106 protein-coding genes, 6 tRNA genes and 1 other RNA gene (2 of these 113 cut by a window edge) are annotated in these 115,343 nt (G+C 34.7%); 38 read left to right on the forward strand and 75 right to left on the reverse strand.

Going from position 1 to position 115,343, the window contains the following annotated elements; translation table 11 throughout:
- Positions 1 to 574, forward strand: partial view of an RNA methyltransferase gene (locus Q4566_RS07880; protein WP_303420092.1) — the 3' portion only. The gene continues 221 nt to the left of window position 1, outside the view; 574 of the gene's 795 nt are visible here — the last part of the coding sequence; the start codon falls outside the window, past its left edge; its stop codon occupies positions 572 to 574.
- Between the two features lie 63 nt (positions 575 to 637).
- A complete protein-coding gene (locus Q4566_RS07885) occupies positions 638 to 1,891 on the forward strand; it encodes a M48 family metallopeptidase (RefSeq protein WP_303420093.1) in 1,254 nt (417 codons plus the stop codon).
- A 229-nt stretch (positions 1,892 to 2,120) separates the two neighbouring features.
- Here the strand turns inward: Q4566_RS07885 and Q4566_RS07890 are convergent, their stop codons facing one another.
- Positions 2,121 to 4,229, reverse strand: coding sequence for a DUF5723 family protein (locus Q4566_RS07890; RefSeq protein WP_303420094.1), 2,109 nt, complete (start codon positions 4,227 to 4,229; stop codon positions 2,121 to 2,123).
- A 206-nt stretch (positions 4,230 to 4,435) separates the two neighbouring features.
- Between Q4566_RS07890 and Q4566_RS07895 the strand changes: the two genes are divergently transcribed.
- The 4 genes from Q4566_RS07895 (at position 4,436) to Q4566_RS07910 (ending at position 10,381) form a co-directional block, all read left to right on the forward strand.
- A complete protein-coding gene (locus Q4566_RS07895) occupies positions 4,436 to 5,014 on the forward strand; it encodes a cob(I)yrinic acid a,c-diamide adenosyltransferase (protein WP_303420095.1) in 579 nt (192 codons plus the stop codon).
- Between the two features lie 298 nt (positions 5,015 to 5,312).
- A complete protein-coding gene (locus tag Q4566_RS07900) occupies positions 5,313 to 5,534 on the forward strand; it encodes a DUF2795 domain-containing protein (RefSeq protein WP_019387375.1) in 222 nt (73 codons plus the stop codon).
- Between the two features lie 168 nt (positions 5,535 to 5,702).
- A complete protein-coding gene (secA, locus tag Q4566_RS07905) occupies positions 5,703 to 9,059 on the forward strand; it encodes a preprotein translocase subunit SecA (RefSeq protein ID WP_303420096.1) in 3,357 nt (1,118 codons plus the stop codon).
- 167 nt (positions 9,060 to 9,226) lie between these two features.
- The gene (locus Q4566_RS07910) at positions 9,227 to 10,381 is read left to right on the forward strand and encodes an SMP-30/gluconolactonase/LRE family protein (protein ID WP_303420097.1); all 1,155 of its coding nucleotides are present in this window, start codon (positions 9,227 to 9,229) and stop codon (positions 10,379 to 10,381) included.
- Between the two features lie 228 nt (positions 10,382 to 10,609).
- Here Q4566_RS07910 and Q4566_RS07915 read toward each other — a convergent pair whose 3' ends face one another.
- The 3 genes from Q4566_RS07915 to Q4566_RS07925 all read right to left on the reverse strand — a co-directional run bounded on the left by Q4566_RS07915 (position 10,610) and on the right by Q4566_RS07925 (position 12,293).
- Positions 10,610 to 10,825: a hypothetical protein gene (locus tag Q4566_RS07915; RefSeq protein WP_303420098.1), complete on the reverse strand. Its 216-nt coding sequence runs from the start codon at positions 10,823 to 10,825 to the stop codon at positions 10,610 to 10,612.
- A 262-nt stretch (positions 10,826 to 11,087) separates the two neighbouring features.
- The gene (locus Q4566_RS07920) at positions 11,088 to 11,546 is read right to left on the reverse strand and encodes a hypothetical protein (RefSeq protein ID WP_303420099.1); all 459 of its coding nucleotides are present in this window, start codon (positions 11,544 to 11,546) and stop codon (positions 11,088 to 11,090) included.
- A gap of 63 nt (positions 11,547 to 11,609) precedes the next feature.
- Complete coding sequence (locus tag Q4566_RS07925) at positions 11,610 to 12,293, reverse strand: peptidoglycan DD-metalloendopeptidase family protein (RefSeq protein WP_303420100.1); 684 nt, start codon at positions 12,291 to 12,293, stop codon at positions 11,610 to 11,612.
- 126 nt (positions 12,294 to 12,419) lie between these two features.
- Between Q4566_RS07925 and ttcA the strand changes: the two genes are divergently transcribed.
- The 4 genes from ttcA to Q4566_RS07945 all read left to right on the forward strand — a co-directional run bounded on the left by ttcA (position 12,420) and on the right by Q4566_RS07945 (position 16,735).
- Complete coding sequence (gene ttcA, locus Q4566_RS07930) at positions 12,420 to 13,190, forward strand: tRNA 2-thiocytidine(32) synthetase TtcA (protein ID WP_303420101.1); 771 nt, start codon at positions 12,420 to 12,422, stop codon at positions 13,188 to 13,190.
- 182 nt (positions 13,191 to 13,372) lie between these two features.
- Entirely contained in the window at positions 13,373 to 14,818 is a 1,446-nt protein-coding gene (locus tag Q4566_RS07935) for a RimK family protein (RefSeq protein WP_303420102.1), read from the forward strand.
- Between the two features lies 1 nt (position 14,819).
- Positions 14,820 to 16,046, forward strand: coding sequence for a glutamate-cysteine ligase family protein (locus tag Q4566_RS07940; RefSeq protein ID WP_303420103.1), 1,227 nt, complete (start codon positions 14,820 to 14,822; stop codon positions 16,044 to 16,046).
- Positions 16,043 to 16,735 (forward strand): N-formylglutamate amidohydrolase, encoded by a 693-nt coding sequence (locus Q4566_RS07945; protein ID WP_303420104.1) that lies wholly within the window; start codon positions 16,043 to 16,045, stop codon positions 16,733 to 16,735. The genes Q4566_RS07940 and Q4566_RS07945 overlap by 4 nt, the downstream gene beginning before the upstream one ends.
- Here Q4566_RS07945 and rimO read toward each other — a convergent pair whose 3' ends face one another.
- The 12 genes from rimO to recR form a co-directional block, all read right to left on the reverse strand.
- On the reverse strand, positions 16,736 to 18,040 hold the full coding sequence (rimO, locus tag Q4566_RS07950; protein ID WP_303420105.1) for a 30S ribosomal protein S12 methylthiotransferase RimO: 1,305 nt from the start codon (positions 18,038 to 18,040) through the stop codon (positions 16,736 to 16,738). It lies immediately after the preceding gene.
- Between the two features lie 218 nt (positions 18,041 to 18,258).
- Positions 18,259 to 19,233 carry a signal recognition particle-docking protein FtsY gene (gene ftsY, locus Q4566_RS07955; RefSeq protein WP_303420106.1) on the reverse strand — a complete coding sequence of 325 codons (975 nt, stop codon included), beginning with the start codon at positions 19,231 to 19,233 and terminating at the stop codon, positions 18,259 to 18,261.
- A 215-nt stretch (positions 19,234 to 19,448) separates the two neighbouring features.
- Positions 19,449 to 19,601 carry a DUF4295 domain-containing protein gene (locus Q4566_RS07960; protein WP_303420107.1) on the reverse strand — a complete coding sequence of 51 codons (153 nt, stop codon included), beginning with the start codon at positions 19,599 to 19,601 and terminating at the stop codon, positions 19,449 to 19,451.
- A 49-nt stretch (positions 19,602 to 19,650) separates the two neighbouring features.
- On the reverse strand, positions 19,651 to 19,833 hold the full coding sequence (rpmG, locus tag Q4566_RS07965) for a 50S ribosomal protein L33 (protein WP_150936998.1): 183 nt from the start codon (positions 19,831 to 19,833) through the stop codon (positions 19,651 to 19,653).
- Positions 19,834 to 19,858: 25 nt separating this feature from the next.
- A complete protein-coding gene (gene rpmB, locus Q4566_RS07970) occupies positions 19,859 to 20,095 on the reverse strand; it encodes a 50S ribosomal protein L28 (protein WP_303420108.1) in 237 nt (78 codons plus the stop codon).
- Between the two features lie 82 nt (positions 20,096 to 20,177).
- A complete protein-coding gene (locus Q4566_RS07975; RefSeq protein WP_303420109.1) occupies positions 20,178 to 21,428 on the reverse strand; it encodes a competence/damage-inducible protein A in 1,251 nt (416 codons plus the stop codon).
- 8 nt (positions 21,429 to 21,436) lie between these two features.
- Positions 21,437 to 21,778: an Hpt domain-containing protein gene (locus Q4566_RS07980; protein ID WP_303420110.1), complete on the reverse strand. Its 342-nt coding sequence runs from the start codon at positions 21,776 to 21,778 to the stop codon at positions 21,437 to 21,439.
- Positions 21,779 to 22,390: a fumarylacetoacetate hydrolase family protein gene (locus tag Q4566_RS07985; protein WP_303420111.1), complete on the reverse strand. Its 612-nt coding sequence runs from the start codon at positions 22,388 to 22,390 to the stop codon at positions 21,779 to 21,781.
- Positions 22,391 to 22,457: 67 nt separating this feature from the next.
- A complete protein-coding gene (locus Q4566_RS07990) occupies positions 22,458 to 23,234 on the reverse strand; it encodes a 3'-5' exonuclease (protein WP_303420112.1) in 777 nt (258 codons plus the stop codon).
- A gap of 107 nt (positions 23,235 to 23,341) precedes the next feature.
- The gene (locus Q4566_RS07995) at positions 23,342 to 24,688 is read right to left on the reverse strand and encodes a dihydrolipoamide acetyltransferase family protein (RefSeq protein WP_303420113.1); all 1,347 of its coding nucleotides are present in this window, start codon (positions 24,686 to 24,688) and stop codon (positions 23,342 to 23,344) included.
- An 86-nt stretch (positions 24,689 to 24,774) separates the two neighbouring features.
- On the reverse strand, positions 24,775 to 25,878 hold the full coding sequence (locus Q4566_RS08000; RefSeq protein ID WP_303420114.1) for a glycosyltransferase family 2 protein: 1,104 nt from the start codon (positions 25,876 to 25,878) through the stop codon (positions 24,775 to 24,777).
- Between the two features lie 102 nt (positions 25,879 to 25,980).
- Positions 25,981 to 26,598 (reverse strand): recombination mediator RecR, encoded by a 618-nt coding sequence (gene recR / locus Q4566_RS08005; protein ID WP_303420115.1) that lies wholly within the window; start codon positions 26,596 to 26,598, stop codon positions 25,981 to 25,983.
- A gap of 96 nt (positions 26,599 to 26,694) precedes the next feature.
- Here recR and Q4566_RS08010 point away from each other — a divergent pair, with 96 nt between their 5' ends.
- A complete protein-coding gene (locus Q4566_RS08010) occupies positions 26,695 to 28,143 on the forward strand; it encodes a sodium:solute symporter (protein ID WP_303420116.1) in 1,449 nt (482 codons plus the stop codon).
- Here the strand turns inward: Q4566_RS08010 and Q4566_RS08015 are convergent.
- Positions 28,114 to 28,479, reverse strand: coding sequence for a CoA-binding protein (locus Q4566_RS08015; RefSeq protein ID WP_303420117.1), 366 nt, complete (start codon positions 28,477 to 28,479; stop codon positions 28,114 to 28,116). The two genes, Q4566_RS08010 and Q4566_RS08015, sit on opposite strands and share 30 nt — an antisense overlap.
- Before the next feature lie 402 nt (positions 28,480 to 28,881).
- A complete protein-coding gene (locus Q4566_RS08020) occupies positions 28,882 to 29,886 on the reverse strand; it encodes a 3-oxoacyl-ACP synthase III family protein (protein WP_303420118.1) in 1,005 nt (334 codons plus the stop codon).
- A 225-nt stretch (positions 29,887 to 30,111) separates the two neighbouring features.
- Between Q4566_RS08020 and htpG the strand changes: the two genes are divergently transcribed.
- From htpG to Q4566_RS08055, 7 genes are all read left to right on the forward strand, one after another.
- Complete coding sequence (gene htpG, locus Q4566_RS08025) at positions 30,112 to 32,022, forward strand: molecular chaperone HtpG (RefSeq protein WP_303420119.1); 1,911 nt, start codon at positions 30,112 to 30,114, stop codon at positions 32,020 to 32,022.
- Between the two features lie 175 nt (positions 32,023 to 32,197).
- Positions 32,198 to 32,884, forward strand: coding sequence for a DUF4377 domain-containing protein (locus Q4566_RS08030; protein WP_303420120.1), 687 nt, complete (start codon positions 32,198 to 32,200; stop codon positions 32,882 to 32,884).
- A gap of 61 nt (positions 32,885 to 32,945) precedes the next feature.
- Complete coding sequence (locus Q4566_RS08035) at positions 32,946 to 33,770, forward strand: FKBP-type peptidyl-prolyl cis-trans isomerase (protein WP_303420121.1); 825 nt, start codon at positions 32,946 to 32,948, stop codon at positions 33,768 to 33,770.
- Positions 33,771 to 33,891: 121 nt separating this feature from the next.
- Positions 33,892 to 34,527, forward strand: coding sequence for an MOSC domain-containing protein (locus Q4566_RS08040; RefSeq protein WP_303420122.1), 636 nt, complete (start codon positions 33,892 to 33,894; stop codon positions 34,525 to 34,527).
- Positions 34,528 to 34,588: 61 nt separating this feature from the next.
- The gene (locus Q4566_RS08045; protein ID WP_303420123.1) at positions 34,589 to 34,969 is read left to right on the forward strand and encodes a hypothetical protein; all 381 of its coding nucleotides are present in this window, start codon (positions 34,589 to 34,591) and stop codon (positions 34,967 to 34,969) included.
- A 120-nt stretch (positions 34,970 to 35,089) separates the two neighbouring features.
- Positions 35,090 to 37,288, forward strand: a complete 2,199-nt coding sequence (locus Q4566_RS08050; protein WP_303420124.1) for a radical SAM protein — start codon at positions 35,090 to 35,092, stop codon at positions 37,286 to 37,288.
- A gap of 59 nt (positions 37,289 to 37,347) precedes the next feature.
- A complete protein-coding gene (locus Q4566_RS08055) occupies positions 37,348 to 38,589 on the forward strand; it encodes a DEAD/DEAH box helicase (protein WP_303420125.1) in 1,242 nt (413 codons plus the stop codon).
- A 13-nt stretch (positions 38,590 to 38,602) separates the two neighbouring features.
- Here the strand turns inward: Q4566_RS08055 and Q4566_RS08060 are convergent, their stop codons facing one another.
- Positions 38,603 to 39,268: a M15 family metallopeptidase gene (locus Q4566_RS08060; RefSeq protein ID WP_303420126.1), complete on the reverse strand. Its 666-nt coding sequence runs from the start codon at positions 39,266 to 39,268 to the stop codon at positions 38,603 to 38,605.
- A gap of 749 nt (positions 39,269 to 40,017) precedes the next feature.
- Between Q4566_RS08060 and Q4566_RS08065 the strand changes: the two genes are divergently transcribed.
- On the forward strand, positions 40,018 to 40,716 hold the full coding sequence (locus Q4566_RS08065) for a DUF4369 domain-containing protein (RefSeq protein ID WP_303420127.1): 699 nt from the start codon (positions 40,018 to 40,020) through the stop codon (positions 40,714 to 40,716).
- Between the two features lie 169 nt (positions 40,717 to 40,885).
- Here Q4566_RS08065 and Q4566_RS08070 read toward each other — a convergent pair.
- From Q4566_RS08070 to idi, 4 genes are all read right to left on the reverse strand, one after another.
- A tRNA-Thr gene (locus tag Q4566_RS08070) sits at positions 40,886 to 40,959 on the reverse strand.
- Between the two features lie 62 nt (positions 40,960 to 41,021).
- Complete coding sequence (locus Q4566_RS08075; protein WP_303420128.1) at positions 41,022 to 41,288, reverse strand: hypothetical protein; 267 nt, start codon at positions 41,286 to 41,288, stop codon at positions 41,022 to 41,024.
- A 131-nt stretch (positions 41,289 to 41,419) separates the two neighbouring features.
- Positions 41,420 to 41,830, reverse strand: a complete 411-nt coding sequence (locus tag Q4566_RS08080) for a 6-carboxytetrahydropterin synthase (RefSeq protein ID WP_303420129.1) — start codon at positions 41,828 to 41,830, stop codon at positions 41,420 to 41,422.
- Positions 41,827 to 42,351 (reverse strand): isopentenyl-diphosphate Delta-isomerase, encoded by a 525-nt coding sequence (gene idi / locus Q4566_RS08085; RefSeq protein ID WP_303420130.1) that lies wholly within the window; start codon positions 42,349 to 42,351, stop codon positions 41,827 to 41,829. The genes Q4566_RS08080 and idi overlap by 4 nt, the downstream gene beginning before the upstream one ends.
- A gap of 217 nt (positions 42,352 to 42,568) precedes the next feature.
- Here idi and Q4566_RS08090 point away from each other — a divergent pair, with 217 nt between their 5' ends.
- Both Q4566_RS08090 and Q4566_RS08095 read left to right on the forward strand, forming a co-directional pair.
- Positions 42,569 to 44,158, forward strand: a complete 1,590-nt coding sequence (locus Q4566_RS08090; RefSeq protein ID WP_303420131.1) for a peptide chain release factor 3 — start codon at positions 42,569 to 42,571, stop codon at positions 44,156 to 44,158.
- A 65-nt stretch (positions 44,159 to 44,223) separates the two neighbouring features.
- Positions 44,224 to 44,451, forward strand: a complete 228-nt coding sequence (locus tag Q4566_RS08095) for a (4Fe-4S)-binding protein (RefSeq protein WP_303420132.1) — start codon at positions 44,224 to 44,226, stop codon at positions 44,449 to 44,451.
- A gap of 53 nt (positions 44,452 to 44,504) precedes the next feature.
- Here the strand turns inward: Q4566_RS08095 and Q4566_RS08100 are convergent, their stop codons facing one another.
- From Q4566_RS08100 to Q4566_RS08215, 24 genes are all read right to left on the reverse strand, one after another.
- Positions 44,505 to 44,822, reverse strand: coding sequence for a DUF3467 domain-containing protein (locus Q4566_RS08100; protein WP_303420133.1), 318 nt, complete (start codon positions 44,820 to 44,822; stop codon positions 44,505 to 44,507).
- Between the two features lie 210 nt (positions 44,823 to 45,032).
- Complete coding sequence (gene rpoC / locus Q4566_RS08105) at positions 45,033 to 49,334, reverse strand: DNA-directed RNA polymerase subunit beta' (protein ID WP_303420134.1); 4,302 nt, start codon at positions 49,332 to 49,334, stop codon at positions 45,033 to 45,035.
- A 68-nt stretch (positions 49,335 to 49,402) separates the two neighbouring features.
- Positions 49,403 to 53,215, reverse strand: coding sequence for a DNA-directed RNA polymerase subunit beta (gene rpoB / locus Q4566_RS08110; RefSeq protein WP_303420135.1), 3,813 nt, complete (start codon positions 53,213 to 53,215; stop codon positions 49,403 to 49,405).
- Between the two features lie 123 nt (positions 53,216 to 53,338).
- The gene (gene rplL / locus Q4566_RS08115) at positions 53,339 to 53,713 is read right to left on the reverse strand and encodes a 50S ribosomal protein L7/L12 (protein ID WP_216066952.1); all 375 of its coding nucleotides are present in this window, start codon (positions 53,711 to 53,713) and stop codon (positions 53,339 to 53,341) included.
- A gap of 62 nt (positions 53,714 to 53,775) precedes the next feature.
- A complete protein-coding gene (gene rplJ, locus Q4566_RS08120) occupies positions 53,776 to 54,297 on the reverse strand; it encodes a 50S ribosomal protein L10 (protein ID WP_303420136.1) in 522 nt (173 codons plus the stop codon).
- 19 nt (positions 54,298 to 54,316) lie between these two features.
- Positions 54,317 to 55,006 carry a 50S ribosomal protein L1 gene (gene rplA / locus Q4566_RS08125; protein WP_303420137.1) on the reverse strand — a complete coding sequence of 230 codons (690 nt, stop codon included), beginning with the start codon at positions 55,004 to 55,006 and terminating at the stop codon, positions 54,317 to 54,319.
- A 20-nt stretch (positions 55,007 to 55,026) separates the two neighbouring features.
- A complete protein-coding gene (gene rplK, locus Q4566_RS08130) occupies positions 55,027 to 55,464 on the reverse strand; it encodes a 50S ribosomal protein L11 (RefSeq protein WP_303420138.1) in 438 nt (145 codons plus the stop codon).
- A 71-nt stretch (positions 55,465 to 55,535) separates the two neighbouring features.
- Complete coding sequence (gene nusG / locus Q4566_RS08135; RefSeq protein WP_303420139.1) at positions 55,536 to 56,090, reverse strand: transcription termination/antitermination protein NusG; 555 nt, start codon at positions 56,088 to 56,090, stop codon at positions 55,536 to 55,538.
- A gap of 25 nt (positions 56,091 to 56,115) precedes the next feature.
- A complete protein-coding gene (gene secE, locus Q4566_RS08140) occupies positions 56,116 to 56,310 on the reverse strand; it encodes a preprotein translocase subunit SecE (RefSeq protein WP_216066957.1) in 195 nt (64 codons plus the stop codon).
- Positions 56,311 to 56,384: 74 nt separating this feature from the next.
- A tRNA-Trp gene (locus tag Q4566_RS08145) sits at positions 56,385 to 56,457 on the reverse strand.
- Between the two features lie 65 nt (positions 56,458 to 56,522).
- Positions 56,523 to 57,710, reverse strand: a complete 1,188-nt coding sequence (gene tuf, locus Q4566_RS08150; protein ID WP_303420140.1) for an elongation factor Tu — start codon at positions 57,708 to 57,710, stop codon at positions 56,523 to 56,525.
- A gap of 69 nt (positions 57,711 to 57,779) precedes the next feature.
- Positions 57,780 to 57,851, reverse strand: a tRNA-Thr gene (locus Q4566_RS08155).
- Between the two features lie 86 nt (positions 57,852 to 57,937).
- Positions 57,938 to 58,010, reverse strand: a tRNA-Gly gene (locus Q4566_RS08160).
- Between the two features lie 134 nt (positions 58,011 to 58,144).
- A tRNA-Tyr gene (locus tag Q4566_RS08165) sits at positions 58,145 to 58,226 on the reverse strand.
- A gap of 106 nt (positions 58,227 to 58,332) precedes the next feature.
- Positions 58,333 to 58,406: transfer RNA gene (locus Q4566_RS08170), tRNA-Thr, on the reverse strand.
- 100 nt (positions 58,407 to 58,506) lie between these two features.
- A complete protein-coding gene (hpf, locus tag Q4566_RS08175; RefSeq protein ID WP_303420141.1) occupies positions 58,507 to 58,809 on the reverse strand; it encodes a ribosome hibernation-promoting factor, HPF/YfiA family in 303 nt (100 codons plus the stop codon).
- A 124-nt stretch (positions 58,810 to 58,933) separates the two neighbouring features.
- A complete protein-coding gene (locus Q4566_RS08180) occupies positions 58,934 to 59,824 on the reverse strand; it encodes a tyrosine-type recombinase/integrase (protein WP_303420142.1) in 891 nt (296 codons plus the stop codon).
- A gap of 161 nt (positions 59,825 to 59,985) precedes the next feature.
- The gene (rpsU, locus tag Q4566_RS08185; RefSeq protein WP_216066961.1) at positions 59,986 to 60,180 is read right to left on the reverse strand and encodes a 30S ribosomal protein S21; all 195 of its coding nucleotides are present in this window, start codon (positions 60,178 to 60,180) and stop codon (positions 59,986 to 59,988) included.
- Positions 60,181 to 60,266: 86 nt separating this feature from the next.
- Complete coding sequence (locus tag Q4566_RS08190; protein WP_303420143.1) at positions 60,267 to 61,433, reverse strand: acyl-CoA dehydrogenase family protein; 1,167 nt, start codon at positions 61,431 to 61,433, stop codon at positions 60,267 to 60,269.
- Positions 61,426 to 62,310, reverse strand: a complete 885-nt coding sequence (locus Q4566_RS08195) for a helix-hairpin-helix domain-containing protein (RefSeq protein ID WP_303420144.1) — start codon at positions 62,308 to 62,310, stop codon at positions 61,426 to 61,428. The genes Q4566_RS08190 and Q4566_RS08195 overlap by 8 nt, the downstream gene beginning before the upstream one ends.
- A gap of 24 nt (positions 62,311 to 62,334) precedes the next feature.
- On the reverse strand, positions 62,335 to 63,957 hold the full coding sequence (locus tag Q4566_RS08200) for a sodium:alanine symporter family protein (RefSeq protein WP_303420145.1): 1,623 nt from the start codon (positions 63,955 to 63,957) through the stop codon (positions 62,335 to 62,337).
- 104 nt (positions 63,958 to 64,061) lie between these two features.
- On the reverse strand, positions 64,062 to 65,081 hold the full coding sequence (locus tag Q4566_RS08205; protein ID WP_303420146.1) for a TrkA family potassium uptake protein: 1,020 nt from the start codon (positions 65,079 to 65,081) through the stop codon (positions 64,062 to 64,064).
- Positions 65,082 to 65,084: 3 nt separating this feature from the next.
- Positions 65,085 to 65,312 carry a PspC domain-containing protein gene (locus Q4566_RS08210; RefSeq protein WP_067148820.1) on the reverse strand — a complete coding sequence of 76 codons (228 nt, stop codon included), beginning with the start codon at positions 65,310 to 65,312 and terminating at the stop codon, positions 65,085 to 65,087.
- Between the two features lie 35 nt (positions 65,313 to 65,347).
- Entirely contained in the window at positions 65,348 to 66,619 is a 1,272-nt protein-coding gene (locus tag Q4566_RS08215) for a DUF2851 family protein (RefSeq protein ID WP_303420147.1), read from the reverse strand.
- A gap of 98 nt (positions 66,620 to 66,717) precedes the next feature.
- Here Q4566_RS08215 and Q4566_RS08220 point away from each other — a divergent pair, with 98 nt between their 5' ends.
- On the forward strand, positions 66,718 to 67,113 hold the full coding sequence (locus Q4566_RS08220; protein WP_303420148.1) for a DUF2721 domain-containing protein: 396 nt from the start codon (positions 66,718 to 66,720) through the stop codon (positions 67,111 to 67,113).
- Between the two features lie 8 nt (positions 67,114 to 67,121).
- On the opposite strand, the gene Q4566_RS08225 is transcribed toward Q4566_RS08220, so the two are convergent.
- On the reverse strand, positions 67,122 to 68,357 hold the full coding sequence (locus Q4566_RS08225) for an ABC transporter permease (RefSeq protein WP_303420149.1): 1,236 nt from the start codon (positions 68,355 to 68,357) through the stop codon (positions 67,122 to 67,124).
- An 8-nt stretch (positions 68,358 to 68,365) separates the two neighbouring features.
- Between Q4566_RS08225 and Q4566_RS08230 the strand changes: the two genes are divergently transcribed.
- Together Q4566_RS08230 and Q4566_RS08235 are read left to right on the forward strand one after the other, a co-directional pair.
- Entirely contained in the window at positions 68,366 to 69,646 is a 1,281-nt protein-coding gene (locus Q4566_RS08230) for a DUF1343 domain-containing protein (RefSeq protein ID WP_303420150.1), read from the forward strand.
- 63 nt (positions 69,647 to 69,709) lie between these two features.
- On the forward strand, positions 69,710 to 70,510 hold the full coding sequence (locus Q4566_RS08235) for a type ISP restriction/modification enzyme (protein ID WP_303420151.1): 801 nt from the start codon (positions 69,710 to 69,712) through the stop codon (positions 70,508 to 70,510).
- Between the two features lie 53 nt (positions 70,511 to 70,563).
- Here the strand turns inward: Q4566_RS08235 and Q4566_RS08240 are convergent, their stop codons facing one another.
- On the reverse strand, positions 70,564 to 71,055 hold the full coding sequence (locus Q4566_RS08240; RefSeq protein WP_303420152.1) for a YkgJ family cysteine cluster protein: 492 nt from the start codon (positions 71,053 to 71,055) through the stop codon (positions 70,564 to 70,566).
- A 329-nt stretch (positions 71,056 to 71,384) separates the two neighbouring features.
- Here Q4566_RS08240 and Q4566_RS08245 point away from each other — a divergent pair, with 329 nt between their 5' ends.
- Positions 71,385 to 72,089 (forward strand): bifunctional 2-polyprenyl-6-hydroxyphenol methylase/3-demethylubiquinol 3-O-methyltransferase UbiG, encoded by a 705-nt coding sequence (locus tag Q4566_RS08245; RefSeq protein ID WP_303420153.1) that lies wholly within the window; start codon positions 71,385 to 71,387, stop codon positions 72,087 to 72,089.
- 98 nt (positions 72,090 to 72,187) lie between these two features.
- On the opposite strand, the gene Q4566_RS08250 is transcribed toward Q4566_RS08245, so the two are convergent.
- Both Q4566_RS08250 and Q4566_RS08255 read right to left on the reverse strand, forming a co-directional pair.
- Positions 72,188 to 73,918, reverse strand: a complete 1,731-nt coding sequence (locus Q4566_RS08250) for a TonB-dependent receptor (protein ID WP_303420154.1) — start codon at positions 73,916 to 73,918, stop codon at positions 72,188 to 72,190.
- Between the two features lie 31 nt (positions 73,919 to 73,949).
- Positions 73,950 to 76,970 (reverse strand): tetratricopeptide repeat protein, encoded by a 3,021-nt coding sequence (locus Q4566_RS08255; RefSeq protein WP_303420155.1) that lies wholly within the window; start codon positions 76,968 to 76,970, stop codon positions 73,950 to 73,952.
- 190 nt (positions 76,971 to 77,160) lie between these two features.
- On the opposite strand from Q4566_RS08255, the gene Q4566_RS08260 reads away from it, so the two are divergent.
- The gene (locus Q4566_RS08260) at positions 77,161 to 77,844 is read left to right on the forward strand and encodes a cell division ATP-binding protein FtsE (RefSeq protein ID WP_303420156.1); all 684 of its coding nucleotides are present in this window, start codon (positions 77,161 to 77,163) and stop codon (positions 77,842 to 77,844) included.
- Here Q4566_RS08260 and Q4566_RS08265 read toward each other — a convergent pair.
- Complete coding sequence (locus Q4566_RS08265) at positions 77,813 to 78,574, reverse strand: glycosyltransferase (protein ID WP_303420157.1); 762 nt, start codon at positions 78,572 to 78,574, stop codon at positions 77,813 to 77,815. The two genes, Q4566_RS08260 and Q4566_RS08265, sit on opposite strands and share 32 nt — an antisense overlap.
- 67 nt (positions 78,575 to 78,641) lie before the next feature.
- Between Q4566_RS08265 and Q4566_RS08270 the strand changes: the two genes are divergently transcribed.
- Positions 78,642 to 79,559 carry a glycosyltransferase family A protein gene (locus Q4566_RS08270; protein ID WP_303420158.1) on the forward strand — a complete coding sequence of 306 codons (918 nt, stop codon included), beginning with the start codon at positions 78,642 to 78,644 and terminating at the stop codon, positions 79,557 to 79,559.
- Here the strand turns inward: Q4566_RS08270 and Q4566_RS08275 are convergent.
- From Q4566_RS08275 to typA, 5 genes are all read right to left on the reverse strand, one after another.
- Entirely contained in the window at positions 79,523 to 80,593 is a 1,071-nt protein-coding gene (locus Q4566_RS08275; RefSeq protein WP_303420159.1) for a glycosyltransferase, read from the reverse strand. The genes Q4566_RS08270 and Q4566_RS08275 overlap by 37 nt on opposite strands.
- Positions 80,586 to 81,863 carry a phosphoethanolamine transferase gene (locus tag Q4566_RS08280; RefSeq protein ID WP_303420160.1) on the reverse strand — a complete coding sequence of 426 codons (1,278 nt, stop codon included), beginning with the start codon at positions 81,861 to 81,863 and terminating at the stop codon, positions 80,586 to 80,588. The genes Q4566_RS08275 and Q4566_RS08280 overlap by 8 nt, the downstream gene beginning before the upstream one ends.
- Before the next feature lie 262 nt (positions 81,864 to 82,125).
- A complete protein-coding gene (locus Q4566_RS08285; protein WP_303420161.1) occupies positions 82,126 to 83,427 on the reverse strand; it encodes an O-antigen translocase in 1,302 nt (433 codons plus the stop codon).
- Positions 83,428 to 83,444: 17 nt separating this feature from the next.
- Positions 83,445 to 84,743, reverse strand: coding sequence for an O-antigen translocase (locus Q4566_RS08290; RefSeq protein ID WP_303420162.1), 1,299 nt, complete (start codon positions 84,741 to 84,743; stop codon positions 83,445 to 83,447).
- A 414-nt stretch (positions 84,744 to 85,157) separates the two neighbouring features.
- Complete coding sequence (typA, locus tag Q4566_RS08300) at positions 85,158 to 86,957, reverse strand: translational GTPase TypA (protein ID WP_303420164.1); 1,800 nt, start codon at positions 86,955 to 86,957, stop codon at positions 85,158 to 85,160.
- Positions 86,958 to 87,235: 278 nt separating this feature from the next.
- Here typA and kdsA point away from each other — a divergent pair, with 278 nt between their 5' ends.
- Complete coding sequence (gene kdsA, locus Q4566_RS08305; RefSeq protein WP_303420165.1) at positions 87,236 to 88,054, forward strand: 3-deoxy-8-phosphooctulonate synthase; 819 nt, start codon at positions 87,236 to 87,238, stop codon at positions 88,052 to 88,054.
- A gap of 32 nt (positions 88,055 to 88,086) precedes the next feature.
- Positions 88,087 to 88,935 carry a hypothetical protein gene (locus tag Q4566_RS08310; protein ID WP_303420166.1) on the forward strand — a complete coding sequence of 283 codons (849 nt, stop codon included), beginning with the start codon at positions 88,087 to 88,089 and terminating at the stop codon, positions 88,933 to 88,935.
- A 278-nt stretch (positions 88,936 to 89,213) separates the two neighbouring features.
- Here the strand turns inward: Q4566_RS08310 and Q4566_RS08315 are convergent, their stop codons facing one another.
- Both Q4566_RS08315 and Q4566_RS08320 read right to left on the reverse strand, forming a co-directional pair.
- Complete coding sequence (locus Q4566_RS08315) at positions 89,214 to 89,993, reverse strand: SDR family oxidoreductase (RefSeq protein ID WP_303420167.1); 780 nt, start codon at positions 89,991 to 89,993, stop codon at positions 89,214 to 89,216.
- 13 nt (positions 89,994 to 90,006) lie between these two features.
- A complete protein-coding gene (locus Q4566_RS08320; protein WP_303420168.1) occupies positions 90,007 to 91,227 on the reverse strand; it encodes an NAD(P)-dependent oxidoreductase in 1,221 nt (406 codons plus the stop codon).
- Between the two features lie 600 nt (positions 91,228 to 91,827).
- On the opposite strand from Q4566_RS08320, the gene ssrA reads away from it, so the two are divergent.
- Positions 91,828 to 92,222: a transfer-messenger RNA gene (gene ssrA / locus Q4566_RS08325) on the forward strand.
- A 207-nt stretch (positions 92,223 to 92,429) separates the two neighbouring features.
- Here the strand turns inward: ssrA and Q4566_RS08330 are convergent.
- From Q4566_RS08330 to Q4566_RS08340, 3 genes are read right to left on the reverse strand one after another with little or no spacing between them, the layout of a single operon-like run.
- A complete protein-coding gene (locus Q4566_RS08330) occupies positions 92,430 to 93,278 on the reverse strand; it encodes an SDR family oxidoreductase (RefSeq protein WP_303420169.1) in 849 nt (282 codons plus the stop codon).
- A 4-nt stretch (positions 93,279 to 93,282) separates the two neighbouring features.
- Positions 93,283 to 93,582 (reverse strand): SemiSWEET family sugar transporter, encoded by a 300-nt coding sequence (locus Q4566_RS08335; RefSeq protein WP_303420170.1) that lies wholly within the window; start codon positions 93,580 to 93,582, stop codon positions 93,283 to 93,285.
- Positions 93,583 to 93,620: 38 nt separating this feature from the next.
- Positions 93,621 to 95,759: a catalase gene (locus tag Q4566_RS08340; protein WP_303420171.1), complete on the reverse strand. Its 2,139-nt coding sequence runs from the start codon at positions 95,757 to 95,759 to the stop codon at positions 93,621 to 93,623.
- A 255-nt stretch (positions 95,760 to 96,014) separates the two neighbouring features.
- Between Q4566_RS08340 and Q4566_RS08345 the strand changes: the two genes are divergently transcribed.
- From Q4566_RS08345 to Q4566_RS08365, 5 genes are all read left to right on the forward strand, one after another.
- Positions 96,015 to 96,488: an MgtC/SapB family protein gene (locus tag Q4566_RS08345; RefSeq protein ID WP_303420172.1), complete on the forward strand. Its 474-nt coding sequence runs from the start codon at positions 96,015 to 96,017 to the stop codon at positions 96,486 to 96,488.
- Between the two features lie 241 nt (positions 96,489 to 96,729).
- Positions 96,730 to 96,894 (forward strand): lmo0937 family membrane protein, encoded by a 165-nt coding sequence (locus Q4566_RS08350; RefSeq protein ID WP_303420545.1) that lies wholly within the window; start codon positions 96,730 to 96,732, stop codon positions 96,892 to 96,894.
- 13 nt (positions 96,895 to 96,907) lie between these two features.
- Entirely contained in the window at positions 96,908 to 97,363 is a 456-nt protein-coding gene (locus Q4566_RS08355; protein ID WP_303420173.1) for a response regulator, read from the forward strand.
- A 10-nt stretch (positions 97,364 to 97,373) separates the two neighbouring features.
- Positions 97,374 to 97,943: a hypothetical protein gene (locus tag Q4566_RS08360; protein ID WP_303420174.1), complete on the forward strand. Its 570-nt coding sequence runs from the start codon at positions 97,374 to 97,376 to the stop codon at positions 97,941 to 97,943.
- 37 nt (positions 97,944 to 97,980) lie between these two features.
- Positions 97,981 to 99,225: an APC family permease gene (locus Q4566_RS08365; protein ID WP_303420175.1), complete on the forward strand. Its 1,245-nt coding sequence runs from the start codon at positions 97,981 to 97,983 to the stop codon at positions 99,223 to 99,225.
- Positions 99,226 to 99,227: 2 nt separating this feature from the next.
- On the opposite strand, the gene Q4566_RS08370 is transcribed toward Q4566_RS08365, so the two are convergent.
- The 4 genes from Q4566_RS08370 to Q4566_RS08385 all read right to left on the reverse strand — a co-directional run bounded on the left by Q4566_RS08370 (position 99,228) and on the right by Q4566_RS08385 (position 104,169).
- Positions 99,228 to 100,127 (reverse strand): succinylglutamate desuccinylase/aspartoacylase family protein, encoded by a 900-nt coding sequence (locus Q4566_RS08370; protein ID WP_303420176.1) that lies wholly within the window; start codon positions 100,125 to 100,127, stop codon positions 99,228 to 99,230.
- A 144-nt stretch (positions 100,128 to 100,271) separates the two neighbouring features.
- Positions 100,272 to 101,324 (reverse strand): ATP-grasp domain-containing protein, encoded by a 1,053-nt coding sequence (locus Q4566_RS08375; RefSeq protein WP_303420177.1) that lies wholly within the window; start codon positions 101,322 to 101,324, stop codon positions 100,272 to 100,274.
- 2 nt (positions 101,325 to 101,326) lie between these two features.
- Entirely contained in the window at positions 101,327 to 103,177 is a 1,851-nt protein-coding gene (locus Q4566_RS08380) for a flavohemoglobin expression-modulating QEGLA motif protein (RefSeq protein WP_303420178.1), read from the reverse strand.
- Between the two features lie 341 nt (positions 103,178 to 103,518).
- The gene (locus tag Q4566_RS08385) at positions 103,519 to 104,169 is read right to left on the reverse strand and encodes a flavodoxin family protein (RefSeq protein WP_303420179.1); all 651 of its coding nucleotides are present in this window, start codon (positions 104,167 to 104,169) and stop codon (positions 103,519 to 103,521) included.
- A gap of 165 nt (positions 104,170 to 104,334) precedes the next feature.
- Between Q4566_RS08385 and Q4566_RS08390 the strand changes: the two genes are divergently transcribed.
- A complete protein-coding gene (locus tag Q4566_RS08390) occupies positions 104,335 to 104,781 on the forward strand; it encodes a hypothetical protein (RefSeq protein WP_303420180.1) in 447 nt (148 codons plus the stop codon).
- A gap of 70 nt (positions 104,782 to 104,851) precedes the next feature.
- Here the strand turns inward: Q4566_RS08390 and Q4566_RS08395 are convergent, their stop codons facing one another.
- Positions 104,852 to 105,340, reverse strand: coding sequence for a ferritin-like domain-containing protein (locus Q4566_RS08395; protein ID WP_303420181.1), 489 nt, complete (start codon positions 105,338 to 105,340; stop codon positions 104,852 to 104,854).
- Positions 105,341 to 105,589: 249 nt separating this feature from the next.
- Between Q4566_RS08395 and gntA the strand changes: the two genes are divergently transcribed.
- Entirely contained in the window at positions 105,590 to 106,276 is a 687-nt protein-coding gene (gene gntA / locus Q4566_RS08400) for a guanitoxin biosynthesis heme-dependent pre-guanitoxin N-hydroxylase GntA (protein WP_303420182.1), read from the forward strand.
- A complete protein-coding gene (locus Q4566_RS08405) occupies positions 106,273 to 106,866 on the forward strand; it encodes an urea carboxylase-associated family protein (RefSeq protein ID WP_303420183.1) in 594 nt (197 codons plus the stop codon). The genes gntA and Q4566_RS08405 overlap by 4 nt, the downstream gene beginning before the upstream one ends.
- Before the next feature lie 77 nt (positions 106,867 to 106,943).
- Here Q4566_RS08405 and Q4566_RS08410 read toward each other — a convergent pair whose 3' ends face one another.
- From Q4566_RS08410 to Q4566_RS08445, 8 genes are all read right to left on the reverse strand, one after another.
- Complete coding sequence (locus Q4566_RS08410; RefSeq protein ID WP_303420184.1) at positions 106,944 to 107,126, reverse strand: hypothetical protein; 183 nt, start codon at positions 107,124 to 107,126, stop codon at positions 106,944 to 106,946.
- A 19-nt stretch (positions 107,127 to 107,145) separates the two neighbouring features.
- A complete protein-coding gene (hpf, locus tag Q4566_RS08415; protein ID WP_303420185.1) occupies positions 107,146 to 107,448 on the reverse strand; it encodes a ribosome hibernation-promoting factor, HPF/YfiA family in 303 nt (100 codons plus the stop codon).
- A 167-nt stretch (positions 107,449 to 107,615) separates the two neighbouring features.
- Positions 107,616 to 108,011, reverse strand: a complete 396-nt coding sequence (locus tag Q4566_RS08420) for an EF-hand domain-containing protein (RefSeq protein ID WP_303420186.1) — start codon at positions 108,009 to 108,011, stop codon at positions 107,616 to 107,618.
- 77 nt (positions 108,012 to 108,088) lie between these two features.
- A complete protein-coding gene (locus tag Q4566_RS08425) occupies positions 108,089 to 110,179 on the reverse strand; it encodes a thioredoxin domain-containing protein (protein ID WP_303420187.1) in 2,091 nt (696 codons plus the stop codon).
- Positions 110,180 to 110,328: 149 nt separating this feature from the next.
- A complete protein-coding gene (locus tag Q4566_RS08430; protein ID WP_303420188.1) occupies positions 110,329 to 112,620 on the reverse strand; it encodes a TonB-dependent receptor in 2,292 nt (763 codons plus the stop codon).
- A 32-nt stretch (positions 112,621 to 112,652) separates the two neighbouring features.
- Positions 112,653 to 113,942 (reverse strand): sorbosone dehydrogenase family protein, encoded by a 1,290-nt coding sequence (locus Q4566_RS08435; protein ID WP_303420189.1) that lies wholly within the window; start codon positions 113,940 to 113,942, stop codon positions 112,653 to 112,655.
- A 134-nt stretch (positions 113,943 to 114,076) separates the two neighbouring features.
- A complete protein-coding gene (locus tag Q4566_RS08440) occupies positions 114,077 to 114,556 on the reverse strand; it encodes a DUF4625 domain-containing protein (RefSeq protein WP_303420190.1) in 480 nt (159 codons plus the stop codon).
- Between the two features lie 116 nt (positions 114,557 to 114,672).
- On the reverse strand, positions 114,673 to 115,343 hold the 3' portion of the coding sequence (locus Q4566_RS08445) for a DUF4625 domain-containing protein (RefSeq protein WP_303420191.1). It continues 103 nt past the right edge of the window; the window shows 671 of its 774 coding nt (coding positions 104-774); its start codon lies off the right edge, out of view — the gene reads right to left on this strand; the stop codon is at positions 114,673 to 114,675.

Genomic DNA, 115,343 nt, shown 5'->3' on the forward strand with positions numbered 1-115,343 from the left:
GATTGAAATTTCAAAAGACGTATATCAAAAATTGGCGTATCGTGAAACGACTGAAGGTATTTTGGCTGTAGCAAAATCTAAAACTCAGGATATTTCTCAGTTAAAAATTGAAAAAGAAAACCCTTTAATTCTAATTGCTGAAGCTCCTGAAAAACCTGGAAATATTGGCGCTCTACTTAGAACTGCTGATGCTGCTAATATCGATGCAGTGATAATCGCCAATCCGAAAACAGATTTATACAACCCAAATATTATTCGTTCGAGTGTAGGCTGTGTATTCACAAACACTATCGCCACGGGAAGCACTTCTGAAATTATTGATTTTCTAAAAAAGAAAAATATCAATATTTACTGCGCCGCCCTTCAAGCTTCGGTACCATATCATACACAAGATTTCACACAAGCAACAGCCCTCGTTGTTGGCACTGAAGCCACTGGTTTAAGTGAAGCTTGGCGTGAAAATTCAACTCAAAACATTATCATCCCGATGCAAGGTGACATTGATTCCATGAATGTTTCAGTAGCGGCAGGAATTCTAGTTTTTGAAGCTAAGCGACAACGAAATTTTAAATAGCTTAAAAAGCTACCGCATTTCCATTTCCTCCAGACATTAATAATAAAAATACAACGCTCATAAATGACCGCACAAACACTTTTCTATATTATTATAGCCATTATTATCATCAATTTTATAGTTGATAAGGTTTTAGATGCTTTAAACGCTAAACATTATAACGACACCCTTCCGGAGGAATTAAAAGATGTTTATGATAACCAAGAATACAAAAAGTCGCAAAATTATAAAGCAACGAACTACAAATTTGACCTTATTACTTCTACCTTTTCTCTAGTACTCACTTTAGGATTTCTATTTCTTGATGGCTTTAAATATGTTGATGATATAGCAAGAAGCTACAGTGACAATCCTATAATAATTGCTTTAATTTTCTTCGGAATTATAATGATTGGAAGTGATATTTTAACCACGCCATTTTCCTATTACAGTACATTTGTGATTGAAGAAAAATTCGGATTCAATAAAACCACGAAAAAGTTATTCTTTTTAGACAAACTAAAAGGTTGGTTGATGATGTCTCTTATTGGCGGCGGCATATTGGCTTTAATCATTTGGTTTTACCAAGTCACCGGAACACAATTTTGGTTATATGCTTGGGCCTTGGTAGCTGTGTTTAGCCTGTTTATGAATATGTTTTATTCCAAATTAATTGTACCTCTATTCAACAAACAAACCCCTTTAGAAGCTGGAAGTTTGCGTAATAACATTTCGAAATACGCAGAAACTGTTGGTTTTAAATTGGATAAAATATTTGTGATTGATGGCTCAAAAAGAAGTACCAAAGCCAATGCCTATTTTTCAGGCTTTGGAAGTGAAAAACGCGTGACGCTTTATGATACTTTGATCAATGATTTAGATGAAGATGAAATCGTTGCTGTTTTAGCCCACGAAGTAGGCCATTACAAAAAGAAACATATTATTTTTAATTTATTTGCTTCTACCCTACTTACGGGATTAACACTTTACATCCTGTCTCTATTCATTTCAAATCCGCTATTATCAAGTGCTTTAGGCGTTGAAATCCCTAGTTTTCATATTGGATTGATTGCCTTCGGATTACTGTACTCGCCAATTTCTGAAGTTACAGGGTTAATCATGAATCTTTTCTCTAGAAAGTTTGAATACCAAGCTGATGATTACGCTAAGAACACTTATAAAGCTGAACCGTTAATTACCTCACTTAAAAAATTATCAAAAAATAGTTTGAGTAACTTAACACCACATCCTGCTTATGTATTTATGCACTACTCTCACCCTACTTTATTACAGAGAATTAAGAATTTAAAGAAATACGGTGACACTCGATTTAACTAGTTTAATAGTTACTAATTCAAACACCAAAACAAAAAAAGGTCTGTAATACGTGAAGTATTACAGACCTTTTAAAATTAATTTAAACCTGACATGATTATCAGTTTCGTCATGCCGAACTTGATTCGGCATCTCATCAGTAGAGTAAATCAATAACTTGTAATGCGACCCTGAAATAAATTCAGGGTGACGGTAAACTCGTTTTGAGTATTTACATAATACAAAAACCCGATTATTGCTTCACTAAAACAACTTCCACACGTCTGTTATTTCTTCTACCTTCAGCAGTAGCATTGTCATCAATTGGATTAGATTCTCCGTAACCATTGTGAGACAACCTAGATGAACTTACACCGTTTTCAATTAAATAAGTCATCACTGTACTTGCTCTTTCTTCAGATAATCTTTGGTTTAAAGCATCAGATCCTGAACTATCGGTATATCCATTAATAGAAAAATTCGATTCAGGATATTCCTGTAAAATACCCACAATATTATCTAAAACAGCTTTAGAAGAATCTTTTAAAGTAGATTTTCCGTTGTTAAATAAAATTGTTTTCGCATAAGCATTTAAGCTTTTCATTACTGCTTCAGTAACTTTTGGAGCTGGAGCTGGGCATCCGTTGTTTTCAACTGTTCCTGCTACTTCTGGACATTGATCAACGTTATCTAGAACCGTATCATTGTCGGCATCTCCCCAAGGACATCCATTATTCTCTATAGGGCCAGCCATATTCAAGCAAGCATCTTCATTATCTAAGATTCCGTCGTTATCTGTATCTCCCCAAGGGCATCCTTTGTTTTCTTCAGGGCCCACTTCATTAGGACATTCGTCTACGTTATCTAAAATACCATCGGCATCAGCATCACCCCATGGGCATCCGTTATTTTCTTCTGGACCAGCTTCTTTAGGACAAGCATCTAACTTATCAATAACACCATCACCATCTCTATCTTTAGCACGACCTTGGTAAACTGGAATTTTTAAACCAGCATAAACATCAGCACCCTTAGTGTTATCACTAACCAAAGCACTTAATACAGAACCTGAACCTACATATAAAGGCCCTAATCTCATACCTGCTCCGGCTTGAAAACCACTATACTGAACCACACCCATTGGTAAGTAAAAACTAAACCATTTACTCTCAAAACGAGGAGTTAATGATAATGTGTTAGCAACACGTGTAGCTCCTACCTTTTCTTTTGATACTAAAGATAAATCGGTGTTTAAGTTTACATATAAACGATTTGTAAAACTCCAGTCGGCGTTAAAATGTAATGCTGTTGGTAAGCTTACTTTATAACCATTGCTTGCAGGAGAAGTGGATCCATAAAAATCATCCAAAAAATCCTTAAAACTATCAGCATTATCAAAATCATCTTCAAGATCATCCACATTAACATCAGTTTGATCAATGTTATACGTTTGTTCAACACCTTCTTTGTAGTTGATGCTACCGATATCTGTAATAGACAATCCTAATTTAAGCTTGTACTTGTTTTGGTCTTTAACATAATAAGTATCCCCATTACTATTTGTCTTTTGATATTTTGGGTAATCTGGACGCCATTCGTACACAAAACCTAGGTCGAAACCAACTCCTGTAGCTTTAGGAAGCTCATATTCATAACCATCTTCCCCAATATTATCATTAAAAACCGCATAAGTTAAATCACCCGTAGTGGAAATGGTAGCATCATCTGGTCCATCACCATCGGCATCTAAATCAACACTTATGTTATCACCATTAATGTGAGCACTTCCTCCACCTTGAAGATATTTAACAGTAAGACCTCCTTTTAAAAATTTCGTTCTATCATTAATAATAACTCGAGCATAAGTAACACCAAGTTCAGCCCAACCATGTCCTGTGGTGATTAAACTCCCATCACTGAAATTAACGTCGTCACTATCATCACTATCAAAATTATCGATAAGCTCTCCGTTCACATTATGCATCGTAACAAAAGCTCTAGCACGCGTAAATACAGCAAGAGAACTCTTTCTGTTTAAATTGAACATGAATGCAGGCCCCATAATATCAGTGTTTATTAAGGCGTTGTTATTATCAGTAGGATAAAGGTTAGCACTTTCGTCAAAATCATAACCACTTTTAGTAGCATCAGGTAAGTTAACCCCCACATAGTCATTCCCTAAAAAGGCACTAACTCCCACAAGGTTAATATCTGTTTTAAAACGGGAATCTGTAATATTAGCAGGGTTAGCAATAACGCTATTTACACCACTGTAATTATCGGTTAAAAACCCGTTAAATGATTGACCCTGCATCCATAAAGGAGATACGACGACCAATAATAATAAAGTAATTTTTTTCATAAATTGTTGTTTTGTTTGTTTGATTATTTGTCGCGAAAATAGCACATTTATGTTAAAGAAAACATAAAATTAAAGTTAAAAGATATACTTTAAAGCCTCACAAATCACTTCATCGAATTCCATATCTATTATACCTTGTTTACTTTAAACATATTAGTATATTACATTCTTTTAATTCATTAATAATTAACGGAAAGCTATTAAAAATGAAAATCTATACAAAAACAGGTGATAAAGGAACAACAGCATTATTTGGGGGCACGCGCGTACCAAAACATCATATTAGAATAGAAAGCTATGGTACTGTAGATGAATTAAACTCATATTTAGGGTTAATTCGCGACCAACCCATCCACCAAGACTATATCGATTTAATCGTACGTATTCAAGATCGGTTATTCACCATTGGGGCAATTTTAGCCACCGACCCACAAAAAGCAACATTAAAAAACGGTAAGGCGCGTTTAAACATTTCTAAAATTTCAAATGAAGACATCGAGCGTTTAGAACATGAAATGGACACGATGAACGAAGCCTTACCTGAAATGACGCATTTTATTTTACCTGGCGGCAACCAATCTGTGTCATTCTGTCACATAGCACGTTGTGTGTGTCGCAGAGCTGAACGTTTAGCCTCTCAACTTAATGAATTAGAACCATTTGAAGCAAATGCCTTAACCTATTTAAACCGCTTATCTGACTACCTTTTTGTGTTGGCACGGAAGTTGTCTTATGATTTACGAGCTGATGAAATTAAGTGGATTCCCGAAAAAAACGCGGACTAATCCACCTTAAATAAGAGCTTAAAATTTAAATCCGTAGAATTAAATGACTTAGGGTTTGAATAGCAAAAAGATACGTTCTTGTAATTAATGATAAAATGCGTTTTAAAAAATCTTGTTAAAATAATAGAGATTAATTTCTATGAGGTTTTTTAAACAAATGTTGAGCTCCTAATTTTAAGAAGTATCTATTCTTTAGGGTTTATATAAATTATAAACACAAAGAATGAGAAATAATTCGTTTTTTTCTTGTCTGTTTGAACTAAAAATTTATTTTTGCACAAAATTAAACACGTAAGAAATGTATTGGACTTTAGAATTAGCATCTTATTTAAGTGATGCACCTTGGCCAGCGACAAAGGATGAGCTTATAGATTACGCAATTCGAACGGGAGCACCGTTAGAAGTTGTGGAAAATTTACAATCTATCGAAGATGAAGGAGACTCTTATGACTCTATTGAAGAAATTTGGTCTGACTATCCTACCGATGAAGATTACCTTTGGAATGAGGACGAATATTAGATAAACGCATAAATAATAGTTAAAAAGTCTCGATTTGAGGCTTTTTTTTTGTCCAAATCTTTAAACAAGATGTATCTTTGGAAGCACTAAAAAAACGCATACAAAGAACCATATAAATAAATTATACAACGCTTGCGCAAGCAAGATGTAACACATAAAATAACTCTCATGAATCTTTTAAATTCTGTATTGAAAGTATTTGTTGGCGACAAATCAAAGCAAGATGTAAAGGCCATCACACCAATAGTTTCTCAAATAAAAAGCTTCGAGGCTGCCTTAGAAGCTTTATCACATGATGAATTAAGGGCAAAAACAGCTGAGTTTAAAGCTAAAATTGCCGAGGCCAATAAAGATATCGATGCACAAATTGCAAGTCTAACCTTAGAAGCAGAAAACACCGAAGATATCGATAAGCGTGAAGACATCTATTTGGATATCGATAAACTAAAAGACGATGCTTACGCGGTAACACAAGACGTCTTAAATGATATCCTCCCTGAAGCCTTTGCCGTTGTTAAAGAAACTGCAAAGCGTTTTGTTCATAATACATCAATACCTGTTACGGCTAACGAATTTGATAGATTAATTTCGAGTGAAAAAGATTATGTGGTTCTTGACGGCGATCAAGCCGTTTGGGCCAACTCATGGGATGCCGCTGGAAAAGCCATCACATGGGATATGATCCACTATGATGTGCAACTTATTGGTGGTATTGCCATGCACCAAGGTAAAATTGCAGAAATGCAAACTGGTGAAGGTAAAACCTTAGTGGCCACACTTCCTGTTTACCTAAATGCTTTAGCTGGTAAGGGTGTTCACTTAGTAACGGTAAATGATTACTTAGCGAAACGTGATAGTGCTTGGATGGCTCCTATTTTCCAATTCCATGGTTTAAGTATAGATTGTATTGACTACCACAGACCAAATTCTGAAGCCCGTAGAAAAGCCTATAATGCCGATATCACTTACGGAACAAATAACGAGTTTGGTTTCGATTACTTACGTGATAACATGGCACACGCTCCAGAAGATTTGGTGCAACGTCCACACAACTACGCCATTGTCGATGAGGTCGATTCTGTATTAGTTGATGATGCGCGTACGCCATTAATTATTTCTGGACCAATTCCGAAAGGTGATCACCATGAATTCAATGAGTTAAAACCTAAAGTTGACGATATTGTTTCGGTACAACGTAAATATTTAACAGGTGTTTTAGCTGAAGCTAAGAAACTTATTAAAGAAGGTGATACTAAAGAAGGTGCTTTTCAATTATTACGAGTTTACCGTGGTATCCCAAAAAACAAAGCGCTTATTAAGTTCTTATCTGAAGATGGTATCAAACAATTGCTTCAGAAAACAGAGAACTTTTACATGCAAGATAACAACCGCGAAATGCCTAAGGTTGATGCGGAATTGTACTATGTTATAGAAGAAAAAAATAATCAAGTTGAATTAACAGATAAAGGTGTTGATTATATTTCAGGAAAAGACAATCCAGACTTTTTCATCTTACCAGAAATTGGTGTAGAAATCGCGAAGATTGAAAAGAAAGGACTTTCTGCTGAAGAAGAAGCCACTCTTAAAGAGGATTTATACAAAGATTTTGGCGTAAAATCTGAACGTATTCATACACTAAGCCAGTTATTAAAAGCCTACGCTTTATTCGAAAAAGACACACAATATGTGGTTATGGAGAATAAAGTGATGATTGTTGATGAACAAACGGGTCGTATTATGGATGGGCGTCGTTATAGTGACGGACTCCACCAAGCGATTGAGGCTAAAGAAAATGTAAAAATTGAAGATGCTACCCAAACATTTGCAACAGTAACCCTTCAAAATTACTTTAGAATGTACCGCAAACTTTCTGGTATGACAGGTACAGCTGTTACTGAAGCTGGTGAGTTCTGGGAAATCTATAAATTAGATGTGGTTGAAATTCCAACCAACCGTCCTATTGCACGTGATGATAGAGATGATTTAGTTTTCAAAACAAAACGTGAAAAATACAATGCCGTTATTGACGAGGTAACTCAAATGTCTAAAGCGGGACGTCCTGTTCTAATTGGTACAACTTCTGTAGAAATTAGTGAGTTATTAGGAAAAATGCTTAGTATTAGAAAAATTCCTCATAACGTATTAAATGCGAAACAACATAAACGCGAAGCTGATATTGTTGCTGAAGCAGGTAACGCTGGTCAAGTAACAATCGCAACAAACATGGCAGGTCGTGGTACCGATATTAAATTATCTGAAGAAGTTAAAAAAGCAGGTGGTTTAGCCATTGTAGGTACAGAGCGTCATGACTCACGTCGTGTTGACAGACAGTTACGTGGTCGTGCTGGTCGTCAAGGAGATCCAGGAAGCTCTCAGTTTTACGTATCGTTAGAAGATAACTTAATGCGTTTATTCGGTTCTGAGCGTATCGCTAAGATGATGGATAAAATGGGATTAAAAGAAGGTGAAGTGATTCAGCATTCTTGGATTTCAAAATCTATTGAAAACGCACAAAAGAAAGTAGAAGAAAATAACTTTGGTGTTCGTAAGCGTTTATTAGAATATGATGATGTTATGAATGCACAACGTGAAGTGGTTTACAAACGTCGTCATCACGCTTTACACGGTGAACGTCTTCGTGTAGATTTAGCTAATATGTTGTTTGATACTTCTGAAGGTATTTCTGAAGGAAACAAAGGCGCTAACGATTATAAAAATTTCGAATTTGAATTGATTCGTTATTTTTCAATGGGTGCTCCTGTTTCTGAAGCTGAATTTGGCAAACTTTCAGCTCAAGAAATCACCTCTAAAGTTTACCACGCTGCTTTCGATCATTATAAAGAGAAAATGTCGCGTAATGCAGATATGGCTTTTCCAGTTATTAAAAATGTTTATGAAACACAACGTGATAAATTTAAACGTATCGTAGTACCATTTACTGATGGTATTAAAAGTTTAAATGTGGTTACCGATCTTGAAAAAGCATACGAAACCAACGGAAAACAATTGATCACAGATTTTGAAAAGAACATTGCATTAGCCATTATCGATGATTCTTGGAAAACACATTTACGTAAAATGGATGAATTGAAACAATCGGTACAATTAGCGGTTCACGAACAAAAAGATCCTTTATTAATTTATAAGTTTGAAGCTTTTGAATTATTTAAAGGCATGATAGACCAAGTGAATAAAGACGTAATCTCATTCTTATTTAAAGGTGAATTACCTCAAGAAACTCAAAATACCATTCAGGAAGCGAGACAAACACCTACAAAGGAAAACTTGCAAACTCAAAAAGATGAAATTCCTAATTTAGATGAGCGTTCTGCTCAAAGTAGAGCTGCAGGAAACACACAACGTCAGCCAGAAGTTATTGAAACGGTGGTACGTTCTGCTCCTAAAATTGGACGTAACGATCGTGTTACCATCAAAAACGTGATGAATGGTGAAAACAAAACCATGAAATTCAAACAAGCTGAACCTTTATTAGCTAAAGGCGAATGGGTTTTGGTCAATGAGTAAACAACATAATTCAAAATAATATAAAAATCCCGTTTATGATAATCGGGATTTTTTTTTGACTTACATGTTCTAAACTCGATTACTTTTAGGTAATAGAGATTAACTCTTAGGTAAAAAACAGTAGTTTACGACTTGTATTGAAATGTATTTTCGTACAAACTTTAACTATGAAAACAACATTACTTTTATTCGCTTCTTTTTTACTTACTAACCTTACATCTTTTGCACAAGCACCAGTTAAACTGAGTTCTGGACAATTTGGCTTTAATGAAGGCCCTGTGTGGGATCAAAACGACAAAATAATCTTCTCAGATGTAGGTACTCTAAAGGTCGAAGTTTATACGATTAGCACCAATAGTTTTTCTACAGCATTCACTTCTAGCGTTCGAACCAATGGTCTCATGCTAGATGAAAATTCTAACCTTATTGTTTGTGAATTCCAAGGCGGAAAAGTTTCACAAAGAACGATGAGCGGTACTGTATTAAATACTTATGCTACTGGCTTAACAAACCCTAACGATTTGTGTCTAGATAAAAACAATGGCATGTATGTTACCGACCCAAATGATGATGCCGTCTACTATATCAGTCCTCCAAAACCAACAAGAACGACCTCTTTAGTTGATGATACTATAGACTTCCCTAACGGTGTACTTATTACTAATGATGGTAAAAAAGTATTGGTTAGTGACTCAGATAATTATGAAATTTTTCAATTCGACATTGATGCTGCCACGGGAGCACTTTCCAACAAAACAGTTTTTGCAACTTTGGAAGACACCGATAATAGCGAACCAAGATCCCTTGCCGATGGCATGGCCTTAGACACCAACGGAAATCTTTATGTAGCAGCCAAAAAATCTATTCAAATATTTGATGCGTCTGGTACACATACCAAAACAATAGCTTTTACTGAAAACGTTACAAATTGCACTTTTGGCGGAACAAACTTAAATACATTGTTTGTTACAACTCCTAAAGACTTATATAAGATCGATTTCACTGGAGTAACAGGATTTCAACATCCTTTTGACTTGCCCGAGTCTAATTTAGCGACAAACGACAGCCCTTTTAAGCATTCATTCCATATATTTCCAAACCCAACTTCCAATAATAAAGTTACCATTACAGTTGGAGATGTGAAAATTAATCAAATAACACTTTTCAATAATATAGGACTAAATGTTGATGGCTTTAATTTCGAAAAAATAAACAACGACATTCAAGTGCACCTGAATCCAAATCTTAATAACGGTATTTACATATTATCCTTAAAAACAGATGATGGCACTATAATTAACAATAAAATCATAATTAAATAAAATCATTGTTTCAAAACTAACACGACACTGTAACGTGTATAAGTTCAAAAATTTCAGGGTTAAGATATCTATATCTTAACCCTGTTTTCTTTTAAAAAAAATCTTAAGCTAATTTGAACCTGAGATTTTTAAATACACCCGAATTTCTCTTATATTGATTACAACAGAGTCATAACATGAGGCATACTTTTTTTCAAATAAGCTCATTAATATTATATGATTAAAAAGCTAATCTTTAATTGAAATTTCTGTTTTATTCTTGCCGCTTTTAGATGAAAATTCAACACCATCACTACTCACATCTAATGATGTTCCATCACTTTCTTTAGCTTTAGGCGCTTCCACCTTTTTTTCAATTACAACAGTTTCTTTTTCTTTCTTCTCTCCACAACCAACTAATCCAAAAATGGCGATACTTGTTAGCAATACGATTGTTTTCTTCATCTTAATTGATTTAAAATTATATAGGTTCAAGCTACCCACAGACAACCTATTTTATATTACATGAGTAAAGAAATATGTTATAAGATTCCCAGATACCACTAAGTTTAATCATATTAACAAGTCAGAGACACCTTGACATTCCATTATTGGCTATAAAAGTTAATCGCTATGTACCTTATAGAAAAAACAAACCCCAATAGTTTCCTATCAGGATTTATATTTTATTAAAAATGCATAAAAAAGTTACACAACATAGAACACTTTAATCTTCTTGCCCTGGATTACTTACGATAATCTCTAATTTATAATTTGCTTTTTCATTTTGTCTTGCTACACTACGCATTAAATAAACACGAATCGTGTAGTCGCCGGTTTCTTCTAATTCACCTTCAAACATGTTTTCGTCAACCGAACCATTAAAAATAGCAACATACTCTTCCTCTGGTTCCATAATATTAAAATAGTTTGCGGTATTATCGGTGTCCATACTCACGTTTAAAGATTGTCCTTTTTTCACGTTAACCGTATAATCAACAGTTTGTTCACCTTTAAGGCTGTTTTCAATAATTGTACTAAACTTACCTTCCTCAAATTTGACCACTTCTTTTTTAACACCTTGGGCATGTAAACTAGAAACCGCTAAAAAACTTGCTAAGGCACAAAGGGTGAATAGCTTTATAATATTTTGTTTTATTCCATGAAATACTTTTAAATTTTTCATAATGATATTTTTATAAGGTTATAGATTAAAGATAAACAAAAAACATAAAAAATTTATAAATATTTAATTATCAAGCTTTAGGAAAGAAAATGGATTCGGGCAATTGTTTCTATAAAACCCAAGTTCGTTATGGGAACACACCCCAGGATAATCACCAATATAACCCTGAATATCTTCAATAATCTGAAAATGCAAATGTGGCGGATAATCACCATTCACCGAAGCGTCTCCTAAAGCACCTATAACACTCCCTTTTCCGATTATCCTCCCTTCTTGTATTTCCTCTAAGGAGGATAAATTTAAATGCCCGTAGAGCGTGTAAAAGGTACATCCGTAATACTCATGCTTCAAAATGATAGTTGGCCCGTAATCGCCAAAGTTGGTATTATTTTTAAAACTATGTACAACACCCTCTATGGGCGCATATATAGGTGTATCAACTGGACTCCATAAATCGATTCCTAAATGAATATTCCGCTCAGCTTCATCAAAATTATTAAAATGTGTGCTGCGTTTATAAATACTGCGTACCTCTAAATAGCCGCCATGAGCCACATTAGCATTATGATTCAGTAAATATTGATCTACAAATTCTCCAAATTTTAGTGAAGTAGATACATCGGCTTTTACCAAGTCTACATTGGATTCGGATAAATCTAAAGGGACATATTTTTTTGACACCAAATGACCTCCTAACACGCCAACACTATCTTGACTTACTTTATTAAGAACCTCTAAAAAATCCATTGCTAATTTAATTATGATGCCTTCAAATGAATTAAAGTATTATTGAAATTAAATGCTTTAAATCTGAAGTCATTCTTTCCTGTTAAAATTGAACTTATTTTATGATTATATAATATTTTTGCACCCATGGAAAATATAGAACAGGTTACCAAAAAACTACATCGTGCCGTTGGCGAAGCCATAAAACAATTTAGCTTACTTGAAGAAGGCGATCGCATTATGGTTTGTCTTTCTGGTGGAAAAGATAGTTATACTTTACTCCAAATGTTACTACATTTCCAAAAAGTAGCACCTATTTCCTTCGAAATTATAGCCGTTAACTTAGACCAAAAACAACCTGGTTTCCCTGAAGAAGTATTGCCAAACTACCTTGACAATCTAGGAGTAGCATACAAAATCATCGAAAAAAATACCTATAAAGTGGTTATGGAAAAAACTCCAGAAGGTAAAACCACTTGCAGCCTCTGTTCTAGATTACGACGCGGTACACTTTATGAAGCTGCCAAAGATTTAGGTTGCAATAAACTGGCTTTAGGACATCACAGAAATGATATTATTGAAACTTTTCTACTGAATTTCTTTTTTGCTGGAAAATTAGAAACCATGCCTCCTAAATTTAAAAATGATGCTGGCGATTTAGTCGTATTAAGACCACTAGCCTTTTGTAAAGAAAGTGATATCGAGGTGTACTCCGAGCATATGGTTTTCCCTATAATTCCATGTAATTTATGTGGTTCTCAAGAGAATTTACAACGCAAAAAAGTGAAGCAAATGATTGCCGACTGGGAAAACGATTTTCCTGATAGAAGTTCTGTGATGATGAACGCACTTCAAAATGTATACCCTTCACATTTACTAGACAGAAACATCTACGATTTTGACGCTTTAGAACAATAAGTAAACGCTGTCTAAGCCCTGAATATAATTGGTGTATCTCGTAATTATTTAAACCATACACCCGTTTTGAATACATTAAAAAAATATTACAAAACGGCATATTAATAAAGTATAAAAAAAGTTTTTGAATTCTAAAAAACACTAATTTTATAAAGAATTTAAAACAACATCATGCTTTATTAATGCAAAAATACATTGTAGTTAATCAACCTGAAAAATGGAATTTTTCTATTGAGAATGTTACAGTAATATCTTCCCAAGATTATTTAACGAATCCTGAATTTTCATTATTGAAAAAAGCGCGCATCTTCAACTTGTGCAAAGACTATAATTACCAATCAAAAGGATATTATGTATCGCTTTTAGCGGAAGCCAGAGGCCATTTAGCTATTCCTACGGTAAAAAATATTGTAGATTTAAAAACCATAAAATTGGTACGTATCGTTTCCGAAGAATTTGATGATATCATTCAGCAGAGTTTAAAAAACATCAAGTCTAGAGACTTTACTTTGAGTATCTATTTCGGTCAAAATGTATCGCAAAAATACAAAGAACTGAGTACGCTTTTTTACAAGCATTTCCAAGTGCCTTTTTTCCGAATCACATTTAACCATAACACAAAGTGGAACATTCAAAGCTTAAAAGTCATCTCAGAATCTGAAATCCCTGAGGCGCACATAGAAAGTGTTCAGCAATTTGCCAACCAGTATTTCTCTAAAAAACGATACGACACTCCTAAGTTGGCTAAAAGTGATTTTGATTTGGCCATTTTGGTTAACCCGAAAGATCCTGCTCCTCCAAGTAATGCTAAAGCCTTGAAAAAATTTATTGAGATAGCCGAAAAGATGAATATTTATGCTGAAATCATAGAGCCTAAAGATTTAAGTCGCTTATCATCCTTTGATGCGTTATTTATAAGACAAAGTACCGAAGTTAATAATGAAGCTTATGCTTTTGCCCGTAAAGCACAAAGTGAAAGCATTGCACTAGTAGATTATCCCGATGCCATTTTAAAATGTTGCAATAAAGTCTACATGGCAGAAGCCCTGAAAAATGCCAATATTGAAACACCTAAAACGATTATTGTTCACAAGAATAACCTCGATCAAGTGATTCCTCACACTGGATTGCCTTGTGTTTTAAAGGCGCCAGACTCCACTTTTTCTTTTGGCGTAAAAAAAGCAAATACGTTAGAAGAATTCAATCAATTGGCAAATACCATGTTGAAATCTTCAGATTTAATCATTGCTCAAGAATTTTGTCCGTCAGATTATGATTGGCGCATTGGCCTTATTGATGGCGAACCTTTTTACGCCTGTAAATACTATATGGCAAAAGGCCATTGGCAAATTTACAATTGGACGGCGAAAAAGAAAAATGATCAAGATGGCGATGCCGATTGTTTACCTATTGAGAACGTACCAAAAGAAGTACTAAAAATGGCAGTAAAATCAGCAAAACTCATTGGAAACGGACTTTTAGGCATAGACATTAAAGTGGTGAACGAAAAGCCTATGGTAATCGAAATTAACGACAACCCAAATATAGACTTTGGTGTAGAGGATGCCTATTATGGCGACTTAGTTTATATAAAAGTATTGACAGCACTTAAAAACAGATTGGATTAAGATGAGTAAAGCATACCATTTATTCGAAGTTTTTGGAATTGAATTGGAATACATGTTAGTTCATCATTCCAATTTAAAAGTAAACCCTATTGTTGACGAACTGCTCACTTTAAAAAATGGCAGTTTAACAGACGATATTGATAATGGCGCTGTGGCGTGGAGTAATGAATTAGTGGCCCATGTTATTGAATTAAAAACAAATGGTCCTACCTCAAATTTGAATAAACTTTCAACTGAATTCCATAAAAATATTATAGAAATTAACGCCCTTTTAAAGCCTTTAAATACACAGCTATTACCAACAGCTTCTCATCCATTAATGAACCCGTTAACCGACACACAACTATGGAAACACAGTTACAGTGAGGTTTACGCACTATACAATCGGATTTTTAATTGCAAGGGACACGGTTGGAGCAATGTGCAAAGCACACACATTAACTTACCTTTTTACGACGATAGTGAGTTTGAAAAACTTCATGCAGCCATTAGAGTTATTTTACCACTAATTCCAGGTTTATGTGCCAGTTCACCTATTTTAGAGGGAAAAAACACAGGCTTTAAAGATACCCGATTAGAGTACTATAAAACCAACCAAAAAGAAATCCCAGAAATGACAGGCTGGGTTATCCCTGAAACCGTATTTACTAAAAAAGAGTATCAAACGACTATTTTCGAACCTATAAACAAAGCAATAAAACCACATGACACTGAGCATATTTTAGATCATCATTTTCTGAATTCCCGTGGAGCTATTGCTCGTTTTGACAGACAAGCCATTGAAATTCGCTTGGTAGACATTCAAGAATGTCCGCATGCAGATATCGCCATTTGTGTCCTTATTATTGAAGTTTTAAAAAGTTTAGTAAACGAAGAATTTTCAGGACTAGAAACACAGAAATCATGGTCACGCAAATTGCTTTTCGGCATTTTAAACGCATGTATAAAGGATGCTGAAAATCATATTATTGATGATTTAAAATACCTCAGTTTATTTAAAATAGAAGCAATTTGCACAGTTCAAGAGGTCTGGAGACAACTCTATAACCATGTGAAACCTCAAATCGACCAATCACATCATCACGCTATTGAAACTATTTTAGAACAAGGCACATTGGCGACGCGTATATTGAAAGCCTTGGATGAAAATTATTCTGAAGCACATATTACAAAAGTGTACACCAGGCTAGCAAACTGCTTACAGGACAATAAATTATTCATCCCTTGAAACTAATTTTAACATGTGAACATGGCGGGAATCATATTCCTGAAGACTATTCAGCCTATTTTAATAGTTTTAGAGATGTTTTAGAAACCCATCGTGGTTATGATTTAGGAGCTTTGGATATTTTTAAAAGTTTAGAACCACTATCGGATTACAGTTTGTTTTCTGAAACAAGCCGTTTACTTATTGAACTGAACCGCTCCTTGTATCATAATCATTTATTTTCTGAAGCGTCAAAAAAATTATCTAAAGTAGAAAAGAAAACACTAATAGATACTTATTATTTAGAGTATAGAACAACGGTTGAAAACAAAATTGAGCAGTATATTTTAAACAACGAAGATGCCGTTGTTCATCTTTCTATACATTCTTTTACCCCTATTTTAAATCAAGAAGAAAGAAATTGCGATATCGGTTTGTTGTACGATTCTAAAAAGACAGCTGAAAAGACTTTTTGTTCCCTGCTGAAAAAAGAATTACAAGCTAACGCCCCTGAAATTAAGGTGCGTTTCAACTACCCTTATTTAGGAAAAGCAGATGGTTTCACCAGTTATTTAAGATCCGTTTTCCATAAACGGTATTTGGGCATTGAAATTGAAATTAATCAAAAACTAGCGTTGAATAATGTCATGGATGAGAACATAAAAAAACTATTATTCAGTAGTATAAAATCTGTTTTAAACCACTACTAATTAAGCAACAACCTCGCCATAAAGATCGAAATCTTCAGCTTCAGTAATTTTAACTGTAGCAAACTCACCTGTTTTTAAGTAAGTTTTAGAAGCATCAATTAAAACTTCGTTGTCTACATCTGGTGAATCAAATTCGGTACGACCTACAAAGTAATTGCCTTCTTTACGATCGATAACCACTTTAAATATCTGCCCTATTTTCTGCTGATTCAATTCCCAAGAAATTTGCGATTGAATTTCCATAATTTGATTGGCACGATCTATTTTTACTTCCTCTGGAACATCATCTTCCAAATTATAAGCATGTGTATTCTCTTCATGACTATAGGTAAAACAACCTAAACGCTCAAAACGCATGTCACTAACCCATTGTTTCAACTCTTGGAAATGTTCTTCCGTTTCCCCTGGATACCCCACAATTAAAGTCGTTCTAATCGTCATTTCTGAAACCTTAGCTCTAAAGTCATGAATTAAATTAGTCGTTTTCTCTTTTGTAGTTCCACGACGCATACTCTTCAATAAATCATCTGAAATATGCTGTAACGGAATATCAAGATAGTTACATACCTTAGCTTCACGCTTCATAACATCTAACACATCCATAGGGAATCCTGTTGGAAAGGCATAATGCAAACGAATCCATTCAATACCTTCAACTTTAACTAAAGCTTCCAGCAATTCTGCTAGGTTACGCTTTTTATATAAATCTAATCCGTAGTAAGTTAAATCTTGAGCTATTAAAATAAGTTCTTTAACGCCATTGGCTGCTAGTTTTTCAGCCTCTGTCACTAAATTTTCAATAGGAGTACTTCTATGTTTTCCACGCATAATTGGAATCGCACAAAATGAACATGGTCTATCACAACCCTCAGCAATTTTTAAATAAGCATAATTTTTTGGTGTTGTCGTTAAACGCTCTCCAATAAGTTCGTGCTTATAATCTGCTCCTAAAGCTTTTAGTAAACCTGGTAACTCTGTAGTTCCGAAATACTGATCAACATTAGGGATTTCCTTCTGTAAATCTGGTTTATAACGCTCACTTAAACAGCCAGTCACAAAAACTTTGTCAACATCGCCATCCTCCTTTTTTTGCATGTACTCTAAAATGGTGTTCACACTTTCCTCTTTGGCATTATTAATAAAGCCACAAGTGTTAATCACCACCACGTTACCTTCTTCTTCATGTACAACGTCTTTTCCGCTAGCTTTTAATTGCCCCATTAGGACTTCACTATCGTAAACGTTTTTACTACATCCTAGGGTAACAACGTTAATTTTATTTTTCTTTAGAGTTTTTGTACGCATAACTTGAATAAATGAGGGCGCAAAGATACGGAATGATTCACGATATTGAGTTTTATACCGCAGACTTTATTAAACCTTTAATATATTGAAGGTTAGTATATTATTTATGAAAAGTTAAGTTTAATAAACTGAAGACTTAAAAGCAGATATCGTAAACCACTAATTCATTTGTAAACCCTTTAAAATGAAAAGGGATCTAATTATTTTTTCACTGAAATTTACTTAAAAAAAGAATCGACGAATTCGAATTTATTAAAGACTTGAAGATCTTCAATACCTTCTCCAACACCAATATATTTCACTGGAATTTTAAATTGATCTGAAATACCAATCACCACACCACCTTTTGCCGTACCATCTAATTTGGTAACTGCTAATGAAGTGACTTCTGTAGCTGCGGTGAACTGCTTAGCTTGCTCAAAGGCATTTTGTCCTGTAGAACCATCTAAAACTAGTAAAACATCATGAGGCGCATCGCCAACAACTTTCTGCATGACACGTTTCACTTTAGACAACTCGTTCATTAAGTTCACTTTATTATGCAAACGTCCAGCGGTATCGATAATAATCACATCGGCCTCTTGATTTACACCCGATTGCAAAGCATCAAAAGCTACTGAAGCCGGGTCACTTCCCATTTCTTGACGCACCATAGGCACATCTACACGGTCGGCCCAAACTTGAAGTTGATCAATTGCTGCCGCTCTAAACGTATCTGCAGCGCCTAAAACCACCTTTAACCCTTTCTTTTTAAATTGATAGGCAAGTTTACCAATGGTGGTTGTTTTACCAACACCATTCACACCTACAACCATTAAAATATAAGGTGTTTTTGTACCATCTGGCTGGTTTGGAAATTTAGGAACGGTATATTCTGTTTCTTCTCCAGAATTAGTTTCGCTTAATAAACCTGCAATTTCTTCACGAAGAATTTGATTAAGCTCGGCCGTACCTAAATATTTATCCTTTTCAACGCGCTCTTCAATTCGCGTTATCACTTTAAGAGTTGTATTTACACCAACATCACTAGACACTAAAACTTCTTCTAGATTATCTAAAACGTCATCATCAACTTTAGATTTCCCAGCAACAGCTTTACCTAATTTATCAAAAAAACTAGATTTCGATTTTTCTAATCCTTTATCTAAGGTTTCTTTTTTTTCTGAGGAAAATATTTTTTTAAAAAAACTCATATTAATCTGTGGTTCGTGATTTAATTAAACGGCTAATCAGAAGTAAAACTAGTTGTTCTTTCTTTTGATTGCTCAACATTATAAACTAGTCAATTACCTTACCATAGCAGTCAAACTGTTATAATGACAGGTAATAGAAATTTCATTTCAAATATAAAAATAAAAAAGCTGCTTTCGTAAAGAAAGCAGCTTATAATATATTGAAACGCTACGTTTTAGTTTTTAGCTAAAAAGTCGTTAACTTGTTCTGGACTCATGATAGATTCAACAAACATGTAAGCTCCTGTTTTAGGCGACTTAACCATTTTTATTGCTTTTGTTAATCTTTTAGATCCTGTTTGTAATGATGCTACTGATTTCTTTGCCATGACCTATATTGGTTTTATTTGGCATTTTTACAAGTGTAAAAATGTCTAATTATTTAATTTCTTTATGAACTGTCATACGCTTAAGAACTGGATTAAATTTCTTAATCTCCATTCTATCTGGCGTGTTCTTTTTATTCTTCGTAGTAATATATCTAGAAGTTCCTGCTTGACCAGACTCCTTGTGCTCAGTGCACTCTAAAATTACTTGTATTCTGTTACCTTTCTTTGCCATGTCTTTTACTTATTAAATACAGCTATTATTTTAAAAATCCTTTAGATTTTGCATCTTTAATTGCTGCAGAAATACCAACTTTATTGATAGTTTTTAAAGCAGATGCAGAAACCTTTAAAGTTATCCAGCTGTCTTCTTCTGGAATGTAAAAACGCTTCTTTAGTAAATTCGCATTGAACTTGCGTTTAGTTCTGTTTAATGCATGAGATACGTTGTTTCCAACCATCGCTCTTTTTCCTGTAAGTTCACAAACTCTTGACATTTCTATATAACTTTAATTTCTTGTTGCTTAAAATCGAGGTGCAAATATACAATTAATTTGCATTCCAACAACAGAAATTTAATCAATTTTTAAAAATTTCTTTCAGAAGCATTTCTAAGGCCTTATTTACGGCTTTATTTATGACCTTAATTCTTAGTTTTCCGAAGTTAAATTCCTGAGAGTAAACGCCGTCTTTAGTTGCTATAGCAATAAAAACAGTACCAACTTCAGCGTCTGAATCACCCTTTGCAGGTCCCGCATTTCCTGTGGTTGCAATAGCATAATCGGATTGAAATAGTTCTTGAGCATTTCTTGCCATTCCCTCTGCTACTTGAGCACTTACCACCGAAAATCGCTCAATATCTTCTTCTGAAACTTTTAAAACATTAATTTTTGATTGCGTAGAATACGTCACTAAACCACCTTTAAAGTAAGCTGAAGCTCCCGGATTCACTGTAAACCGTTCAGCCACAGCGCCTCCCGTACAACTTTCGGCCATGGCAAGCGTTTTACCTGTCTTAGTAAGTCGTTTTGCTATAACTATTTCTACAGAACCATCTTTATCTTCAATACCAGCAAATTCATCCTTTATTAAAGGAATAACTGCATCTATCTGATTTTGAACTTCTTTATTTAGAAGTTTAGCATCGAAACCTTTCGTAGACAAACGTAAACGCATTAATCCCAAACTTGGTAAATAAGCCAATTTGATATGAGACGGTAAAGCATCTTCCCAATCTTCAATACGCTCGGCCAAGGCACTTTCACCTAAACCATAAACTAAGAGTGTTTTATGTAATATATACGGACAATTATATTTGCTTTTTATTTTAGGAACGACTTCTTCAACTACTAAAGCTTCCATTTCATAGGGTACACCTGGAAGTGATATAAAAACCTTCTCGTCTTTTTCCAGCCACATTCCTGGCGCTGTTCCAAGCATGTTCATTAAAACCCGTGATTTTGAAGGCACTAAAGCTTGATCTTTATTAATTTGAAGTAACTTTGAGCCCACATTTTGATTCCAAATCGATTCTATGTTTTCTAATACATCTTCATTTAAGACTAGAGTGTCATTAAAATACTCGGCAATCGTTTTTTTGGTAATATCATCCTTCGTAGGGCCTAAACCACCAGTAAGAATAACAATATCTACACGTTGTTCTGCTTCTTCTAAGGCTTTTAAAATATGGGATTTATCATCCTGAATCGAAGTGATTTGAAAAACTGAAACCCCAATTTCATTGAGTTTCTTAGCAATAAATGCAGAATTCGTATCTATAACCTGACCTATAAGTAACTCGTCGCCTATGGTTATTATTTCTGCAAGCATGTATTATATTATAAGTTGAAATCTGATTTAATTTCGGCTACTGCATTATCAACAGCCGTTAACACTACAGCTAACTGTGCTGTAACATCGTCGTCTTTTTTTTCGAATTTACCCCAATCTTGAACTTCTATTAAGGTGTCTAACACCCCTAATTCAAATAAATCGATGGTAGGTTTCATTTTGTGTGCTGCTTGATAAGCGTTGTAATAATCTTTCTCGCTAACCGCTTTTTTTAACCTCTCGGCATCTTCAGGAACTTCTCCTAAAAAAGCTTCTGCCAAGGCGGCTATAAAATCTTCGTCGTTATCTGCTAATTCTCTTACCCTAAATAATTTGTAATGCTGCTCCATTTACTTCACTGTTATTGAAAACATTTCTTTGTTTTCTATAAATCCTTTTAACTTATCATTTGCGCATACTTTTGATACGCCTGCTGGGGTGCCCGTAAATATAATATCTCCAATCTTTAATGTAAAATATTTAGACACATATTCTATTATTTCATCGATTTTCCAAAGCATATGACTTGTATTTCCTTTTTGAACAATTTTTTCGTTCTTTTCTAAAGAAAACGTAATGTTGTTTTCATCTGAAAAGTCACTTTTTGGAAGCCACTCCCCTACCACAGCTGCACCATCAAATGATTTTGCTTTCTCCCATGGCAAACCTTTAGCCTTTAACTGACTCTGTAAATCTCTAGCTGTAAAATCTATACCTAAACCTATTTCGTTATAATACTTATGTGCAAATTTCTTATCGATATGCTTTCCTACACGATTAATTTTCACCAAAACCTCAACTTCATGATGTACATCGTCAGAGAAATCTGGAATAAAAAAAGGTTGTTTTTTTAGTAAAATCGCCGTGTCCGGTTTTATGAAAACGACAGGTTCTGTTGGTCTTTCATTTTGAAGTTCGGCGATATGCTCAGTGTAATTTCGCCCGATGCAAATTAGTTTCAATTTGGATTAATTATATGATTAATAATAATTTAAAGTAAACTTTATTTCTAAGGGTGTACTCTACTTATTATGTTAACTTGTTATTTAAGCTTCTTAATTTAATAGCCGTTAATACTTTTTTAGTATATAACGGAAAATCGGCGTTAAGCAACCAACCAAAATACCCTGGTTCTTTATCTAAGATTTCAGTCACCAATTTACTTTTATGTTTTCCAAAAGAAAAACATTCTTCACCTTTTTTATTAAAAGCGATAAAACCAGCAAAATCAGCAAACTTTTTACGTGAACTAAATTCTGCTAAAAACTTGGTATCATTTTCTAGTTCCTCGTATTTAGAAAGTTGTGCTTTTAACACTTCGTAAGTGGCGTTCGTATCGGCTGCTGCGGTATGCGCACCTTCTAAGTCTTTATCACAATAAAATTTATAGGCAGCACTTAAAGTACGCTGTTCCATTTTATGAAATATGGTTTGCACATCTACTGCCAAACGGCTTTTCATATCAAAATCGACCTCTGCACGTAACATTTCTTCAGCCAATAAAGGAATATCAAATCGATTTGAATTGAATCCTCCTAAATCTGAATCTTTAATCATATTATAAACATCTTTCGCTAATTCTTTAAACGTAGGTTCATTGGCTACTTTTTCATCTGAAATACCATGAATTGCTGTAACCTCTGCCGGAATTGGCCTTTCAGGATTTACCAACCAGGTTTTACTTTCCTTGTTTCCGTTTGGAAATACTTTCAATATTGAAATTTCAACAATACGATCGGAAGTGATGTTAATTCCAGTGGTTTCTAAATCGAAAAAACAAATCGGTTTTGTTAAGTTTAATTGCATGAATTATTTATAATAAAATTTAAAATATGACTTGGGTAAGCTACAAAAATAAAAAAACCTAAGCGTTTAACGGTTAGGTTTTTCAATAGTTTATTTAATATCTTATACTACAGCTCTCTATTAACATCCCAAGCTTCAAGATAATCTTTCACCGCTTTTACAAATAGCCCACCTAATGCACCGTTTACCACGCGATGGTCGTATGAATGTGATAAGAACATTTTATAACGAATACCGATAAAATCACCTTCTGGAGTTTCTATAACTGCAGGTACTTTTCTAATCGCTCCAAGCGCAAGAATACCTACTTGTGGCTGATTAATAATTGGTGTTCCCATAATACTGCCAAAAGACCCCACGTTAGTCACCGTGTAAGTACCGTCTTGGATTTCATCTGGCTTCAATTTATTATCTCTCGATCGTTTTGCTAAATCATTAACCTGCTTAGTCATACCAACTAAATTAAGTTGATCTGCATTTTTAATAACAGGAACAATTAGATTACCATCTGGTAAAGCCGCAGCCATACCTAAATTAATATTTTTCTTTTTTATTATTTTATCACCTTGCAGTGAAATATTCATCATCGGGTAATCACGAAGTGCTTTGGCTATAACCTCCATAAATATTGGGGTAAACGTTAAGTTTTCACCTTCGCGCTTCATAAAACCATCTTTAACTTTCTTTCTCCAGTTCCAAACATTTGTAACATCGGCTTCAATAAAACTTTGAACGTGCGCCGATTTCTGAAGCGAATCCGTCATATGGTTTGCCACCAATTTCCCCATTCTAGTCATTTCGATGATCTCATCTTCACCACTAGAAACCACAGGCGTTGCTTTTTCTGCTACTGCTGTAGCCTTAGGTTTGCTTTGCACCACAGAAGCTTCGGTTTTAGGAGCTTCCGCTACTACTGGTTGTTTACTATCTTTATTTTTTAGGTAATCTAAAATATCATTTTTAGTAACACGCCCTTCACCACCTGTTCCAACAATGGCATCTAATTCCGATTGCGTTATCCCTTCTGCTTTAGCAATATTTCTCACTAAAGGTGAATAAAATTTATCGTTACTAGAAACTGCTGGAGCTACTGCTTCTTGAACATTCGTTATGGTTTGTGTAATTTCTTCAACAGCTTTCTCTTGAGACTCTGATAAATCCACCTCAACAGTTTCTTCTTTTTCTTCTGAAGTTGATTCTATATCTATATCGCCTTCTGTTTCTATGATAGCTAAAACTTGTCCAACCTGAACCACATCATCAACATCAAAAAAGCGCTCAATAATAACGCCATCAACTTCACTTGGCACTTCGCTATCTACTTTATCAGTTGCAATTTCTAATACTGGATCGTCCATTTCTATAGAGTCTCCAACTTCTTTTAACCAAGATGTAATTGTCGCCTCTGCAACACTTTCTCCCATTTTTGGTAATTTAAGCTCGAACTTTGCCATATCAATAATGTAATAGTGATTTTTTAATTTCCAGTTGCAAAATTACTGAAAATACATGAATTTCTTTAAATTATTTGCAGTAAAAACTATTTAAAACTTATAATCTCTCCTCTTGCCAATCCGTTGTCACTTCCTATAATAAAGTTCGAATTATTTGGCAGTATCTTATAAGTAACTGATTTATTTTGCGAAAATGTAGATTCTATCATTTGTATCATGTCTTTAAAACCCAAATAATTTGCATCGAAAATGACTTCAACCTCTTTTTCAACTGTTTTAATTTCGTTTTTTAAAAATAATGGTTTCTCTAAAACTTTTTCCAAAGCAAGATTCTCTTTGTCTGAAATAAAAATATATTTACTAACATGCTTAGCCCTCTTTTTAGGAACCGTTTGTATCACGAAGAAAAATTTAATTCCCAACCAAACCACCATATCGAAAAGCTGATTTTTTTTAAAGTGTTTTTTATAAAAGATCTGCATGGCATCAAAAAATCGGCGTGCATAGTTTTTATCTTTCAAAGTACTTTCCCCTTTATAATGAATCACTGTAGTTTTACCATAATAGTAATTATCATAATTTGCTTGAAGTGCTTTATAAGATAAATCGATATCCTCACCATACATGAAATAATCTTCATCTAAACCACCTATTTCATTATAAATCGTACGTTTTAGAAACATAAAAGCACCTACTAAAATATCAACCTTACCCGAATCATCTTGGTCAACATGGTTGGCGTAGTACCCCTTCGAATTCCCACATATCTTTTTTAACGCTACAGAAACATAGGGTATATTACGCTTGCTCTCAGGTAAAAATACGCCAGAACCATTGATTAGTTTACAACCAACAATTCCCAAATTCGTTTTAGTTTTAGAAAAATTTATGAGTTGAATAAAAGTATCTTCTGCAACAACCGTGTCAGGATTTAAAATACAGAGGTATTCTCCTTTAGCTCTAGACACCCCTATATTATTCCCTTTTGAAAACCCGCCGTTTACTTTATTTTCAATAAGAATAACCTCAGGAAATAAAGTTTTAACCATATGACAACTATCGTCTTCAGAATTATTATCTACAACAATAATTTCTGAATCGATATTTACAGTAGCTGCTTGTACACTTTTTAAACAAAGTTCCAAAAAGTGACATACGTTGTAATTTAAAATTATAATTGAGAGTTTCACGAGAGCTTAAATTAAGAATTAAAAGTCACGTGTAGTACGGTGGTTAGTCATTATTGGTTATTAGTTTGGGTTGGTTATTAATTGATTTTTGAGTTGTTTTTTTTATAATTTTAAAGAATTTTCAAAAGGCACTCTATTTACAATACTTCTACTGAGTGTAACCTCATCGGCATATTCTAATTCGTCTCCAACCGAAATCCCTCTCGCAATAGTTGAAGTAAAAACATTATATTCTTGAATCTGCTTATAAATGTAAAAGTTTGTTGTGTCCCCTTCCATTGTAGAACTTAACGCGAAAACAAGTTCTTTTATTTCGCCTAGTTTAACTTTATCGACTAGTGTTCCTATATTTAAATCGTGTGGTCCAATACCATCCATTGGAGAAATTTTACCTCCCAAAACATGATACAAACCTTTAAAAGAGCTGGTATTTTCAATAGCCATAACATCTCTTATATCTTCAACTACACAAATTAAACCGCCATCTCTATTTGGGTTTGAGCAAATTTCGCAAAGGGCTACGTCACTAATATTATGACAAGATTTACAAAACTTAATATCCTCACGCATAGTTCTTAGCGCTTCAACTAAAGCTGTAGTTTGCTCTTTAGGTTGTTTGAGCATATGTAACACTAAACGAAGCGCTGTACGTTTACCAATACCTGGAAGTTGTGACATCTCATTAACAGCACGTTCTAATATTTTAGATGAAAATTCCATAGTTGCGAAATTAGCATTTTTTAAAACATATGAAAGGAAACACCAAAAAGAATAAAAACTCAAGCTTTTTTGTATTTTGGCTCAAAATAAAAATTGATGACTCCCACTCAAATTCTGCTGCTCATTTTCGCGTATTTTGTTGTTTTAATTTTAATTTCCTACTTAACAGGGAAAGAGGATAGTAACGAAGCGTTTTTTAAAGCTAATAAATCGGCGCCTTGGTATTTAGTAGCCTTTGGTATGATTGGCGCTTCACTTTCTGGGGTTACCTTTATCTCTGTTCCTGGCGCTGTTGAAGTCAAACAATTTGGTTATTTACAAGTCGTTTTTGGTTACTTTTTTGGTTATTTGGTTATTGCCTACGTGCTTTTACCTATTTACTATAAACTGAATTTAACCTCCATTTACACTTATTTAAGAGATCGTTTTGGCTATGTAAGTTATAAAACCGGAGCTGTTGCCTTTTTAATCTCTCGTGTGGTTGGCGCTGCCTTCCGTTTGTTTTTAGTTGCTAAGGTTTTACAACTACTCGTTTTCGACCAATACGGCATTCCGTTTACGGTAACAGTGATCATCACCATTGCCTTAATTTGGCTGTACACCTTTAAAGGCGGTATTAAAACCATCATATTCACCGACACACTACAAACACTTTTTATGCTAATTTCGGTTGTAGTTACTATCGTGTTTTTAGCCTCGGCATTAGATTTACATAGCATTTCAGAGATTTACACCAATGTAACGGAAAGCCCTATGAGTAAAACATTCTTCTTTGAAGACATTAATGACCCGCAATATTTTATAAAAAGCTTTCTTGCTGGCATGTTCATCACCATTACTATGACTGGCTTAGACCAAGATATGATGCAGAAGAATTTGACTTGCAAAAACCTAAAAGAGGCTCAAAAAAATATGATTTCTTTTAGTGTCATTTTAATATTTGTAAACATTCTGTTTCTAGTTTTAGGCTTGCTTTTAACACAGTACGCCAACCAAAACGGTATTACAGCTAAAAAAGACGATTTATTTCCAACCATAGCCATGCTACCGGAAATCGGCATTATAACCTCTTCCTTTTTTCTGCTCGGCTTAATTGCTGCTGCTTATTCAAGCGCTGATTCAGCCTTAACATCGCTAACGACTTCTTTTTGTATTGATATTATTGAAATTGATAAAAAACCTGAAGCCATTCAGAAGAAAATAAGGAAACGTACGCACATTTTTATTAGCCTTGTACTTGTTCTTGTAATCGTACTATTTGATTCTATTTTTAAAGACGTATCTGTTATTTGGGAATTATTTAAAGCAGCGGGCTACACTTATGGACCACTATTAGGCCTATTTGCATTTGGTATTTTTACTAAAAGCCAGCTAAAAGACAAATACGTGTGGATTATAGCTATAATTGCACCACTAGTTTCCTATTTAATAAATGCCTATTCCATTGATTTGTTTGACGGGTACCAAATTGGTTTCGAAATTTTAATTGTAAATGGCCTACTCACCTTTTTGGGATTAGTATTGATTCGTAGAAAGCAACACTAAAGTACAGGCCGTTTCATAAAAAATATCATTTTCTTTTAGAAGCGCATAAAATTCAGGGTTTTCGGTTCCTGGATTAAAAATAACGCGTTCTGGATTTAATGTGATAATATAATCGTAATACTCCTTTTGTCGCGTAGGATTTAAATATAAGGTCACAGTATGTATATTTTCATAAGGAATCAAAGTTGTATCGATTTCGACTCCAGAAACCACGCCCTTTCTTAATCCGAATGCCACGACGTCCATATCATTTGAAACTAAGCGCTCAATAGCCATATTTGAATACCTAATAGGCTTTAAAGAAGCTCCCATAACAAGTGTTTTTTTGTTCTTCATTATCATTTATTTTTAATAAAATATTGTATTTAATCTGTTTTATATGTCGTTAAACAAGAAAACAACAATTTAAATGTAAAAAAGTTGAATTATTGCAATAAAATTAACTTATAGACGTTACCAAACCATACAATCTAGCTAAAACGAATCATTATAATTATTAGAGTTAGTCATCTACAGATATTAAAATTCGTCATAAAAGATTTGTATAACAAAGCTCGAAATTCGTTTCGAGCTTTTCTTTTTATGTTAAAAATCGTTAAAAATCAGATAGTTACGAAATCTATCGTAATTTTGCACGACTAAGAAGTAAGTTTATTAACTTTAAGTGTTAGTTGAAGTTGATTAATAGCTAGAGAAGCCCGAATTCACGTTCGGGCTTTTATAGTTTTTTATATCATTTTACCACTTAATAATAGCACTAGCCCAAGTAAACCCACTACCAAAAGCTGCAAGAACCACATGATTCCCTTCTTTTATTTTACCTTCTTCCCAGGCTTCGGTAAGAGCTATAATAACAGATGCCGCGGTGGTATTTCCGTATTTCATAATGTTATTGAAAACCTGATCGTCATTTAATCCAAACTTCTGCTGAATAAATTGTGCGATACGTAAATTCGCTTGATGCGGAATCAATAAATCAATATCTTCTTTTTTCAAGTTATTTTTCATTAAACCTTCCATAATCACTTCGCTAAATCTAACCACAGCATGTTTAAACACAAAAGTGCCATCCATGTATGGAAAATATGAAATATCCTCTTCTTCAGATTCTAAAATTTCTGGAACCCAATGAGCAATGCTCGGTGATTCTACAATTAATTTATCTGCATATTTCCCTTCACTATGTAAATGTGTAGATAGAATCCCTTTAGAATTATCTTCTTCTCGCGACATGACGCAAGCACCAGCTCCATCTCCAAAAATTACCGAAACACCCCTACCCCGCGTAGATTTATCTAGTCCGTTACTATGATATTCGGCACCAATTACTAGCACATTTTTATACATGCCTGTTTTAATAAATTGATCGGCAACCGAAATCGCATACACAAAGCCAGAACATTGGTTTCTAACGTCTAGCGCTCCAATTGTTGGCATTTCCAACATATCTTGAATTTGAACACCACAACCAGGAAAGTAATAATCAGGACTCAATGTAGCAAACACGATAAAATCAATGTCATCTTTTGTAAGTCCCGCACGTTCAATGGCTATTTTAGCGGCTTTAGCACCCATCGTGGCCGAAGTTTCTTGACTACCTTCAGCAATCCAGCGACGCTCTTTAATGCCTGTACGTTCTTGAATCCATTCATCATTCGTATCCATTAACTTTGATAAATCGTCATTGGTTACCACGTTATCAGGCAAATACTTACCTAAGCCTATTATTTTAGAATTATACATAATTACAAACCTTTTATTATTTCCGCGAAAGCGCCAATCGCTTTATGCATAAGCAAAATACAAAATATTACGATTAAACTAGAATCCTATAGTTTCTTTTGCATAGTGTCAGTTTGTCACTTTTAATCAATTGGCATTTTTGTTGTCTATTTGTTTTTCAGATAATAAAAATCAAAACGTTTTTCACTTCCGTGGAAAATAAAAATAAAATAAAACAATAATACCATGACAAAAGGAAACATTAATGTATCGGTAGAGAATATCTTTCCTCTCATTAAAAAATTCTTGTACAGCGATCACGAAATCTTTTTACGTGAACTTATTAGTAACGCCACAGATGCCACTTTAAAATTAAAGCATTTAACGAATATTGGTGAAGCCAAGGTTGAATATGGCGACCCAAAAATTGAAGTTACAATTGATAAAGAAGGTAAAAAGCTTCATATTATAGATCAAGGTTTAGGTATGACTGCTGAAGAAGTAGAAAAATACATTAACCAAGTGGCTTTTTCTGGAGCTGAAGAGTTTTTGGATAAATATAAAGATTCTGCTAAAGATTCTGGAATTATTGGTCATTTCGGACTAGGTTTCTACTCAGCGTTTATGGTTGCTGAAAAAGTTGAAATCATCACTAAATCTTTCAAAGACGAACCTGCAGCACATTGGACTTGCGATGGTTCTCCTGAATTTACTTTAGAGCCTTCAGATAAAACCGAAAGAGGTACTGAAATCATCCTTCACATTGCTGAAGATTCGACTGAATTCTTAGAAGAAAGTAAAATCAGTGAACTTTTATTGAAGTACAACAAGTTTATGCCTGTTTCAATTAAATTTGGAACTAAGGAAATTAACGATCCTGACCACGAACCTGCGACTACAAAAGATGCTGAAGGTAAAGAAACGACTGAGCCGCACAGAAAAATTACGGTTGACAACATTATAAACAACCCAAATCCAGCTTGGACCAAACAACCAGCTGATTTAAAAGAAGAGGATTATACTGGTTTCTACAGAGAATTGTATCCAATGCAATTTGAAGAACCTTTATTCAACATTCACTTAAATGTAGATTATCCGTTCAACTTGACAGGGATTTTATATTTCCCTAAAATGTCGAACGATATGCAAATGCAGAAGGACAAAATTCAACTGTATCAAAACCAAGTATTCGTAACCGATAATGTTGAAGGTATTGTTCCTGAATTCTTAACGATGTTACGTGGTGTGATTGACTCACCAGACATTCCGTTAAACGTTTCACGTTCGTATTTACAGGCTGATGGTGCTGTAAAAAAGATTTCATCTTACATTACTAGAAAAGTTGCCGATAAATTAAAATCATTATTCAATTCTAATCGTGAAGATTTTGAAGCAAAATGGAATGATATTAAAATCGTCATTGAATACGGTATGCTTTCTGAAGAAAAATTCTTCGAAAAAGCAGATGCTTTTGCATTATACCCAACCGTTGATGGTAAATATTACACTTACGAAGAGCTTTTCAACAAAATCAAAGCTTCTCAAACAGATAAAGATGGTAAATTAGTGATTCTTTACGCTTCAGATAAAGAGGCGCAACACAGTTACATCGAATCGGCTAAAGCTAAAGATTATGAAGTATTACTATTAGATTCACCAATTATTTCTCACTTAATTCAGAAGTTAGAAAGCACGAAAGAAAATATCACTTTCGCTCGTGTAGATGGTGATCATATTAATAATTTAATTAAGAAAGACGAAACAACAATTTCTAAATTAGACGAAGAGCAAACAAAATCTTTAGACGAATTATTAAAAGAAGTCATTCCTTCTGACAAATTTACAGTGCAGTTAGAAGCTATGGATAGCAACGAGTCTCCATTCACAATCACACAACCAGAATTTATGCGTCGTATGAAAGAGATGCAAGCAACTGGCGGTGGTGGAATGAACATGTTTGGAAATATGCCAGAGATGTACAACCTCGTAGTAAACACAAATTCTGAATTGGTAAGTGAAATTCTAGACACTAAAACGAAGAAAAAACAAGAACGTTTAATTACTCAAAGTTTAGATTTAGCACGTTTATCACAAGGGCTACTTAAAGGTGAAGAACTTACAAACTTCATTAAACGTAGTTACGAAATGATAAAGTAACAATATCATTTTATTGGTATAATTCCCTTGAAAAAGGGAATCTCATCACATTTTTTTTAAGAACCACCTTGTATTTACAGGGTGGTTTTTGCTTTATTTTAAATAATCATTTTTTTTTAATCTATACGCAACCTTTTACATCATCACACATCTACTTAATAACAAAAACCTATTTATGACTTACATCAAAACAATTTCAGCCCTATTTTTAATTTCTATTATGAGCATTTCATGTACTTCAAACGAAGACGAAACTTCCATCTTATGGATTAACAGCATGAAAGTTGAATGTGATGCTGGCGCAGGAAAAGCCCAGTGTTTACAAGCATATGAAGGTAAGGACATAGAAAATGCCGAATGGACCAATTTTTACAACCAAATAGAAGGTTTTACCTTTGAACCTGGTTTACTCCAAAACATTGAGGTTTCTAAAACCCATTTAGATGCTAAGTCTGTTCCTGCTGATGCTTCAACAATTCAGTATAAATTGGTAAAAGTTTTAGAGAAAAAACAAGACCCAAGAATGAACTTACATGATATTTGGGCGGCAACACATATTAACGGAAACACTATTGATAATAGCCAGACAGAAGTGCCTAACTTAGAAATAAACATTACAAAAATGATGATTTTTGGTACCGATGGTTGCAACAGCTATTCAGGTAGTATCAAAACCTTAACAGAAAATACGATCGACTTTGGTCCTATTATCATGACACGTAAAATGTGTATGAATATGGAAGTTCCAGACGCCTACACAAAGGCTATATCAAACGCTATAAGTTATAAACGAGAGGGCTTAACACTATATTTTTACGACGCTAACAACAATGAGACGCTTCGTTTTAGCAAAGTTGATTAGTTTCTTAACCCCAATCTACAAGGCCAAGAATCTTATAAAGTTTTAATACAATATTCCCCCCATGAAACAATTCCTATTTATATGTGCATTAGTGCTTTTTACAGCCTGTGAAAAAGATGAAGTTCCACATGATTACTCTGCAGAAAACGAAGCGGAAATTCAAACATACCTCGCAGAAAACAACCTAGACGCTAAAAAGAGTGGCTCAGGTTTATACTATATAATAAACGAACAAGGTAAAGGCGCCGTGCCATTGGCTACCGATCGTGTTAAAGTAGCATACAAAGGCTATTTTACAGACGGAACTGTTTTTGAAGAGAACACAGAAGGCATCTCTATATACCTTAGTCAATTAATTAAAGGCTGGCAAGAAGGCTTATCCTATATGAGAGAGGGCGCAACGGCCACGCTAGTAATTCCCGCTCATTTAGCTTATGGAGACAATAGCTCGGGAGATATCCCAGCGGGTGCCGTGATTATATTTGATCTAGAACTCATTTACGTCAATTTCAACACCGAAAACGACTTAGAAATTCAAGAATATTTAGCTGAAAATAACTTAACAGCAGAAAAAACATATTCCGGATTATATTATTCTATTGATGAGCCTGGAACTGGCGAACATCCAACCGAAACAAATAATGTAACCGTTATTTACAAAGGCCATTTTCTAGATGGAGAAACGTTTGACGAAAATACTAGTGGTATATCTTTTAATTTAGAAAACCTAATAAAAGGATTTTCAGAAGGCATGACATACCTTAAAGAAGGTGGCAGCGGAACATTTTATGTTCCTGCACATTTGGGTTACGGTAACACGCCTCAAGGTAGTATCCCTGCTGGTTCTGTTTTAATTTTTGAGGTAGAACTGGTGTCTGTAGATTAAACAAGCACTCTTTATATAATAAGGCCACTTCTAGAAATAGAAGTGGTTTTTTTATTAATTTTGATGACTCAAATGCACCATGATGTTCCGCATAATAATATTTTAAATTCTAAATAATATTTTGAAAATAATTTCTACAAATACCTCTAAACCTAAAACCATTATTTGGAACGACAAGCCAGTTGTAACAGGTATTTATAAAACCCCCACTTCTGCACCTATTTACTTAGGAAAAAGCGATGTTGAAAACGATACCGTTACCGATAGAAAATATCATGGTGGAGAATTTAAAGCCTGTTATTTATTTTCTGAAGACCATTACGCCTATTGGAAAACACTTTATCCAAACTTAGAATGGAATTGGGGCATGTTTGGTGAAAACCTAACGGTAGCAGGTTTAGATGAGACTAAAATTCACGTAGGCGACATCTATAGCGTGGGTAATGCTAGAATACAAATTACAGAACATAGAGAACCTTGCTTTAAATTAGGGGTTAAATTTGGTACTCAAAACGTTCTGAAACAATTTATAAATCATGGCTTTCCAGGAACCTATATTCGAGTTTTGAATGAAGGTACCGCACAGTCAGGCGACACCTTTAAACTTATAGAACAGGCTGAAAATAGCTTAACCACAACAGCCCTTTTTAAGTTAATTTTTGACAAAGAAAAAAACCAAGACCACCTAAAAAGAGCCGTAAGCAACGAAGCTCTTCCTATAAAACTTCGAAATGATCTTAAAAAACATTTGAAGTAACGACACTTGAATTTCTAAAAATTAGATTTCATTGTATATCTTTTTTTTGTATTTTTAGTTTATGAGCAAGACTACAAAAAAATTAAAACTGCATCAGTATAGTGATATTTATATTCTGAATAAGCCTGAGGCTTTTAATGAGGTTTTCGAAGATATTTCATATTCAGAATCTATAGTTACCACATCTTGTGTAGAGTGCGCTTTGGTGTTCGCAGACAACAAGGATGAATTCATCAATCAAATGCTTACGTTATTTCCAAGACTTTTGGACGATTCTATAGTTTGGGTATTTTACCCGAATAACACTTCAATAAGTGAAATTTCGAAATTACATATTGAATTTGATTGGGATTTTTTAGGCGATTACCGTTTAAAACCAACAAAGCTCTACGCAATTGACAACTCATGGAATGCTATGAAGATTAAAAAAACTCATGTTTAGTTAATACAGTTCTAGTTTAGAACTCCAATTTCATAAGGTGTAAAGTACAAACACCAATCCTCTATTAGTCTTTCAGCAAAGTCTTTTCAACTATATTTGCACAACAATTTACTCACTATTTTGAAAGACTTATTACTCATCACGCCTCCTTTTACGCAACTAAATACGCCCTACCCCGCTACGGCTTATCTTAAAGGTTTTCTAAACACAAAAGGTATTAGCGCTTATCAAATGGATTTAGGCATAGAAGTCATTTTAGAATTATTCAAAAAAGAAACTTTTGAAGAATTATTTCATTTAGCTTCTCAAAACAACCGCATTGTTTCAGAAAACTGTGAACGTATATACGCTTTAAAAGATGCTTATCTCAAACCTTTAGATCAGGTCATTCAATTTTTACAAGGAAAGAATCAAACGCTTGCAAGACAAATTTGTACCGATAACTTTTTACCACGTGCCTCTCGTTTTAATCAGCTAGAAGATATGGATTGGGCTTTCGGATCCATGGGGTTTCAAGACAAAGCCAAACATATCGCAACTTTATACCTTGAAGATTTATCAGATTTTATTATTGAATGTATCGATGATAATTTTGGTTTTAGCAGATATGCTGAACGACTAGGGCAAAGTGCCAATAGCTTTGATGAACTTTATGGCCACCTCCAAGAACATCCTACTTATATTGATCAAATTACCATTGAAATTCTTGAAAAACAGATTCAGTCTACAAATCCAAAGTTAATATGTCTTTCGGTACCCTTCCCGGGAAATTTATACAGTGCTTTTCGATGTGCGCAATTCATAAAACAGCACTTTCCTGATATAAAAACAGCTATGGGCGGCGGATTTCCAAATACAGAATTACGTTCGGTTACCGATGTTAGAGTATTTGAGTTTTTCGATTTCATCACTTTGGATGATGGTGAATTACCTATAGAATTGTTGTTTCAAAACATAAGTAACACCACCAATAAGAATAACGATAAACTTTATAAAAGAACGCTTTTATTAGAAAACGAAAAAGTAACCTATAAAAATAACAGCCTAAAACCAGATTATAAACAGGTTGATATAGGTACACCAGATTATTCAGATTTACTTTTAGACCAATACATTTCTGTCATTGAAATTGCTAACCCCATGCACAGCTTATGGAGTGATGGCCGTTGGAACAAACTTACCATGGCTCACGGCTGCTACTGGGGTAAATGTACTTTTTGCGATATTTCTTTAGATTATATTAAAATTTACGAACCCATTACGGCGAAGTTGTTAGTTGACCGTATGGAACAAATTATAGGGCAAACCAACGAAACTGGTTTTCACTTTGTTGATGAAGCAGCTCCTCCAGCTCTAATGAGAGCCTTGGCTTTAGAAATATTAAAACGTAAAATTACAGTAACCTGGTGGGCGAACATCAGATTTGAAAAGAACTTTACATACGATTTATGCCAACTATTAAAAGCTTCCGGGTGCATTGCAGTGTCTGGCGGCCTGGAAGTAGCTTCCGATCGTTTATTAAAACTTATAGATAAGGGCGTTACCGTAGAACAAGTCGCGCAGGTTACTAGGAACTTTACCGAATCCAATATCATGGTACACAGTTACCTCATGTATGGATACCCAACACAAACGATACAAGAAACTGTTGACAGCTTAGAAATGGTGCGTCAACTTTTTGAGATAGGTATCATTCAATCGGGTTTCTGGCATCAATTTGCCCTAACAGCTCATAGTCCTATTGGCTTAGAACCAAGCAATTATCATATTACACCTAATTACAAGGCGATTACTTTTGCAAATAACGATGTCGATTTCACGGATGATACTGGTATAGATCACTCTATTTTTAGTTACGGATTAAAAAAATCGTTGTTTAACTTCATGCACGGTATTGGTTTTGAGTTGCCATTACAGGACTGGTTTGATTTTAAAATTCCGCATACCACAATCAAACATGATTTTATATATGACTGTTTAGAACCAACGGTCGATTTAAAAATAAAACCGAGAGCAAAGGTAGTTTGGTTAGGTACCCAGCCCTTAGTAACATGGCACACAAAAACTAAAAAAGGCTACACCAATCATAATCTGAAATTAAATTTTCATTCACAAACAGAGGCCTTTGAAATTATTTTACAAAAGGATTATGGCGATTGGTTTATTGAAATTCTTCAGAAGCTAACACCACAAAACGAGAAAACCCTAACAGTTTCAGATTTGAAAAAAGATTTTGAAACACATTTTGAAGATTTTGAATTGTTTTGGTTTTCAAAACCTATCACAACTTTAAAAGAAAATGGCTTGTTGGTTTTGTAATCAAGTTTTGATAGACAACCCAGCGCAATTTCAGTTATCTTTGCAGTAAATTATTTTTCATGTCATTTAAAGATTTAAAACTTAACAGACCGCTTTTAAGAGCTGTAGCTGAAGCTGGATACGATAATCCTACTTTGGTTCAAGAAAAAACAATTCCTTTAATTTTAGAAAAAAGGGATGTTATCGTTTCGGCACAAACCGGTACTGGTAAAACAGCTGCTTTTGCGCTTCCTATACTACAATCTTTATTTGATAGACAAGATGCACCTAAAAAGGGTAAACAAGTTAAGGCTTTAATTATTAGTCCAACGCGTGAATTAGCCTCCCAAATTGAAGAAAATTTTAAAACCTATAGTGCATATACCAACCTAAGAACGGCGGTTGTTTTTGGCGGTATTTCAATAGAACCACAAAAAGAAGTGCTAAAAAAAGGTTTAGATATTTTAATAGCCACCCCTGGTCGTTTATTAGACTTACACAAACAAGATTTTGTAAACCTAGATTATGTTGAAACCTTAGTTTTAGATGAAGCCGATTTGATGCTTGATATGGGATTTATAGACGATGTTAAAAAAATTGAGCGCCTTTGCACCAAAGAAAAGCAAGTGTTGTTATTTTCTGCAACGATACCTTATAAAGTAGAACAATTAGCGAATTCCATTTTAACAAACCCAGAGCGTATTGAAGTCGCACAGAACTCTTCAACCTCTAAAAACGTTAATCAATTACTATATTTTGTTCCGAAAAAGAATAAAATAGAATTGTGTCTACATTTATTACGTAACACCATAAAGGGTAACATCATTATTTTTAGACGTACAAAATTTGGTGTGGAAAAACTTGAAAAAACACTCGTCAAAAATGGTTATAAAGCGGACAGTATTCATGGTGATAAAAGTCAGACAGCTAGACAAGATGCTTTAGACAGGTTCAAAAAAGGAGACGTAAACATCTTAATTGCAACCGATGTCGCCGCTCGAGGCATTGACATTAACAACTTAGATGCCGTTGTAAACTTCGACCTGCCAAACATTCCGGAAACTTACGTACATCGTATAGGTAGAACGGCAAGAGCTGGTAATAAAGGTATGGCTTACTCTCTTTGTTCTGCAGATGAAAAAACTTATATTCAAACCATCCAACAGCTCATTCAATTGCAATTGGATGTCATTGACGAACACCCCTACCCTTTAGATCCTAAAGCAAAACCCATTGTGCATAAATCTAATAAAACAGGAAGCAAACATAAAAAAGGACGCAAAAGCGAAGCTTCAAAAAAGAAAAAGAAACGTTGGTATTAAAACGTACTAAGTTCTATTCCACTGGGAAATCAAAATAAGTATTTGGAAAAGGCTCATGACGTAAGGTAAAATGCCACCATTCTTTGGAGTACCCTCTAAAACCGTGGTTCAGCATTAAATCATGTAATAGTTTTCTATTCGCTTTTTGCTGCTCCGTAATTTCCTGATTGTTATACGATGAAACCGGTCCGAAAAAATCGAATGGACTTCCCATATCTAAAGCTTCTCCCGTATTTCCATCTATAATCGTTAAATCTAAGGTACTTCCTTTACTATGTCCTGAATGCGTTGCAATATATTGCTCCTGGAATAAATACTTCTTTTTTATATGTGGGTAAAAAATCTGCTTTGTCAACGTGTCATTCATATCTCTAGCCCAACTCATGAAATGATCTACTGCACGCTGTGGTCTGTAACCGTCAAAGACTTTTAAGCATAAATTCTGCATTTGTAAATCATCATTAACCTTTTTAAGAGCCTGAGCGGCCTTTAGAGTTAATATCAATTTATTGGAGTGATAACCATTTACAGGTTTACCTACAAAATTATAAGAAGTATGATAACGTAATTCTACATCTAAATCAGGAATGATATCCTTAACATAAACAAAACCCTCTGGAAGCTGCGCAAAAAGACTAAATACGCTTAAATAAAAAAGGATGAAAATCTTTAATTTCATTTGTAAAATTATTTCTGCGAATTTAGAAAATAAATAAGCTTTTATAAAAGCAGATCAATCATAAAATAATTTACGTCTGCTATTCTTGCACCTTTTGTCAAAATAGAAATAAACAAACTTTAAATTTTAAAAATAAGGCATAAAAAAACCGAGCTCCCTCAAACTCGGTTTCTTATCAATTTGCTCTTTGTTTTATGAAGTTCGATTTGGGGTCGCCATATCAACAACATATTGCAAATATTAATTAATTAATCCATTGAACTAAAAAAATGTATTATTTAGTACACTCCAAATATAAGAATACTTTCCTAATTAAAACGACTAAATACCATTATTTTCGATTAAACGCACAAATACTTAACATTTGTCCCTAAAAAACCATTTAAAAGTAGAAATAGACTACAATTTTATCAGTTAATACTGAAATATGAGGTATCATTTTTTTTATTTTCAAACACTAATCACTATAAATGGAAAAAGCACCTCTTTAAAGAGGTGCTTTTTCACTAACTAACCAACCAAAAATATGAATTGCACTTACAAGTTTAAAGTAACCACTCAATAAACTGTAACATAAATGCATTCTGATACAAAAATAACAATACCTGTGCGAAAATAAATGCTGTCATTTTGTTTTGTGATTACTTTAACAACATATGCTCAATCATTTGTATCTAAAATACTGTTAGGTTTTAGTTTATAAAAATTAATTATTAGATATTTGCCCCTTTATAAAATAACTCCAACTCATGAAAAAACTCTTAATACTACTTGTAGCTACAACTCTATTATCTTGTGGTAGTAACGACAACGATTTAACCGTAAAAGCGCATATAAAAGATCTTAAAAAAGGCACAGTTTACCTAAAAAAGGTACAAGACACTGTTTTAGTAACTGTAGATTCCATTGTTATTAATGGTAATTCAAGTTTCGAATTACACAGCAAAATAGAATCCCCAGAGATGTTCTATCTAGACTTAGATAAAAAGAGTACCGAACAAGATCGTATTGGCTTTTTTGCAGATAAAGGCATTACTGAAATTAAAACCACACTTAAAAACTTTGTTTACGATGCAGAAATTAAAGGATCTAAGCAGCAAGAAGTTTTGGAAAACTATAGGGACCTTATCTCAAAAGTTAATAATAGAAATTTAGAGATTATCAAAGAAAAATTTGAAGCACAAATAGCAAAAGACACACTGAAGTACGCAGCGCTTCAAAATGAAGAAAACAGCTCTTTAAAAAGAAAATATCTATACACTGTTAATTTTGCACTACAACATAAGGATAGCGAAGTTGCTCCTTTTTTAGCTCTATCTGAAATTTACAATGCAAGAATCGATTTGTTAGATACCATTAATAAGTCTTTAACTCCAAAAGTAAAAGAATCAAAATATGGTAAAGAATTAAATACTTTCGTAGAGACCATTAGAAAGAACGAAAAGTAAGATATACTAATATTTAACACTCATAAACAAAAAGAGCCTTGCAATCAATGTAAGGCTCTTTTTGTATTGAGTTCATATCTTATACTAATAGAATAAAATTGAAGAATACTACACATTAATACTTCAGGGTGAAGCATAAAAAAACCTCACTAAAAGTGAGGTTTTTTTGAGCCGATGGAGGGACTCGAACCCACGACCTGCTGATTACAAATCAGCTGCTCTAGCCAGCTGAGCTACATCGGCTTATTTAACGGGTGCAAATATAATCGCAATTTTATTAATTGCAAGCATTCCGTTAAAAAATTTTAACCTAATGCATTAATTTTTTCAATTAAAGCACGACCCTTAGTTTCTAATTCAGCGTTAATCGCTTTAAAATGAGCTTTTGGGTTATCAGATTTTGCATTTACCTTTACGATAAGTTCGTCAAATGTTTTGATGGCTTCATCAATAATTGCTTCACTCTGCTTTGTATCTTTGTCTGTATTTGAATATTCCCAAACATAAACCGCTTCTATAATATCACCTAAAACGAAATTAATATCCTTTTTTAGGTTTTTAACATTTGCCATAATTTTTTAATTTATTTTGCGCAAAATTACATATAAACTTCCAATAGACCGCTTTTTTAAGATTTATTTTAGAGTCTAATTCGCGCTAGCGAGATGAATATATTTATAAGAATAATGGTGGTTTAGCTTATCTATTCACCTGAATAGCGCACAAAATTTCGAGGTGTTTCGTAAAGTGTAATTTCTAAATCCAAATTAGCATCTAGTTTCGGTTTTAACTTATTATAAATTACAACGGCAATATTTTCGGCAGTAGGATTTAAATCTTCAAATTCTGACACCTCAAGATTTAAATTTTTATGATCGAAAGCCTGTTCAATTTCAACTTCAATAAGTTCTTTCAGAATCTTTGCATCAACTACAAAGCCTGTTTCCTTATCAATTTCACCAGTAACACTAACGATAAGCTCATAATTATGGCCATGAAAATTTGGGTTATTACACTTTCCAAAGACTTCATCGTTCTTTTCAAAACTCCAATCCTTTCTGTATAACCTATGAGCGGCATTAAAATGTGCTTTTCGACTTAGCGTTGCTCTCATGAATTTATCTTTATATTATCGTAGAACTTATCAAAAATAACTTTAAACCAAGCCGTATAAATTTCTGGTTGAACCTCAATATCTTTCTTTACTGCCTCCAAAGACATCCATTTCCAGCTTTCTACTTCCTCTGGGTTAATATTAGGAACACCGCTATACTTTCCTAAAAGAATATGATCATACTCGTGTTCTGTTAAACCATTATCAAAAGGAGCCTTATAAATAAAAGAAATAGATTCTTCCAATTCCGTAACAAAGCCCATTTCTTCTTGCAAACGACGTTTACCTGCTTCCAGATTAGACTCTCCATCGCGTTGGTGACTGCAACAGGTATTAGTCCACAACCCTGGCGTATGGTATTTTCCTAAAGCGCGTTGTTGCAACATCAATTCATTCTTGTCATTGAATACAAAGACCGAAAAGGCACGGTGCAGTAGGGCTTTTTCATGCGCTTCCATTTTTGGCATTAAACCAATTTTTTCATCCTTTTCGTTAACAAGTATTACTTCTTCTTCTTTCATCTAATAATTTCTATTCGCTAATTATGTGGGATACTATGTAATAAAAACGGGAGAAAACCAATGTTTACTAACCAGTATCTTCACTTCATTTCAAACAAAAATACCAAGTAAATTTTGAATACCATATTAATCCAATTAGAATTTTAAAAAGTCCCTTCAACTTCCTTTCTTATTGAAGTTTAATAGTATCTTTGCAACCCATTTTGCAACAAAATTTATGAGTTTTTTAAAAGAAATAAAACGTCGTCGTACTTTTGGTATTATTTCGCATCCCGATGCTGGTAAAACCACATTAACTGAAAAATTATTACTTTTTGGTGGTGCCATACAGGAAGCCGGCGCAGTTAAAAGCAATAAAATTAAAAAAGGAGCAACCAGTGATTTCATGGAAATTGAGCGTCAGCGTGGAATTTCTGTGGCAACTTCTGTCTTAGCTTTTGAATATGATGGTATTAAAATTAATATTTTAGATACCCCTGGGCACAAGGATTTTGCTGAGGATACGTTTAGAACATTAACCGCTGTTGATAGTGTTATTGTTGTTATTGACGTTGCGAAAGGTGTTGAGGAGCAAACGGAAAAATTGGTTGAAGTTTGTCGTATGCGAAACATTCCAATGATCGTATTCATTAATAAAATGGACCGTGAAGGAAAGGATGCTTTCGAATTACTTGACGAAATTGAGCAAAAATTAGGCTTAACCGTAACGCCTTTAAGTTTCCCAATTGGAATGGGTTACGACTTCAAGGGAATCTATAATATTTGGGAAAAAAACATCAATTTATTTAGTGGTGATAGTAGAAAGAATATTGAAGAGACTATTGAGATTTCAGATTTAAATTCTGATGAACTTAATAAGTTAGTTGGTGATACTTCTGCGGAAACCTTAAGAGAAGAATTAGAACTTGTTGAAGGTATTTATCCACCTTTTAATAATGAAGTATACTTAAACGGAAGCTTACAGCCAGTGTTCTTTGGTTCTGCTTTAAACAGTTTTGGAGTTCGAGAACTATTAGATTGCTTTGTAGATATTGCACCTAAACCACAGCCAAAAAATAGTGAAGAGCGTCTGGTAAAACCTGAAGAAGATAAGTTTAGCGGCTTCGTTTTTAAGATTCATGCTAACATGGATCCAAATCACAGAAACCGTCTAGCCTTTATAAAAATTGTTTCAGGGGAGTTCAAAAGAAATTCACCTTACCTGCATGTAAGACATAATAAAAAAGTGAAATTCTCGAGTCCGAATGCATTTTTTGCTGAAAAGAAAGAAATCGTAGACATCTCCTACCCTGGTGACATAGTAGGTTTACAAGATACAGGTAACTTTAAAATTGGTGACACCCTTACTGAAGGTGAAATTCTAAATTACAAGGGTATCCCAAGTTTCTCTCCAGAACACTTTAGATATATTAATAATGCCGATCCTTTAAAATCGAAACAACTTTATAAAGGTATCGATCAATTAATGGATGAAGGAGTTGCCCAACTTTTTACTTTAGAACTTAACGGAAGAAAAGTAATAGGAACCGTTGGCGCCTTACAGTATGAAGTTATCCAATACCGTTTAGAGCATGAATATGGTGCTAAATGTACGTATGAAAATTTAAACGTACACAAAGCCTGCTGGGTAGATCCGAGCAATTCTAAATCTGACGAATACAAGGAATTTGTACGTGTTAAGCAACGTTTTCTTGCAAAAGACAAACGTGATCAATTGGTTTTCTTGGCCGATTCTGCATTTTCATTACAAATGACACAACAAAAATACCCGAATGTAAAATTACATTTCACATCAGAATTTGATTAAATCTTATTTTAAGTAATATTCACAGTTAATAATTTTAATTAGAGTTATCCCCAAAAACTTTATTTATGAAGACAACAGAATACCGTAACAATGAAATCACTATATCATACTGTCCTTTTAAATGTAAACAATCTAATGTTTGCACCAAAGAGCTGTCTGATGTGTTTCAAAACTCTGTAATCCCATGGATTGACCCCAATGGCAGTCCAACTGAAAGCATTATAAAACAGATAAAAAAATGTCCTTCTGGCGCTTTAAAGTTTAAACGCCATAACAAGGAAATGGCGTATTAAAAAAAAGCCTTTGAACAATGTTCAAAGGCTTTTTTATGATTTTATGATTTTGTTTAAGCTTGACCAGTTGGTCCGAAATTTAAAGGAATCGGTGGTTGCTCATAATCTTTAATTTCGCCATGCGCATTTTCAAACCTAGTGATATTTTCACTTAAAGCTTTTAATAAACGCTTCGCGTGTTGCGGCGTTAATATAATTCTAGATTTCACTTTATTCTTAGGAACACCAGGCATAATATTTACAAAATCCACTACAAATTCTGAAACCGAATGGTTGATAATTGCGAGGTTAGAATAAGTACCTTCTGCCACTTTTTCATCTAACTCTATGTTTATTTGTCCTTGTTTTGGTTGCTCTTTTTCGTCTGCCATAACAGTTATGTTTTTTACTTCCATGAAAATGGAAGTCTTATTATTATTAACTTGATATTATAACAAAAGCCTTCAAGTATAGATATACATGAAGGCTTTTGTTTGTTTCTATTCTCATAAGACTCTCGTTTATGAGATTCCCACCTTCGTGGGAATAAATTCGACTTACAAGTTTTACTACCTGAACAGGTAGTAAAACTTGAGTCTCATTTAATTATAATTTAATTCTTGCTTTACTTGCATCATTTCGTCAAACTCTTCTTTAGAGCCAACAATGATATCAGAATAGCGTCTCATACCTGTACCTGCTGGTATTCTATGACCAACAATTACATTTTCTTTCAAGCCTTCTAAAGCATCTACTTTACCTGCTACTGCAGCTTCGTTAAGTACTTTAGTTGTTTCTTGGAAGGAAGCAGCAGAAATAAATGATTTCGTTTGAAGCGACGCTCTTGTAATACCTTGAAGTATTGGAGTTGCCGTTGCTGGCTGAGCTTCTCTAGCTGAAACAAGTGCTTTATCTTCACGACGTAATATAGAGTTCTCGTCTCTTAATTGACGTGGTGTAACAATTTGTCCTGCTTTCAACGTTGAAGAATCTCCAGCGTCTTCAATCACTTTCATTCCAAAGATATCATCATTTTCTTTAATGAAATCTGCTTTATGAGCTAATTGATCTTCTAAGAAGATGGTATCACCAGAATCAATGATTCTAACTTTACGCATCATTTGTCTTACAACAACTTCGAAGTGCTTATCATTAATCTTCACCCCTTGTAAACGGTATACCTCTTGTACTTCATTTACTAAGTACTGTTGTACCGCTGAAGGGCCTTTAATATTTAAGATATCATTAGGCGTGATAGAACCATCAGATAATGGCATACCCGCTTTTACGAAATCATTTTCTTGAACAAGAATCTGACTTGATAATTTCACTAAATATTTCTTAACGTCACCTAATTTAGATTCTACGATAATCTCACGGTTACCTCTTTTGATTTTTCCGAAAGAAACCACACCATCAATAGCACTTACTACTGCTGGGTTAGAAGGGTTACGTGCTTCGAATAACTCAGTTACACGAGGAAGACCACCGGTAATATCACCTGCTTTCGCAGATTTACGAGGAATCTTAACTAAAATCTTACCAATGTTAACAGCTTCACCGTCATCAATCATAATGTGTGCACCAACTGGTAAGTTGTATGAACGCATCGTTTCACCACTTGCATTTTCAATATGAAGTGTTGGGATAAGTTTCTTGTTTCTAGATTCAGAAATTACTTTTTCTTGGAAACCTGTTTGTTCATCAATCTCTACTTGGTAAGTAACACCTTGTTCAAGGTTTTCATATCTCACTTTACCAGCGAATTCTGAAATAATTACACCATTATATGGATCCCATGTACAAACGACATCTCCTTTAGATAATTCTTGACCATTCTTAACAAATATTGTAGAACCGTAAGGAATATTATTCGTACTTAATACAATACCTGTTTTCTTATCGACAAGTTTAAGTTCAGATGTTCTAGAGATTACGATATCAATATCGTTTCCTTCGCTATCTTGTCCTTTAACTGTTTTTAAATCTTCAATTTCAGCAACACCAGTAAACTTAACAATTAAATTGTTCTCTTCTGAAATGTTTCCTGCAATACCACCCACGTGGAATGTACGAAGTGTTAACTGTGTACCAGGCTCACCAATTGATTGTGCAGCAACTACACCAACAGCTTCACCACGTTGTACCATTTTACCTGTAGCTAAGTTACGACCGTAACATTTAGCACAAATTCCTTGTAAAGCTTCACAAGTTAAAGCAGAACGCACTTCAATACTTTCTAATGGAGATGCTCCTATAACTTTCGCTACAGCATCATCAATTAATTGTCCAGCAGAAGCCAATTTCTCTTCAGTTAAAGGATTGAAAACGTCATTTAAAGATACACGTCCAACAATTCTTTCTTGTAAGCTTTCAACAACTTCATCATTCTTCTTCAATGGCTCAACTTCAACACCTCTTAAAGTACCACAATCTTCAGTGTTAATAATAACATCTTGAGATACATCAACTAAACGACGTGTTAAGTAACCTGCATCGGCCGTTTTAAGTGCCGTATCCGCAAGACCCTTACGAGCACCGTGCGTTGAGATAAAGTATTCTAAAATTGAAAGACCTTCCTTAAAGTTAGAAAGAATTGGATTTTCAATAATAGATCCACCACCTGCAGTAGATTTTTTAGGTTTTGCCATTAATCCACGCATACCTGTTAACTGACGAATCTGTTCTTTAGATCCACGAGCTCCAGAATCAAGCATCATAAACACCGAGTTGAATCCTTGTTGATCCTCACGAATACGTTTCATAGACAATTCAGTCAATTCAGCATTTGTAGAAGTCCAAATATCAATAACTTGGTTATAACGTTCGTTGTTGGTAATAAGTCCCATGTTATAGTTACCTGTAATACCTTCAACTAAACCGTTAGCTTTATCAATCATTCCTTGCTTTTCTGGCGGAATGATAATATCACCTAAACTAAATGATAAACCACCTTGGAAGGCGAATTTAAATCCTAAAGTTCTAATCGCATCTAAGAAATCAGCCGTTTCAGGAACTGAAGTTGCTTTAAGGATATCACCAATAATATCTCTTAAAGATTTCTTAGTTAATACCTCATTAATATATCCTGCAGCCTGTGGTACGTGTTGGTTAAATAATACACGACCTACAGTTGTTTCAATAATCATTGGAGCAAGTTTACCATCTTCATTAATGTCGATAGTTCTTACTTTAATTCCAGCATTCAGGTCCACACGTTGCTCATTAAAAGCAATTTCTACTTCCTCTGGAGAATAGAATGTTAAACCTTCACCTTGAACTTTCACTTCTTCAGTAGATTTACGAAGCTTGGTCATATAGTAAAGACCAAGTACCATATCCTGAGAAGGAACCGTTACCGGAGAACCGTTAGCAGGGTTTAAGATATTGTGAGAAGCCAACATTAACATTTGACATTCTAAAATAGCTTCAGGCCCAAGTGGTAAATGTACCGCCATCTGGTCACCATCGAAATCGGCATTAAAGGCTGTACACACTAACGGGTGTAATTGGATTGCTTTTCCTTCAATTAATTTTGGTTGAAAAGCTTGAATACCCAATCTGTGTAAAGTAGGCGCACGGTTTAGTAATACTGGATGTCCTTTAAGAACGTTTTCCAAGATATCCCAAACCACAGGCTCTCTTTTATCTATAATTTTCTTTGCAGATTTAACCGTTTTTACAATACCTCTTTCAATTAATTTTCTAATTACGAAAGGTTTGTATAATTCAGCTGCCATGTTTTTAGGCAATCCACATTCAAATAATTTTAATTCTGGTCCAACAACAATTACCGAACGTGCTGAATAATCCACACGTTTACCAAGTAAGTTTTGACGGAAACGACCTTGCTTACCTTTTAATGAATCTGATAAAGATTTTAAAGGTCTGTTAGAATCAGTTTTTACCGCTGAAGACTTACGTGTATTATCGAATAATGAATCGACAGACTCTTGAAGCATACGTTTTTCATTACGTAAAATTACTTCCGGAGCTTTAATTTCAACCAATCTTTTAAGACGGTTGTTACGAATAATTACACGACGGTATAAGTCATTTAAATCAGACGTTGCAAAACGACCTCCATCTAGTGGAACTAAAGGACGTAATTCTGGCGGAATGATTGGAATAACTTTCATGATCATCCATTCTGGACGATTCTCACGGTTATTGTTAGATTCTTTTAAAGACTCAACAACTTGTAAACGTTTTAAAGCTTCCGTTTTACGTTGTTTAGACGTTTCGGTATTTGCTTTATGACGTAATTCGTATGATAAAGACTCTAAATCAATTCTTGCTAACAACTCAATTAAACATTCAGCACCCATTTTAGCTAAAAACTTATTAGGGTCTGTATCGTCTAAATATTGATTGTCTTGAGGAAGGGTTTCAAGAATGTTTAAATATTCTTCTTCAGTTAAGAAGTCCATTTTTTGTAATGGTTCACCTTCTTCATTTTTAGCATTACCTGGTTGAATTACTACATAACGTTCGTAGTAAATAATCATATCTAATTTCTTAGACGGTAATCCTAATAAGTAACCTATTTTATTAGGTAACGAACGGAAGTACCAAATGTGAGCTACGGGAACAACAAGGTTGATGTGCCCAACACGATCACGACGTACTTTCTTTTCTGTTACTTCAACACCACAACGGTCACAAACAATACCTTTGTAGCGAATTCTTTTATACTTACCACAAGCACACTCATAATCCTTTACAGGACCAAAAATACGCTCACAGAACAAACCATCACGTTCAGGTTTGTGCGTACGATAATTGATAGTTTCTGGTTTTAAAACCTCACCTCTAGACTCTGCTAAAATAGACTCTGGTGACGCTAAACCAATTGAGATTTTATTAAACCTCTTAACTGTATTTTTATCTTGTTTTCTTGCCATTTTCTTAAGTTTTCAGTCGCAGTCCCAATATTCAGTGCAAACTGTTTACTGAGACTGTGCACTATTTTTTACTCTTCTAATCTGATGTCTAGACCTAAACCTTTCAATTCGTGCATAAGTACGTTGAATGATTCTGGTAATCCTGGATCTGGCATTGGTTCACCTTTTACGATAGCTTCGTAAGTTTTAGCTCTACCAATAACATCATCAGATTTTACAGTTAAAATCTCACGTAAGGTACTTGATGCGCCATAAGCCTCAAGTGCCCAAACTTCCATCTCACCAAAACGCTGACCACCAAACTGTGCTTTACCACCTAATGGTTGTTGCGTAATTAATGAGTAAGGTCCAATAGAACGTGCGTGCATTTTATCATCAACCATGTGTCCTAGTTTCAGCATGTAAATCACACCAACTGTTGCTGGTTGATCAAAACGCTGTCCAGTTCCACCATCGTAAAGATACGTATGACCATATCTTGGAATTCCAGCTTCATCTGTAAATCCGTTGATTTGATCGATAGTAGCTCCATCAAAGATTGGCGTTGCATATTTACGTCCTAATTTTTGTCCTGCCCATCCTAATACTGTTTCATAAATCTGTCCGATGTTCATACGAGATGGTACACCAAGTGGATTTAATACAATATCAACAGGCGTTCCATCTTCTAAGAATGGCATATCTTCTTGACGAACGATTCTTGCAACAATACCTTTGTTACCGTGACGTCCTGCCATTTTATCACCTACTTTAAGTTTACGTTTCTTAGCGATGTAAACTTTAGCTAATTTAATAATACCTGCTGGTAACTCATCACCTACAGAAATTGTAAACTTCTCACGACGTAAAGAACCTTGTAAATCGTTCTCTTTAATCTTATAGTTGTGAATTAAATCGGCAACCAATTGGTTTGTATGATCATCAGTCGTCCATTTTCCAGACACTAAATGCGCATAATCATCAACAGCATTTAACATTTTAAGCGTGAACTTTTTACCTTTTGGTAAAACCTCTTCACCTAAATCATTAAAGATACCTTGAGCCGTTTTTCCGTTTACAATGTTGAAAAGTTTATCAACTAAAACATCCTTTAATTCATCAAACTTTCTATCGTATTGTGCTTCTAAGGCAAGAATATCATCTTTATCTTGAGCACGCTTACGTTTATCTTTTACGGCTCTAGCGAATAATTTCTTTTCAATAACAACACCATTCAATGAAGGTGACGCTTTTAAAGAAGCATCTTTCACATCTCCAGCTTTATCACCAAAGATAGCACGTAATAATTTTTCTTCAGGAGTTGGATCAGACTCTCCTTTTGGAGTAATCTTACCAATAAGAATATCACCAGGCTTAACCTCGGCACCAACGCGAATCATACCGTTTTCATCTAAGTCTTTAGTAGCCTCTTCAGAAACGTTAGGGATATCGTTAGTTAATTCTTCATTTCCTAATTTAGTATCTCTTACTTCAAGAGAATATTCATCAATATGGATAGAAGTGAAAATATCTTCACGAACCACTTTTTCAGAAATTACAATCGCATCCTCAAAGTTATACCCTTTCCAAGGCATAAAGGCTACTTTCATATTTCTACCTAAAGCTAATTCTCCTTTTTGAGTCGCATACCCTTCACATAAAACTTGACCTTTAGTTACTTTATCACCTTTAACGATAATTGGTTTCAGGTTGATAGAAGTTCCTTGGTTTGTCTTTCTGTATTTAACTAACTGGTATGTTTTAATATCACTATCAAAACTTACTTTAGCTTCGTCTTCGGTACGCTCGTATCTAATTTTAATTTCTTTAGCATCAACATAAAGTACTTCACCTTCTCCTTCAGCATTAATCAATACTCTAGAGTCTGAAGCTACTTGACGCTCTAAACCTGTTCCTACAATTGGTGCATCTACTCTTAATAATGGCACGGCTTGACGCATCATGTTTGATCCCATCAATGCACGGTTGGCATCATCATGTTCTAAGAAAGGAATTAAAGAAGCAGAAATTGAAGAAATCTGGTTTGGTGCAACATCCGTATAATGTAATTGATTAGGATCAATTACCGGGAAGTCACCTTCCATTCTTGCAATTACTTTATCATGAAGAATTTTACCATTGTCATCAACTTTTACAGTTGCTTGAGCAATTAATTTTTCTTCTTCTTCCTCAGCACTTAAGTATGTAGGTTCATTTTTAATATCAACTACACCATCAGTTACTTTTCTATATGGCGTTTCGATGAATCCCATTGGGTTCACTTTCGCATATACAGAAAGAGATGATATTAAACCAATATTCGGTCCCTCTGGTGTTTCAATAGGACATAAACGTCCGTAGTGTGTATAGTGAACATCACGTACCTCAAACCCTGCTCTTTCTCTTGATAAACCACCTGGTCCAAGAGCTGATAAACGACGCTTATGCGTAATTTCAGCAAGTGGATTGGTTTGATCCATAAATTGAGACAACTGGTTTGTTCCAAAGAAAGAATTAATTACAGACGATAATGTCTTCGCATTAATTAAATCAATAGGCGTAAACACTTCATTATCACGAACGTTCATACGTTCACGAATCGTACGTGCCATACGTGCTAAACCAACACCAAATTGAGAAGATAATTGCTCACCAACTGTACGTACACGACGGTTAGATAAGTGATCAATATCATCAATCTCAGCTTTAGAATTGATAAGCTCGATTAAATATTTAATGATGGTAATGATATCCTCTTTGGTAAGCACTTGCTTATCCATTCCAATATCAAGACCTAATTTTTTATTCATTCTATAACGTCCAACTTCCCCTAAAGAGTAACGTTGGTCACTAAAGAATAATTTATCTATAATACCACGTGCTGTTTCCTCATCTGGCGGCTCAGCATTACGTAATTGTCTATAGATATGTTCAACAGCTTCTTTTTCAGAGTTTGTTGGATCTTTTTGAAGCGTGTTGTGAATAATAGCATAATCACCTTGCTCAGTACTTTCTTTATGTAAAAGAATAGTCTTCACATCAGCATCAAGAATCTCTTCTATATTTTCTTTATCAAGAATCGTATCACGATCAAGCACGATTTCATTACGCTCGATAGATACAACCTCTCCAGTATCTTCATCAACAAAATCTTCATGCCATGTATTTAATACACGTGCAGCTAATTTTCTTCCTAAGTATTTTTTTAATCCAGATTTTGAAACTTTAGCTTCTTCTGCTAAGTCAAAAATCTCTAAGATATCTTTATCACGCTCAAAACCAATGGCACGGAAAAGCGTAGTAACAGGTAATTTTTTCTTTCTATCGATGTAAGCATACATCACTTGGTTGATATCTGTAGCGAATTCAATCCAAGATCCTTTGAATGGTATAACTCTCGCTGAATATAATTTGGTTCCATTGGCATGAAAAGATTGGCCAAAGAAAACCCCTGGTGAACGGTGTAATTGAGATACAACAACACGCTCTGCACCATTAATACAAAAAGTTCCTGAAGGCGTCATGTAAGGTATAGTACCTAAGTACACATCTTGAACAATGGTCTCGAAATCCTCATGTTCAGGGTCTGTACAATATAACTTTAACCTAGCCTTTAGCGGAACGCTGTAAGTAAGTCCTCTTTCAATACACTCTTCAATAGCATATCTTGGTGGATCTACGAAGTAATCTAAAAATTCTAAAACGAATTGATTACGAGAATCTGTAATTGGAAAGTTTTCCATGAAGGTATTATAAAGACCTTCATCACCTCTTTCCTCTGATTTAGTTTCTAACTGGAAAAAATCCTGGAAGGATTTTATCTGAATATCCAAGAAGTCTGGATATTCCGTTCTATTAATAATAGAAGAGAAATTTAATCTTTCAGCTTGTGTTGATAACATCAATGGACGGAATTTTGATTAAAAAAAATAATAATAGCGTATGTAAACGTTATATACGCAAAATGGTTTAGGTCTTGAAGAACGCCTTCAGACCTAAACCGTAATGTGTTTGAGATGTTAAGCTTACTTAAGCTCTACCTCTGCTCCAGCCTCTTCTAATTGAGCTTTAAGAGCTTCAGCTTCGTCTTTAGAAACTGCTTCTTTGATAGCACTTGGTGCATCGTCAACTAAACCTTTAGCTTCTTTTAATCCTAAACCAGTTAATTCTTTAACTAATTTTACAACTGCTAATTTAGAACCACCAGCCGCTTTTAAAATAACATCAAATTCAGTTTGAGCTTCTTCAGCTTCACCACCTGCAGCAGGACCAGCAACAGCAACTGCAGCAGCAGCAGCAGGCTCGATACCATACTCATCTTTTAATATAGTTGCTAACTCATTTACTTCTTTTACAGTAAGGTTAACTAATTGTTCTGCGAAATCTTTTAAATCTGCCATTTTTCTATCGTTTTAATAATTTTGTAATAATATAATTGTAATAAAGTGCGTACTATTTAAGACTATCCTTCTTTTTCAGATAGTGTTTTTATAAGTCCAGCTATTGTGCTACCACCCGATTTAAGAGCTGATACAACATTTTTAGCAGGCGATTGTAATAATCCAACAATCTCTCCTAGTAACTCTTCTTTAGACTTGATATCTACTAATAAGTCTAATTGTTCGTCACCAATGTAAACAGCTTCCTCAATAAAAGCTCCTTTTAATAAAGGCTTTTCTGATTTTTTACGGAAGGTTTTAATTAATTTAGCCGGTACGTTACCTGTTTCAGAATACATCACAGATGTATTTCCTTTAAGTACTGAAGGTAAATCTCCAAAATCTCTATCTGAAGCCTCCATTGCTTTTGCAAGTAATGTATTTTTAACAACTGCCATTTGCACGTTTGCTTTAAAAGCAGCACGGCGTAAGTTTGAGGTAGTATCAGCGTTTAATCCTGAAATATCTGCTAAATAGATATTTGCGTTATTAGCTAAGTCTGCAGTTAATTCCTCAATTACTAATGATTTTTCTTCTCTTGTCATAATAAAAGTTTTAACTTAATTAACCAATTTTAGAATCAACAGCGATACTTGGGCTCATTGTAGAAGACATAAAAATGCTTTTTACATAAACACCCTTTGCAGTTGTTGGTTTTAATTTCATTAATGTTTGTAATAATTCATTTGCATTATCTGCAATTTTATCAGCACTAAATGATGCTTTACCTATAGCAGCGTGTACGATACCAGTTTTATCAACTTTAAAGTCAATTTTACCAGCTTTTACTTCTGTTACAGCTTTAGCAACATCCATTGTTACTGTTCCTGTCTTTGGGTTAGGCATTAAACCACGAGGACCTAATACACGTCCTAAAGGACCTAATTTACCCATAACGCTAGGCATAGTAATAATAACATCTACGTCTGTCCAACCACTCTTGATTTTATCAAGGTACTCATCTAAACCTACATAATCAGCACCTGCTTCTTTAGCTTCTGCTTCTTTGTCTGGAGTTACTAATGCTAATACTTTTACGTCTTTACCAGTACCGTGTGGAAGAGATACTACACCTCTTACCATTTGATTTGCTTTACGAGGATCAACTCCTAAACGTACAGCTAAGTCTACAGACGCATCAAATTTTGTATTGGTAACTTCTTTAATTAAGGCTGAAGCATCTTCTAAAGAATATACTCTTCCTTTTTCAATTTTCGCTAAAGCTTCTTTTTGCTTTTTTGTTAATCTTGCCATTTTGTAATGTCTTTAATAGATTAAGAAGGAAATGTTCCTGTTACAGTTATTCCCATCGATCTTGCTGTACCAGCAATCATTTTCATAGCCGACTCTGGAGTAAATGCATTTAAATCTACCATTTTGTCTTCTGCTATCGTCTTGATTTGGTCCCAAGATACTTTAGCTACTTTTTTTCGGTTTGGCTCACCAGAACCCTTTTTCAACTTGGCCGCTTCTAATAATTGAACTGCCGCTGGTGGTGTCTTAATTACAAAGTCAAATGATTTGTCTTTGTAAACAGAAATCACAACTGGTAATACTTTACCAGCCTTGTCTTGTGTTCTAGCATTGAATTGCTTACAGAACTCCATGATGTTAACACCTGCAGCTCCTAAAGCGGGTCCAACCGGTGGCGACGGATTCGCTGCACCTCCCCGAACTTGTAACTTAACTACTTTACCTAATTCTTTTGCCATTTTTAATAATTTAATTTGGTGTTATCTTTCTTTTGGAAGCGAAAGACTCACCTATCTTAATTGTAACACTATTATACTTTTTCAACTTGCATATAACTTAACTCTAATGGTGTTTTTCTTCCGAAAATCTTAACCATTACTTCAAGTTTACGCTTCTCTTCGTTAATTTTCTCGATCGTTCCATCAAATCCATTGAAAGGACCATCGATCACTTTAACTGTTTCACCTTTTGTATAAGGAATCGCTACATTAGCACTTTCCTCTACGGCTAATTCATCAACCTTACCTAACATTCTGTTTACTTCAGATTGTCTTAATGGCACAGGATCACCACCTTTAGTTTCACCTAAAAAACCGATGACGTTAGTTACCGATCTTATAATGTGAGGAACTTCACCAGTTAAATTGGCTTGAACCATTATATAGCCAGGGAAAAACACTTTTTCCTTGTGGATTTTTTTTCCGTTACGGATTTGAACAACACGTTCTGTTGGTACTAATACTTGATCAACATAATCTTGCATACCTAAACGAGCAATCTCATTTTCGATATACGTTTTGATTTTGTTCTCTTGACCACTTACAGCACGAACAACATACCATTTTTTTTCACTTACTTCAGACATAGAATTTTCTTTTTTCTGTTTAGTGTTAACTAATCAACTCAAAGTAAGTTGCAATAACTTTGCTGAATACGGTATCTACTCCCCAAATAGCAAGAGAAAATATAATTGAAAATACAGCAACTAAAATTGTTAAACTCTGTCCTTCAGCCCATGTTGGCCAAGTCACATTATTCTTTAGTTCTCCGAATGATTCCTTTATATAATTTACAAATCCAGCCATTGTGTTATTTCTTTTTAATCTAATTGAAACAAGTATCAATCTTAATTTTAATAGGCAAGCCTATTATTTACTTGCACGGGCGGAGAGACTCGAACTCCCGACACCTGGTTTTGGAGACCAGTGCTCTACCAACTGAGCTACGCCCGTAAACATAAGTCAAGGTATTCCAAAAAGGAATACCTTAGCTTATTATTTTGGTTAAACTAAATTAATTAGTCTAATATTTCAGTTACCTGACCTGCACCAACTGTTCTACCACCTTCACGGATAGCGAAACGTAAACCTACGTTCATTGCAATTGTGTTAATTAACTCAACAGTAATAGTTAAGTTATCTCCAGGCATAACCATTTCAACTCCATCAGGAAGCGCAATGTTTCCAGTTACGTCAGTTGTACGTACGTAGAACTGTGGACGGTAGTTGTTATGGAATGGAGTGTGACGTCCACCTTCTTCTTTTTTAAGGATATAAACCTCAGCTTTAAATTTAGCGTGTGGTGTTACAGAACCAGGCTTAACGATTACCATACCTCTTGAGATTTGAGACTTCTCAATACCTCTTAATAAGATACCAGCGTTATCACCAGCTTCACCTCTATCTAATATTTGACGGAACATTTCAATACCTGTGATTGTAGAAGATAATTTCTCAGCTCCCATACCAACGATATCAACAGGATCTCCAGTGTTAGCAACACCAGTTTCAATACGACCAGTTGCAACAGTACCACGACCAGTAATAGAGAATACATCCTCGATAGGCATTAAGAAAGGCTTATCCATATCACGTACAGGCTCTTCAATCCACTCATCACAAGCAGCCATTAATTCCATTACAGTATCTACCCATTTTGGCTCACCGTTAAGTGCACCTAAAGCAGAACCAGAGATTACAGGTCCATTATCTCCATCGTACTCGTAGAAAGATAATAAATCTCTAACTTCCATATCAACAAGCTCTAAAAGCTCTTCATCATCAACCATATCAACTTTGTTTAAGAAAACAACGATACGAGGAATACCTACTTGACGACCTAATAAGATGTGCTCACGAGTTTGTGGCATAGGACCATCTGTAGCAGCTACTACTAAGATTGCACCATCCATTTGAGCAGCACCAGTAACCATGTTCTTTACGTAATCGGCGTGACCTGGACAGTCTACGTGCGCGTAGTGACGGTTTGCTGTTTGATACTCAACGTGTGAAGTATTAATTGTAATACCTCTTTCTTTTTCTTCTGGAGCATTATCAATAGAAGAGAAATCTCTTGCTTCAGAGAAACCTGCATCAGCTAATACTTTAGTAATAGCAGCAGTTAAAGTTGTTTTACCGTGATCTACGTGTCCAATTGTACCAATATTTAAGTGTGGTTTTGAACGATCGAAAGTTGCCTTTGCCATGTTTTTAAATAATTTTAATCTTAGTTATATAATAATATTAGTGTAATCTATTTTTTAATCTCAATATAGAGCCAATGACGAGAATTGAACTCGTGACCTCTTCCTTACCAAGGAAACGCTCTACCCCTGAGCTACACCGGCGTAAAGTTTTTATTTCCTATTCTTTCAAAACAACCTTTAATAAGGAGATCTTAAAAAAAGAGCTTCCTGCCTCCGCAGGAATTTAGAGCGAGAGACCGGGTTCGAACCGGCGACATTCAGCTTGGAAGGCTGACGCTCTACCAACTGAGCTACTCTCGCATTTCGATAAGCTTTACACTTACCAGGTTTTCAATATTTCAAAGTTCATATTTATTTAGGATTACCTCACATTCGTTCGGTGTTCCTGGATTGGTGACCCAACCCAAACAATTCTCCTTATAAAGAACTGCTTGTGGGGAGAGCAGGATTCGAACCTGCGAAGACGTAGTCAGCAGATTTACAGTCTGCCCTCGTTGGCCGCTTGAGTATCTCCCCGGACCACTTGAAATTTCTTCTACAAAATTTCAAAGTTATTTTCAATTTTTTAATGAACATCTCAAAACTCTTAAATTTTGAGATCCCTGCCTTTGCAGGAATTTAGAGCCGATGGAGGGACTCGAACCCACGACCTGCTGATTACAAATCAGCTGCTCTAGCCAGCTGAGCTACATCGGCTTTTCTACTTTTTTTACATATAAAAAAAGTCCGCTATTTCTAACGGACTGCAAATGTATAGTTTTTTTATATTATTCAAAACATTTTTTAATAAATTTTATCATAAATATGCTCTTAATTTTTCTTTTTTCTTTTTTAGCTGTCTTTCTAGGGATGCAACAGCCATATCTGTACCCTCCTCAAAGCTTTTACATTGCTTTTTAACCACTAGACTATCGCCAGGAACACTTACTTTAACTTCAAATATTTTATTTTCTTTATCACTTGTATTTTCAACTTTCAAAAAAACATCTGATTTAATAACCTTGTCATAATACAAATCCAATTTATCCATACGTTTTTGGATAAACATTAATAATTTTTCATCTGCATTAAAATTTACGGATTGCGTGTTTACTTTCATCTGTTTACTTTTAATTTAACAAATAGACTTTATGTAATAGGTCTTGGATCATTTTACTTCAAAATCAATAAATCATTCAAAACCTATTTCACATCATCTATTTTCGATTAGACAATATGTGAATTTATTTTTTACTTCTCGGATGTGCATTAACATGTACTTTTTTAAGTTCGGCTATACTGTTGTGTGTGTAAACTTGAGTAGCAGCCAAACTTGAATGTCCTAGAAGTTCTTTAACAGCATTTAAATCGGCACCTTGGTTTAACAAATGAGTAGCGAAAGAGTGTCTTAATATATGAGGACTCTTCTTTACCTTTGAAGATGCCAAACTAAAATAATCATTTATTATCCGATAGACAAGAGTTTCATATATTTTAACGCCCTTTTTGGTTAAAAATAAATATCCTTTATCTGCAATCTCTTCTAAACCACTTCTTACTTCTAGGTAATCATTTGCAGTGTGCACTACAGAATCTAACAACGGTACAATACGTTCCTTATTTCGCTTACCGAGCACTTTTAACGTTTTATTATGTATATCTAAACTTGCCAATTTGAGCTCTACGAGCTCAATACGCCTGATACCTGTAGAATAAAATATTTCAATGATTAATTTATTTCGCAAACTTTCAAAATCGGTTCCGAAGTTTAAATCATCTAAAACGGTTTTGACTTCAGCTTCAGAAAAAGGCACTTGCACTTTTTTACTCGTTTTTAATGCTTTGTGTTTAGCTAAAGGATTCAGTTGGATATCACCAACTTTCAGAAGAAATTTATAATAGGTATTTAATGCGGAAACTTTTCGGTTGATGCTTCTATTAGATATACCACTTTCAACTAAAAGCACAATCCACGATCTTATTTGTGAATAATTAACGGCATTAATAGAAGGACTGTCGAAAGTTTCAACTATAAATTCAGAAAAACGCGTTAAATCATTGAGATAAGCTTTAACTGTTAATTCTGAATAATTCTTCTCCAGCAATAGGTAATCTGTAAATGATTTGAAATTCATCGGAAAGTTCTAGTTGAATTATTAGCTGTGGGATTAAAGTTAATTCATTATTTCAAAAGCAACAACTTTATATCTTCTAGTCTATAAAACGGTCTTAGTATAAAACAAAAAAAATCCCGCAAGAAGCGGGATTTATATGAATTGTGAGAAATCAAAATTAATTAGATATTCTCAGCATCTCTTAGTCCTTGAACGTATTGTGCTTTTTGTATTTGCGCTCTACGTAAAACAGAAGGCTTGTCAAACTGCTTGCGCGTTTGTAGTGCACGTCTTGATCCAGTTTTATCAAACTTTCTCTTGAAACGCTTTAAAGCTCTCTCTATATTTTCTCCTTCTTTTATTGGAATTATTAACATAGTGTCTTAACCTCCTCTCTTTTAGAATTTTCAGGCTGCAAATATAGAAATATTTCTATATTCAGCATCAAAAAATAAAAAATATTTTATGTCGCTGGTTTATAAGCCTTTTTATCTATAATTATCTTAGATAAAATCTCTCTTAAAATCTCTGAGGTTCCGCCTCCAATAGGTCCCAAACGACTATCGCGAAGCATTCTTGCTAAAGGATAATCTTCCATATAACCATAACCTCCTAAAAATTGCAGACATTGGTATATGACATCATCGGCCACTTTCGTAGATTTCAACTTTGACATGGTGGCTTCTTTAACCACATATTCTCCTTTATTTAAACGGTATGTCACCGAATAATTAAAAACTTTACAAAATTCAACCTCTGTTGCTAAATCGGCAATAGTATGTCTTAAGGCTTGAAACTGATCAATCGCTTTTCCGAAAGCTTGACGCTCACTCATGTATTTTAATGCATAATCTAAAGCAAATTCTGCTCTAGCATGAGCATTAACCCCCATAATTAAACGCTCTAATGAAAAATGCTGCATGATATAAGGAAAACCTTTGCCTTCTTCACCCAATAAGTTTTCAGCAGGAATCTTTACATTATCAAAAGCAATTTCTCCAGTATCAGATGCGCGCCAACCTAACTTATCTAATTTCGTTGCTGAGATACCAGGAGTTTCTCTATCGACAACAAAAATACTAATTCCTTTTCCTCCTGCTTCCGGATCTGTTTTAGCGGCTACAATTAAGTAATCACTTAAAATCCCGTTGGTAATAAACGTTTTAGAACCATTGATTGTATATGAATCACCATCCTTTACTGCCGTCGTGCGTAGTCCTGCAACATCACTTCCGCCGAAAGGCTCTGTAATACAAAGGCAACCTATTTTTTCACCTGAAATACTAGGTGTTAAATATTTCTGTTTGATGGCTTCGCTTCCTTCCGCATTAAGGTGCGTCATGGCTAAGTAAACATGTGCCCAAATGGCCGCAGCAAAACCTCCTGAATTTACTTTTTGAAGCTCTTCGAGAAGAATAATAGTGTAGAACAAATCTAAATCCATCCCGCCATAAGCTTCAGGATATTTAATTCCTAAAAAGCCCATTTCCCCAAATTTCTTCCAAATAAATCTTTCGATTTCTCCGGTTTGTTCCCACTTATCGATATGCGGAACAACCTCTTTTTGTAAAAAATCTTGAAGGCTTTTTCTAAAAAGATTATGCTCTTCGGTGAAGTACAAATTATTCATCTCTGTTTTTTTCGAGCTGCAAATATAATTGAATTATCTTGATTTTATTTACAGGGAAGTCCTTTACTTTCAATAATTCATTTAACGATTTATAACCACTTCTTAATTGGCGTTGTTCAATAATATGGTATGCTAAATCGTAATCAATATGCGGAATAGTGACCAACTCTTCTACTGTGGTCTGATTTAAATTTATTTTCTGATAAGCCTTGGATGTTTTTACCGTAAACTCATTGGTTATCCTTTCGATCACTTCAGGAGATAAACCATAAACATCTTCTAGCTGAATATCGGCAATAAAACCGCCTACAAAGGTATTTCTGAATTTTATAATACGCTCTGATAACACCTTGCCTATTCCATTTACTTTTTGAAGTTGTGCTGCTGAAGCGGTGTTTAAATCTTGCTTTTCCGCAAAGGTTTTCTGTTTCTTCTGGTTAGAATATGCTAATAGCTTGTTATTCTTATTTTTACTTACCCAATCTGGAAATTTGAAATAAGGTGAAATCACCATAAAAAGGGAGTCTGATACTTTAGTAACTTCCTGAAATTGTTCCGAAGAATTAATCCATTGCTTTTCTTTTCTGAAAGCTAACAGTCTGTCAATTTCTTCATTAGACATGCCTAGAACAGAACCTTTAAAGTCGTCAATATAATTTGGATTGAAGGGTTTTATAGTATTCTGCCTTTTCTGAAGTTTTGCTAATCGTAAGGAATCGATTTCTTTTTCGAAAGCTGCAAATGCTTTTGAATTGATTTGAACATCTTCGTAAGGCGCATCAACAAAAAAATAAACACACTGAAAAACAACAATAAGTAACAACAATAAAAAAATCCCATTTCGCTGATTTTTAGAAAAAGTGACATGGGATTTCATATAAAAGTTTTATGATATTAAAGACTACATGTGCTTAGTAAGATCTTCAGCACCATCGTCCAAAGCTTCTTCTTTTACATTGATCGCTTTTAAGTATCTAACCAATTCCTTACGAATTACAGGTGATAAAATAACCACACCTATAATATTAGGCACTACCATGGCAAATATCATCGCATCAGAGAAATCGATAACAGCTCCTAAACTTATAGACGCTCCTACAACAACGAAGAACAGGAATAATATTTTATAAATTAAATCACTTAGCTTTCCTTTTCCGAATAAAAACACCCAGCCTTGCATACCATAGTAAGACCATGAAATCATGGTTGAAAAGGCGAATAATATAACTGCAATAGTTAATATGATAGAGAAATGAGGAATTACCGTATCAAAAGCAATTGCTGTTAACTCAACGCCTTCTTTAATTGGCACCCCGTATTCCATGAAACCTCCATCAAAATTGGTGATTACAATCACTAGAGCGGTCATCGTACAAATAACCACAGTATCTACAAATGGTTCTAAAAGTGCTACAATACCTTCACTGGCCGCATATTTTGTTCTTACCGCCGAGTGCGCAATAGCAGCACTACCTACACCTGCTTCGTTAGAAAAAGCGCCACGTCTAATTCCCTGAATCATTACGCCTACTAATCCACCAGCAATTCCTAAACCAGAAAACGCACCTTCATAAATTAAACCAAATGCATCATCAATTAAAGTCCAGTTTGCACCTAAAATAATTAACGACGCTAACACATAAATTCCAGCCATAAAAGGCACAACTTTTTCGGTTACAGAAGCAATTCTTTTAATTCCTCCAATAATAACTATGGCAACAAGAACAGCCATAACCATCCCGAAATACATACCAGCATTTTCGTTCTCAAAATTAAAAAGTTTTGTAAACTGAGCAGCCGCTTGATTGGCTTGAAACATGTTACCACCACCAAACGATCCGCCTATAACGAAAATGGCAAAAATCACAGCAAGGACTTTACCAAAACCTCCCATGCCTTTTTCCTTAAACCCCTTGGTTAAGTAGTACATCGGTCCGCCGTAAACCGTCCCATCTTTTCCTACATCTCTATATTTAACACCTAAGGTACATTCAGCAAATTTAGAGGCCATACCTAATAAACCTGCAACGATCATCCAAAATGTGGCACCAGGACCACCAATAGAAAGCGCTACAGCTACACCGGCAATATTTCCTAAACCTACTGTTGCAGATAAAGCTGCAGTTAAAGCTTGGAAATGTGAAACTTCACCATGAGCACTATCATCCCTAAGGGTTTCAATAATATTAGCATCTTCATTTGGTGTCACATCTCCGTACAATGTATCGGCACCGTGTTTTTCAATATCCTCATATTTTCCTTGTACCACTTTTATGGCTTTACCGAATCCTGTGAAGTTTATAAATCTAAAATAGATTGTAAAAAACACAGCACCACTCATTAAAACGATTAGAACCCAAGGAATCTGGTAGGTTTCGGAAAATGGAATTTCATAAAATATGGCATCTACAAACCAACCGGTATACTCCTTAAAAATACGATCTATTTTTTCGGAAGTTGATTCTTGTGCAAAAATTAATAAAGGAGTAATTGTTGTTAAAATTGAAAGAAGATATTTCTTCATAAGGTAGTAATTATTACTTTTTTTGTTGATTTGGTACTAAAAGCTAGCAAGATGCTAAAAAAAAATGGTTTTTTAAAACTAAGGCTGTTAAAAATGAGAAGGCACTAGTGTATGTTGTAAACTGAATTTAAAACTTCAATCTGTTCTGGACGCCCTAAAAAGATAACTTTTGAGTTTGGAACCAGTACTAAATCTGCTTCAGGGTTTACAATATATTCCCCTTTTTCATTTTTAAAACCAATAACGGTACATCCTGTTTTCCGCCTCAAGTCTAAATCTTTTATAGTTTTTAAATCTTTGGTATCATAAAGTTTCTCAACAGGAATTTCTTCAATATTAATATCAGACTTCCCTACGATAGATAAATTATCGATAAATTCCATTAAACCAGGAACTACCACTAAAGACGCCATATGATCGCCGCCTATTTTATCCGGAAGGATTACATTATTAGCGCCGGCAAATTTCAATTTATCATACGACGACTCGTTTGATGCACGACTAATAATATTAATAGCGCTATTTAATTGTCTGGCCGATAGCACGACGAACAAGTTATCGGCATCGTTTGGCAAGGCCGAAATAAAGCAAGCTGCACGATTTACGCCAGCAGCATTTAACACTTCATCTTCATTAGCATTTCCAATCACGTATGGCACGCCATCAACTTGTAAACGTTCTTCTAGCTCCTTATCTTTTTCAATAACTACAAACTGTTTGTTATAAGCCATTAACTTAATAGCAGCTTGTTTTCCGTTTCGACCATAGCCACAAATAACGATGTGGTCTTTAAAACTATCAATCATTTTTTGCATCCTTTTTTGTTTTAATTCTTCAACATCATTCTTACTTAAAATGTATTCTGTTATTATAGAAAGCGCAAAACCCACGATAACAACACTTGCGAAAATTAAAAATATGGTGAAGATTTTTGATTCAGCATCTAAAGGCACAACCTCACTAAAACCAACGGTAGTCATGGTGATTACCGTCATATACAAGGCATCAATCCATGTATAATCAGAGATGTATCGAAACCCTAATACGCCAATTAACAAAATAATTAGAAGTAAAAATAAGGCCTTATAAATCCTGATTCTAAAAAACCGACCAACTAAATTCATAGGCTATAAATCAAAAACTGATGAACGTTTCGTGTATATCAAATCTTTAATTCGAATCCAGAATGCTAAAAATAAATATAAGGCAAAACCAAAACCTAGCGTTACAAAAGTGAGGTACATAAAAGAGGTGCGTACCACTTTTGCTCGAATTCCTAATTTATCGGCAATACGCTGACATACATAATAACCGCGTTTTTGAAAAAACAATAAAAGTTTATAAATATTGTTCATGCCGCAATTTAAGACATCCTTCAATGCTTTAAAAGTTATTTACTTAAAAGTTGATTGCCTACTGCGCATTTTAAACAGGAGTGCGTATCGCAATAATTCGTTTTAAGCTGAATTAAAGCTTGAGAATCTATAGACGATCGCGAAATTTTCTTCAAACCATTAAAAGCTTTAACAATACTATTATTTTCTGAAGTTATTTTTTCGGCTAAATCAATTAAATCGGATGATATATCTTCACCACGTTGTTTCGCATATAAAAACTTTATTGGCAGAATGGTATTGATTAGTAATAAATCGATAAATGCTTTGCTTAACGCTTTCGCGGAAACTTTAGATTCCTTGTGAAACGTGTAGTGTGTTTTCCAATAGGCTGAAGTTTCTACATGAAATAGTTCATAAAAAAAATTGAGGTCATTTAATGCAATCACTTTTGAAAACAAATTATGATGTTCGGCATACAAACTTGCCAATTGCGATAAACGGATGGTTGGGAAATTTAAAGGCCGCAATCTAAAAAACTGCAAAGGCAAAACTTGACTGTTTGTCAACTTAAATTTTTGTTTTAGGAATTGATATTCCTTCACCAAACTTAAATGGTAAGCATCTTCAACATCTTGATCTAACAAACCTGCTTGCCCGAAAAACAAAGCTTCTAAAGTATTTTGACAACTTTGTGATTTCCGAATAATAGAAAAATCCATAGAATGCGCCAAACTAAAAAAGGCATCACCATTTACTTTTAACCCGAAATTCTTGGCTAACATTTTAAACAAAACCGCTTCCCAATCATTTTTTGAATCTTTCAATAAGTTTTCGATGACTTGAGACTTTCTTTCCAAACGTTCAAAAAACAAACGCTCTAACCAATTACTTAAAGTAAAATCATCAATAGAGGCGAAATCATTTTCACAATTTATCCAGGTATTCTCTTTGGAGAAAAGCGATTTGTAATTATTTAGAATTTCAGATTTTATATAATTTTTGAGCTCCAAAGTTGGAATGACAGCTTGATCCTTTCGGAATACTTCAGTATCATGTTCCCAAACTACATGTAAAATAACATTATCATAAGCTGGGTCTCGCTCATGATTATGCACATACCAATCGGAAGACTTTACGTGTATTTCTACATTTCCAGCCCAAAGCTGTTCATCAATTTTAAGTTTTGCATTAAAAAAATCTGGTCCCGAATTGAAATTATGCTCACCAACAGTACGAATCAAAATTGGGGCTCCGTCTGTTGTTTTTAAATTGCGAATTTCAAACTTCTTGAGCTTCCATATATAATGTAGAAAATCTTCTTTCATAAATTAAAGATATAAAATTCCTACAAAATATTTCTAAATTAAATTATTAGACATAGCTTATCACAATCTAACTTCCTAAATTTGCTAAAAACTCATTTATGCACGGACTTGATTTATCTTCCCCAGCACTTTTATTTTCAGCAATTTCACTAATTATGCTTGCATACACCAACCGTTTTTTGGCCTACGCCGCTGTAGTGAGAGATTTACACGATAAATATCTTAAGAATCCAGATGAGCGCTATATCAAACAAATAAAAAACATCAAAAAACGCCTTTACTTAACGCGTTCTATGCAAATAGCTGGTATTTCAAGCTTGCTACTTTGTGTGCTTACCATGTTTTTAATCTATATCGAGCAATTTACTGTAGCGGTTTGGGTATTTGGATTCGCCTTAGTATTATTAATTGTTTCTTTAGGCTTGTTAATTATGGAGATTCAAATTTCTGTAAAAGCTCTGGAGCACCATATTAGTGATATTGAAAATAGTTAATCGGTATTTTATCGGAAACGCATGGCCTTCACCGGAGATATTTTAGTAATAATGTATGAAGGAAATAAAAGCATTAATAAGCATAAAATAAGTGTGCCTACATTTAAAATTACAATGTAACCTAAACTAATATAAACCGGCGCTTCGGTCACATAATACACACTAGGATCTAGAGGTAATAATTTTAAGTATTTTTGAGCAAAAAGGAGTCCTAAACCAATGATATTCCCCCAAAATAAGCCTAAAAGGATTAAATAAGACGCGTTATATAAAAACAGCTTTCGCACGCTCCAATTGTTACTTCCTAAAGCTTTTAAAAGCCCAATCATTTGAGTACGCTCTAAAATTAAAACCAATAAGGCGGTAATCATATTGATCCCTGCAATTAAGATCATGATACCAATAATACCATAAATGTTTTTATCGAATATTTTTATCCACTCAAAAACCGAGGCATAACGCGCTGTTATACTTTCGGTATTTAAAGTCGAAGGCGTGTTTTCATAAATCTCACGTGTCTTTGCTTCTAACTTATTATAATCTTCTAAAAACACCTCAAAATTTCCTATTTCATCGTTTTCCCAACGATTAATACGTTGCAAATGACGTAAATCTCCTATGATATAGCGCGCATCCAGTTCTTGAAATCCAGAGTTATAGATACCAACAATTTTATAATTGATAATATTTGGAAGTTTCTCTGTGTCTTCTTTAGCAAAAACCATTTGCATCTTATCCCCTACTTTATAATGCAATCTATTGGCTAAATAAGATGAAATCAAAATATCTTCATTTCGCTTTCCTGTATAATCAGGAAGACGACCTTCCATTAAAAAGTCTTTAAAATAACGCCAATTATAATCGGCACCAACACCTTTTAAATACGCCGCTTCAAAATCATTTTCAGTTCGTATTACTCCAAATTTAGAGGCTACCGCTTGAATATGGGCAATACCTTCAACAGAAGTGAATTCAGGGTAAAACTCGACATCAGTAGAAATCGGGCGAATACTTTCAAGGGAATTATTACTATCAAAATTAGAAATCGTAACATGACCATTAAAAGCCACAACCTTATCACGAATTTTTTGCTGCAAACCAATACCAGTAGCAATAGCAATCATCATAACAATGATTCCAATGGCAATTGCTGCGATACCAATTTTTATTATTGGTGCCGATATGCTACTTTTATACGCTTTACTACCAATAATGCGTTTAGCTAAAAAGAATTCGTAATTCAAATTATTCTATGAAGTTTAATATTTTCAAAAATACAGTTTTATTATTTGTTTTGGTAAACATTTCTTGTGCGTCTAAAGTGAAAGCTGAAAATTCTCAGGTTTCAAGCCAAGAAGCGATGCTTCAACGAGCTCAACATGACAAAATTGAACAAGCTGAATATGACAAAAATAGCACAACAGTTACAGATATTATAGTAGGTGCCAATCAAACTGAAAATTATTTACCGCTAATTGAAGGAAAACGCATTGGTATTGTAGCAAATCAAACTTCTGTTATTTTCAAAAATGACACCACTTACACACATCTTGTAGACTCTTTAGTGTCTTTGAAAGTGAATATAAAAAGTGTTTTTGCTCCAGAACATGGTTTTCGAGGTCAAGCTGATGCTGGCGAAGTCGTTAAAGACGGCATAGATACCAAAACAAACTTACCTATAGTTTCTCTTTACGGAAAAAACAAAAAACCTTCAGCAGAGCAACTTAAGGACATTGACCTTATTATTTTTGATATTCAAGATGTAGGCGCTCGTTTTTACACCTACATTTCTTCGCTGCATTATGTTATGGAAGCTTGTGCAGAACAAAATATTCCCGTTGTTATTTTAGATCGCCCAAACCCGAATGGCTCATATATAGATGGTCCTATTTTAGAAAAAGAAAATAAAAGCTTTGTAGGCATGCATCCTATTCCTATAGTTCACGGCATGTCCATTGGCGAATATGCTAAAATGATTAATGGTGAAAAATGGTTAGAAAACGGATTACAATGTGAGCTAACCGTAATTTCCAATAAAAACTACAACCGTAATTTAAGCTACAGTTTACCCATAAAACCGAGTCCGAATTTACCAAACGATCAATCTATAAATCTTTATCCTAGTTTATGCTTTTTTGAAGGCACCAATGTGAATGCTGGTCGCGGTACAGAGAAACAATTTCAAGTTTTTGGAAGTCCGTTTTTAAACAAAGAGAAGTTCAAATTTCAATATACACCCATTGCTAATGCAGGTTCTAAATATCCGAAACATCAAAATAAACTGTGTTATGGAGAAGATTTAACTGAAGCAAAAACAATAGATTATATAAATCTCTCTTGGCTTATTGAAGCCTACCAAAACACATCAAGTAAAAAAGATTTTTTTAATAATTTCTTTATCAAACTTGCTGGAACTTCAAAATTACAAGAACAGATTGAGTCAGGTTTATCTGCTGAAGCTATTAAAGCGCGTTGGAAAAGTGATCTGGATGCGTTTGAAAAAATGCGTACACAATATTTGCTTTACCCTTAAATTTCTAATAACCTAAAACATTTCTCTAGAAAACGAACAGCTGCAAAAGATTGGAAATATACAATGACAATTAAAGACTATGTAGAGGCAATAACTAAAAGACTTTATTCTAAAACGTCGAAAGACCATGCAAATAGGATTCTTTTAGAAACACTGACACATGATTTCGTTAAAGATATTGAATCTCCAAAAGAAAATACGGCGAACACAATTCAAGGCTTAAAAAGCGGTATTGCAAAGAACCTAGCATTAACTTTTCTACCTCAGCACGAAAGCGAAGGCAATGTTTGTTTTGCCAATAGCCCAGAATTGCAAGATGCTTATAGAACCACTTTTACGCTAATTGATATTTTAGATTATACTTATGCCGTGTTGCACTCACCTACTTACCGTAAGAAACACGTAGCATTTTCAATTATAAATTTTTCAAAAATACCATATCCTAAAGACTCCGAAATCTTCTGGAAATTGGTAAAATTAGGCAAAGAAATTAGAAAACTCCATGTATTAGAAAGTCCTAAAATTAAACATGACATGACTAATTATGAAGTGGCTAACATTGGAACAGTAAAAAGCAATCATAATTCCATAATAACTTCAATTCGAAAAAATGATTGGGAAATTATAAATGAAGAAAAACAGTTGGGCATAGTCTGGATAAACGATAGTACATATTTCGATAATATTCCTGCGATAGCTTGGGAGTTATTCATTGGAGATTCCCAACCCGCTCAAAAATGGCTAAAAAACCAAAAAGGAAGTAACTTAACACCAGAAGATATTTTACTTTATCAAAAAATAATTGTTGCTATCATCGAAACAGATAAGCTCATGAAGATCATAGATAAAATTGAGATTGATTAAAAGAAAATATTAAAAACCAGGAAGGTTTCCTTGCCGTTTGAAACTCAAACAAACTACTTAATACGCTTCTTCATTTCCTCCACAATATTGAAAGCTGCAGGGCAAATGGCCACATTTTTTAATGTTAAGTTCGAAATCTGCTGAAACTTTTTTCTATCAGTATGCGGAAATTCACGACAAGCCTTTGGTCGCACTTCATAAATAGAACAATAATTATCGGCTCCTAAAAAAGTACATGGTACCGACTGTAAAACGTAATCGTTCTCTTCATCTATTCTTAAATACTGACTAATAAACTGCTGTGGTTTTAATCTGAAAAACTTCGCTATTCGATCTACATCCTTATCTGTAAAAAGCGGCCCAGTGGTTTTACAACAATTGGCACACTCCAAACAATCGGTTTGCTTAAACTCGTCATCATGGAGCTCTTGCATGATGTAGTCTAAGTTTTTAGGCGGTTTCTTTTTTAGCTTGGCGAAGAATTTTTTATTCTCGTTATGCTTATCATTAGCCTGCTTTGGAAGATTGTTTATTAGGTCTTGCATGTTGCAAAAATAGTGCTTTTGGAATTATTATAGGTTATTACGCAGAGTTTCACAGAAGATTTCACAGAGGTTCACAAAGCATTATTTTAGACACCGATTATGTTAGTTGACGGTTATTAGTTATTAGTTTTTGGTTACTTACTCTTACGGGGGATTATTATATAAAATTTTTCACTTTTCACTTTTCACTTTTCACTTTTCACTTTTAATTTTTCACTTTTCACTTTTCACTTTTCACTTTTAATTTTTAATTTTTAATTTTTAATTACCCCCCCTTTTCGACTCTGCGTATCTTTGCGTTAACATACCTCATAAAATAATTAAGTATTATGAAAGACCTTTTCGGAAAAGCTTTACGCGATTACCAAAATGGAAATTACACCGAAAACCTCATCACAGCAACCAATATCTCTGATGAGGATAGCCTACCGCTACCCTACTTGTTTCGCGATTTTAAAGACATGCCAAAGCTTGAGCAAAAAGCATTAAAGCTTTGTAAAGGTTCTATATTAGATGTAGGCTGCGGCGCTGGAGGTCATAGTTTATATTTGCAACAAAAAGGTTTTTCGGTTAAAGCTATCGATGTTTCGGAAGGCGCCATTGAAGTTTCAAAACAACGTGGTGTTAAACACACAGAATTACTTAGCCTATTGGATGAAACAAAAACCTTCGACACCATTTTATTATTAATGAATGGCACAGGTATTTTTCAAGAAACTAACCAGATTTCTAAATATTTAACCCATTTAAAAAGCTTACTAAAACCAAACGGACAAATTTTAATCGATTCATCGGACATCAAATACATGTATGAAGACGAAGATGGTGGTTATTGGATGGACATGAATGCTGGATATTACGGAGAACTCGATTACTTCCTATCTTATAAAGGAGACAAAGAGGATGCTATGAAATGGCTATATTTAGACCTAGACACCTTAAACTTGGCTTGTGAAACCGTTGGTTTAAAGTGTGAACTCGTTGAAGAAGGTGAACATTTTGATTATTTAGCACGACTTTCAGTTTCAGCTTAGTCTAGATTACTTGATTCAATGTTTCATATAAAAAAGCCATCTAAAAAATGATATTGTTTAGATGGCTTTTTAGGCTAACATTTTAAAAGAAACGATCCTTATATCCCAAATTTATAAGTGGCACCTACTAAAATCTGGAAAGGCTGCACGTTATAACTTTGCCACCTTTGGTATGAGTTATTAGTCAGGTTATTTGCTTTTATGAAAATGGACAACTGCTCGTTAACGCGGTAACCTCCATGAATATTAATATCAAAATACCCATCAACATCTACTGTTTCTATGCTGCTGGTAGACTCTATACTTTTCTCATCTTTACGCTGTCCCATAAAGTATAAATTGGCTCCTGCAAACCAATGTTCATCGATTTGATAATCGAAAAATGCCGAACCGTTAAGTGATGGTAAATTCCATGCTTCAGCTTCAGTATCTGTATTATAAATGAAGTATTCCGCTTTCAAACCTAGTTTTAAATTTCTATTTAAATCAACATTTAATGCCCCTGATAACCCAAAAGTGGTAACATCATCATACACCACTCCGAATGAGTTTCCATATTCATAATCATATACAGCAGAAACATCTTTTATCATGTTTGCTTTAAAAAGCGCTTTGTTTTTATCAGAAATATAATGCCCACTTACATCATAACTTATATTGTTAGTCACTTTCCCTTTTAAACCAACAAAAGCATTATAAGCCTGATTGGTTGGTGATACCATTAAAGTTGGAGATACAAATGAATTTTCATTGGCAAAATCACGATAGGTATTCTGATTCAATCCCCCTTTAACACCTCCGTAAGCTATAAGTAAACCGTCGACAAATCGATATGAAGCTAAGATTTTCGGATAGAAATAAAATTTCCCTTCACCAGCTTCCATGTCGTTAAAATAGGTTACTGCAGCACCTAAGTTGAAAGTAAAATCACCTTCGTTTAACTCGAAAGTTGGAGCGGCTGTAAATTGAAAGTTGCTGTATTGATAAAGTTCATCAATATCATATAACCTGTCAAAACCCCCACTTAAATAATCGAAATTAAACGTGGTAGAAATTTCAGAATAATTGACAGGAATATCCATACTAGCATCAATGACTATTCTGCTTTCAGAAGACCCGTTATTATCAAAAAAGCGCTGTAACTTAGCGTTACCTGATTTCAAATAAGTATCTTCAAAAGTTACTTCACCTCCAAGGTATGCGTCATAAAAAGAATGTCCCACATCATCTAAATAATAAACTAAAATATTATCACTGGCAATAGGTTCTGGAATCCCGTACCAATTGTAGAACTGGTGTTGAAATCCGCCTTCGATACCCCAAGATAAGTCTCTTAATTGGGTACTATAATTTAAATTAATTTTTGAGTCGGAAAAACTATTTTTAACCACGGCGTCTTCAATACCTCCTTTGGATGAGTGATGACTAAGATAACCGCCTACCGTTTCGCTTCTGCTTACCATATGGCTTACGTAGGCCTCACCTAAAACCGTACGGAAACTTCCGCCACCTAACGAGGCATAATTATTATACAGTCGCTCACGCTTTTTTCTCGCGACTAAAGTAGCTTTTCCTTTTGATGGCGTAAAGGTTGACGCTACCGGGAACGAAAAAATATTGTATTGAATTTCCTTTTTAGTATCGGTTGTTTCATCATCTAAGGTTGGCGACTCTTTAACTTTGAAAGCATCAGAAATGGTAGGAACATAAGGTTTTACCACATCAATAACACCGGTATCTAAAGTATCGTTTTCCTTTCGTTGAGAAAAACCAACAGTTATGCTTAATAAGAAAATAACTGAAAATATATTTTTAATGTGCTTGCGCATTGCTATAGATTTACTTTTATGAATGATTGATTTAATCTTCTGAATGAACAGATGCGTTCGTTTTAGATTCTTCTGCCTTTATTTGAGCTAATTCCTCTGAAGCTTGAATAACAACATCGTCAAATTCTGAAAAATTCTGAATAACACTTTCTAAAATATAAGTGGCTTGAAAAGCATCTTTTAAGGCATAAAAATTCTTTGCCATAAGCACCAAACCTTTTGCACTGTAATATTTATATCCAGAAAAATCTTTCGCTAATTTTTGAACGGTAACATTAGAAGCTTCAAACTCTCCTTCCTTATTTTTAAAATAAGCGTTGTAATACAACGCTTCTGCAGCGGTTTCGCCCGTAGCTACTTTTTCAACACGTTGGTAAGCTGCTTTTGCTTTGGCTTCATCTCCTGTTTTCATCGCCGAACGTGCAATAATGATATGTGCGTCACCTTGAATTTTAGTATCGGTTTTTGAATTTGCCAACACTTTTTCGGCGTAAGCCACGGCTTTTTGATAATTTGCCATTTGGTAGTTTGCTTTCATCAAATTAGATTGAGCAAAAATAACGTTGTGCTGAAAGCTTGCTTCACTCTCTAATCGCAACAACAACGGCGTTGCCCCATCCCAGCTTTTCTGGTCTAAATGATATTGCGCTAATTTCGTTAAAGCTTCTTCAGTAAACTGACTTTGAGGTGCATCAACTACATATTCATAATGTGACGATGCGTTATCTGGCAACCCTTGTTTGCTGTATAATTGCGCCACATAAAAATGGGCATTTAAAGCATTTAATCCTCTAGGAAACTGTGCCAAATAACCATTAAATTGTTTTATGGCTTTCTCAGTATTATTGTCTAAATATTGTTTCTCGGCTGCTTCGTAAGTGGCGTTGTCAAGATCAACGTCGGTCACTTCAACATAATCTAAAGTTTTTACCCATGCTGCATAATCGTCAACTTCACCCAAATCGATATAAATTAAGCGTGCGGTTGAAACTGCTTGAACAGCTTCTGGACTTCCCGGATACTCACTAGCAACTTTCTTAAATTTAGTAAGTGCGTTAGTATTGTCACTTGCATTATAATAGACTAATCCCTGACGCAACAAAGCTTTTGGCACAAATGAACTCATACGATATTCTGTACTTAAAGCGTTGTAGGTTGCCGTGGCTTTAGCGATATCATTTTCCTTGACATAAGAATTTCCTAATTCGTACATGGCATCGTCACGCAATTTTGACTTCGGATAATCATCAATAAACTTTACCAATTCGTTTATTTTTTTCGAAGCATTACCTGCATAACCAACACTCATGGCTTTTTGAAAAGCAGGATAATCGGATGTGATTTCATCCAATTTAATCGCCTTGTCGTAAGCTGAAATAGCTTTATCATAATTACTTGATACAAAATATGCATCACCCAAACGCAAATAAGCATCGTTTAACCTCACATTATCAGTGGCACTTCCATTTACATAACGATTGAAATAATCAGCAGACTGCTCATAGTTCCTCAACTTAAAATAGGTGTAAGCCATATTATAATTAAGATTCTTATACTCTGGGGTATCAACAGATTCAGTTTGCTGCTCAAACTGCTTAAAGCTAATAAGCGCTTCGGCATAATTTGTTAAGTTATAATCTGTTTCTGCATGCCAAAATGTTGCTCGTGTTGTATATATAGGATCTCTAGGTACAGATATTGAATTTGCAAACATCTCTTTTGCTTCAGCGAATTTTGCTTCATCATAAAGTTCTAATCCTCTATAAAAAGTCACTTTTTGGTAGGCTACTTTACTTTCAAAACTATTATTACTCTTCAGTAGTTTTAAAGCCGCTTTATAATTTTTAGACGTAATGTAAGAGTCAATTAGAAGCGATTGAATCTCTTCAGTATGTGTAGATTTTGGATATTTTTCCAAATAACCGGTTAAAACCTGTGGTGCCGATTCGTAAGGATTTCCTATTTCGTAACTAATTTTTGCATAATTTAACCAAGAATCTTCTTGAATTTTGGTATCAAAATCCATGTAAGAGGACGTTCTGAAGGCATTTAAGGCTTCTTGTTTCTTATCTAAATTGATGTAACTTTCCCCTAAGTGGTAATAAGCATTTTGCGTGATGGCATTATTGCCATCTACAATTTTATTAAATTCTGAAACCGCATTTTCGTAATCCTCTTGCTTATAATACGCATAACCCAGTTGGTAATAATCGGTATTATTCCACTTCCCTTTTTTACCTTCATACGCCTTTAAGTAAGGAACGGCTTCACCGTATTTGCTCAGATTAAAATAACTTTCACCTATAATTTTTGAAAGTTCTGATACTTCTTCTGGCGTGCTTGAATCCATGCGCTCTTTAGCAAGCGTAATGGCTTTCTCAAAATTACCAAGCTTAAAATTTAAATCGGCTTGGTAATAAGACATCTTTTCTTTGTAGCGTTCTTGATTACTCACCTGATCGAAATACGCAGTAGCTTCATCGTAATCATCGCCTTCATAGGCCATATAACCAATGTAGTATTTAGCCTGTGCACCGTATTGCTTGGAACTTTCTACTTTGTTCAAGTAATTTTTAGCTTCACCATATTGCTTGGTTAAAAACGCTGTATATCCTCTATTGAAGTAAAACTGTTCCTGTTCGGCGTAGCTTAAATCATTTTCATCCACCTTATCATACCATTTACGCGCATAGGCATATTTGGCATTATCGTAATAATAATTGGCCACATCAACATAAGCACTGTTGCGTTTCGTACTGGTAGGATAGTCTTCCACGAAATCTTCAACCATCTGTTCGGCATTTTGTTGATTCAATCGAATCGCACAATTCGCCATATAATATGAACAATTGGATGCTACGCTTAATTCATCGGTATTTTTCTTTACTTCTTGAAACAAAGCTTGTGCGGCACCATAAACATTATTATCATATAATGCCACAGCTTTTTGGTAATCTGCTAAGGGGTTCGTGTAGATTGCAGACTCCTGCGCTATTATTTGTAAACTAAAAGGTATCGCCACTAAAAGTGACACCATATTTTTTTTAGTCATTAACAATTTGGTTTTAATTTAAACTCAAAGATATTTAATACAAAAAACATAACGCAACAATCTTAGTATAATTATAAACCAAGTTATTAAATGATTTTTACCACCTCAAAATAAACTAAAGTTTTAAACGTTTTATGATTTCACTTATAAGTAATACATTTACAACACTAAAATTTATTACGCTATTTCCATGTCCAAACCTATTTTAGAATTAAAAGACGCTTCCATCTATCAAGGTGAAAACCTGATACTTTCAGATGTTAATATCGAGGTTAATAAAGGTGATTTTGTTTACCTCATTGGAAAAACTGGAACAGGAAAAAGTAGTTTTATGAAAACGCTTTATGGCGATTTACCACTTACAAAAGGTGAAGGACATATTGTGGAATTCGACTTAAAAACTCTTAGAGAAAAAGAAATCCCTTTTTTAAGACGAAAACTAGGCGTGGTTTTTCAGGACTTTAAACTCCTAACAGACAGAACTATAAACGACAACCTCATCTTTGTTTTAAAAGCCACAGGCTGGAAAGACAAAAAAGAGATGACCACTCGCGTAGAAGAAGTTTTAACAAAAGTTGATATGAAAACCAAAGGTTTTAAGTTTCCTCATGAACTTTCTGGAGGTGAACAACAACGTGTTGCGATTGCTAGAGCTTTACTTAACAATCCTGAACTTATTTTAGCCGACGAGCCTACGGGTAATTTAGATCCGCAAACCAGTATTGAGGTTATGGAAGTGCTTCAAGATATTAGCAAAAACGGCAACACAATTTTAATGGCGACCCACGATTATGCTTTACTACTAAAGTACCCGAGCAAAACATTAAAATGTGAGGATAATGCTATTTTCGAGGTGGTACAGAGACGCGGGTAGATTTGTTTAAACAAAACTTAATTACTGAAAAAAGAACAAATAAAGGTGTTAACAAAATAGAAGATGCTTTCGTTTTTAATATAATATCTTCTTTATACAATGTATAGTTATATTTTTTTGACATTCCTTTCGATCCACAAGAAGCTATTTTTTTATCTAATATAACAACAGGAATTCTACGTTTCCACAAGTTTAAATTAAAGGCATAATCAGCCAAAATCTTGTAGCTCATATCATAATATTCTTTTTCAAAATTTGATTTATGATAAAAAGCGCCTTGATGGTGCAATGTGTTCTTTATCCACATTTCATTTGACCATTTAGGCCTAATTAGACCTTTGTTTTTTCTAACAAAATAAGAATCTTTACCTCCTAAATCATAGACAATTTGGCCTAAAATTAGTTTTATATCTTTTTTCCTAAAATAAAAATCTACACTTTCTAAAACACCAACATCGTAAAAACTATCATCCACCCCCATAAAGTAGAGCCATTCTCCAGATGCCAAAGTAACACCTTTATTCATGGCATCATAAACCCCGTTATCAGACTCTGAAATAAATTTCACATTTTTAAATTTATTTTTTAAGCCATTAATATCAAAATTCTTCGTCCCGCCATCAACAACAATAACTTCATAAAAATCATAAGATTGCCTCATCATCACATTAAGGCATTGATGCAGATCTTGCTCTTGGTTTAGGGTAGGAATTATTATAGATAGTTTCAAGAAAATAATAGCTTATTTTTGTTTATTTACATTTGAAATAACTTTCCCAAAGTTACAAAATCATTTTATGGATCCTTTTATATCTGTTGTTATTCCTCTATATAATAAAGACGAATACATTGAAGCGACGATTAACAGTGTTTTAAATCAAACCTATAGTGGTTTTGAAGTTATTGTTGTAAATGATGGATCTACTGATGAAAGCCTAAATGTGGTGCAAGGTTTTAAAAATGAGAAAATTAAAATCTATACGAATAAGAATCGAGGTTTATCTTACTCTAGAAATTATGGTATAAAAAAAGCCAAGGCTAATTATATTGCTTTTTTGGATGCCGATGACCTTTGGAAGGAAGATTTTTTAGAAACCATTAATCAATTAATTCTTAAAAAGAATGAAGCACTTATTTTTGCTACTAATTTCGAAACACTACCTCCACACAAAACACCCAACTTATCCGCTGAGAAGTTTAATAAAACTCTAATTAAAGAAGTTTCTAATTTTTTCATGCTTGAGAAAAACTTCTTTACGCCCAGTTCACTAGTCATACATAAATCTGTATTCAAAAATTCGGGGTATTTCAATGAAGATGTGAATTATGGTGAAGAATATGATTTTTACATTAGATGTTTTAGTAAATACAACCTCATTCACTACCAAGAAAATAAAGCATACTACCGCACAGATGTACCAAACCAATTAACTGCTCCAAACAAAAATTTTAAAAGAATAATACCTGATTACTGCTCCTATCAAATAAAAATCAATCACCCAGATTTGAAACATTTTCTTGATTTCATACATTATGAACTGGTTGTTTTATTTAAGATGGAAAGAAACTCCGAAAAGGTGCGGTTATACAAAAATTTAATCAACACAAGGAATTTAACATGGAAACAAAAAATAAAATTTCACCTTCCTACTAGTGTGTTTTACTATAGTAAAAAAATTTATATTTCACTTTCTAAAATATTCATCCAGTCTTGAACCACTTTTTCTTCCGAAAAACGTTCTAATCCTTTTTGAGGGGTTAGTTTGTTGTAAAACGATTGGTCTACCATTTTGTTCAATGCCTTTACTAATTTACTTTCATTTTGATTTTCTACCAAGATACCATTTAGCCCATCATCGATAATTTCACTTGGTCCACTTTTACAATCATACGCTATTACCGGTGTATTTAAGCCCAAAGCTTCTACCAAAACCATTGGAAACCCTTCAAACTTGCTAGTTAAAACAACTACTTTAGCTTCCTGAATAATAGGATATGGATTGTTACGAAAAGGCAATAAACTAATTTTTTCTTCTAAATTCAGCTTCATTATAAGCGTTTTCAAAGATTTATGTTCTTCTCCGTCTCCAAGAATTATTAGTTTTATATGTTTTGAAGGCAAAATAGATTGACTATAACAAACTATTAATTTATCAAATTGTTTGATCCCGGTTAAGCGGCCAACAGCCAATATGTATTTCCCTCTATTATCACCGAACACTTCCGATTGTCTTAAATTTAAATCTTTTGGCAAAAAATTATAAATCACATGACTTTTTAGATCTAACCGCTCCTTTAACAACTGTTGTATACCTCTACTTACCACCACATACTTACGTTTTTTTACATGCGGCAATTTCGCCAACCATGGCATTTTTAGAAACGAAAAGTAAAAGCTTAATTTATAGCTATGTACACAATAAACCACCTTTTGCTTTCTAAACACAAATCTAGATAGCAGCATTTCTTTAATAAAAACATCCCGAACTCTATGATCTATGATCAAATCAAAATTATGATTAACAAAAAAGTTCTTGAATTTAATAAGAGACACCCAACTGCTGTGAGTTTCTTTTATCTCTCCAAAATTAAATAGCGTTCCTTTAAATTTGTAATCGATGACATTATTCATACTTACAATGTAGATTGAAACACCTTCTTCTGCTAAGGGAATAGACAAGTTAGCTACGAGTTTTTCGGCACCACCACGACTCAATGAGTCGACTAAAAAACATATCTTTCTATTCATTTTTAAACCTGGTTTCATAGTCTATACCATCAACAACAAACCTTTTACGTTCAATAAAGTTATTACTAAAAATACTTCTACTAAAATCAAGACCTTGGTATTTGACTCCAAAAAGGTGTAAAATACTCTCGTAAGTATGATCGGCCATAAAAGCTCGATTGGGATGGTATTCAAAATCGTTAGGCAATTCAAAATCTTTTGAAGTCCAAACAAAAAATGGAATATCAAACATCGTTTTTGTTAAACGTTCTTCATTTCTCCCAAAAAAATTAGTGCCTTCATCATAAACGTTTTCACCATGATCTGATAAATACAGCAATGCACTCCTGGTTGATTTGTTTTTTAGTTTTTCTATCAAAGAATAAACAATATAATCATTATATAAAACGGCATTATCATAATGATTAATTATTGTTCCTTTTTTAGAGACGACTGTAGAGTCATTAAAATTATTATATGTTTTTGGGTACCTATTACTATACTCAAAGTGAGTTCCTATCAAATGTAAAAAAATAACTTTTTTACCTCTACCCTTTAATGCTAAGTCAAATTCAGGAAATAAAACCTCATCATGACTATTGGTTTTAACTTCATCTTTATGATTTAAAAACTTTAAATAACCGACAGCGGAAGCTATTTCGCTCGTTTTATTATCATAATGGCCAATAGGCCTTTGGTTAGACAGCCAGTATGTGCTAAATCCCGCTTCATTAAAAACATCAATTATACTGTAACTTGTAGTCTCTTTATCATTTTTACTTGCTGATGTTAATAAAAAAGGTAATGATTTAGTTGTAATCACATCAGTTGAAATAGTGTTATTATAAAGTAGTAACTCATCTCGAATTCGATTTAAATTGGGAGTTGTTAACCGGTCATAACCATAAACTTGCATATGTTTTCTAGCTGTCGATTCTCCTATTACAACAACTAATATTTGATTATCGGTATATGTTTCAATATCTTTTATATCACCTACGTTCTCGAGCTCTATACTTCCCTGTAAATCAAAATAACCATACACACCTCTAACTACATTGAAGTATGTATTGTTTTCTATTAAACCGGTGAGTTTTAAAGCAACAATTATAATTGCACTAATAATACCTCCTAAAATTTTCTGATTTGAATTTGTGATTTGAAACTTTAACTTTCTAATTACTAAAAACATAATAATCATCAAAATTAAAAATAGAATCACTTTTACATCTATATATGAAAACCAAAACTCTTCTAATTCCTGACTGTTTGATTCTATAAGCAGAAACATGAATGATGACGTGAAATTTGATGAAACTGCAATATATGAAGCTGTTTCAATGAAAAAACTCAACACATACAAGGCTACAAAAGAGATTGATACAATTTTATTTTGGAGTAAACCACTAAATAAAAGAACTGAGAAAAAAATATAAAATATAAAATCCTCTATAACATCTCCACCCCCTATTAAGCTATTATTTATAAATATCAATAAAAAAAGATATTTCAAACTTAAAGGCGAGAGTAATATTATTAATTTTAATATTGCTTTAGATTTCACTTTTTAAATACTTTTTGTTTTTAATAAACACAAAAACACTTACAACAAACAAGTATAATAAAACACTTAATAAATAAGCATAATAAACACCATATAAGTCATATCCATTTATTAGAATGATACTGAATATATAAAATCCACAATACAGAAAAGCATCACAAACAAAATAAGCAACTACCATTCTTTTTGCATGAAATTGATACGCCAAGGAAAAAGCAACTATTTTAAAAAAATCACCAATAAATTGTAAATAAAAATATTTACTCACGGCTTCAAACTCATAAGACAAAAAAACTTTCACTACAAAATGTCGTAAAAAGAACAATACAACAAACATGACTAGCGCTAAAGGAATGACAAGTTTGAAGTAATCGTACATAATATTCTTATAACCAAAAAGGGTTTTGTTTTCAGACAGCTTAGGCAATAAATAAATTGTAAATAATGAGGAAAAGAAAACCATATAAAACATTGAAATCTTATTCACTGCTTCCCAGTATCCTGCATTGACTAAGTCAACGTCTTCAATAATAGCATTTCTAATCAACAAATAAACTAAACTAATTAAAACAGAAGAATAAATAGCCATAAAAAGATATACGGAAATACCCTTAATAATCTTAATAGAAAGCTTCTTAAAACTCCTTATCGCTACGAACAATAACAACCGTACCTCTTTAAACAACAATATACTTACCAAGCTAAATACAGGAGCTAACAAGCTTGCAAATAATGCGCCTTTTAAATCGTAACTATAAACTAGAAAAAAAGTTGTTAACGCATTAAAAATATTCGAAATAACAACTAGTGTGCTTAATAATTTAAATTTTTGAAGACCATTAACAATGTATATAATCAAAAAACTAAAGGAAATTAAAGGCAATAAAAAAGCTAAATATTTAAAGATATAAGCAAAACTGGCGTCTTTTAAGGTGTAGACTGCTATGATTTCAGAAAAAAAGTAGATAGGAAGAACTAAAACACAACAAATTAGCAAATTAAAGACACATACATTAGCAATAACAGTATTTACCTTAGCCTTGTTTGTTTTGTTTTCTGACACGTACTTTATAATTCCACTTTCAAAACCAGTAACAGTAATACCTAATACGCCCTGAAGTATATTTTTAAAATTCCCAACTAAAGCATAACCAGAAGGCCCTAAATAAACCGCAGAAACTTTCGAAACAACAAATCCTGAAATCAATTTTACGAAAACAATTAATGTATTAAAAGAGGTAACCTTTATTAATAAATTAGAAGTATAAAGTTGTTTAATTCTTTTAAACATTTATTAACGAGGATTAATTACTGACTATCTATCTCGAACCATCTGCCACTCAAGAAAAGAAGCAAAACAATGCCAAAATACATAATATAACTCACAAAATGTGCGATTACCGCACCTTCTATCCCTTTAAATAAATCGATAAAGTAAATACTTGTGCTGTATAGAGTAATAATTAAAAATGCTTCGGTAAGCACATAGTGCCAAAACATTTTCTTGGCTAAAAATTGATAAGCGATTACAATAGCCATTACCTTTACAAAATCCCCTAACAATTGCCATAAAAACAAATTCTCTACAGGCTGAAATTCAGGGGTTAAAACAGCAAGCACGATATATTTTCTCAAAAAGTATATTAGTAAAAACCCTATACTCAAAAAGGGCATAATACGTTTATAGAAACTTAACACTTCCTCCCTAAACTCAACATTACTCTTAATTTCAGAAAATCGAGGTAAAAGGTATAAACCAATTAAGGAGCTAATAAACATTAAATAATATTTGGAAATTCGAGTCATTGCTTCCCAAAGCCCCGCATCCTTATAACCTATACTTTTAATGATATACGAACGTATAGCAATGGCCACAATAGGCAGTAATACTGCGGAAAAAAAAGCCATTAACGAATAAAACCCCATCTTTTTCAAAGTTGAAAAACGATACATACTCGCCTTAATAAGCGGCACCAAACTTCGTCGATTAATTATACCTACTAAAGTAATTAAGAATATTAAGGACTCTGAAATAACTGCGGCAATTAAAGCGCCATCAATTTTATTTTGATAGATTAAAATTAAAGTAATTGAGACACTTAAAATCTGTCCAATAATATTGATAACAATTAAGATTTTATACTTAGAAAATCCATTCATTATCGAAAAAGAGAACATATTCAAGATGTAAAAAGGCAGTGCGATGGCAAAAATCTTAATCACATAAGCATAGTCGTTGTAATTAGGAAAAATGAGATCATTAATCCAATCGGCTTTAATGTAGCAGAAAAAGCAAACGATAACAGTAGTGATAAACCCTGTATAAAAAGCGGAAGAAATAACCCGACTAAGATCTGAAGTACTCTCCTTAAATTCGCCAACATACTTAACAACGCCTTTATAAAGTCCCGCTGAAGCAGTAGTTTGAGAAGCACTTACGAAGTTTTTTAAGTTCCCTATTAAGGCTAAACCTTCGGCTCCAATAAACACAGCAATAGCCTTAGAGGTTAATAGACCAGCTATGATTCTTGTTAATACCGCGAAAATTTGTAATGAAGCAATTTTTACTAAAACCTTGCTATTTATATAGTCTATTAATTCCTTCAATTAATAAGTGATTTGGTTATTAAATTGATGTTAGACAAATACTCCTCAAGTATTTATTTCTTACAAAAACAGTGTTTTGTATCAACATCAATATACAAGTAACCAAATATACAAAATCATTTAAATTAACATGATTTCTTAGAGTAGCGTACTCATTATGCCGTTTAAAGGTAAATTCCTTAACTTTTTTTAATAAAGAGGTAGTAGAGATTAATACACATTATCGCAGAATTGGTAATAATAATGGGTAAAGAGTATGGCGTTAAGGCTATGCCATAAAACACGAATAGTAAACATCCAACGGAGTTTACTATTCGTAATTTAATAACAGATTTCATTAAAAAGGAAACTAAAAGGACAGCACTAGCTAGATAACCAAGCCACTCTACCCAATCGATTCCTAAAAATGTCATCTTATATGGTTTTATTTCTTTTACGATCTACTTCAGTTAAATAGATTTTACGTAGACGTAAGAAGTTTGGTGTTACCTCTACATACTCATCTTTCTGAATGTACTCTAAAGCTTCTTCTAATGAAAATTTAATTGCCGGAACAATTTTAGCTTTATCATCAGCCCCAGAAGAACGTACGTTACTTAACTTTTTAGTTTTTGTTACGTTAACAGTCATATCATCTCCACGAGAATTTTCTCCAATAACCTGACCTTCATAAATATCTTCACCTGGATCTACGAAAAACTTACCACGGTCTTGTAATTTATCAATAGAATAAGGAATTGCTTGTCCTTTTTCCATAGATACTAACGATCCGTTTTGGCGTTCTGGAATACCTCCTTTTAATGGTTGGTATTCTTTAAAACGGTGTGCCATAATGGCTTCACCAGCGGTAGCAGTAAGTAATTGGTTTCTTAACCCAATAATTCCTCTTGATGGAATAATGAATTCACACACCATACGATCACCTTTAGCTTCCATACTTAGCATTTCACCTTTACGCATGGTTACCATTTCAACCGCTTTACCAGAAACCGTTTCAGGTAAATCGATAGTCATTTCTTCAACAGGCTCACATTTTACACCATCAATTTCTTTGATGATTACTTGTGGCTGCCCAATTTGAAGCTCGTACCCTTCACGACGCATGGTTTCAATTAAAACAGATAAATGCAGTACCCCACGACCAAAAACCATGAATTTATCGGCACTATCAGTTTCATTAACACGTAAAGCTAAGTTTTTTTCTAACTCTTTGCTTAAACGGTCTTTAATATGACGAGATGTTACAAATTTACCATCTTTACCAAAGAAAGGTGAATCGTTGATAGTAAATAACATACTCATTGTTGGCTCATCAATAGCAATGGTTTTTAAACCTTCAGGATTTTCAAAATCGGCAACGGTATCACCAATTTCAAAACCTTCTAATCCAACAATTGCACAAATATCACCAGTTTGAACTTCTTCAACTTTGATACGGCCTAAACCTTCAAAAACATGAAGTTCTTTAATTCTATTTTTCACAATACTTCCGTCGCGTTTCACTAGAGAAATATTTTGTCCTACTTTAAGTTCACCACGTGTTAAACGTCCAATAGCAATTCGTCCTGTAAAAGATGAAAAGTCTAAAGAAGTAATTAACATTTGTGTATTTCCTTCAGGAATTTTTGGAGCAGGAATATGATCGATAACCATATCTAATAATGGTTCGATATTTTCTGTTTGATTTTGCCAATCGTCACTCATCCAGTTATTCTTAGCCGAACCATAAACGGTAGGGAAATCTAACTGCCACTCTTCAGCACCTAATTCAAACATTAAATCGAAAACTTTTTCATGTACTTCGTCAGGCGTACAGTTTTCTTTATCTACTTTGTTTACAACCACACATGGTTTTAAACCTAAATCAATCGCTTTTTGAAGTACAAAACGCGTTTGCGGCATCGGCCCTTCAAAGGCATCAACCAATAATAAAACACCATCAGCCATGTTTAAAACACGCTCCACTTCACCTCCAAAATCGGCGTGACCTGGTGTATCAATGATATTAATTTTAGTGTCCTTATAAATAACAGAAACGTTTTTAGAAGTAATTGTAATACCTCTTTCACGCTCTAAATCGTTGTTATCCAGGATTAAATCACCTGTATTTTCGTTTTCACGAAATAATTGACAATGGTACATGATCTTGTCAACTAACGTAGTTTTTCCATGATCTACGTGTGCAATAATTGCAATGTTTTTAATATTAGCCATAAATAGTGCCTTATTTTGAGCGGCAAAGGTACTCTTTTTTCATAGAAAATTGATTTTTTGTTTTTAATTTTAAAAAGCCCTTTTCATCTGATCATCATTTAATTAAATCAGAAATATTAATTAAAGTGGTCATAGTCGTGGTTTCGCACATACCAAAAACCCTTTTCATATAAATGCGTTGGCTTTTTCTTAGTTTTTAGATGGCTTACATCAACACTTAATAAAATAGTTTACATACCATATTTAATACGTAACTTTGCAGCCTAAATTTTAAGGCTATGAATCTTAAGGATGTTCCAAAAATAAAACATACCGAGTCTAACAATTTCTTTTTACTATGTGGCCCATGTGCTATAGAAAGTGAAGAAATGGCACTGCGTATTGCTGAAAAAGTGGTTGAAATCACTAACAAATTAGAAATCCCTTATATTTTTAAAGGCAGTTTCAAAAAAGCAAACCGCAGTCGTATAGATAGCTTCACAGGAATTGGTGATGAAAAAGCCTTAAAAATCCTTAAAAAAGTATCTGACACCTTTGATATCCCAACCGTTACCGATATTCATGAAATATCTGACGCGGCACTTGCTGCGCAATATGTAGACGTGTTACAAATCCCTGCTTTTTTAGTACGCCAAACCGATTTAGTCGTGGCTGCCGCTGAAACAGGAAAAGTAGTCAACTTGAAAAAAGGCCAATTTATGAGTCCGGAAGCCATGAAACACGCCGTTCAAAAGGTAAAGGATTCTGGAAGTGACAAAGCATGGATTACCGATCGCGGAACCATGTTTGGTTACCAAGATATGATTGTAGATTTTAGAGGCATCCCAACCATGCGCGAATACGCACCAACGGTTTTAGATGTCACGCACTCACTTCAACAACCTAATCAATCGGCTGGTGTTACCGGTGGTAGACCAGACATGATTGAAACCATTGCCAGAGCTGGTATTGTAAACCATGTAGATGGCTTATTTATAGAAACACATTTCGATCCTGCAAATGCGAAAAGTGATGGCGCTAACATGCTTCATTTAGATAATTTGGAGCAACTTTTAACTAATTTAGTAGCCATTAGAAAAACAGTAAACGCTTTCTAGTTTACTGTTGACATACCCTGCGCCCCATTCACATGACCCTAAAATCTGTTCTAGGCTTAGCCTTTCTATTCTGTTCTCTCAACCTATTAAGTCAAGAAACAGCACCAAAATACACCGAAACTAATAAAGGAAAATTCTTTTTTAGCTGGGGCGGAAACCGTGAATCCTATTCAAAATCGGACATCACTTTTAGAGGTGACGATTACCATTTCACTATTGAAGATGCAACCGCACACGACAAACCTAAAGGCTGGCATATCGATTATATTAATCCTTCACGCATGACCATACCACAAACCAATGCTAAAATTGGGTATTTTGTTTCAGACAACTATACCATTTCCATTGGCTTAGATCATATGAAGTATGTCATGGACAGGAATCAAACACGAAACGTTAATGGCTATATTGATTTACCAGACTCTGAAATAGGGTCTGTTTTTAACAATACTTATAATAACGAAGCTTTTTTTGTTTCTGAAAGTTTTTTAATGTTTGAGCACACCGATGGGCTCAATTACATCTACACTGAATTTGCTAGATTTGACGATATCTCGAAATTATTCAGGTTACCCAATACCGATAAATTTCAAATCAATTTAACCGAAGGTTTAGCTGGAGGTATTTTACTACCTAGAACCAATTCAACTTTACTGCAAAAAGACCGTTATGATAATTTCCATTTGTCAGGATTTGGAGTTTCTGCTCACGCCGGAATTAACTTGACGTTCTACAAGCACTTCTTTATCCAGCTCGATTTAAAAGGCGGCTACATCAACATGAGTGATATTAGAACAACCTTAAGTCCGTCTGACAGTGCTTCTCAGCATTTTTTCTATTTACAACGCGTTGTCGCTTTTGGTGGGATATTTAGAATTTAATTATTTGGGCACATTTTTAAGGTTTAAAGTTTAAGGAAACAGCCAGAGGCTATTTGTGAGTTTAAAACACCTTAAAAACCACGCTTTCCACTATATCTTTTTTTGCCATTGGTGGCAGCAAAAAAAGGATGCCGCTGCAATCCCTTGTGTAGCTGCATGGACAAAAATTAGTATTTCTTAACTCTGTGCATTGACTGTAAAATAAAATATTATTGGTCGAAAACACCTCTGTAATCCACTCAAGGGTTGGACACCCCTATAATCCTCGTAAAGGGATATTAATCTTCCCGATTTTTTTGCTGAATGGTTCTAACAATATGAGAAGCTGTTCTTCTAGGCAAAAACCTTGGAAGAATAGCCAAAAACTTATTAAAGGTCCCCGGAATGGCATACGATTTCCCTTGGAGCATTGCTTTGTAGCCATATGCAGCGACTTCACTGGCCGTGCCCATATTGAATTTTATTTTATTGTCTTTCGTGTTTTCTGAAACGGTTTTCTGGAAAGATGTTTGCGTAGGTCCTGGGCATACCGCTGTTACCGTAACACCTGTACCTTTTAGTTCGTTAGCAATAGCTTCAGAGAAAGACAACATATACCCTTTGGATGCATAATATATAGACATAAGCGGTCCTGGTTGAAAAGCGGCTAAAGAAGACATGTTTAGAATTTTACCCGAGCCGCGTTCTACCATACCTTTCAACACCAGTTTGGTTAAGTGCGTCGCGGTTAAAATATGCACGTGTAACATGGCCGATTCGCGTTCCCAATCGGTTTCAGCAAACGTACCAAACAAACCAAACCCTGCATTATTTATAAGCACATCAATAGGCTGGTTTCCTAAATCGCTCATAATTTCGTTAGAAACGTTAGGTACTCCTAAATCTTTAACTAAAGTGATTACCTCAACATCAAAATCTTTTAATAAACTCGCTTTTGCTTTAGCTAGCGTTTCAGGATTTACATCTACCAAAATGAGTTTATATTGATCTTTTGCTAATAAAATAGCCAATTCATATCCTAATCCGGAAGCTGCGCCGGTTACTAAAGCTGTTTTCATCCTTAATTGATTATCAAAAGTGTTCGTTTCCACCTACATAGTCCTGCAGATATTTAAAACGTTTGGTTAATTTGCCGTTTTCGGTAATTTTTGCACGACGCAAAATACCATCTTTATCGTTATTAAAAAAGGCCGGTAAGATTTCTTCCAAAAAAACTTCACCAAAACCCTCACTTGCATCTTTTGGCAGTTCGCATGGCAAATTACTCACGGCCATCACTGCAATAGCATTTTTATTTTTAAAATCGGTTTCTTGTCCTGTTTTTGGGTCATAACCATAAATAGGTGCTTCAATATTAGAGCTTCTAAGGGTTGTGGCTAAGGGGCCATTAACATCACAACTGATATCGGCCACGACTTTAATATTGAATGCTGAAGACTGTACATCTTCCTTAGTGTAAAAATACGGTGCGCCTTCACTATAAAAATGCCCGGCAAATAATAAATCAGCCATCCGAGCAAACTTCATAAAATCAGATTCATAATCTTGCGGGTTTTCATAAAAATGAATCTTATTAAACACAGTCTCGGCTTTATGTTTGTAATAGTCGCCTACGTGAATTTTACAATATACGGGTTCGTGAAAAGTATTATTTAAAAAGGCATCAACAGAAACCGCTTTGATATGCATGACGTCTAACATGGCCTCCACACCCTTAGCCACGCGCCCATTTCCTGTGGCTAGTATTTTTAGATTTGGCAGTTTTAGTTTTTTTAAATGGTATAACAAATCGTGTTGATCATTTAATTCACCTGCTTTGTGTAGTTGCCAAGTATCGTATTTTAAGCCCCAAGTTCTTAATCCGTTATAGGTACCAACGATACCAGCGTATTTCCCAAAACCAAGTAAACGCTTTCCTTGGCTGTTCACCATGGTTTCAAAATCAATGAGCGTGATATTTTTATCTAAAACCGCTTTTAAAAGTGAACGGTTATGTACTTGTTTTTTTATGGTGTGCGAAAAGAAAAGATAAGTTTTATTCGGAATAAGGGCTTCCACCGGAACTTCTTTTATGCCGATAAAAACATCACAGTTGGAAACTGCACGAGAAACCTCAAAACCTGCTTTTTGGTAAGCTTCATCTGAAAACACACGAATATTGGAAGCTTCTATCTTAAAAACAACCTGAGGAAATCGTTGCTTAGCGGCCAATAATTGTTCAGGCGAAAGCACCACACGCCGGTCGGGCGGGGTTTTCCGTTCTTTGATAATGGCGATTTTTAACTGATTCATAGAAATCTTCTTTAAATAGCTCGTATGCTAGACTTCTACTAATTTACTCATTTATATACTGATGTGGTTTAAAATATTGAGCTGGTTTTATCATTTTTTAGAGGTTCATAGTGAGTTTCACATGCTTTAGTTCAGCTTAAAGTAAAATGTCAAACCGCAGTCGAGATTGGTTTCTATTGATACCTAAACGTTCTGGACTTCGAAATCATTAACGTCATCAGACCCTTCAGGTTTTAAAAACCTGAAGGGTCTATAATCAGTTTATACTATAAGCTTATAACTACTTTTCTATATCTTTTTTTAAGAGAAACATCAACAAGAGCCCGTATTTCAACCTGACAACAAGAGAATTGGCATAGCTTTTGAACAATTAGTAGTGGTTTTTAATGGCAGTAAGAAGTTTTTTAATAACTTTGCCGCCCGCGTTAAGGATTGTAGCGGCATCCTTTTTTGTGCTTGTTGTCATGTTGAATGGAAACGAATTCAAGATATAGAAATGTATAATAAGGTACTGAATCAAGTTCAGCACAAAAAAGATATAGCGGAAAGCCTGACCCGATAGGGAAACGCCAAAATAAAAATTACTATTTCAATAATAATGGGGTCGACTGGTTTTGACAGCGAGATTAATTGAACGGTAAGCACGTCGTGTAATGGCATTGAAACACGTAAAAGGCTAGACCAACTTTTAAACGGCGAGAATAACTACGCTTTAGCTGCATAATTCGAATTATAGTAGAATTGGCCTAGGTACACAAGGTGTACAAGCTTTATGTCTCCGGAAAGCCTTGATTGACGGCGTTCCATTTTGAGGCATCGTAAATGTCAATATAGAAAGTGAAGCGCTTCGATTTGCTTTCGAAACTAAAGAAGATAAGTTATAAATAGGTTGTCTTTAACCAGCTTATAATCGAAAACCCAAGAAAAGAATAAACGTGTAGAAAGCCCTTTGGTTACTTGTTTGGACGAGAGTTCGATTCTCTCCGACTCCACAACAAAAAACCGTAAACATTTAACTGATAAATGTTTGCGGTTTTTTATATTATTCTTATTTATCTAGCAACCGTCTATGAGTATTTATATACTATTCTATTTATTCCTCTTCAATTAAAAATAAATAAGGGAACTGTAATCTTTAAAACGTAGTTAAGCAACTAGCCATAAATAAAATCAGGCAATAAAGCATCGGACTGCACCCCAAATTAACCACCTATAATTTCTCCGCCGTTAATATGAATGAATTGCCCTGTGATGTAGCTGCTATCTTGACAAGCTAAAAAAACGTAAGCGGGACCTAACTCGCTAGGTTGTCCAGCACGGCCCATAGGGGTATCTGTACCAAAATCGGATAAATCATCAAAAGAGGAGACCACCAAGGGTGTCCAAATCGGACCAGGAGCAACGCCGTTTACTCTTATCTTTTTATCGGTAAGCTGTGCAGAAAGTGACCTTGTAAAACTAACTATAGCACCTTTGGCACTAGAATAATCTACTAAATGAGAACTCCCACGATAAGCGGTTACTGAACTCGTATTAATAATTGAATCCTGTGCTTTTAAGTGTTTTAAAGCCGCTTGTGTGAGATAGAAAAACGGATAAACATTGGTTTCAAAAGTATCTTTTAATTGCGATTTACTAATTTCTGAAAGTGAATTTTTAGGAAAATGTGTGGCATGGTTATTCACTAGCACGTTGATTTTCCCAAACTTAGTAACGCATTCCTCGACACAGGCTTTGCAATTTTCTTCACTTGATAAATCTGTTTTAATGAGCAAACACTCCTGCCCTTCCTGTTCAACCTGTTTCTTAATAGCTTCGGCATCTTTACTTTCTTCTAAATACACCAAAGCAATATGAGCGCCTTCTTTTGCAAAATGTAAAACGGCACTAGCTCCAATACCGCTATCGCCACCTGTGACTAAAGCTACTTTCCCTTTTAGTTTTTCTGAGCCTTTATAATCTTTGCGTATGAGTTCTGGCTCAGGGTGCATTTTATGTTGATCGCCAGGTTTACGTTGTTCTTGATCTGGAAATTTATTTGGTTTACTCATAATTTTATACGTTTAATTCATTCGTAGTTTTCTCTTCTTTTTTCTCTTCTGATGGCGATGAAATCATGATATAAAGCATGATGCCATTAAACAAAAGAGAGATGGCATTACAGATTATAATAGGCCAATCTCTCTTTAAAATACCATATACCACCCATAAGGCTACACCTAGACACAATATCGAAAACATTAGCGGACTCACATCGGCAACCGATTTGCGCTTTACCGCTTTAATGATTTGAGGTAAGACGGCAACCGTTGTAAAAATGCTTGCTAATATGCCAATGATTTGTACGGTGTTCATATAATTTACAGCCTTATCTATATTTTTTAAAATCCTGATTATACAGGTATATCAGCTATAACATTTAATCTGTCCCAGTTTCTATGTTTAGAAATAGCTTCTATAAAGTCATTCGGCTTAGCGTCTATAAACACAGCTGTGTCATCTAAATAATTTTTAACTAAACTGTCATTGATTAGATTTTTTCCTTCATGACTAGCTGCGATAGCTTTGCAATGTTTAAAGCCTTCATTTATAAATTTTATAAACTTTTTATTACCCATAAGCGCATCTACTGAAGCTTGACCTCCAGGGATATAAATGGCATCGTACAACACACTTTCAGTAGTTGAAATAGCAGCAGACACTTCATGCTTCATGTCTTCAGAACAGGTTACCGTTCCGCCATGTGGTGCAACAATTTTCACTATGGCGCCTTCCTTCTCTAGGGCTTCTGAAAACATTTTAAAATCACTCATATTAAAACCATCGGCAGCTAGAACCGCAATCTGTCTAGTCGCTATCGTATCAAACACGGTATTTGCTTGACTTAAAGTTGGTGCTTGGTCTAAATATATTTTCTTAGCCTTAGGCTGAAATTTTTCAACATCGGCATCAGCACCTATTGATTGATTTATAGGTTGCTCTACACTTTCAGGTACTTGAAGCCCTAAATTCTTAGCTACTTTTTCAGCTAAGCTTTCATCAATTTGACTCACAATCCAAAGCATGCGCTCTTGAATGTGCGTTTCCTTACATTTCCCCAATTCAAAACTATAGGCTTCCACAACGTGTTGCTGCTCCCAATCGGCTAAACTTCGGTAAAATAATGCTGGCTGAGAAAAGTGATCGCTAAAGCTTTCGCTACGCGTTCTAACTTTTTTAGCATCAATACGTTCTTCATAAGCTGTAAATCCGCCTTCTGCCATTTTAGCCAAATGCGGACAACCACCACCAATACTATTTGGGAAATAAGCGGTTTGTCCTTTCGGAATTTCGGTTTGCATTAAACCGTCTCGTTGATTGTTATGTGTTTCTGTAACCGGTCTATTTATTGGTATTTGATGAAAATTTGGTCCGCCAAGACGAGATAATTGCGTATCTCGGTAACTGAATAAACGACCTTGTAACAGCGGATCGTTAGTGAAGTCTATACCTGGAACAATATGTCCTGGCAAAAAAGCAACTTGCTCGGTTTCGGCAAAGAAATTTTCCGGATTACGATTTAAGGTCATTTTCCCTACAATTTTTACAGGAACCATTTCTTCTGGAATTAGCTTGGTAGGATCTAGTAAATCGAAATCGTATTTATGTTCATCTTCTTCTGGTACAATTTGTAAGCCTAACTCCCATTCTGGAAATTGACCAGCATCAATAGCATCCCATAAATCACGACGGTGAAAATCGGAATCGGCACCGCTAATTTTCACGGCTTCATCCCAAGTTACAGAATGCACCCCTAATTTAGGTTTCCAATGAAATTTCACAAAATGTGATTTTCCTTCCTTATTAATTAATCGGAAAGTATGTATTCCAAACCCCTCCATCATTCTCAAACTTCTTGGAATACCACGATCACTCATCAACCAAATTTGATTATGCATGGTTTCGGTCGCGTGAGAAACGAAATCGTAAAAAGTATCGTGCGCTGAAGCCGCCTGCGGAATTTCATTATTAGGTTCTGGCTTTACAGAATGCACTAAATCTGGAAATTTCATGGCATCTTGTATAAAAAAGATAGGCATATTGTTTCCTACCAAATCCCAGGTTCCTTCATCGGTATAAAACTTAACAGCAAAACCACGTACATCGCGCGCTAAGTCTGTTGATCCTTTTGAACCTGCCACGGTTGAGAAACGTGCAAAAACAGGTGTTTTCCTTTGCGTATCTGTAAATATTCCAGCTTTAGTGAACTCCTCCATACTCTCATATAGCTCAAACACACCATGTGCACCACTTCCTCGTGCATGAACGATACGCTCTGGGATACGTTCATGGTCAAAATTGGTTATTTTCTCACGTAACAAAAAATCTTCTAATAAAGTTGAACCACGCTCTCCTGACTTTAAAGAGTTGTTGGTATCGTTTACTTTTAACCCCTGATTGGTGGTCATAGTTTTTCCTTTAGACTCTTTGTAGTGAGCTTCTAAATCTTTAATTTTCTTTGATTGTTCCTGCTGTTTGTTTGTTTCTCCCATGTTGTTGTGTCGTTTAATTTTCTAAAATCAAGATAATCGGTCATTCATTAAAAGAATGACCCATCGAAAATGCAATTTTAAAAAGAGAATTATTAACACATATCACGAAATAATTTGCTCTAAAGATTTGTAGACCAAATATTTGCTTCTATAAATAACTTTCACGAAAGTGAGAGTTTTTGAGTTCATTTTTTCTTTAATCCAACACGCTTGATTGAGCTTCAAACAGTAATTTAATTTCCGATTTTTCACGTTATGACCAGGTTACTATTCATATTAAACATACTTGAATTAGAAAGCAATAGTTATTTTGATTTCATGATATCCATTGTGCTTGCCATGGTGGCTGGTTTTTGCGTTGGATTAGAGCGCCAGATGAAAAACAAAAATGCGGGGCTAAAAACTTACGCTCTAGTTTCGGTAGGAGCAGCCATCTTCACAAATATTTCTCTTCAGTATATCGGTATTGAATATGTTGATTTAAGCCGAATTATTGGTCATATTATAGTAGGTGTTGGTTTTTTAGGTGCTGGTGTCATTATCATTAGAGATCATAAAATAAAAGGCTTAGCTACTGCTGCAACCATTTGGTGCAGTGCGGGTTTAGGCTGTATGGCTGCTCTTAAACTCTATATTGAATTGGTAAGTGCTGTAGTGGTTATTGTAATCATCAATATCATTTTTGGCTATTTGAACCACAAAATCGAAAGAAAAAATAAACCAGAATAATACCCACACATCTCTACAGATGTTAACACTAGCAAAAGACCTATTGAAACCTATATCTAATAAACCTGTTAATTTAAAAACTATTCTTTTACGTTAAAACTTAGAACTGTATCGGATTGCGTCAACATAGCACAGCTATACAGTTAACAATCTTTACGCAAACACTTTAACTTTATCACACCTAAACCTACTAACTATAAAAACTAAACTTAACACAATTAATATTTTTTAGATTGCTATGATGAGAAACATTTTATGGTTTGTCGCTGCTGTCTGTATTCTCACCTGGATATTAGGATTCTTTGGTGTGATCACTGCACTTGCAGTAGGCGGGCTTATACATATACTTTTAATAATAGCCTTAATTGCTATTTTGAACAATTTAATCGATAGAAGAGGGCTTTAAAAATAACATAAACATGAACTTGCCAGAACAATTATTAGTTTATTTAGCCGATGACGATGAGGATGATCGCCTGTTATTTGTAGAGGCTTTTGAAAATATACAATCAAGCATCCAAGTGGTTACTTTCGACAATGGTGTCACCTTGATGGATAACCTTTTAAATCCTTCAAAGCCAGGACCGCATGCCATTTACTTAGATCTCAATATGCCCTTAATGAATGGCATAGAATGTTTAAACGATATCAAGCTTGAAGAAAAACTTCGAGATATCCCAGTATTTATATACTCGAATAACATTGACATTTCTGTAGTTGATGAACTGCAAAAAAAGGGAGCTAATCTCTACATACAAAAACCCAATTCCTATGAAAAATTAATTGATGTTCTGCATAAAAGCCTTAAGCATTTAAAGTCCGGAAATGCTCCTATACCAAATCACAAGTTTATTTTAATTGATGAATACAAATAATTTGTAAAAATTGAAATTATCAAGACACAACATACAAGCTTTATCTGGTGGTCTTGTTGCTACGCTCATCGTAGGGGCTGGAGCCTTCATACTCGGCTCGGTAAGCGGTTATGAAGCAAAACAGTTATTAGAAGGTTCTTTGTCGGGCATAAATACTTTGTGCAATACGGTTGTATTAGCTTCGGCTACGATTTTAGCCTTGTTACTCACCTTATTAAGTGTCAGCTCTAATACAAAATCTAAGCTCACCGACGATCATTATAGGCACATTTTAACGATTGCAAAAACAGACACCATCGTGTTAGTGACTTCAATGATTATTTTCCAAATTTTTAATATCCCTATTGCTGAAGCCGATAGCGTACCTCAATCATGGTTTACTATTGTTTACTATTTAAGTTTGGGGCTGTCTGCTATTGTAAGTGGTGGCTTAATTGTAGTCGTACTAATGCTTTATTATACAGTGGCTAGCATTATCAAAATTGTTGGTTTAGGCATAGACGACCATCCATTCCTTTATAATGATGAAGATAAAGGTAATAGCAAAAATAAGCACTCAGAAAAAGCAGACGATAGCTAAAGGATAATCACTAAAAAGACTTGCAACCAATTAAAACATGAGCAAAACAGACTTAAAAAGATCACTCGGATTTTGGGATATATTAATGTTCGGCATTGGAGGTATAGTTGGCGCAGGTATTTATGCGATTATAGGGCAAGCCGCAGGTTTAAGTGGCAACATGCTTTGGTTAAGCTTTGCTATTGCTGCTATAGTGGCTTTACTAACCGGGCTTTCCTATGCTGAGTTTGTAAGCCGATTTCCCGATGCTGGCGGAAGTTTTGAATATATAAAACAAAGCTTTAACGAACGTACCGCATATTTTATCTCTGTTTTTATGATTTTCACTGGCGTAGTAGCCCCGGCTGCTATTGCCATTAGTTTTGCAGAATACTTGAGCCGCTTAACAGATATTCCAAATACCATAGCTGTTGTGAGTATTATCATTTTAATGGCACTTTTAAACATCTTAGGTTCAAAATTTAGTTCTTATTACAACACTATTGCGACAATTATCACCTTAATAGGCTTAGGAGTTGTGATTGCATTTTCCATTCCCGATTGGGGATCAGTAGCTCCGTTTGATTCTGGTGATGCCGGTTATCTTGACATATTAGCCGGTTCTGCTTTAATATTTTTTAGCTATGTAGGTTTTGAAGATTTGGTTGGCATGGCCGAAGAAACCAAGGACGCCAAAAAAGTGCTCCCTAGGGGCATATTGTTAAGTGGGGTTATTGTGCTTGTCATATACGTTATGATTGCCATCAGCGCTGTAAGCACCTTTAGTGCCGAGGAGTTGGCTCAAAAAAAAGGACCTTTAGCTGCAGTAATTAGCTCGCAATGGAGTGCCTTAGGAGGAACAATCTTAGTTATTGTAGCCCTTTTTGCAACCAGTAAAACCATTTTAAGTAATCTCTTGGGTACCTCGAGACTTCTTTATGATGTGGCACGAGATAGTAAAATCTCTTGGCTGAAACACTTTACCACACTCAAAGGTTTTGGAAAATCTACACCCAACTACGCGATTGCCGCTCTGGCTATTATTACCATAGGATTTGGTCTTATTGGCAACCTTAAAACGGTAGCTTCTATCAGTAATATTTTTATATTCACAGTTTTTGGTATGGTAAACGTTGGCCTTATAAGATACCGGCTAAAACACAAAACCGAAAACGACGAGCCTTCAACTTTTAGAGTGCCTCTGAATATAAAAAACGTCCCACTACCTACTGTTTTCGCGATACTCACAATCATAGTCTTATTCGGATTCAACATCTACAATTTAGTAAATGGAAATGGTTAGGCTTAAACTATTTTAATAGAATCAATAACAAAAAAACCATCATTCCCTTTAGATTGATATAAGGGCATAAAAATATAAGCATCGCAGGTACTTCGCACTTCCTTACCGTTTACTATAGCTAGCAACTCGCTTTGCTTAATCGGCTGAAAATTCTCAAATCCTGGTACCATTTTAAAATCATCATCAGGCTTTAATCCAAAACGGGTTATAATTTTAAAGGTTTTTTGATTTTGAGTCACGTTTAAAGTTTCAGTCACGGCTTCTGGTTTTTCATGAAGATCTTCAAAATTCAAACGACAAGCCTTTTCTAATCCTAGCCAGATCATCCCTTCATGATAGATATTACTTTTCAAACTTTCATGTTGACCAGCTTCAACCACAAACCCGGTGATGCCTCGCGCAGTCATATACCCATCAAAGGTGCCTTTTACCATATCGGAAAAACCAAGAATTTTATTGATAGGAAATTGTTCGGCCCATGACAGGTTACCTCCTATATCTTGCACCGACATAAAAGGCAAACTGGCCGATGATGTGGTATGGCAATCAATAAAATACTTTTGAGTCCAAGATTGCTCTTGAAGCTGTTCTAAAATTTTCACAACTTCAAACATCTCGCTAATCTCATGGCTTTGTAAATCTTCAAAGGTGAGTTTATTAATAGTCCATGCTCTATTCAAATCTTCGTTGATATACCGTACTTTTTCGTTTAAGGCCTTGAGGTTACCAATAATCCCCACAAAGGTCCCTTTTATTGTGGGTTGTTCGCGATTTAGAGTTTTAAACACAGCTTCTAGCGCTTGTACGCCGCTAGGTTCATTACCATGAACTGCAGCAGTAACGATTAACAGCGGACCTTCATTTCCGCTAGTATATTTACCAACTATTCTTTCTTTTTTCATCTATAAATGTTAAAATCTTGATTAATAATGCCCAGACCCCTTGCTTTTAGCACTCAAAAATTAAGAGCAACTAAAGGCTAGAGAAAGGCTGTACTTACTTCCGTAGAAACAAATAATATGCACTACCATTGATGTGAATTAGAATTAGTCCATGGTAGCCAACACTTTGTTGGGAAGCTTATTTTTATAAAGTTTTTTATATTCGATTTTACGTTCTATGGCCTCGATCACCGAATTAGCAAAACAAGGCAGTCCAATACGTTCGCAGTAATCTAACCCGCCCGGACTCAAAACATTGATTTCAATTAATTTATCTTCAACAATATCAAGTCCTACAAAAAACAACCCGTCTTTAATAAGCTTTGGTGCTGTAACCTCAACTATATGCTGAATCGCTTTTGTATATTTTGTTTTCTTAGGTTTAGCACCCAGCGCTAGATTACTTCTGAATTCATCTTTATCGCTATTTAAGCGTCTGATTACCGCTTTCTCCCCATTTTCTTCTAAGACTTTACCATTCATAACGATAACACGTACGTCTCCTTTAGAAACGCCTGGAAGAAATTCCTGTGCAATAACATAGCCTCGACTCGTAAGGGATTCAAAAATTTGATTGAGATTTTTCTTGTCTTTTCCTATGAGGTAGATATTTTGTCCGCCAGAACCTTCCAAAGGTTTTAAAACCATGCGTTTTCCAACCTTTTCCCAGAATTCTAGAAGGTCGTCCATATTTCGAGTAATTAAACTATCTGGTTTTATTTCAGAAGGTAATTCTTCAAAATAGAGCTTATCAATATAGGCGTGAGACATAGCAAAAGCATCGTTAAGCACGAGTACGCCTTCTTGCTGCAGCATTCTTGCGAAGGCGATGCCGCTATGCTCTGCCCATTGGCGATGACCAGCTTCTTCAGTGGGGTTATTTCTTAAAAATAAAACATCTAGATCTTCACTTGTGATGACTGTTTTTTGACCACCCTGATCCTGTACTTGATTCCAAAAATCATCTACAGTTTTATACGTTAATTTTTTATTTACTAGCAAACACCTTAATTGCATAGGTGTATTTTGTTTAAAAATAAAATCACCTACACCCATAATGTATAGGTCATGCCCTCTTTCATGAGCCTTTCTCATGAGCACCACAGATGTTCCCACCGGCTCGGCTTCAATAGCGCTTAATACAAAACATATTTTCATAATTATATCATTTTTGAAATGGGCAAGCCCTGTTTAACTTTATTTATTCGATCGTTAAAGTTTTTATTTTCTATATATCTCGGAGTTATTTTGGGTGGTATAACAAGACCTCGGTCTTGAAGGTCCTGAATTAAATTAATGTGGTTTAAGGCAAATTTTCCGTTTAATAGTGGCAAGAGCTCTCCACCATCAATGAGATAGTTTTTAAGACTCACCAAACCTTCTAGGTAAATAATATCTTTTAAAAACCCCCCGCCTTGAAACATTCTAGAGGTAATATTAAAAGCCCTTTCTTTAGTAAAATCATATTGAGAATACAGCTGAAAAAACATTTCGTGAAAATCGGCTCCATTGATGAGCGCTGCTCCTGCGACCACACGCCCCGCTAAGGTTCGTAGCCTGTTCCCTGAGAGCCCACCACTCAAATACTCGCTCAACACAGCAATACCTTCTTGTAGAGCATCGTAGTTAGCTAAACCAGAAGCTAATTGTGTTAAGGGTTGTTGTTTTCCGTTATAATAAGTCAGGGTATGTGTCCCTATCTCATGTTGAATTAATGCTTTTGCTTCTGTTTTATTCATGGTGTAATCTGATGGCAAATACAATTCACCGTTAGACACCATCATCACATTCACATCGTCTCTGATATAAACTTTAGACTTAAATTGACTGTCTTGAGATTTGAAAAACTCGTATTCTTCATACGCTAAATCTCTAAATTCTGAAGTCCCTATTACAGACTCTTGAGACTCCTCTTGAACCTCCTCTATATCTTGAAGGATGCTTTTTGCTTCAGAAATTAGATTTTTACCTAAACCATTATACAAACGAATACTACTGTATAGAAAATCTTTCGATCCACGCTCTTTCAGCATGGTAAGCTCTTGATCTATTTCTGCTCGTTTTTCATCAAATAAATGAGAGATGGCCGGATCGTCAATTTCGTCTATACGTAAATCATAAAGCCTTCTTTTTAAAATATCGGGATCAACAGGCAATAACCTATAATGATAACGATCTAGCTTTTTAAACTGCGACTCAAAAAACTTGCATCTTATGGTTTGAATATTAACTGGAGCTACTAAAAGTAGAAACTGATAACTGGTTTCTATGGCTGTGAGTTGCTTGTCTATTTTGAAAACCTCATCGCTAATGGTACGTCGTCCTAAGGCATTATAATTTGCCAAAGTTGAGGTGGTTTGCACACGAACGAACTCAAATACAGCACGCTGTATGGCCTTTATAAATTGGTCCTTAAAATCTCTAAAATATACCGGGTATACTGAACCGTTCTGATCTTGATAAACCGGAGGCACCTCTAAACCAATAAGGGTTGTACCCCGTTGTTTAATTTCAGCCAAATCCAACAAGGGCTTATCATTAACAATGTGTCGATTTTTAGTCTGTTCAATGCGTACGTTTAACTTCACATTGTATTGCTGCGACTTTATTTTAAGTAGTTCGGTTTTTAATACCTGTAGCGACACCGGGAGTTTATGTGCCGGCCCTCTCACCACAAACGACTGACTTCCAATAGCTCCTTTATAAATTTCAACAATGATAAATGAACCAAATTTTGAAGCCATTAAAGCGGTTAAATCTTCTACAAAATTTTTATAATAATAAAAATCGTCTGTACCAATAATAAGATATGAGGCGCCCCCACGTACGAGCCTATCTGTTGCAACTTCCTTATCTTTTTTCCGGTAAATTAGTAACGAAGGCACATCGTGTTCTAGAAAAAGGTAGCCACCATTAGGAAGTGCCGTTACGGTTCTCTCCCCTTCGGAAAGCTCTGGAATAAGCTCCTTTACACTCCGTTTTAAATCATGGGGTTGTTCAGATTTAGACATATTATATTTACTTTATTTTCATTATTATTTGTTCATTGGTTGTGCCTGATCACGCGCGTTCTACACCGAATCTCTAGCACACCCCAAACACAAAAAATAGACTTCCAACAACTTATAATTATAAATTTATTAAACCCCCTTCTTTTTAAAGTGCCTAAAACAATTGTTTGTTAACTCAAACAGATACCCTATTTTAAAACGTTGATTAAGCCCTATTGATGAGAAACCCTCTAAAACAAAACCAATAATCCAAATTCTGAATTATCATTTATTTTAGAGGGTTTGTAATTTTAGCAAGAATGCCCGATTGGAGTCATGAGCAGTTTTGCAATATCTGGTAATTATTTACTCATTTTCTTTGCTTGCTCTTCCAGCTGCTTAACATGTGTTGCATATGGATTACCTTTTAAGACTTTAGCCAAATGCACCATATTATGAACCATGAGCAACATGCAATTGTTGGTAAACTCGTGTTTATCTCCTTTAGCTTTGATATAGCTTGGTCCTGGCCCCGCTTCACCTACATAATAGGAAAAGGCATTAACGGGAATAGAAAACCCTTGTTCAGAAAAATCAAACAATATACTTGAAATGGCTTTTTTTGCGCCGTCCTCGTTTCCATCAACTAGAACGCCGGCCACTTTGTTATAAGTAGGGAATTGACCGTTTTTATCATTACCTTCGGTCATAATACCATCAAGGCGTTCGCCCACTAATTTGGCGACCGAACTTCTATCGCCCCGCCATATTGGTGTAGCCAAAACTACAAGATCGGCTGCCTTTATTTTTTTTAGAATATCTGGCCAATCATCATTTTCGCCTTCATCAGATGAAACTCCATAAGCCACGTTATGGTCTACAACCCGAATAGTTTCAGTCGTAACATCTAATTTATTAAACTCTTTTTCGGCATGTTCTATAAAGGCCTGAGTGTTTGATGTTTCAGGAGATTTCTTTAAGGTACAATTTAGAATTACTGCTTTTAATTTCATACGTTTTGTTTTTAGGTTTATTTTCTGTTTTATTGAGTTAAAGCTTCTTAAATCAAGCCATTACTTTAGTACAAAGAGAGGTGATTCGTAATTTAAACCAGTACACTTGTAGGTTTCAGGTTTTAAAATCGATAACTAATTTTTACTAACGCTTAAGAATAATCTATGTCTATTTTAAATATTTTACTTATAAATACTGCGGCTGTCATGCTCATGACCACTTTTACTTATTTTATATCTTACATAAAAAAAACAAACTTTGGAGAGCCCGAACTACTCACACAGTTAATAAATCGTGGTCCCTTTACAGGTCAAACCAAATATGGTATTTGGATTGGCTGGGTATTACATTTTATCATGGGCTTCGTTTTTCTCTACGGTTACTTTTATCTTAGAAGTTTAGTCGCTTTAGAATCTGAAATTCTTTGGGGTGCCGTTTACGGGCTATTTGCTGGAATTCTTGGAGTTATAGGATGGACTACCATGTTTACTCTGCATCCTAATCCTCCAAAGGTTCCAAGACTTCCTTTCTACCTACAGCTAATTGGTGCACATATTGTATTTAGCATCACGATTTCAGTCTATTTATCTATCACAATCGCAGGTATTTAACAGATTAGAACCTAATAAAAAAACTGCCCACAAACAAGCACTGTTATTTACGGGCAGTTTAATAGAGAAACTATCTCACTTTTGCTTTAGTGTTAAGTCTTCCTTCCGCGAGTTTATCAAGTTTATTATCTGCCTGATATTCTTCGTCTAAAGTTTTTTGAAGTATCGTTGCGATTTCATCAAATCCTAATTCTTTAGCATAGCGTACCGCCGTACCATAAGCAGAAATCTCATAATGCTCGATGCGTTGAGCTTCGGCAATTAGGCCAGCATCCATAACGGCTTTGTCTCCAACTTCATCGATAAAGCTTTCGGTTTCTTGAATCAAACCTTTCATAGCTTTGCAGGTCTCGCCTGAAGTAGAAATGTCAAGCGCATTACAAATTCTTTCAAGTCGTTGCTTATGCTCTTTTGTTTCTTCTAAGTGGGCTTCAAAAGCATTTTTTAAGTCACCGTTATTAGCTCGTTTTCCCACTTTAGGTAGCGCATCGAGCAACTGAGTTTCGGCACTGTATAAATCTTTCAATTGATGTTCAAATAAATCTTGTAATGTTTTCATAATTTCAAAGTTTAAGTTTTGTTTGATAAAATTATTTTTTTAATACCTGAACTATTGATCTGAAAGATGAAATTCTTAACACAAACAGAATTAAAAGGTTAGCCGTGTTTTTTTTGAGTTAACAAAAGAATGTTTTACGACGTATTTACCTCTTTTAACTTCCTAATTTTAATTTAGAAAACATAAAAATCAATAATAAAAACCTTAGTCAACATCTTTAGGAATACTGATTTTTCAAACAACAAAGTCATGAACATTTATGAGAAACCGAGTCACACAAACATCAAGGCTATTGAAAAAAATTTTAGAACATTTATTCTAGAAAAGAAGCACCCGTGTTTAATGGCAAAAAGTGTATTTAAGGCAGATAATTACCACTTGAAAACATATGCTGAAATGAACAGTTCACAAACAGCTAAGCTGCTACTAGAAGATTTAGAAAACTATATAGTGCAATACGATTTTGAGTCCAATCATTTCGAATCCTTTATTGCGGTTTTCCCTAATGATTCTTTTGAAGATGAAATCACTTTTGAAAAAAACTTATGGCACCTACTCCAGTTACTACATGACCATGATGACTGTGCATGGGATCCTGCTGTGAGTGATGATCCCAACGATTCTAATTTTAGCTTCAGCATTAAGGGTGAGGCCTTTTATATCATTGGCTTACATCCTAAAAGCTCTAGATTGGCTAGGCAAAGTCTGCACCCAACATTGGTTTTCAATTTGCACTGGCAATTTGAACACTTAAGGGAAATGGGAAGTTATTCAAAAGTAAAAAAGAAAATACGCAAACGAGATAAAAAAAGACAAGGGAGCATCAACCCTGTACTAAAGGATTTTGGAAAAGACAGCGAAACCAAACAGTACAGTGGCAGAGCCGTTGAAAAAGACTGGAAATGCCCTTTTCACACCAAATCACAATTAGTATGAAACACATTAATGTTATTGAAAAACAAAGCGGAAAGGCTTTCGAACTAAAAAAAGGAGAACGTCTTACGGTCATAGACCCCAATGGTGAACAAGTAAGCGACATGGTTATTTTCAACCAACATGATTTAAAAGAAAAACTATCTTCAGGAAAAAGTTTAGACTTTGAAGAGTCTATATTACTCACTAAAGGAAATTTCTTGTGGAGCAACCGTTCAAATAAAATGGTGGAGATTTTAGAAGACACCAACGGTAGAAATGATTTTTTACTCGCGCCATGCAGTCAAGAGACCTTTGAAATTATGTATAACTATGAAGGTGACCACCCCAGCTGTCAAGATAATTTAAGTAAAAGTCTAGTACCTTTTGGCGTCGATCCAGATGACATCCCTACGGCCTTTAATATATTTATGAATGTGCAGTTTAGTGAAAATGGCAAGCTTAGGGTGCTCCCGCCTACCTCAAAAGCCGGAGATTACGTGACTTTTGAAGCCAAAATGGATTTACTGATTTGTTTAACCGCCTGTTCTGCCGAAGACAGTAATGGCGGCTCATTTAAGCCTATTCATTTTAAAATTATCCCCAGGGAATAAAAAAAGCTTTCTAAAAAGTACCCTGTATTGTCAGATGTTACTTTTTAGAAAGCTTTTAATTTAAAGAAGGGTATTATTTAACCGTACACCTTAGTACCATCGCTTAGTTCAGCACCTTGATCAGACACCTGTGGTTTGCTCTTTTTACTTTGAAAATAATAGTAAGTTAACAGACCTAACTGAACTGCTGTTAAAAAAATTTTCGTCTTTCTTCCTGAGGTCGCCAACTTGGCGAGTCCTAATATTTTACTTGAATTCATCTTGTTTTTGTTTTAGTTATTAATAGGTTTTCATCTTTTCCTTTCGCTTGCGCAATTGGCGCTCTAATTCATTTATAGATTCAGAAACCGAGTTTCTAAAGTCGTCATGACTGGCCTCTGCAAATAAACGTGGACCAGGAAGACTTAACCTGATATTACAAATTTTTCCCGTCTCGTCTGAAGTGGTGTTTTCTGCTTTAATAAAAACATCGGCACGAATAATCATATCATATTTTTCGCCCAAATTTTCAAGTTTCTCTTTAGCAAAAGCTTCTAAAGCATCGCTAGCATCTACATCATGATATTCAAATATAATTTGCATAATTTATGTTTTAGTTCATTAGCTAATTTAAAGGCTTTATGCAACAAACACGTCCCTTAACACACAAAGGTTTAGCTCAAAAAAAGTTAAAGCAATTACTATTACTTTTGTGATTTCAGACAGCATAAGACACTATGCCCTCTTAATGGTTTTTGAATGCAGATGAATTAATATTCACGGTCAAATTCGTTTTCATCCAAGGTACCGTCATTGTTCTTATCGAACTCCTTAAACATACCTTGATTAATTTCATCTTTCGTTAATTTATTATCGTGGTTCATATCGTAACCAGAAAAGTAATTGGAATTAGCCATGTTGCTGTAGTATTCAGCAGAAGAAATTGCTCCGTTCTTATCGGTATCAAACTCATTATAATCTTTACTTCTAATGTAGTTTGTATATCTTGTGGCTCCTACTTTCCACTCTTGGCTCGATAGCTTATCATCACCGTTGGTGTTAATTTTATCGAAAGACTTTATATAAAAATCTACGTTTGTAATTTGCGACTGACCGTCTAACCATTCTTCTGCTCGATCTGTGGTATTAAACGCTTTCAAATTCATGGTTCCATCTTTGTTAGTACCATAGTCTTCAAAAGCTCTGTAAATACTTGATTTACAAAACTTATTATCTTAAAGTATTAATCATTTAAAATTAATTGGATAGCCTTCTCAACCTGGGTTTGTGGTGCTTTACAACTTCCTTTTTCACACACATAAATATAGGTTTGATTGTCAACATGCTTATTTTCTAACAACGGTAATTGACTTTCCGAACGTGCTCCTGCGTAAATAACATTTGGCAGGTAATATTGTTGCAAGGCACTTATTTTATGTTTAACATTTTCACCTGAAACAACAACTTCATAGAAAGATTTTGTATAATTCTGCATTAACCCTAACCATCTACTATAATTTGAAGGTGATAATAGAATATCGTTACTCATATTATGCAACATCTGATTAGCCTTTTCTGAATAGGTATCGTCATGATAATACAAACTTAACGCAAACAAATTATGTGCCAAAACAGCATTAGATGAAGGTAATACTCCGTCTACGGTTTCCATTTTTCTTATAATCAATGAGGCATCTAAATCTGATGTAAAATAGAACATTCCTGAGGCGTCATCATAAAAGTGGGCCAAAGTGTAATCCATGAGTTGCTTAGCTTCCATAAGCCATTTTTCATCTAAAGATACTTCGTACAACCCTATTAGCGCTTGAATTGTTAGCGCATAATCTTCGGCAAACGCGTTAATGGAACTTTCATTATTTATGTACACACGGTTTAAACCACCTTCCTGTTGCTTCTGAATATTAGTAAGAAAATCAGCTATCTTCATGGCCATTTTAAGATGATTGGGATCTTGAAAACTACGATAAGCATCGGTGTAGGCTTTTAATGTTAATGCGTTCCAACCGGTTAAAGCTTTATTATCGGTTCTTGGTGGTTTACGCTTATCTCGTACTTCTAAGAGTACTTTTTTCCATTTCGTAAGCTTTGTTTGCAATTTATCGTCTGTAAGACCTGTTAAGTTTGCTACATCGGCATGTGATTTATTTCTATAAAGCACATAGTTATTATTTTCCCAAGCACCTGTTTCATTGATGTTAAAATAGATTTTAAAGGCTTCAAAATCATCTCCTAAATAGTGTTTTAAAGCTTGTTTGTCCCAAACATAATATGCTCCTTCCTCTAACGCTCCCTTTTCGGTATAACTATCGGCATCTAGCGCTGAGTAAAACGCTTGTTTTCCATCGAAAAAATCCCGTTCTAAACAAGCTAAAGTCTCAAAAACAACTTGTTTAAACAGTTTATTTTTATGCGTTAAATATTTTTTAGAATACACACTAACCAACTGCGCGTTATCATATAACATTTTTTCAAAATGAGGAATGTGCCATTTCGCATCTACCGAATATCTAGAAAACCCACCTCCAATATGGTCGTAAATTCCTCCATAGGCCATTTTTACTAAGGTATTTTCAACATGATTTTCTACTACTGTATCTTTGTTTTGCGTAGCATAACGTAATAAAAAACTCAAATTATTAGGCAACGGAAACTTAGGCACTCCTTCTTCACCACCATCGATTCTATCAAAGTTTTCTTTCCATGTTTCTACAGCATCAACAATTATGTTATTCTGGAATTCGGATGGGTTCGTGTTTAATGTTATTAAGTCTGATTCTTTTATGCCTTCAGTAAGCTGATCTGCATAAGCAACCGCTTTGTCAGGATTTGTTTCATACAATTCAGAAAGATCTTTTAAAATTTTCATCCATTGCTCCTTTTCAAAATAGGCACCCCCAAATATTGGTCTCCCATCTGGTAAAGCAATACAATTAAGGGGCCATCCACCACTTCCTGTTAGCAACTGCACGGCATGCATATAAACTTGGTCAATGTCTGGTCGTTCTTCTCTATCTATTTTAATGTTAATAAACTTTGAATTCATTATTGCTGCCACAGAATCATTTTGAAAACTCTCCTCTTCCATAACATGGCACCAATGGCAAGCGGCATAACCTACAGATATCACTATAAGTTTATTTTCCTTTTTTGCCAAATCTAAAGTCTTTTGACTCCAAGCTTTCCAATTAACAGGGTTATGGGCGTGCTGTAATAAATAAGGACTTGATTCATTAATTAAATCGTTAGTATATTTATGTTTGGATACGGCCTTCTTCTTATCCGAACATCCGCATAGAAAAAGCGTGAGAAGCATTAAACTGAAAAAAAAATACCTTTTACAACAGGACATGTATATTTTTTGTTTGTATGGATAAATATACATTATTAAATGAATACATATATTTGACATTAAATTGGAATTTAGGTCAACAGCATTGAAGCAATTTTACTGATGTTGTTCTACTACATATCGTAACGCAACTTAAAACCACCAAACCAGTTACGTGGAGCCCCCGGATAATAATAACGTGGTTCAGAATTACCAAAACCAACGGCGTTTATTAAAATTGAAGCGGCATAGGTTTCATTGGTAAAATTATTAATACCCGCATTCACCTCGATACTAAGGTGCTCAGAGAGTTCATTTTTATAAGCGAGTTTCGCATTAAAAACGGTATAAGGATCAGAGTACAAAGTGTTGGCATCGTTCATTGGCATATCTCCAACGTACAACATATTGGTATCAAAGCTGAAATGTTTTAAGCCGAATTGGAGTCCGCCATTCACTTTATGATCAGGCACACCAGTAAGTTCATTACCAGAATAATCAGAATTTCCATCAACAAAATCTATAAATCGGTGATCTGTAATTTCAGCATTCATATAAGGCCGAAGCATGAAACTGTAATTAAATTCTTGAGTATAGAAAACTGCAAGCTCTACCCCTTTATGTTCTGTTTTTCCTGCGTTTCTTCCTATGTATTGATCTTCACCTACGCGATCGGCTACAAGTAAATTATCAATATCTAGCAGGTAGGCTGAAACCTGCATACGCAAACGCTTTTGAAAAGCATAAAATTCACTACCAAGCTCATAATTATAGCCTGTTTCGGGCCCTAAATCTGGATTAATTACCCCTTCTGGCGTTAAGGTTTCTTCAATAGATGGAAAATTATAACCACGGCTAAAATTCGCATAAACCTCCAAATTTGGTGTAAATTGATACAAAACATTGACATTTGGAGCCAAAATAGGATCAAAATCGCGATCGGCAGAGGTATTTTCATTGCCATCATGATAATAATCTAAAAACGAAAAGCTGGTTTTATTCATGTTAAGCCCCAACTGTACTTTTAAAGCTTCAGTAAGTACTAAAGTTGTCGTAGCAAAAACATTAAGGCTGTTTCGTTTTTCTAAATTATCACTTAGCAAATCACCTTCTATACTGCCGTTTCCGGGCTGTGATTCATAGAGGTTTTCAAGTGTTTTCCAATGGTATTCATCGGCGTATAGTTCGGCACCAAAACTTAAGCTTGAGATATCATCTAGAAAATCAAAATCCTGAACAAAAAGAGTACGCGCACCATAACCGTTGGTATATTCATCTAAAATATTAAACGGTCGTGGTTCGTAATGATCTAGGTAAGAGTAAAACACTGAGGTGGTATTACTAAAACGGTTGGTAAATCGGTGCGTGTAATTTAAACCTATTAAAATTTGGTCATTGTCTTCATAACCTTGTGCAGCTCCCCAGGTGTATGCTGCTTGTGAAGGATCTTCTTCAAAATCGGACTGTCCTATTGAACTGGCTATTTGCGCAAAATAATTGGTGTAGTTTATAAGAAACCCGAGTTCATTTTTTTCATCAAACTTATAATTGGTATTTAGCAGCACGGCATCTCTACGGTAGGCGCTGTTGTCACGAAAACCATCAGATTCTAAATGGTCATAATTAAGATGCACAGCGAATTTTTCTTCGGCAGTACCAAAAGTGATTCTGTTTTTAATTAAACCAAAGCTACCCATGGTAAAACTGTTTGAAAATCGTGTTTCTCCTACAGCGGCTTGTTTGGTATTAAGCAATAAGGTTCCACCCAAATTACTTCCGTAAGGGGTTGCTTTAGGTCCTTTTACGACTTCAATATTGGCAATATCTTCAGGATCAAAAGCATCAATTGAGGTTTCGCCAGCGCCATTGGTAATAGGAATCCCATTAAAATAAGCTCGTATTTTATTGGTTCCATAAAGGGTTCTAGAGCCCACACCTCTAATCACGATTCTATTGGTGTTTAAAGCGCCACTTTGTATGTAAACACCTGGAGTTTCATTAAGAGCGGAAACGAGGTTCACTGGACTGTATGCTTCAATGTTTTTAGAACTGACTTTGGTGGTTGGTATGATAACCTGACTTTCCTTTTGAAAATTTGAAGAAATAACCACCGTATTTAGTTGTTCCCTGTTTTCTAGAGAAACCAATTGAACAACAACATTTGAAACCGTAACACTTACTGTTTTCACTTCATAATTAGGATGTTTTAAAACAAGACGTATCGGGAAATTTAAAGAATCGGCTAAGATAAAAGCTCCAAAATCATCAGTTTTAGTGATTATTTTTGAGTCGATTGAAAGCGTTACGTTAGCAACACCTTCACCTGCTTCATTCTTCACTAAACCACTAATTTGCTGAGCTATTAAGGTATGATTCCAAAGTATAACACTTAGAATCACAACCATTTTTAGTAGAGTTATGCGCATAGGCCATTATATTTTTTATGAATTTTTAAAACCTAGTTGGTATAACTTACTTTCCAAATGGTACTCCCGTCATCATCGTTTACGAGTAAATCACCTTGAGGCGTTTCGGTGACACAAACTGGGCGCCCGTAAACCTCAGAGTTGTTTTCATCAGCTATAAATCCGGTTAAAAATTCTTGTGGTTTCCCTGTTGGTTTTCCATTTTCAAAAGGAATAAACACCACGCGATATCCAGAAAGTACCGAACGATTCCAAGAACCGTGTTGCCCTACAAAGACACCGTTTTTATATTTATCAGGGAAGCTATCTTTAGTATAAAAAGTGAGACCTAAAGAAGCCGTATGTGGCCCCACAGAAACATCTGGCACTAAGGTTTTGGCTACCAAATCTGGAGCTTTACCTTCCATACGAGGATCTTCAATACTACCATAATAAGCATATGGCCATCCGTAAAACCCACCTTTTTGTACACTTGTAACATAATCTGGCACTAAATTATCGCCAATTTTATCGCGTTCATTAACAGCTGTCCATAACTCACCGTTCACAGGATTCCAATCCATACCAACCGGGTTTCGTAATCCGCTGGCATAAATAATTTCTTCCTTTCCGTTAAGGTCAACTTCTATAATATTGGCACGTCGTTCTTCTTCCTCCATACCATATTCTCCAACATTACTCGCTGATCCTACTGAAATATAGATTTTATCTTGATTTTCGTTGGTGATGATATTTCTAGTCCAATGGTTGTTATAACCACCGGCCGGAAGTTCTACTATTTTTTCACCTTCAGAAGACTTTATCGACGTTTGACCAACTTTGTATGGAAACTTAAGTAATCCATCGGTGTTGGCGACATAAAAAGTATCACCAATGATTAGCATTCCGAAAGGCTGATTTAGCCCTTCTAAAAATGTTTCTCGAAGTTCAAAGGTTCCGTCGTTATTGGTATCTCTTAAAATGGTAATACGATCGGCACTATTTTTTGTATCTGATTCTACCACAAATAGATCACCATTAGGCCCTATGTAAGTCCACCGTGGATGCTTAAAGTCATCGGCAAGCTTGGTTACGGTAAACCCTTCTGGGGCCATTGGCATTTTATCCTCTGGCCAATCCACCATTCTGCGCTCATTTCTAACAGATTTAGAAGCGTATGGTTTTGGTAAAATAAGTTCACCAACGGCTGTTTGTACCGTATCTGCTTGTTCCTCTTGCGTGTGTTCTTCTTTAGTTTGTGTTACAGACTCTTCTTTTTCCGATTTACACGAGAGTATTAAACTCAAGACTAAGACTACTAATAAGTATTTTTTCTTTATCATAATGTCAGTTTTAATTGTTTTAAAATTAAAACACTGACGTCAAACCCATTAACGCTATCAATTCGTTAATAAAATTTTAACATTTTTCCGAAGGAAATTACAACATAGCTTACTAAGCTCTGCTTTTCAAATTTCTAATCGACAATCTTTATATCGACTGATGTTCTCGTCTGCCAGCCCGTTTGATCGGTTACCGAGTAAGCACAGTGATAATCGCCAGTATCGACATCGTTAGGAATGGTAATAGCAATGTTTATTTCATAAGACGTTGGGCCGCCATCAATACTATAATTTTCTACAATCAATAAAGGATTAACAGGATCTTTAACGGGGTTTAAACTACAATTTCCCTCTTGATCATCATGGGTATGGTGGTCAAAATTGTTATGAATATTCAGACTGTAAGATGCTAAAGCTTGATTATCGGTTACCAAAGCTCTAAAGTTATAGGTTTCCCCTCTTTTAAGTTCTTCACAGGCCTGCGGAAACCCATCATCATAATTTACGGTGATCGTTGGCTTTTCTTCATCTTTATCGACACCATCATCACTAGAGCAAGATGCTAAAAAGAGTACTAGTATTATCGCAAAATTATATTTTAAGAGTTGTTTCATTTTATAAAGGTATAAAAAAGGCTATCTGAAAAGCAATGACATACAATTTTATGAGACCCTGAATCTAGTTCGGGGTGACGTCGGTTTGACTCTTCAGACAGCCCTATGTTTATTAATTAGGCAGTAATATCAATATGAGACTCATAGGTTTGTGTATTACCGTTTTCATCTTCTACGGTAAAAGTCACGTGATACTCACCTGCAGGAGCCGTTGCTGGAATATCAATGTGCTCATGAAATTCTGCTTCCGTTAAATCGTGATAGTCACTGAAAACTTCTTCATAATCCCATTCTACTTCTCCAGGGTTAACAGTTAAACCATGTGCATGAACATCAACACTAATTTCGTGAATACCATTATGTGCATCCACTAAAAACTCAACGTGAAAATCACCTCCACGTGCTGCAGTAGCATCCATTTCAAATGCGCTTATTGTAATGGGATCTAAAATATCTAAATGCCCTTCTTCTTCAGTTATATTTCCTAGTTCATCTGTTACGATAAATTCTACATGGTATACTCCTGCGGGGATATTAGAAGGAATATCAATATGTTCATGAAACTCGGCATTAATAACTTGGTATTCCGCACCATCATAAACTTGCTCAAAATCCCAATCAACCTCACCTTCGGCAAGTTCTAAATCGTGAGCATGAATTTCAACGGTGATACTGCTTATTACACCTTCTGCATAGATTTCAGCTTCTAAATGTAAATCAGACCCTTTATACGCAACAGGTTCGGTTGAATGTGAATCCCCTTCTCCGTATTCAAAATCAGTAATTA

It is taken from the genome of Tamlana sp. 2_MG-2023, assembly GCF_030548465.1.
Taxonomy (GTDB): domain Bacteria; phylum Bacteroidota; class Bacteroidia; order Flavobacteriales; family Flavobacteriaceae; genus Pseudotamlana.

Coding starts and splice junctions, on each gene's coding strand:
- htpG (WP_303420119.1), top strand. CDS start 30,112: ATGACAAAAGGAAACATTAATGTATCGGTAGAGAATATCTTTCCTCTC.
- Q4566_RS07980 (WP_303420110.1), bottom strand. CDS start 21,778: ATGGAGCAGCATTACAAATTATTTAGGGTAAGAGAATTAGCAGATAAC.
- Q4566_RS07900 (WP_019387375.1), top strand. CDS start 5,313: ATGTATTGGACTTTAGAATTAGCATCTTATTTAAGTGATGCACCTTGG.
- Q4566_RS08020 (WP_303420118.1), bottom strand. CDS start 29,886: ATGTATAATTCTAAAATAATAGGCTTAGGTAAGTATTTGCCTGATAAC.
- Q4566_RS08235 (WP_303420151.1), top strand. CDS start 69,710: ATGACAATTAAAGACTATGTAGAGGCAATAACTAAAAGACTTTATTCT.
- Q4566_RS08395 (WP_303420181.1), bottom strand. CDS start 105,340: ATGAAAACATTACAAGATTTATTTGAACATCAATTGAAAGATTTATAC.
- Q4566_RS08380 (WP_303420178.1), bottom strand. CDS start 103,177: ATGTCTAAATCTGAACAACCCCATGATTTAAAACGGAGTGTAAAGGAG.
- Q4566_RS07910 (WP_303420097.1), top strand. CDS start 9,227: ATGAAAACAACATTACTTTTATTCGCTTCTTTTTTACTTACTAACCTT.
- rplL (WP_216066952.1), bottom strand. CDS start 53,713: ATGGCAGATTTAAAAGATTTCGCAGAACAATTAGTTAACCTTACTGTA.
- Q4566_RS08435 (WP_303420189.1), bottom strand. CDS start 113,942: ATGATAAAGAAAAAATACTTATTAGTAGTCTTAGTCTTGAGTTTAATA.
- Q4566_RS07975 (WP_303420109.1), bottom strand. CDS start 21,428: ATGCTTGCAGAAATAATAACCATAGGCGACGAGTTACTTATAGGTCAG.
- Q4566_RS07890 (WP_303420094.1), bottom strand. CDS start 4,229: ATGAAAAAAATTACTTTATTATTATTGGTCGTCGTATCTCCTTTATGG.
- Q4566_RS08095 (WP_303420132.1), top strand. CDS start 44,224: ATGAAGACAACAGAATACCGTAACAATGAAATCACTATATCATACTGT.
- Q4566_RS08370 (WP_303420176.1), bottom strand. CDS start 100,127: ATGAAAAAAGAAAGAATAGTTGGTAAATATACTAGCGGAAATGAAGGT.
- Q4566_RS08365 (WP_303420175.1), top strand. CDS start 97,981: ATGAGCAAAACAGACTTAAAAAGATCACTCGGATTTTGGGATATATTA.
- Q4566_RS08240 (WP_303420152.1), bottom strand. CDS start 71,055: ATGCAAGACCTAATAAACAATCTTCCAAAGCAGGCTAATGATAAGCAT.
- rpoC (WP_303420134.1), bottom strand. CDS start 49,334: ATGGCAAGAAAACAAGATAAAAATACAGTTAAGAGGTTTAATAAAATC.
- Q4566_RS07895 (WP_303420095.1), top strand. CDS start 4,436: ATGAAAATCTATACAAAAACAGGTGATAAAGGAACAACAGCATTATTT.
- Q4566_RS08210 (WP_067148820.1), bottom strand. CDS start 65,312: ATGAACAATATTTATAAACTTTTATTGTTTTTTCAAAAACGCGGTTAT.
- rimO (WP_303420105.1), bottom strand. CDS start 18,040: ATGCGTACAAAAACTCTAAAGAAAAATAAAATTAACGTTGTTACCCTA.
- recR (WP_303420115.1), bottom strand. CDS start 26,598: ATGGAATTTTCATCTAAAATATTAGAACGTGCTGTTAATGAGATGTCA.
- Q4566_RS08080 (WP_303420129.1), bottom strand. CDS start 41,830: ATGAGAGCAACGCTAAGTCGAAAAGCACATTTTAATGCCGCTCATAGG.
- Q4566_RS08280 (WP_303420160.1), bottom strand. CDS start 81,863: ATGTTTCTGCTTATAGAATCAAACAGTCAGGAATTAGAAGAGTTTTGG.
- Q4566_RS08035 (WP_303420121.1), top strand. CDS start 32,946: ATGAAACAATTCCTATTTATATGTGCATTAGTGCTTTTTACAGCCTGT.
- Q4566_RS08215 (WP_303420147.1), bottom strand. CDS start 66,619: ATGAAAGAAGATTTTCTACATTATATATGGAAGCTCAAGAAGTTTGAA.
- Q4566_RS07960 (WP_303420107.1), bottom strand. CDS start 19,601: ATGGCAAAGAAATCAGTAGCATCATTACAAACAGGATCTAAAAGATTA.
- Q4566_RS07995 (WP_303420113.1), bottom strand. CDS start 24,688: ATGGCAAAGTTCGAGCTTAAATTACCAAAAATGGGAGAAAGTGTTGCA.
- Q4566_RS08430 (WP_303420188.1), bottom strand. CDS start 112,620: ATGCGCATAACTCTACTAAAAATGGTTGTGATTCTAAGTGTTATACTT.
- Q4566_RS08200 (WP_303420145.1), bottom strand. CDS start 63,957: ATGAAGAAATATCTTCTTTCAATTTTAACAACAATTACTCCTTTATTA.
- Q4566_RS08335 (WP_303420170.1), bottom strand. CDS start 93,582: ATGAACACCGTACAAATCATTGGCATATTAGCAAGCATTTTTACAACG.
- rpoB (WP_303420135.1), bottom strand. CDS start 53,215: ATGTTATCAACACAAGCTGAAAGATTAAATTTCTCTTCTATTATTAAT.
- Q4566_RS08030 (WP_303420120.1), top strand. CDS start 32,198: ATGACTTACATCAAAACAATTTCAGCCCTATTTTTAATTTCTATTATG.
- Q4566_RS08190 (WP_303420143.1), bottom strand. CDS start 61,433: ATGAATAATTTGTACTTCACCGAAGAGCATAATCTTTTTAGAAAAAGC.
- Q4566_RS07885 (WP_303420093.1), top strand. CDS start 638: ATGACCGCACAAACACTTTTCTATATTATTATAGCCATTATTATCATC.
- Q4566_RS08195 (WP_303420144.1), bottom strand. CDS start 62,310: ATGAAATCCCATGTCACTTTTTCTAAAAATCAGCGAAATGGGATTTTT.
- Q4566_RS08270 (WP_303420158.1), top strand. CDS start 78,642: ATGGATCCTTTTATATCTGTTGTTATTCCTCTATATAATAAAGACGAA.
- Q4566_RS08340 (WP_303420171.1), bottom strand. CDS start 95,759: ATGGGAGAAACAAACAAACAGCAGGAACAATCAAAGAAAATTAAAGAT.
- Q4566_RS08345 (WP_303420172.1), top strand. CDS start 96,015: ATGACCAGGTTACTATTCATATTAAACATACTTGAATTAGAAAGCAAT.
- rplK (WP_303420138.1), bottom strand. CDS start 55,464: ATGGCAAAAGAATTAGGTAAAGTAGTTAAGTTACAAGTTCGGGGAGGT.
- Q4566_RS07925 (WP_303420100.1), bottom strand. CDS start 12,293: ATGGATTTTTTAGAGGTTCTTAATAAAGTAAGTCAAGATAGTGTTGGC.
- Q4566_RS08100 (WP_303420133.1), bottom strand. CDS start 44,822: ATGGCAGACGAAAAAGAGCAACCAAAACAAGGACAAATAAACATAGAG.
- kdsA (WP_303420165.1), top strand. CDS start 87,236: ATGAATCTTAAGGATGTTCCAAAAATAAAACATACCGAGTCTAACAAT.
- Q4566_RS08055 (WP_303420125.1), top strand. CDS start 37,348: ATGTCATTTAAAGATTTAAAACTTAACAGACCGCTTTTAAGAGCTGTA.
- Q4566_RS08220 (WP_303420148.1), top strand. CDS start 66,718: ATGCACGGACTTGATTTATCTTCCCCAGCACTTTTATTTTCAGCAATT.
- nusG (WP_303420139.1), bottom strand. CDS start 56,090: ATGTCTGAAGTAAGTGAAAAAAAATGGTATGTTGTTCGTGCTGTAAGT.
- Q4566_RS08405 (WP_303420183.1), top strand. CDS start 106,273: ATGAAACACATTAATGTTATTGAAAAACAAAGCGGAAAGGCTTTCGAA.
- gntA (WP_303420182.1), top strand. CDS start 105,590: ATGAACATTTATGAGAAACCGAGTCACACAAACATCAAGGCTATTGAA.
- Q4566_RS08255 (WP_303420155.1), bottom strand. CDS start 76,970: ATGACTAAAAAAAATATGGTGTCACTTTTAGTGGCGATACCTTTTAGT.
- Q4566_RS08045 (WP_303420123.1), top strand. CDS start 34,589: ATGAGCAAGACTACAAAAAAATTAAAACTGCATCAGTATAGTGATATT.
- rplA (WP_303420137.1), bottom strand. CDS start 55,006: ATGGCAAGATTAACAAAAAAGCAAAAAGAAGCTTTAGCGAAAATTGAA.
- Q4566_RS08320 (WP_303420168.1), bottom strand. CDS start 91,227: ATGAATCAGTTAAAAATCGCCATTATCAAAGAACGGAAAACCCCGCCC.
- rplJ (WP_303420136.1), bottom strand. CDS start 54,297: ATGACAAGAGAAGAAAAATCATTAGTAATTGAGGAATTAACTGCAGAC.
- Q4566_RS07935 (WP_303420102.1), top strand. CDS start 13,373: ATGCAAAAATACATTGTAGTTAATCAACCTGAAAAATGGAATTTTTCT.
- Q4566_RS08420 (WP_303420186.1), bottom strand. CDS start 108,011: ATGAATTTGAAAGCGTTTAATACCACAGATCGAGCAGAAGAATGGTTA.
- Q4566_RS08375 (WP_303420177.1), bottom strand. CDS start 101,324: ATGAAAATATGTTTTGTATTAAGCGCTATTGAAGCCGAGCCGGTGGGA.
- typA (WP_303420164.1), bottom strand. CDS start 86,957: ATGGCTAATATTAAAAACATTGCAATTATTGCACACGTAGATCATGGA.
- Q4566_RS08180 (WP_303420142.1), bottom strand. CDS start 59,824: ATGAATTTCAAATCATTTACAGATTACCTATTGCTGGAGAAGAATTAT.
- Q4566_RS07990 (WP_303420112.1), bottom strand. CDS start 23,234: ATGCAATTAAACTTAACAAAACCGATTTGTTTTTTCGATTTAGAAACC.
- ttcA (WP_303420101.1), top strand. CDS start 12,420: ATGGAAAATATAGAACAGGTTACCAAAAAACTACATCGTGCCGTTGGC.
- Q4566_RS08310 (WP_303420166.1), top strand. CDS start 88,087: ATGACCCTAAAATCTGTTCTAGGCTTAGCCTTTCTATTCTGTTCTCTC.
- Q4566_RS08060 (WP_303420126.1), bottom strand. CDS start 39,268: ATGAAATTAAAGATTTTCATCCTTTTTTATTTAAGCGTATTTAGTCTT.
- secA (WP_303420096.1), top strand. CDS start 5,703: ATGAATCTTTTAAATTCTGTATTGAAAGTATTTGTTGGCGACAAATCA.
- ftsY (WP_303420106.1), bottom strand. CDS start 19,233: ATGAGTTTTTTTAAAAAAATATTTTCCTCAGAAAAAAAAGAAACCTTA.
- Q4566_RS08065 (WP_303420127.1), top strand. CDS start 40,018: ATGAAAAAACTCTTAATACTACTTGTAGCTACAACTCTATTATCTTGT.
- Q4566_RS08010 (WP_303420116.1), top strand. CDS start 26,695: ATGACTCCCACTCAAATTCTGCTGCTCATTTTCGCGTATTTTGTTGTT.
- Q4566_RS08015 (WP_303420117.1), bottom strand. CDS start 28,479: ATGAAGAACAAAAAAACACTTGTTATGGGAGCTTCTTTAAAGCCTATT.
- Q4566_RS08250 (WP_303420154.1), bottom strand. CDS start 73,918: ATGCGCAAGCACATTAAAAATATATTTTCAGTTATTTTCTTATTAAGC.
- rpsU (WP_216066961.1), bottom strand. CDS start 60,180: ATGTTAATAATTCCAATAAAAGAAGGAGAAAATATAGAGAGAGCTTTA.
- hpf (WP_303420185.1), bottom strand. CDS start 107,448: ATGCAAATTATATTTGAATATCATGATGTAGATGCTAGCGATGCTTTA.
- Q4566_RS08245 (WP_303420153.1), top strand. CDS start 71,385: ATGAAAGACCTTTTCGGAAAAGCTTTACGCGATTACCAAAATGGAAAT.
- Q4566_RS08090 (WP_303420131.1), top strand. CDS start 42,569: ATGAGTTTTTTAAAAGAAATAAAACGTCGTCGTACTTTTGGTATTATT.
- Q4566_RS07920 (WP_303420099.1), bottom strand. CDS start 11,546: ATGAAAAATTTAAAAGTATTTCATGGAATAAAACAAAATATTATAAAG.
- Q4566_RS08330 (WP_303420169.1), bottom strand. CDS start 93,278: ATGAGTAAACCAAATAAATTTCCAGATCAAGAACAACGTAAACCTGGC.
- Q4566_RS07915 (WP_303420098.1), bottom strand. CDS start 10,825: ATGAAGAAAACAATCGTATTGCTAACAAGTATCGCCATTTTTGGATTA.
- tuf (WP_303420140.1), bottom strand. CDS start 57,710: ATGGCAAAGGCAACTTTCGATCGTTCAAAACCACACTTAAATATTGGT.
- Q4566_RS08315 (WP_303420167.1), bottom strand. CDS start 89,993: ATGAAAACAGCTTTAGTAACCGGCGCAGCTTCCGGATTAGGATATGAA.
- Q4566_RS08260 (WP_303420156.1), top strand. CDS start 77,161: ATGTCCAAACCTATTTTAGAATTAAAAGACGCTTCCATCTATCAAGGT.
- Q4566_RS08385 (WP_303420179.1), bottom strand. CDS start 104,169: ATGAAATTAAAAGCAGTAATTCTAAATTGTACCTTAAAGAAATCTCCT.
- hpf (WP_303420141.1), bottom strand. CDS start 58,809: ATGAAAGTAAACACGCAATCCGTAAATTTTAATGCAGATGAAAAATTA.
- Q4566_RS08075 (WP_303420128.1), bottom strand. CDS start 41,288: ATGGCAAATGTTAAAAACCTAAAAAAGGATATTAATTTCGTTTTAGGT.
- Q4566_RS08390 (WP_303420180.1), top strand. CDS start 104,335: ATGTCTATTTTAAATATTTTACTTATAAATACTGCGGCTGTCATGCTC.
- Q4566_RS08350 (WP_303420545.1), top strand. CDS start 96,730: ATGAGAAACATTTTATGGTTTGTCGCTGCTGTCTGTATTCTCACCTGG.
- idi (WP_303420130.1), bottom strand. CDS start 42,351: ATGAAAGAAGAAGAAGTAATACTTGTTAACGAAAAGGATGAAAAAATT.
- Q4566_RS08230 (WP_303420150.1), top strand. CDS start 68,366: ATGAAGTTTAATATTTTCAAAAATACAGTTTTATTATTTGTTTTGGTA.
- Q4566_RS08425 (WP_303420187.1), bottom strand. CDS start 110,179: ATGCTTCTCACGCTTTTTCTATGCGGATGTTCGGATAAGAAGAAGGCC.
- secE (WP_216066957.1), bottom strand. CDS start 56,310: ATGGCTGGATTTGTAAATTATATAAAGGAATCATTCGGAGAACTAAAG.
- Q4566_RS08355 (WP_303420173.1), top strand. CDS start 96,908: ATGAACTTGCCAGAACAATTATTAGTTTATTTAGCCGATGACGATGAG.
- Q4566_RS07940 (WP_303420103.1), top strand. CDS start 14,820: ATGAGTAAAGCATACCATTTATTCGAAGTTTTTGGAATTGAATTGGAA.
- Q4566_RS08285 (WP_303420161.1), bottom strand. CDS start 83,427: ATGTTTAAAAGAATTAAACAACTTTATACTTCTAATTTATTAATAAAG.
- rpmG (WP_150936998.1), bottom strand. CDS start 19,833: ATGGCAAAGAAAGGTAACAGAATACAAGTAATTTTAGAGTGCACTGAG.
- Q4566_RS08205 (WP_303420146.1), bottom strand. CDS start 65,081: ATGAATTTAGTTGGTCGGTTTTTTAGAATCAGGATTTATAAGGCCTTA.
- rpmB (WP_303420108.1), bottom strand. CDS start 20,095: ATGTCAAGAGTTTGTGAACTTACAGGAAAAAGAGCGATGGTTGGAAAC.
- Q4566_RS08410 (WP_303420184.1), bottom strand. CDS start 107,126: ATGAATTCAAGTAAAATATTAGGACTCGCCAAGTTGGCGACCTCAGGA.
- Q4566_RS08275 (WP_303420159.1), bottom strand. CDS start 80,593: ATGAATAGAAAGATATGTTTTTTAGTCGACTCATTGAGTCGTGGTGGT.
- Q4566_RS08440 (WP_303420190.1), bottom strand. CDS start 114,556: ATGAAACAACTCTTAAAATATAATTTTGCGATAATACTAGTACTCTTT.